General features: G+C 75.1%; 81 protein-coding genes and 3 pseudogenes. 44 read left to right on the forward strand and 40 right to left on the reverse strand.

All coding sequences use genetic code 11. The annotated features are described in order from the left end of the window. From ABT238_RS24890 to ABT238_RS24915, 6 genes and pseudogenes are all read left to right on the forward strand, one after another. A pseudogene (locus tag ABT238_RS24890) lies at positions 1-86 on the forward strand (electron transfer flavoprotein subunit beta); the annotation flags it as partial. A gap of 48 nt (positions 87-134) precedes the next feature. Further along, the gene (locus tag ABT238_RS24895) at positions 135-1,097 is read left to right on the forward strand and encodes an electron transfer flavoprotein subunit alpha/FixB family protein (RefSeq protein ID WP_350790627.1); all 963 of its coding nucleotides are present in this window, start codon (positions 135-137) and stop codon (positions 1,095-1,097) included. A 181-nt stretch (positions 1,098-1,278) separates the two neighbouring features. Continuing rightward, positions 1,279-2,703, forward strand: a complete 1,425-nt coding sequence (locus tag ABT238_RS24900) for an acyl-CoA synthetase (RefSeq protein ID WP_350568904.1) — start codon at positions 1,279-1,281, stop codon at positions 2,701-2,703. Between the two features lie 216 nt (positions 2,704-2,919). Continuing rightward, the gene (locus ABT238_RS24905) at positions 2,920-3,867 is read left to right on the forward strand and encodes a C40 family peptidase (RefSeq protein WP_350790657.1); all 948 of its coding nucleotides are present in this window, start codon (positions 2,920-2,922) and stop codon (positions 3,865-3,867) included. A 349-nt stretch (positions 3,868-4,216) separates the two neighbouring features. Further along, positions 4,217-5,284: an NUDIX hydrolase gene (locus tag ABT238_RS24910; protein ID WP_350568908.1), complete on the forward strand. Its 1,068-nt coding sequence runs from the start codon at positions 4,217-4,219 to the stop codon at positions 5,282-5,284. A gap of 75 nt (positions 5,285-5,359) precedes the next feature. Further along, complete coding sequence (locus ABT238_RS24915; RefSeq protein ID WP_350790680.1) at positions 5,360-6,163, forward strand: DUF4184 family protein; 804 nt, start codon at positions 5,360-5,362, stop codon at positions 6,161-6,163. 85 nt (positions 6,164-6,248) lie between these two features. Here the strand turns inward: ABT238_RS24915 and ABT238_RS24920 are convergent, their stop codons facing one another. Next, positions 6,249-7,613 carry a dipeptidase gene (locus tag ABT238_RS24920; RefSeq protein WP_350568910.1) on the reverse strand — a complete coding sequence of 455 codons (1,365 nt, stop codon included), beginning with the start codon at positions 7,611-7,613 and terminating at the stop codon, positions 6,249-6,251. Between the two features lie 238 nt (positions 7,614-7,851). Between ABT238_RS24920 and ABT238_RS24925 the strand changes: the two genes are divergently transcribed. Next, a complete protein-coding gene (locus ABT238_RS24925) occupies positions 7,852-9,063 on the forward strand; it encodes a geranylgeranyl reductase family protein (RefSeq protein ID WP_350569020.1) in 1,212 nt (403 codons plus the stop codon). A gap of 77 nt (positions 9,064-9,140) precedes the next feature. Here ABT238_RS24925 and ABT238_RS24930 read toward each other — a convergent pair whose 3' ends face one another. Continuing rightward, positions 9,141-11,438: a glycosyl hydrolase family 18 protein gene (locus ABT238_RS24930; protein ID WP_350790701.1), complete on the reverse strand. Its 2,298-nt coding sequence runs from the start codon at positions 11,436-11,438 to the stop codon at positions 9,141-9,143. A gap of 183 nt (positions 11,439-11,621) precedes the next feature. After that, the gene (locus tag ABT238_RS24935; RefSeq protein ID WP_350568913.1) at positions 11,622-12,617 is read right to left on the reverse strand and encodes an ArsR/SmtB family transcription factor; all 996 of its coding nucleotides are present in this window, start codon (positions 12,615-12,617) and stop codon (positions 11,622-11,624) included. 74 nt (positions 12,618-12,691) lie between these two features. Here ABT238_RS24935 and ABT238_RS24940 point away from each other — a divergent pair, with 74 nt between their 5' ends. Continuing rightward, on the forward strand, positions 12,692-14,026 hold the full coding sequence (locus tag ABT238_RS24940) for an MFS transporter (RefSeq protein ID WP_350790733.1): 1,335 nt from the start codon (positions 12,692-12,694) through the stop codon (positions 14,024-14,026). 4 nt (positions 14,027-14,030) lie between these two features. On the opposite strand, the gene ABT238_RS24945 is transcribed toward ABT238_RS24940, so the two are convergent. Further along, positions 14,031-14,453: a RidA family protein gene (locus ABT238_RS24945; RefSeq protein ID WP_502884325.1), complete on the reverse strand. Its 423-nt coding sequence runs from the start codon at positions 14,451-14,453 to the stop codon at positions 14,031-14,033. Positions 14,454-14,557: 104 nt separating this feature from the next. Between ABT238_RS24945 and ABT238_RS24950 the strand changes: the two genes are divergently transcribed. After that, entirely contained in the window at positions 14,558-15,127 is a 570-nt protein-coding gene (locus ABT238_RS24950) for a Uma2 family endonuclease (protein ID WP_350790754.1), read from the forward strand. A 146-nt stretch (positions 15,128-15,273) separates the two neighbouring features. Continuing rightward, positions 15,274-16,047, forward strand: coding sequence for an enoyl-CoA hydratase family protein (locus ABT238_RS24955; protein ID WP_350568916.1), 774 nt, complete (start codon positions 15,274-15,276; stop codon positions 16,045-16,047). An 18-nt stretch (positions 16,048-16,065) separates the two neighbouring features. On the opposite strand, the gene ABT238_RS24960 is transcribed toward ABT238_RS24955, so the two are convergent. Further along, the gene (locus ABT238_RS24960; RefSeq protein WP_350568917.1) at positions 16,066-16,821 is read right to left on the reverse strand and encodes a maleylpyruvate isomerase family mycothiol-dependent enzyme; all 756 of its coding nucleotides are present in this window, start codon (positions 16,819-16,821) and stop codon (positions 16,066-16,068) included. Positions 16,822-16,949: 128 nt separating this feature from the next. On the opposite strand from ABT238_RS24960, the gene ABT238_RS24965 reads away from it, so the two are divergent. After that, positions 16,950-17,708 carry an acyltransferase gene (locus ABT238_RS24965; protein ID WP_350568919.1) on the forward strand — a complete coding sequence of 253 codons (759 nt, stop codon included), beginning with the start codon at positions 16,950-16,952 and terminating at the stop codon, positions 17,706-17,708. A gap of 149 nt (positions 17,709-17,857) precedes the next feature. Here the strand turns inward: ABT238_RS24965 and ABT238_RS24970 are convergent. After that, a pseudogene (locus ABT238_RS24970) lies at positions 17,858-18,391 on the reverse strand (HutD/Ves family protein); the annotation flags it as partial. A gap of 33 nt (positions 18,392-18,424) precedes the next feature. Beyond that, entirely contained in the window at positions 18,425-19,687 is a 1,263-nt protein-coding gene (locus ABT238_RS24975) for an MFS transporter (protein ID WP_350790793.1), read from the reverse strand. A gap of 116 nt (positions 19,688-19,803) precedes the next feature. On the opposite strand from ABT238_RS24975, the gene ABT238_RS24980 reads away from it, so the two are divergent. After that, positions 19,804-20,982: an ROK family protein gene (locus tag ABT238_RS24980; RefSeq protein ID WP_350569022.1), complete on the forward strand. Its 1,179-nt coding sequence runs from the start codon at positions 19,804-19,806 to the stop codon at positions 20,980-20,982. Positions 20,983-21,097: 115 nt separating this feature from the next. Further along, the gene (locus ABT238_RS24985; RefSeq protein ID WP_350790808.1) at positions 21,098-22,204 is read left to right on the forward strand and encodes a PLP-dependent cysteine synthase family protein; all 1,107 of its coding nucleotides are present in this window, start codon (positions 21,098-21,100) and stop codon (positions 22,202-22,204) included. A 41-nt stretch (positions 22,205-22,245) separates the two neighbouring features. Here the strand turns inward: ABT238_RS24985 and ABT238_RS24990 are convergent, their stop codons facing one another. The 10 genes from ABT238_RS24990 to ABT238_RS25035 form a co-directional block, all read right to left on the reverse strand. Next, positions 22,246-24,651 (reverse strand): right-handed parallel beta-helix repeat-containing protein, encoded by a 2,406-nt coding sequence (locus tag ABT238_RS24990; protein ID WP_350568925.1) that lies wholly within the window; start codon positions 24,649-24,651, stop codon positions 22,246-22,248. Between the two features lie 246 nt (positions 24,652-24,897). After that, positions 24,898-25,776 (reverse strand): MOSC domain-containing protein, encoded by an 879-nt coding sequence (locus ABT238_RS24995; RefSeq protein WP_350568927.1) that lies wholly within the window; start codon positions 25,774-25,776, stop codon positions 24,898-24,900. 213 nt (positions 25,777-25,989) lie between these two features. Next, a complete protein-coding gene (locus ABT238_RS38825; protein ID WP_502884326.1) occupies positions 25,990-26,787 on the reverse strand; it encodes a DUF6643 family protein in 798 nt (265 codons plus the stop codon). Positions 26,788-27,142: 355 nt separating this feature from the next. Then, positions 27,143-27,604 carry a large conductance mechanosensitive channel protein MscL gene (gene mscL, locus ABT238_RS25005; protein ID WP_350568929.1) on the reverse strand — a complete coding sequence of 154 codons (462 nt, stop codon included), beginning with the start codon at positions 27,602-27,604 and terminating at the stop codon, positions 27,143-27,145. Between the two features lie 137 nt (positions 27,605-27,741). Then, positions 27,742-28,944 (reverse strand): DegT/DnrJ/EryC1/StrS family aminotransferase, encoded by a 1,203-nt coding sequence (locus tag ABT238_RS25010; RefSeq protein ID WP_350790860.1) that lies wholly within the window; start codon positions 28,942-28,944, stop codon positions 27,742-27,744. Next, entirely contained in the window at positions 28,941-30,485 is a 1,545-nt protein-coding gene (locus ABT238_RS25015) for a hypothetical protein (RefSeq protein WP_350790873.1), read from the reverse strand. The genes ABT238_RS25010 and ABT238_RS25015 overlap by 4 nt, the downstream gene beginning before the upstream one ends. After that, a complete protein-coding gene (locus ABT238_RS25020) occupies positions 30,485-31,552 on the reverse strand; it encodes a GNAT family N-acetyltransferase (RefSeq protein ID WP_350568935.1) in 1,068 nt (355 codons plus the stop codon). Before ABT238_RS25020 ends, ABT238_RS25015 begins: the two co-directional genes overlap by 1 nt. Positions 31,553-31,636: 84 nt before the next feature. Further along, positions 31,637-32,818, reverse strand: coding sequence for a glycosyltransferase (locus tag ABT238_RS25025; protein WP_350568937.1), 1,182 nt, complete (start codon positions 32,816-32,818; stop codon positions 31,637-31,639). Further along, complete coding sequence (locus ABT238_RS25030; protein WP_350568939.1) at positions 32,815-34,590, reverse strand: CpsD/CapB family tyrosine-protein kinase; 1,776 nt, start codon at positions 34,588-34,590, stop codon at positions 32,815-32,817. Before ABT238_RS25030 ends, ABT238_RS25025 begins: the two co-directional genes overlap by 4 nt. Before the next feature lie 420 nt (positions 34,591-35,010). Then, positions 35,011-36,129 (reverse strand): glycosyltransferase family 4 protein, encoded by a 1,119-nt coding sequence (locus tag ABT238_RS25035; RefSeq protein WP_350568941.1) that lies wholly within the window; start codon positions 36,127-36,129, stop codon positions 35,011-35,013. A gap of 335 nt (positions 36,130-36,464) precedes the next feature. Between ABT238_RS25035 and ABT238_RS25040 the strand changes: the two genes are divergently transcribed. The 6 genes from ABT238_RS25040 to ABT238_RS25065 all read left to right on the forward strand — a co-directional run bounded on the left by ABT238_RS25040 (position 36,465) and on the right by ABT238_RS25065 (position 42,854). Further along, the gene (locus ABT238_RS25040) at positions 36,465-37,598 is read left to right on the forward strand and encodes a glycosyltransferase family 4 protein (RefSeq protein ID WP_350790924.1); all 1,134 of its coding nucleotides are present in this window, start codon (positions 36,465-36,467) and stop codon (positions 37,596-37,598) included. Positions 37,599-37,702: 104 nt separating this feature from the next. After that, entirely contained in the window at positions 37,703-38,386 is a 684-nt protein-coding gene (locus tag ABT238_RS25045; protein ID WP_350568945.1) for a thiol:disulfide interchange protein DsbA/DsbL, read from the forward strand. A gap of 220 nt (positions 38,387-38,606) precedes the next feature. Next, complete coding sequence (locus ABT238_RS25050; protein ID WP_350568947.1) at positions 38,607-39,521, forward strand: ABC transporter permease; 915 nt, start codon at positions 38,607-38,609, stop codon at positions 39,519-39,521. Beyond that, positions 39,511-40,710, forward strand: a complete 1,200-nt coding sequence (locus ABT238_RS25055) for an ABC transporter ATP-binding protein (RefSeq protein ID WP_350568949.1) — start codon at positions 39,511-39,513, stop codon at positions 40,708-40,710. The genes ABT238_RS25050 and ABT238_RS25055 overlap by 11 nt, the downstream gene beginning before the upstream one ends. 3 nt (positions 40,711-40,713) lie before the next feature. After that, entirely contained in the window at positions 40,714-41,913 is a 1,200-nt protein-coding gene (locus tag ABT238_RS25060) for a glycosyltransferase family 4 protein (protein ID WP_350568950.1), read from the forward strand. Positions 41,914-41,963: 50 nt separating this feature from the next. Further along, positions 41,964-42,854, forward strand: coding sequence for an alpha/beta fold hydrolase (locus ABT238_RS25065; RefSeq protein ID WP_350790991.1), 891 nt, complete (start codon positions 41,964-41,966; stop codon positions 42,852-42,854). Here the strand turns inward: ABT238_RS25065 and ABT238_RS25070 are convergent. After that, on the reverse strand, positions 42,829-43,572 hold the full coding sequence (locus ABT238_RS25070; protein WP_350791005.1) for an SAM-dependent methyltransferase: 744 nt from the start codon (positions 43,570-43,572) through the stop codon (positions 42,829-42,831). The genes ABT238_RS25065 and ABT238_RS25070 overlap by 26 nt on opposite strands. Positions 43,573-43,596: 24 nt before the next feature. Further along, positions 43,597-44,736, reverse strand: coding sequence for a glycosyltransferase (locus tag ABT238_RS25075; protein ID WP_502891460.1), 1,140 nt, complete (start codon positions 44,734-44,736; stop codon positions 43,597-43,599). 57 nt (positions 44,737-44,793) lie between these two features. Between ABT238_RS25075 and ABT238_RS25080 the strand changes: the two genes are divergently transcribed. Next, on the forward strand, positions 44,794-45,564 hold the full coding sequence (locus tag ABT238_RS25080) for a glutamate racemase (protein WP_350791029.1): 771 nt from the start codon (positions 44,794-44,796) through the stop codon (positions 45,562-45,564). A 21-nt stretch (positions 45,565-45,585) separates the two neighbouring features. Here ABT238_RS25080 and ABT238_RS25085 read toward each other — a convergent pair whose 3' ends face one another. After that, positions 45,586-46,728, reverse strand: coding sequence for a class I SAM-dependent methyltransferase (locus ABT238_RS25085; RefSeq protein WP_350791046.1), 1,143 nt, complete (start codon positions 46,726-46,728; stop codon positions 45,586-45,588). A 160-nt stretch (positions 46,729-46,888) separates the two neighbouring features. On the opposite strand from ABT238_RS25085, the pseudogene ABT238_RS38830 reads away from it, so the two are divergent. Then, positions 46,889-47,147, forward strand: a pseudogene (locus ABT238_RS38830) (hypothetical protein); the annotation flags it as partial. 297 nt (positions 47,148-47,444) lie between these two features. Here the strand turns inward: ABT238_RS38830 and ABT238_RS25095 are convergent. Beyond that, on the reverse strand, positions 47,445-48,638 hold the full coding sequence (locus tag ABT238_RS25095; RefSeq protein ID WP_350568960.1) for a polysaccharide deacetylase family protein: 1,194 nt from the start codon (positions 48,636-48,638) through the stop codon (positions 47,445-47,447). Positions 48,639-49,095: 457 nt separating this feature from the next. Here ABT238_RS25095 and ABT238_RS25100 point away from each other — a divergent pair, with 457 nt between their 5' ends. The 6 genes from ABT238_RS25100 to ABT238_RS25125 all read left to right on the forward strand — a co-directional run bounded on the left by ABT238_RS25100 (position 49,096) and on the right by ABT238_RS25125 (position 53,651). Next, positions 49,096-49,365, forward strand: a complete 270-nt coding sequence (locus ABT238_RS25100) for a hypothetical protein (protein ID WP_350568961.1) — start codon at positions 49,096-49,098, stop codon at positions 49,363-49,365. 272 nt (positions 49,366-49,637) lie between these two features. After that, the gene (locus ABT238_RS25105; protein WP_350568963.1) at positions 49,638-50,480 is read left to right on the forward strand and encodes a polysaccharide deacetylase family protein; all 843 of its coding nucleotides are present in this window, start codon (positions 49,638-49,640) and stop codon (positions 50,478-50,480) included. After that, positions 50,473-51,657 carry a glycosyltransferase gene (locus ABT238_RS25110; protein WP_350568964.1) on the forward strand — a complete coding sequence of 395 codons (1,185 nt, stop codon included), beginning with the start codon at positions 50,473-50,475 and terminating at the stop codon, positions 51,655-51,657. Before ABT238_RS25105 ends, ABT238_RS25110 begins: the two co-directional genes overlap by 8 nt. A 44-nt stretch (positions 51,658-51,701) precedes the next feature. Beyond that, positions 51,702-52,460 carry a sugar transferase gene (locus ABT238_RS25115; protein ID WP_350568965.1) on the forward strand — a complete coding sequence of 253 codons (759 nt, stop codon included), beginning with the start codon at positions 51,702-51,704 and terminating at the stop codon, positions 52,458-52,460. 26 nt (positions 52,461-52,486) lie between these two features. Beyond that, on the forward strand, positions 52,487-53,140 hold the full coding sequence (locus ABT238_RS25120; RefSeq protein WP_350568966.1) for a NeuD/PglB/VioB family sugar acetyltransferase: 654 nt from the start codon (positions 52,487-52,489) through the stop codon (positions 53,138-53,140). A 10-nt stretch (positions 53,141-53,150) separates the two neighbouring features. Then, the gene (locus ABT238_RS25125) at positions 53,151-53,651 is read left to right on the forward strand and encodes an NUDIX hydrolase (RefSeq protein ID WP_350568967.1); all 501 of its coding nucleotides are present in this window, start codon (positions 53,151-53,153) and stop codon (positions 53,649-53,651) included. Here the strand turns inward: ABT238_RS25125 and ABT238_RS25130 are convergent. After that, the gene (locus tag ABT238_RS25130) at positions 53,648-54,577 is read right to left on the reverse strand and encodes an NAD-dependent epimerase/dehydratase family protein (protein WP_350568969.1); all 930 of its coding nucleotides are present in this window, start codon (positions 54,575-54,577) and stop codon (positions 53,648-53,650) included. The genes ABT238_RS25125 and ABT238_RS25130 overlap by 4 nt on opposite strands. Before the next feature lie 141 nt (positions 54,578-54,718). After that, positions 54,719-55,252 (reverse strand): PTS-dependent dihydroxyacetone kinase phosphotransferase subunit DhaM, encoded by a 534-nt coding sequence (locus ABT238_RS25135; protein ID WP_350568971.1) that lies wholly within the window; start codon positions 55,250-55,252, stop codon positions 54,719-54,721. Between the two features lie 395 nt (positions 55,253-55,647). Here ABT238_RS25135 and ABT238_RS25140 point away from each other — a divergent pair, with 395 nt between their 5' ends. The 3 genes from ABT238_RS25140 (at position 55,648) to ABT238_RS25150 (ending at position 58,784) form a co-directional block, all read left to right on the forward strand. Next, on the forward strand, positions 55,648-55,899 hold the full coding sequence (locus tag ABT238_RS25140; RefSeq protein ID WP_350569024.1) for a DUF397 domain-containing protein: 252 nt from the start codon (positions 55,648-55,650) through the stop codon (positions 55,897-55,899). Between the two features lie 736 nt (positions 55,900-56,635). Further along, complete coding sequence (locus ABT238_RS25145; protein ID WP_350568972.1) at positions 56,636-57,130, forward strand: hypothetical protein; 495 nt, start codon at positions 56,636-56,638, stop codon at positions 57,128-57,130. 412 nt (positions 57,131-57,542) lie between these two features. Further along, positions 57,543-58,784, forward strand: a complete 1,242-nt coding sequence (locus ABT238_RS25150; RefSeq protein ID WP_350568974.1) for an acyl-CoA dehydrogenase family protein — start codon at positions 57,543-57,545, stop codon at positions 58,782-58,784. Between the two features lie 24 nt (positions 58,785-58,808). Here ABT238_RS25150 and ABT238_RS25155 read toward each other — a convergent pair whose 3' ends face one another. After that, positions 58,809-60,041 (reverse strand): aminoglycoside phosphotransferase family protein, encoded by a 1,233-nt coding sequence (locus ABT238_RS25155; RefSeq protein ID WP_350568976.1) that lies wholly within the window; start codon positions 60,039-60,041, stop codon positions 58,809-58,811. A 474-nt stretch (positions 60,042-60,515) separates the two neighbouring features. On the opposite strand from ABT238_RS25155, the gene ABT238_RS25160 reads away from it, so the two are divergent. Beyond that, positions 60,516-62,000: a DNA-binding protein NsdB gene (locus ABT238_RS25160; protein WP_350568978.1), complete on the forward strand. Its 1,485-nt coding sequence runs from the start codon at positions 60,516-60,518 to the stop codon at positions 61,998-62,000. Between the two features lie 39 nt (positions 62,001-62,039). On the opposite strand, the gene ABT238_RS25165 is transcribed toward ABT238_RS25160, so the two are convergent. Then, on the reverse strand, positions 62,040-62,387 hold the full coding sequence (locus ABT238_RS25165; protein WP_350568980.1) for a PAS domain-containing protein: 348 nt from the start codon (positions 62,385-62,387) through the stop codon (positions 62,040-62,042). Between the two features lie 288 nt (positions 62,388-62,675). Here ABT238_RS25165 and ABT238_RS25170 point away from each other — a divergent pair, with 288 nt between their 5' ends. Continuing rightward, entirely contained in the window at positions 62,676-64,190 is a 1,515-nt protein-coding gene (locus ABT238_RS25170) for a HEAT repeat domain-containing protein (protein ID WP_350568981.1), read from the forward strand. A 108-nt stretch (positions 64,191-64,298) separates the two neighbouring features. Here the strand turns inward: ABT238_RS25170 and ABT238_RS25175 are convergent, their stop codons facing one another. Both ABT238_RS25175 and ABT238_RS25180 read right to left on the reverse strand, forming a co-directional pair. Further along, positions 64,299-65,144 (reverse strand): undecaprenyl-diphosphate phosphatase, encoded by an 846-nt coding sequence (locus ABT238_RS25175; RefSeq protein WP_502884327.1) that lies wholly within the window; start codon positions 65,142-65,144, stop codon positions 64,299-64,301. Positions 65,145-65,399: 255 nt separating this feature from the next. Then, complete coding sequence (locus tag ABT238_RS25180) at positions 65,400-66,131, reverse strand: class I SAM-dependent methyltransferase (RefSeq protein ID WP_350791232.1); 732 nt, start codon at positions 66,129-66,131, stop codon at positions 65,400-65,402. A 136-nt stretch (positions 66,132-66,267) separates the two neighbouring features. Between ABT238_RS25180 and ABT238_RS25185 the strand changes: the two genes are divergently transcribed. Further along, entirely contained in the window at positions 66,268-66,837 is a 570-nt protein-coding gene (locus tag ABT238_RS25185) for a DUF4396 domain-containing protein (RefSeq protein WP_350791247.1), read from the forward strand. 92 nt (positions 66,838-66,929) lie between these two features. On the opposite strand, the gene ABT238_RS25190 is transcribed toward ABT238_RS25185, so the two are convergent. Beyond that, a complete protein-coding gene (locus ABT238_RS25190; RefSeq protein WP_350568985.1) occupies positions 66,930-67,463 on the reverse strand; it encodes a PadR family transcriptional regulator in 534 nt (177 codons plus the stop codon). A 129-nt stretch (positions 67,464-67,592) separates the two neighbouring features. Here ABT238_RS25190 and ABT238_RS25195 point away from each other — a divergent pair, with 129 nt between their 5' ends. Together ABT238_RS25195 and ABT238_RS25200 are read left to right on the forward strand one after the other, a co-directional pair. Next, on the forward strand, positions 67,593-68,354 hold the full coding sequence (locus ABT238_RS25195; protein WP_350791281.1) for an alpha/beta fold hydrolase: 762 nt from the start codon (positions 67,593-67,595) through the stop codon (positions 68,352-68,354). A gap of 61 nt (positions 68,355-68,415) precedes the next feature. Further along, a complete protein-coding gene (locus ABT238_RS25200; RefSeq protein ID WP_350791306.1) occupies positions 68,416-69,384 on the forward strand; it encodes an aminoglycoside phosphotransferase family protein in 969 nt (322 codons plus the stop codon). 73 nt (positions 69,385-69,457) lie between these two features. Here ABT238_RS25200 and ABT238_RS25205 read toward each other — a convergent pair whose 3' ends face one another. From ABT238_RS25205 to ABT238_RS25215, 3 genes are read right to left on the reverse strand one after another with little or no spacing between them, the layout of a single operon-like run. Further along, positions 69,458-70,336, reverse strand: a complete 879-nt coding sequence (locus ABT238_RS25205) for a 5-oxoprolinase subunit C family protein (RefSeq protein ID WP_350791321.1) — start codon at positions 70,334-70,336, stop codon at positions 69,458-69,460. After that, positions 70,333-71,007 carry a 5-oxoprolinase subunit PxpB gene (pxpB, locus tag ABT238_RS25210; protein ID WP_350791350.1) on the reverse strand — a complete coding sequence of 225 codons (675 nt, stop codon included), beginning with the start codon at positions 71,005-71,007 and terminating at the stop codon, positions 70,333-70,335. The genes ABT238_RS25205 and pxpB overlap by 4 nt, the downstream gene beginning before the upstream one ends. After that, positions 71,004-71,780 carry a LamB/YcsF family protein gene (locus ABT238_RS25215; RefSeq protein WP_350568992.1) on the reverse strand — a complete coding sequence of 259 codons (777 nt, stop codon included), beginning with the start codon at positions 71,778-71,780 and terminating at the stop codon, positions 71,004-71,006. The genes pxpB and ABT238_RS25215 overlap by 4 nt, the downstream gene beginning before the upstream one ends. Positions 71,781-72,234: 454 nt before the next feature. Between ABT238_RS25215 and ABT238_RS25220 the strand changes: the two genes are divergently transcribed. From ABT238_RS25220 to ABT238_RS25235, 4 genes are all read left to right on the forward strand, one after another. Further along, positions 72,235-73,770: a hypothetical protein gene (locus tag ABT238_RS25220; RefSeq protein ID WP_502884328.1), complete on the forward strand. Its 1,536-nt coding sequence runs from the start codon at positions 72,235-72,237 to the stop codon at positions 73,768-73,770. A 64-nt stretch (positions 73,771-73,834) separates the two neighbouring features. Next, positions 73,835-74,710 carry a hypothetical protein gene (locus tag ABT238_RS25225; protein WP_350791373.1) on the forward strand — a complete coding sequence of 292 codons (876 nt, stop codon included), beginning with the start codon at positions 73,835-73,837 and terminating at the stop codon, positions 74,708-74,710. 50 nt (positions 74,711-74,760) lie between these two features. Continuing rightward, a complete protein-coding gene (locus ABT238_RS25230; protein ID WP_350568996.1) occupies positions 74,761-79,344 on the forward strand; it encodes a hypothetical protein in 4,584 nt (1,527 codons plus the stop codon). A 25-nt stretch (positions 79,345-79,369) separates the two neighbouring features. After that, the gene (locus tag ABT238_RS25235; RefSeq protein ID WP_350569028.1) at positions 79,370-80,134 is read left to right on the forward strand and encodes a metallophosphoesterase; all 765 of its coding nucleotides are present in this window, start codon (positions 79,370-79,372) and stop codon (positions 80,132-80,134) included. On the opposite strand, the gene ABT238_RS25240 is transcribed toward ABT238_RS25235, so the two are convergent. Together ABT238_RS25240 and ABT238_RS25245 are read right to left on the reverse strand one after the other, a co-directional pair. Further along, positions 80,110-80,595, reverse strand: a complete 486-nt coding sequence (locus ABT238_RS25240) for a hypothetical protein (RefSeq protein WP_350791391.1) — start codon at positions 80,593-80,595, stop codon at positions 80,110-80,112. The two genes, ABT238_RS25235 and ABT238_RS25240, sit on opposite strands and share 25 nt — an antisense overlap. Before the next feature lie 196 nt (positions 80,596-80,791). Beyond that, positions 80,792-81,487: a FadR/GntR family transcriptional regulator gene (locus ABT238_RS25245; RefSeq protein WP_350569000.1), complete on the reverse strand. Its 696-nt coding sequence runs from the start codon at positions 81,485-81,487 to the stop codon at positions 80,792-80,794. A gap of 200 nt (positions 81,488-81,687) precedes the next feature. On the opposite strand from ABT238_RS25245, the gene ABT238_RS25250 reads away from it, so the two are divergent. After that, complete coding sequence (locus ABT238_RS25250) at positions 81,688-82,242, forward strand: gluconokinase (protein ID WP_350569002.1); 555 nt, start codon at positions 81,688-81,690, stop codon at positions 82,240-82,242. Then, positions 82,239-83,651 (forward strand): GntT/GntP/DsdX family permease, encoded by a 1,413-nt coding sequence (locus tag ABT238_RS25255; protein ID WP_350569003.1) that lies wholly within the window; start codon positions 82,239-82,241, stop codon positions 83,649-83,651. The genes ABT238_RS25250 and ABT238_RS25255 overlap by 4 nt, the downstream gene beginning before the upstream one ends. Before the next feature lie 313 nt (positions 83,652-83,964). Here ABT238_RS25255 and ABT238_RS25260 read toward each other — a convergent pair whose 3' ends face one another. The 5 genes from ABT238_RS25260 to mmuM all read right to left on the reverse strand — a co-directional run bounded on the left by ABT238_RS25260 (position 83,965) and on the right by mmuM (position 90,190). Then, on the reverse strand, positions 83,965-85,560 hold the full coding sequence (locus ABT238_RS25260; RefSeq protein WP_350569005.1) for a glycerol-3-phosphate dehydrogenase/oxidase: 1,596 nt from the start codon (positions 85,558-85,560) through the stop codon (positions 83,965-83,967). Positions 85,561-85,708: 148 nt separating this feature from the next. Continuing rightward, the gene (gene glpK, locus ABT238_RS25265; protein ID WP_350791441.1) at positions 85,709-87,229 is read right to left on the reverse strand and encodes a glycerol kinase GlpK; all 1,521 of its coding nucleotides are present in this window, start codon (positions 87,227-87,229) and stop codon (positions 85,709-85,711) included. Positions 87,230-87,320: 91 nt separating this feature from the next. Beyond that, positions 87,321-88,040 carry an MIP/aquaporin family protein gene (locus ABT238_RS25270; protein WP_350569008.1) on the reverse strand — a complete coding sequence of 240 codons (720 nt, stop codon included), beginning with the start codon at positions 88,038-88,040 and terminating at the stop codon, positions 87,321-87,323. Positions 88,041-88,362: 322 nt separating this feature from the next. Next, complete coding sequence (locus tag ABT238_RS25275; protein ID WP_350569010.1) at positions 88,363-89,127, reverse strand: IclR family transcriptional regulator; 765 nt, start codon at positions 89,125-89,127, stop codon at positions 88,363-88,365. Between the two features lie 133 nt (positions 89,128-89,260). Then, positions 89,261-90,190 carry a homocysteine S-methyltransferase gene (gene mmuM / locus ABT238_RS25280; protein ID WP_350569030.1) on the reverse strand — a complete coding sequence of 310 codons (930 nt, stop codon included), beginning with the start codon at positions 90,188-90,190 and terminating at the stop codon, positions 89,261-89,263. A 165-nt stretch (positions 90,191-90,355) separates the two neighbouring features. Between mmuM and ABT238_RS25285 the strand changes: the two genes are divergently transcribed. The 3 genes from ABT238_RS25285 to ABT238_RS25295 all read left to right on the forward strand — a co-directional run bounded on the left by ABT238_RS25285 (position 90,356) and on the right by ABT238_RS25295 (position 94,047). Continuing rightward, entirely contained in the window at positions 90,356-91,270 is a 915-nt protein-coding gene (locus ABT238_RS25285; protein ID WP_350791484.1) for an NUDIX hydrolase, read from the forward strand. Between the two features lie 51 nt (positions 91,271-91,321). Further along, the gene (locus tag ABT238_RS25290; protein ID WP_350569014.1) at positions 91,322-91,873 is read left to right on the forward strand and encodes an NUDIX domain-containing protein; all 552 of its coding nucleotides are present in this window, start codon (positions 91,322-91,324) and stop codon (positions 91,871-91,873) included. Positions 91,874-92,025: 152 nt separating this feature from the next. After that, positions 92,026-94,047, forward strand: coding sequence for an acetoacetate--CoA ligase (locus ABT238_RS25295; protein WP_350569016.1), 2,022 nt, complete (start codon positions 92,026-92,028; stop codon positions 94,045-94,047). Between the two features lie 119 nt (positions 94,048-94,166). Here ABT238_RS25295 and ptsP read toward each other — a convergent pair whose 3' ends face one another. Continuing rightward, positions 94,167-95,837, reverse strand: coding sequence for a phosphoenolpyruvate--protein phosphotransferase (ptsP, locus tag ABT238_RS25300; protein ID WP_350569018.1), 1,671 nt, complete (start codon positions 95,835-95,837; stop codon positions 94,167-94,169). A gap of 102 nt (positions 95,838-95,939) precedes the next feature. Next, positions 95,940-96,389 carry a PTS sugar transporter subunit IIA gene (locus tag ABT238_RS25305; RefSeq protein ID WP_350569019.1) on the reverse strand — a complete coding sequence of 150 codons (450 nt, stop codon included), beginning with the start codon at positions 96,387-96,389 and terminating at the stop codon, positions 95,940-95,942. Positions 96,390-96,890 lie beyond the last annotated feature (501 nt).

The following is a 96,890-nucleotide window of genomic DNA, read 5'->3' on the forward strand; positions in this document are numbered from 1 at the left end:
CGCGTACCGCGGGCACGGTCGTCAAGGACGAGGGCGAGGGCGGCAAGGCGCTGGCCGGCTTCCTCGCCGAGCAGAAGTTCATCTAGTCACCCCGCGTTCCCGCGCATCCAACGATCGATCAGGAGCAATGAATCATGGCTGAGATCCTGGTTCTCGTGGACCACGCCGACGGCGCGGTCCGCAAGCCGGCCCTGGAGCTGCTGACCCTGGCCCGCCGTATCGGTGAGCCCTCCGCCGTCGTCCTCGGCGCCGGTGAGAAGGCCGCCGAGCTGGCCGCGAAGGCCGCCGAGTACGGCGCCGCGAAGGTGTACGTCGCCGACGGCGCCGAGTTCGCCGACCAGCTGGTCGTCCCCAAGGTGGACGCCCTGGCCCAGATCGCCAAGACCGCCGGCCCGGCCGCGGTGCTGGTCACCTCCTCCGGCGAGGGCAAGGAGGTCGCCGCCCGCGTCGCCCTGCGGATCGGCTCCGGCATCATCACCGACGCCGTCGACCTGGAGGCCGGTGACAGCGGCCCGGTCGCCACCCAGTCGGTGTTCGCCGCCTCCTTCCAGGTGAAGTCCAGGGTGTCGCACGGCGCCCCGGTGATCACCGTCAAGCCGAACGCCGTCGCCCCGGAGGCCGCTCCGGCCGCCGGCGCGGTGGAGAACGTCACCGTGGCGTTCACCGGCAACGCCGCCAAGGTCGTCTCGCGCACCCCGCGGGTCTCCACCGGCCGCCCCGAGCTGACCGAGGCCGCGATCGTGGTCTCCGGCGGCCGCGGCGTCGGCGCCGCCGAGGGCTTCGGCGTGGTCGAGGAGCTGGCGGACGCCCTCGGTGCGGCCGTCGGTGCCTCGCGCGCCGCCGTCGACGCCGGCTGGTACCCGCACAGCAGCCAGGTCGGCCAGACCGGCAAGCAGGTCTCCCCGCAGCTCTACGTCGCCAACGGCATCTCCGGCGCCATCCAGCACCGGGCCGGCATGCAGACCTCGAAGACCATCGTGGCCGTCAACAAGGATCCCGAGGCCCCGATCTTCGAGCTCGCCGACTACGGCGTGGTCGGCGACCTCTTCGAGGTGCTGCCGCGGCTCACCGCCGAGGTCAAGGCCCGCAAGGGCTGATCCGTCCGCGGTCGTCGGCACGGGGGCGTGCCCGGGAATTCCCCGGGCGCGCCCCCGTTGTCGTTCGCCCGGACGCACGGCCGGCCGCCGGCGGCCCGTAGAGTCGGTCGGCGGCGCGGGTCGCGGACCGGCGCGCGCCGTCGACCATCGGGACATCGTGGACAGGGGCGAGGGCAGACGCATGACACTCTTGACGGCGCTTCAGGGCGGCTTCGGCGACTCGGACGACGCGCTGCGGATCTCCGACGGCCCCGGGCTCTCCCGCGAGCAGCTGCTCGGCGCGGCCACCGCCGTCGCCGACCGGGTGGCCGGCGCCCCCGCCCTCGCGGTGCTCGCCCGGCCCACCGCCGAGACGGTGGCCGCCGTCGTCGGCGGGCTGCTCGCCGGGGTGCCGGTGGTGCCGCTGCCGCCCGACTCCGGGCCCAAGGAGCGCGCGCACATCCTGCGCGACTCCGGCGCCGCCCTGCTCGCCCACGCCGCCGCCGACACCCCGCCGCAGGACGCCGGGATCGCCGGGCTCCCGGTCGACCTGCGCGAGCGTTCCGCCACCACGTACGCCGAGCCGGACCCGGCGGCGACCGCCTTCGTGCTCTACACCTCCGGCACCACCGGCGCGCCCAAGGGCGCGATGATCGGCCGCTCCGCCGTCGCCGCCGACCTCGACGCGCTCGCCGACGCCTGGCAGTGGACCGCCGAGGACACCCTGGTGCACGGCCTGCCGCTGTTCCACGTGCACGGGCTGGTGCTCGGCGTGCTCGGCGCGCTGCGGACCGGCAGCCGGCTGGTGCACACCGGACGGCCCACCCCCGCCGGGTACGCGGCGGCGGGCGGCAGCCTCTACTTCGGCGTGCCGACCGTCTGGTCCCGGCTGGCGGGCGATCCGGAGGCGGCCGGCCGGCTCGCCTCGGCCCGGCTGCTGGTCTCCGGCAGCGCCCCGCTGCCCGTGCCGGTGTTCGAACGGCTCGCCGCGCTGACCGGCCACGCCCCGATCGAGCGCTACGGCATGACGGAGTCGCTGATCACCGTCTCCACCCGGGCCGACGGCGAGCGCCGCCCGGGCAGCGTCGGCCTGCCGGTCGCGGGGGTGCGCACCCGGCTGGTCGGCGAGGACGGCGGGCCCGTGCCGCACGACGGCGAGAGCGTCGGCGAGCTCCAGGTGGCCGGGCCGACCCTGTTCCGCGGGTACCTCAACCGGCCGGACGCCGACGCCGAGGCCTGGACCGCCGACGGCTGGTTCCGCACCGGGGACGTCGCGGTGATCGGCCCGGACGGCTTCCACCGGATCGTCGGGCGCGCCTCCGTCGACCTGATCAAGAGCGGCGGGTACCGGATCGGCGCCGGCGAGGTGGAGGCGGCGCTGCGCGACCACCCGGCGGTGGCCGACGCGGCGGTGGTCGGCGCGCCGGACGAGGACCTCGGCCAGGCGATCGTGGCGTTCGTCGTTCCGGAGGATTCCGTGACGGGGGACCAGCTGACGGCCTTCGTGGCGGAGCGGCTCTCGGTGCACAAGCGGCCCCGCCGGGTGGTGCTGGTGCCCGAACTGCCCAGGAACGCCCTGGGAAAGGTGCTGAAGAAGCAACTGCTGACGGACGCGGCGGACGGGTGACGGGCGGTCACCCGGCGCCGGGTCGGGTGACGGTCGCTCACCTTGCGTGAGCCTTCCTTTGGCGCACTCCACTGCGCGCTGTGACCGGACGCGTGCTTAACGTGACATGCGGCGCGGCCGGGGCCGACGGGGCCCCGAGCACCGCGTCCAGCGTTCAGCTCCCAGCGTTCGGCGCGCTCGGCGCGCTCGGCGCGATCAGCGAAGGAAGACAGCAGCATGACGACCGTCAACACCGGCGCACCGGGTGCCGCCGACGACGCGACCGGGCAGCCCACCACCTCCTCCCCCCGGCCGGCGGCGGGGGGCCGTCCTTCCCGTGCGGCGCGGGTCCGCCGGGGGATAGGCATGGTGGCCGTGATCGCGGCCGGCGCCGGCGTGATCGGCCTCGGCACCGGCGTGGGGAGCGCGGCCGCCGAGCCGGCGCCGGCCCACGCCGGGTGGGACGGGTCGCGGTACTGGTTCAAGGACAGTTCGGGCCACTGGCGCTGGACGGCGCACTACGACGTCTACCTGGCGCGCAGCGGCGGCTCGGCCCCGGCGTCGGGCACCGCCCCGGGGACGTCCACCACCAGGGCGGCCGGCTCCTCCGGGGGGATCACCCAGGGGTGGGACGGGTCGCGGTACTGGTTCCGCAACAGCCAGGGCCAGTGGCGCTGGACCTCGCACTACGACGTCTACCTGGAGCGCACCGGCGGGTCGGAGGCGGGCGCGGCGGCCTCCGGCTCCTCGTCGGCGGACTCGGCGGCCGCGTCCTCCGCCGGGTCCTCGGCGGAGTCCTCGGACGCGGCTCCGGCGTCCGGCGGTGACGTCGAGTCGGCGGTGGACTTCGCGCTCGCGCAGCTGGGCAAGCCGTTCCGGACGGCCGGCAACGGGCCGGACGGCTTCGACTGCTCCGGCCTGGTCCAGCAGTCCTTCCGGCGCGCCGGCGTCTCCCTGCCGCGGGTCGCCAACGACCAGTACGCGGCCACCACGCCGGTGACGGCCGGGCAGCTGCGCCGCGGTGACCTGCTCTTCTGGTCCGACGACCGCACGGCGCGCGGCATCCACCACGTGGCGATCTACCTGGGCAACAACCAGTACGTGGAGGCCGCCCGGCCCGGCACCTCGATCCGGGTCTCGCGGCTCAGCAGCGGCTACTACCCGACCCACATGGGCCGGCCCTGAGCCGTGCTCACGCCGCCGCGCCGGTACCCGGTACCGGCGCGGCGGCGTGAGCCCTGCGCACGGTGGGGCGCGGGAGGTGCGGCGGGGGCGCGCGCCATGTGGCCGGACTCCGGCGGCCCGGGGTCGCGCGCTCCGGCGTGGCAGGGGTCGTACGGGAATCGTCGCAGGCCCTCTGAACTGGGCACATGCCCCTGTCAAGCGGAATGCGGAACCGCCAGGAGCGGGCCGGACGTGGAGGTATGGGGACCGGCGCGGCGGGGGTACCACCTCGGGTGGCGCTGGTTCGACGGACGGGGGCGCCACCCGGGTGCGCACGGCGCCGGGGGAGGTCGAGGATCAGGGGGCGTGAGTGATCGTCTGGGTCAATGGCACGTTCGGGGCGGGCAAGACGAGCGCCTGCCGCGAACTGGTGGAGATGCTGCCGGGCAGCATCCTGTTCGATCCCGAGCTGGTGGGCTTCGGACTGCGCGCGATGCTGCCGGCCGACCGGATGGCGGCGGTGTCGGACTTCCAGGACCTGCCGGCCTGGCGCCGGCTCGTCCCGGAGACGGCGGCGGCGCTGCTCGGTGAGGTCCCCGGGCCGCTGGTGGTCCCGATGACGCTGCTGCGGGAGGACTACCGGGACGAGATCTTCGGGTCGCTGGCCTCCCACGGCATCGCCGTGCACCACCTCGTCCTGGACCCTGAAGAAACGATCCTGCGCGAGCGCATAGCCCAGCGCGAGGAGATCCCGGACGACCCGGAGCACAGCGAGCGGATCCGCCGGTGGTGCCTGGAGCACCTGCCGCGCTATCGCGCCGCGCGCCGCTGGCTGCGCCGCGACGCCCGGCTCGTCGACACCTCCGGCCTCACCCCGCGCGAGACCGCCGCCCGGCTCGCCCAGCTGGTCGCCGACGGCTCGGCCCGCTGCCCGATCGTGCAGAGCCCCGACCCGACCGGGGACACCGTGGCCGCCGCCGTCCTGCTCTTCGACGAGCAGGACCGCGTGCTGCTCGTCGACCCGGTCTACAAGCCGGACTGGGAGTTCCCCGGCGGCGTCGTCGAGCGCGGCGAGGCGCCCACCGACGCCGCGCTGCGGGAGACCGCCGAGGAGCTCGGCCTGCGGCTCGACCCGGCGGTGCTGCGCCTGCTCGCCGTCGACTGGGAGCCGCGCACCGGCCCGCGCCGCGGCGGGCTGCGCCTGGTCTTCGACGGCGGACTGCTGGACGCCACCGCCCGGCAGGGGCTGCTGCTCCAGCAGGAGGAGCTGCGCGGCTGGCGGTTCGTCAGCCTGGAGGAGGCCGCCGCGCTGCTGCCCCCGGGCCGGTACCGGCGGCTGGCGGCCGCGCTGGACGCCCGCCGCTGCGGGGAGCTGCGCTACCTGGAGGCCGGGCACCGGGCCGGCGTCGGGCTGGCGCGGACCGCCGACGCGGCGTGAGCGCGGACGGCGCGCGCCCCGCGGGCGCACCGGGCGCGGGGGACGGCGCCGGGCCGGTGGCGTCAGGATGAGCACATGCCGTTCACGCTGAGCCACCCCGCCGCCGTGCTGCCCCTGCTGCGCGCGGCGGGGGAGCGCGGGCCGCTGGTCGCGTCGGCGCTGGTCGCCGGGTCGCTGGCGCCCGACGTGCCGTTCTTCGCCGAGTCGCTGCTGCCCGGGGTGTACCGGCACGGCGGGGTGACCCACCGCTGGTGGGCGGTGCCGACGGTGGACGTGGCGCTCGCGGCCGCCCTGGTGGCCGGCTGGCACGGGCTGGTGCGCGGGCCGCTGGTCGCGCTGCTCCCGGGCCGGTGGGCGGGCGCGGCCGAGGCGCTGACGGCCCGCCGGCCCGGGCGGGGGCGGCCCTCGGGCGCGGACCTCGGGTGGTTCGCGCTCTCGGCGGCGGCCGGCGCGGCGAGCCACGTCGGCTGGGACGGCTTCACCCACACGGGCCGGTTCGGGTCCCGGCTGGTGCCGGCCCTGGAGCGGCCGGTGGCGGGCGGGCAGCCGCTGTACGAGGTGCTGCAGTACGGCACCTCGGCGCCCGCGCTGGCCGCGGTGGCGGGGTACGCCGTCCGGGCGGCCGGGGCGGTGGAGCCGGTCCGCCCGGCCGTGGAGCTGTCGGACCAGGCCCGGCGGGCGGGCGCGGTGGTGCTGGGGGCGGCCACCGCGGCGGGGGTGGTGCACCGGTTCGCGCCGCTGCGGCGCGGGCCGCTCGCGGAGCTGTGCTTCGGGGCGGGGGCCGGCCTCGCGGCCGGTGCGGTCGGGTGGGCGCTGGCCCGGTCGGCCGTGGCGGCGGTCCGCCGCGGTGCGGCGGGAACGGCGGGCACGCCCGGGTAGCGGCAGGGGCCGCGCCGTCACGGGTGGACGGCGCGGCCCCGGTGGTGCCGGACGCGCGGGAGCGGAGCGGCGGAGCGGTGGAGCGTCAGACGGAGCGCAGCTCGGCGTAGCGGCGCAGGAACAGTGCCTCGGTGAGGGCCATCCGCTCCAGCTCCAGCGGGTCGACGCTCTCGTTGACCGCGTGGATCTGGGTGGTCGGCTCCTCGACGCCGATCAGGATGATCTCGGCCTGCGGGTAGAGCGTGCGCAGCGTGTTGCAGAGCGGGATCGAGCCGCCCTCGCCGGAGGCCACCATCGGGATGCCGAAGGCCTCGGCCATCGCCTCGCCCATCGCCTCGTAGGCGGGGCCGGAGGTGTCGGCGCTGAACGCCGCGCCGTTGCCCTGCCGCTCCACGGTGACCCGGGCGCCGAACGGCACCTGGCTCTCCAGGTGGGTGACCAGCGCCTCCTGGGCGGCCGCGGTGTCCATGCCCGGCGGCACCCGCAGGCTGACCGAGGCCTTGGCGGAGGCCTGCACGGAGGAGGTCGCGCCGATCACCGGCGGGGCGTCGATGCCGAGCACGGTGACCGAGGGCCGGGCCCAGAGCCGGTCGGCGACGGTGCCGGTGCCGGTGAGCGCGACCCCGTCCAGCACCCGGGCGTCGGCCCGGAACTGCTCGTCGGGGTACTGCACGCCGCTCCACGCCTGGTCGGTGGCCAGGCCGGCCACCGCGACGTCGCCGTTCTCGTCGTGCAGCGAGGCGAGCACCTTGACCAGCGCCTGCAGGGCGTCCGGGGCGGCGCCGCCGAAGGCACCGGAGTGCAGGTTGCCCGCCAGCGTGCGGACCGAGACGTCGACGACGGTCATGCCGCGCAGCGAGGCGGTGACGGTCGGCAGGCCGGGGGCGAAGTTGCCGGTGTCGCCGATCACGATGGCGTCGGCGGTGAGCAGTTCGGGGTGGGCCTCGGCGTAGCGCTCCAGGCCGCCGGTGCCCTGCTCCTCGGAGCCCTCGACGATGACCTTCAGGCCGACCGGGTAGCCGCCGTCCACCTGGCGCAGCGCCCGAAGGGCCGTCAGGTGCATGAGGATGTTGCCCTTGCAGTCGGCGGCGCCGCGCCCGTACCAGCGGCCGTCGCGCTCGGTGAGCTCGAAGGCGGGGCTGAGCCAGGCGTCCTCGTCGAGCGGGGGCTGGACGTCGTAGTGCGAGTAGAGCAGCACGGTCGGCGCGCCGGCCGGGCCGGGGAGCTCGCCGTAGACGGACCGGGTGCCGTCGGGGGTGTCCAGCAGCCGGATGTTCGTCAGGCCCTCGGCGGCGAAGGCGTCGGCGACCCAGCGGGCGGCCTTCTCGCACTCCTCGACCGGGAACTGGCGCGGGTCGGCGACCGAGGGGAAGGCGACCAGGTCGGCGAGGTCGGTGCGGGCGCGGTCCATGAGGGACCGGACGGCGTCGGCCAGGGGCTGCTGCGGCATCGGGTGCTCCGGGTGCGGGCCGGTTCGCCCGAAGGGGTGGTGCGGTCGAACCGGCGTTGACGGGGGGTAATGCCGATCATAGGCCGACCGGGGCGGCGCCCGCGGGGAGCGGTGCGCCGGGTACCTCCGACCGGGGATTCGGTCGCGCGTTCGGGGCGGTGCGGCCGACGGTGGCGGGGGTGGCCGCATAGGATTGCTGCCCGTGACTGACTCCGGAAGCCCCGATTCTCGTAGCCCGATCGACGCCGAGGCCGACGGGCCCGACCGGCCGGACCCGTTGGACGGCGTCTGGGACGTCGTCGTGGTCGGTGCCGGGCCGGCCGGCTCCTCCGCCGCGCACGCCGCGGCCGTGCAGGGCCGGCGCGTGCTGCTGCTCGACAAGGCCGAGCACCCCCGGTACAAGACCTGCGGCGGCGGCATCATCGGCCCCTCCCGGGACAGCCTGCCGCCGGACTTCCGGCTGCCGCTCCAGGACCGGGTGCACGCCGTCACCTTCGCCTACGGCGGCCGGTTCACCCGGACCCGGCGCTCCAAGCGGATGCTGTTCGGCCTGGTCAACCGGGACGAGTTCGACCTGCGCCTGGTCCAGGCGGCCAAGCAGGCCGGGGCGGTGCTGGTCACCGGAGTGACCGTCACCGGGGTCGAGCAGCGCGGCGGCGAGCACCGGACGGCGCTGGTCACCGCCTCCGACGGGCGCAGCTTCGAGGCGCGTGCCGTGGTCGGCGCGGACGGCAGCGCGAGCCGGATCGGCCGGCACGTCGGTGTCTCCTTCGACCAGATCGACCTCGGTCTGGAGGCGGAGATCCCCGTCCCGGCGGACGTCGCCGCCGACTGGGCCGGCCGGATCCACCTCGACTGGGGCCCGCTGCCCGGCAGTTACGGCTGGGTGTTCCCGAAGACCGAGTCCGGCAGCCTGACCGTCGGGGTGATCTCGGCGCGCGGCGACGGCGAGCGGACCAAGCAGTACCTGGCGGACTACATCCGGCGGCTGGGCCTGTCGGGCTTCCCGCCGAGCGTGGAGTCCGGGCACCTGACGCGCTGCCGGGCCGAGGACTCGCCGCTGTCGCGCGGCCGGGTCCTGGTGGCCGGCGACGCGGCCGGGCTGCTGGAGCCGTGGACCCGCGAGGGCATCTCGTACGCGCTGCGCTCGGGCCGGCTGGCCGGGGAGTGGGCGGTCAAGGTGGCCGAGGCGGGGACGGCGGCGGAGGTCCGGCGCGAGGCGCTGAACTACGCGTTCGCGATCAAGGCGGGCCTGGGGGTGGAGATGCGGGCCGGCAAGCAGATGCTGAACGCCTTCGAGCGCCGGCCGTACCTGTTCCACGCGGCGGTCTGCCTGGTCGACCCGGCCTGGCGGGCGTTCGCCCGGACCACCCAGGGACACCTCACCTTCGCCCAGGTGCTGCGCCAGTACCGCTCGGCCCGCCGCCTGGCCGCCCTCGCCTCGCGCTGATCCGGCGGCGCCCGGCACGACACCGGGTCCGGCGGGGCTGGTGCCCCGCCGGACCCGGTGTGCTCCGATCCGTGGTGCTACTTGAGGCCGCCGTCGACGGCGTTGATCAGGGTGCCGCCCGGGGTGTCACCGGTCATGTCCCAGATCATCGCGCCGAGCAGGCCCTTGGATTTCAGCCAGGCCGTCTTCTTGCCGATCGACCAGGTGTCGTCGAAGGTCCACCACTGCCCGCCGGCGCCGGTGTAGCCGTAGGTGGACACCGACTGTTCGTCGTGCTGGACGGAGAGGTTGGGGAAGGTGGTGATCAGGTTGTTGTAGCCGCGGGTGCCGGCCTCCTCGGCGAACTGGCCGGGGGCGGCGCCGGTCGCGCTCTGCCACTCGCCCTTGACGCCGCCGTCCGCGACGCCCTGCCAGCCTCGGCCGTAGAAGGCCAGGCCGATGGTGAGCTTGCGCGGGTTGACCCCGGCGTCGAGGTAGGGCTTGACGGCCCCTTCGACGCTGAAGTGCGTGGTGTACGGGTCCTGGGTGTCCACGTAGAGGTTGCCCTGGTGGCCGGTGCGGTTGGGCTCCCACGAGTTGTCGCTGCCGGCGCCGTGGAAGTCGTAGCCCTGGATGTTGGCGATGTCCAGGTAGTTGAAGATCTTCGAGAGGTCCCAGCCCTGGTTGATCTTGACCGGGTCGGCCGGGGTGAAGGCGGTCAGCAGCTTGTGCGAGCCGCCGAGCGCGTCGAGCTGCTTGCGGAACTCGGCCAGCAGCGCCGTCAGGTTGTCCTTGTCGTTGGCGCTGTAGTGGTTGCCGGCGTGGCCGTCGGGCGAGCCGGGCCACTCCCAGTCGATGTCGATGCCGTCGAAGATGCCGGCCGCGACGCCGTCGCCGCCCGCGCCGTTGTAGACCGGCAGGTTGCCCTTGATCCACACGTCGATGCAGGACTTGACGAACTTCTGCCGGGACGCGTCGGTGGCCGCCGCGTCGGAGAAGTACTTGGAGAAGGTCCAGCCGCCGAGCGAGGCGACGATCTTGAGGTGCGGGTACTTGGCCTTGAGCTTCTTCAGCTGGTTGAAGTTGCCGCGCAGCTTGCCCCAGCCGTCGTCGGCCACGCCGTCGACCGACTGGGCGGCGCTCATCGGGCGGGCGTAGTCGGCGTCCGCGTCACCCGCGCCGGTGCCCTGGTCGGGGTCCTGCGGGTTGGACGTGGTGCCCTTGGTGACGCCCGCCAAGCAGGTGAGGTTGACCGGGTCGATGTTCTCGAACGCGTAGTTGATGACGTCGAGCTTGGCGGCGCTGCCCGAGGTGTCGAGGTTCTTCACGAAGTACTGGCGCCCGTAGATGCCCCACTGGGTGAAGTAGCCGACCCGGGCGTACTTGCCGGCGCCGACCAGGTCGGAGGTGGTGACCTTGAGCGCGGCCGAGGCGGGGGAGGCGTTGTCGGCGCCGTCGCGGGCCTTGACGGTGAAGGTGTAGGAGGTGGACGGGGAGAGGCTGCCGACGGTGGCGGTCAGGGTGGAGCCGGTCACCGTGCGGACCAGCGTGCCGTCCTGGTAGACGTCGTACGCGGCGACCTTCAGGTTGTCGGTGGCGGCGTTCCAGGCGAGCGTCACGTCGCTCGAACCCACCGCGGTGGTGCGGAGGTTGGTGGGCGCGGTGGGCGGCGTCGGATCGGTGGACGGGTCGAAGGTGGAGGCGGTGACCGGCGCGCTCGCCGGACCGAGGTTGCCGCGGGTGTCCTTGGCCCGGACGGTCAGGGTGTAGCTGGTCGCCGGGGTGAGGCCGGTGACCACGGTGTCGGTGGTGGCGCTGGTGCCGACCACGGCGGTGCCGTTCAGCACCTCGTAGGAGGCGACCGGGAAGTCGCCGCCGGTCGCGGCGGGCCACTTCAGCGCGAGGCTGTGCGCCGTCGAGTCGGTCACCGTCGGGGTGCCCGGGGCGGACGGCAGGACGTCCGAACTGCCGTCGCACTTGTCGCCGTTGATCCGGCAGCCGGTCGGTGTGCCGATCGGGCCGTTGGCGACGAACCAGAAGCTGTACGGCTCGGTGGTCCGGCCGGCGGGGACGTTGGCGTTGTAGAACGCGGCGACGGCGGTGACGTGGCGGCCGTTGACCGTCGCGGTGCCGTTGTAGCTGTTCTGGATGGTCACGCCGGCCGGGAGGTCGAACTCCAGGGTCCAGCCGTTGACGGCGGTGGTGTTGTCGTTCCTGACGATGTAGGTGCCCTTCCACCAGGAACCGCTGTTCTCGCCGGTGAAGGCGGCGGTGAGCTTCCCGGCGGCGCTGGCGGGGGTGGCCAGGGCGGTGATCGCGGCCAGCGGGAGGAGCAGGACGGAGAGCAGCGCGAGCAGCCGGTGGCGGCCTCGGCGCGTGCGGGATCGAACGGACATGGTTCTCCCTGCGACTGTGGGGGTTGGACAGGGTGACGCCGAACCGTACGGGGGTGGTACCGGGGGTGTGACATGCCCGCCGCCGTGGGGAGACGGGGGCATGGGCACTGTAGGAGGTACAGACCAATGCGTCAACAGGTCTGTACCACTCAGGAGTTGGCCGGATCCGGCGGACCGGGCCGGTCAGCTGGGACGCGGCCCGCCGCAGAGCTCGTCGCCGAGCGGACCGCGGGCGTACAGCACCGAGCGGCCGTGCCGCGCGCGGGTGACCAGGCCGGTCGCGTGCAGCACCGCCAGGTGCTGGCTGACCGCGCCCGGGGTGACGCCCAGCCGGTAGGCGAGGTCGGTGGTGGAGGCCGGTTCGGCCAGCAGTGCCAGCAGCCGGGCCTTGGGCGCGCCGAGCAGTTGCTCCAGCGCGCGCGGGGTCGTCGGCGGGCGCGGGCCGGCCATCCCCGCCTGGCCGCGGGCCGGGTAACTGACCTGCGGGGCGCGGTCGTTGCTGATCATCGTGATCGCGCCGCGGGCGAAGAAGGTCGGCACCAGGACCAGCCCGCGCCCGTCGACGGTGATCTCGCCGTCCCAGTCCGACCAGTTCCGGTTGATCGAGAGGATGCCGTCCGCCCAGTGCAGCCGGTGGTCGAGGTCGGCGAAGAGCGCCGCCGCGCCCTGCTGGGCCAGCACCCGCGCCCGGTAGACCAGGTCCGCCTCCAGGACGGCGCGCGCCTGCGGCCACCAGGCGGGCGCCAGGCAGTGTTCCCAGTACTCCTCCAGCGCGTCCGCGATGCGGGCCAGCAGCCGGGCCGGATCGGCCAGGCCGTCCGCCAGTCCGGCGGGCATCGGCCGGGGGTCCAGCAGGAAGGTCAGCTCCAGCTCCGGCCGCAACTGCTCGGGCGGCAGCGCCCGGACGGTGGCCAGCTCACTGCGGAAGTCCGGGGAGGGGGTGACCGGACGGGGTGTCAGGAAGTCCGGGACCCAGCGGTTGGCGGAGACCAGGGAGAGCAGCAGTTCGCGGTTCGACAGCCGCGCGAAGGAGGGCCGGAGCCGTTCGAAGGCGGGGGACTGCAGGTGGTAGACGCCCGGGTGGGTCCACATCCGCAGACTGAGCGCGGCCTCCTGGATCGGCGAGCAGGCGAACCAGGTGGTGGCGAGGTCCGCCAGATCGAGCTTGAACCGGTGCACGCCGTCCCCCTGACGTTTTAGGCCGAGCCTAAATCAGTACGGCCCGGGGGCCGTGCCGGGGTGGGATCGTGGGCATGACCACCCCACCGGCGCCGAACGCCGCACCGAGCCCCGCGCTGCCCGCGTCCAGGGCCTCCCGCCTGCTGCACCCGGACCCGACGGTGCGCCGGCTCGCCCGGATCACCCTGCTCAACACCCTCGGCAGCGGGCTCTCGCTCTCCGTGGGCGTGCTGTTCTTCACCCGCTTCCTCGGCCTGAGCGCGGCGCAGCTCGGCCTCGCGCTCACCGCCGCCGGACTCTGCGGCACCCTCGCGAGCGTGCCCGCCGGGCGGGCCGCCGACCGCTGGGGGAGCCGGCCGATCCTGGTGGCGCTGACCGCGCTCACCGGCCTCGGCACCGCCTGCTACACCCTGGTCGGCGGCTACCCGGCCTTCGTGGTGCTCGCCTGCCTGGTCGCCGTCGCCGACCGGGGCGGGGCCGCCGTGCGCAACGCGCTGTACGCCGAGGTGCTGCCCGCCCGGGAGCGGGTGGCCGGCCGGGCCTACCTGCGGGTGGTGACCAATGTGGGGCTCGGCCTGGGCACGGGCGTCGGCGCGATCGCGCTCCAGGTGGACTCGCGCGCCGGCTACCTGGTGGCGATCGTGGCCGACGCGGTCTCGTACCTGGCGGCCGCCGTGATGTTCCACCGGCTGCCGGTGCCGGGCCGCGCGGGCGGTGTGGGTGAGGCGGCGGGCAAGGCGGGCAAGGCGGGTGCGGTGCGTGGTGAGCGGGGGACGGCGCGGCGGCCGGCCCGCGAGCCCAACCCGGCGCTGCGTGACGGGCCGTTCCTGCTGGTGACGGCGCTGAGCTCGGTGCTCGCCCTGCAGTTCGCGATGCTGGAGGTCGGCGTGCCGCTGTGGATCGTCCAGCAGACCGACGCGCCCCGGATCACCGTGGCCGCCACCCTGGCCGTCAACACCGTGCTGGTCATCGCGTTCCAGGTCCGCGCCACCCGGGGCACCGAGCACCCGGCCGCCGCCGCGCGGGCCTGCGGCCGGGCGGGGCTGATCCTGGCCGCGTCCTGCCTGGTGATCGCCCTCGCCCACGGCGCCCGCGCCGAACTCGCCGCCGTGGTGGTGCTCGCCGGTGTCGCGCTCCAGGCGGTCGGCGAGGTGCTGGGCCAGGCCGGGACCTGGGCGCTCAGCTACGACCTGGCCGGCGAGCGGGCACACGGCGCCTACCAGGGCGTCTTCAACGCGGGCAGCTCCGCCAGCATGATGATCGGCCCGGCCGTCGTGTCGACCGCCGTCATCGGCCACGGGCTGGCCGGCTGGGCCGTCCTCGGCGCGCTGCTCGCCGGCGCGGGCCTCGCGATGGGCCCCGCCGTCCGGTGGGCCCGGCGGCGGGGCGAGGCGGCGGTGGCGCTCTGAGCGGCTACTCCGGTACCACCGCGAAGGCCTCGATCTCCATCAGTACCTCCGGCAGGAACAGCGCCGCGACCTGCATCGCCGACGAGGCCGGCAGCGGCACGTCCCCGAGCGCCTCGTCGCGGGCCTCGCGGATGGCGGGCATGTACGCCATGTCGGTGACGAAGTACGTCAGTTTGACGACGCGCGAGAAGTCGGCCCCCGCCGCCGCCAGACAGCGCCGCAGGTTCTCGAACACCTGCCGCGCCTGCGCCTTCGGGTCCCCCTCCCCGATCAGCCGCCGCTCCTCGTCGAACGCGACCTGCCCCGACACGGCCACCAGCCGCCCGCTCCCCGACACGACCTGCGTGTACCCCGTCCCCGGCGCGACCCCCGGCGGCTCCGCGATGTACGTGAGCGGGGCGGCCCTGCGCTGCGATTCCATGGTCATGCGCCCATCGTGGCCGACGACCGGTCACCACACCAGGCGTTTACGGTCGGTATGCTGATCCCGTACCTGCGGTGACGAGAGCGTCCGGCCCGGAGGAGAGCGTCATGAGCACGGCCCCCCACATCCCCGGCGACTACAGCGCGGTTGCCGATCCCGAGCGGGCGCTGAAGTACGCGATCCAGCATGTCGCGGGCGATCGCGCCGAGATCATCGAAGGAGTCATCACTCCGATGTCGCCGTCGTGGGCGCACGAGAGCGCCGCCGAGGCCGTCCGCCGGCAGCTGACGCCCCGTTTGGAGGCGCTGGGGCTGGTGTCCGGCTCCGGCAACCTCGACCTGCCCGGATCGGAGAACTGGTACGTCCCCGATCTCGCGGTCGTACCGGCGGACCTGGCGGCGAAGACCGAGGGCGCGCTGCTCCCCGACCAGACCCTGCTGGTGGTGGAGGTCGGCTCGCCGTCGAACGCGGAGACCGACCGGACGGTCAAGCGCCGCCGCCACGGCCAGTACGGCGCGCCGCTGTACCTGCTGGTCGACCGGCAGGCCCGCACCTGCACGCTGTTCAGCGACCCCACCCGGCTCGGCTACGCGGTCGAGGACGGGCCGCATCCCTTCGGGACGCCGGTCCGCCTCCCGGAGCCGTTCGGCCTGGACCTCGACACCTCGCGGCTCTGATCCGGCGCGGCGCGGGGGACCACGGCGTCGAGCCGGGCACTTCCCGCGGGGTGGGCGGGCATGTCAGAGTCGTGCGGGCGTCCGCGGCCCGCGGGTGGCGGGCGTCCGTTCCGACCCACCCTCAGCCGGAAAGCAGGACCGCACCGATGACCAGCGAAGCGCCCCTCGTCCGTGTGACCACCGAGGACGCCGTCACCACCCTGACGCTCGACTCGCCGTACAACCGCAACGCGCTCTCCACCCGGCTGATGGCCGAGTTGACGGCCGGGCTCGCGGGGGCGGCGGCCGATCCGGAGGTGCGGGCGGTGGTGCTGACGCACGCGGGCAAGGTGTTCTGCGCCGGGGCGGACCTCTCGGAGGCGACCGGCGCCGATCCGACGGTCGGGCCGCGCGGGCTGGTCGACCTCCAGCGGGCGATCGTGGACTGCGCCAAGCCGGTGATCGCCGTGATCGGCGGGCACGTGCGGGCCGGCGGGCTCGGGCTGGTCGGCGCGGCCGACCTGGCGCTCGCCGGGCCGGCCGCCACCTTCGCGTTCACCGAGGTCCGGCTCGGGCTCGCGCCGGCCGTCATCTCGCTGCCGCTGCGCCCCAAGCTGGACCCGCGCGCGGCCTCCCGCTACTACCTGACCGGCGAGGTCTTCGACGCCGCCGAGGCCGCCCGGATCGGCCTGGTCACCCAGGCCGTCGACGCGCCGGAGGCGGCCGAGGTCGCGCTCAAGGGCCTGCTGGACGCCCTGCGGCTGGGGTCGCCGCAGGGCCTCGCGCAGTCCAAGCGGCTGGCCAACGCCGAGGTGGTGCGCTCCTTCGAGCGGGACGCCGACGCGCTGGTGGAGCTGTCGGCGCGGCTGTTCGGCTCGGAGGAGGCGCAGGAGGGCATGCGCTCGTTCCTGGAGAAGCGCCCGGCGCGCTGGGTGCGCTGACGCGCCCCCGCCCGCCCGTCAGCCGATGACCGCGGCCTCGCGCCACAGGTCGAGCAGCGAGTCGTCCCCGGCGGCGGCCACCCGTCCGGTGCCGCCCGGCAGGCGGTTCCAGAGCAGCAGGTAGAGGTCGCGGGCCGGGCCGGTGAGCGTCAGGTCGGCCGGCCGCTCGGCGCTCTCGACGGTGAGCGGATCCGCGCTGATGGTCAGCAGCCATCGGCCGGGGCCGTCGCTCGCGCTGATCTGCATCGTCCGCGGGCGCTCGCTGCGGACCTTGGAGCGGCCGAGGGTCAGGAAGCCGGCGAGCAGCTCGTCGATGCCGTCCTGGGCGAACTCCGGGTCCACGTGCGGCCCCTCGGCGCCGGCGGCCGCGTCGGCGTCGATCCGGTGCACGGCCGTCTCGTGCGCCTGGCGGCGGGCCCAGAACGCGAGCGGGCTCGGCGCCGGGAGGAAGGTCCAGCAGTCCAGGTCGGCGGGGGCGGCGGTGAGAGTGTCGAGCAGCGCGGCGTGGCCGGCCCGGAACCAGGCGACCAGGTCGGCGTCGTCCGGCTCCGGCCCCCAGGCGGCCTGCTGGCGCTCGGCGTCCATCGGGGCGCTCAGCCGGTCGCGGACGGTGCCCGTCACCCAGCGGTGCACCTGGCCGGTGTGCAGCACGAGGTCGCGCAGCCGCCACTGCGGGCAGGTCGGTACGGGGGCGGCGAGGTCGGTACGGGCGGCGGCGTCCGCGAGCAGGGTGCCCTCGCGGCGCAGGACGTCGAGGTGCGTGGTGATCTCCATGACCGTGAGTCTGGCAGCAGTGGCGGATTCCGGACTCGGTTTTACGAACAAAGTTTCGAGCCGGCCGGGCCGTGTGACCTTGACCGCCTCCTCACCGGGCGGACCCTACGGACCGGTAACGTGAGCGCATGCCGATCACGCGTTCCCTGTTCAGCGCCGCCCGGGCCGGTGGCCGACGCGCCGCGGGCCGGCTCGTCCACCGGGGCTGGCAGTGGGTGCAGCGGGCCGGCGCGGTGTCCAGCGAGAACCCCGGGCCGTACCGGTTCCGCGAGCTGGGCGCCGGGACGAAGCTGACGTTCCCGCTCGGCGCGGTCTTCAACGAGCAGTGGATCACCATCGGCCCGTTCTCGATCATCGGCGAGCGGGTGACCATCAGCGCGGGCTTCCTGCCCGGGCTGGACCTCGGCCCCGAACCGATCGTGCGGATCGGCGGCGGCTGCGTGATCGGCCGGGACAGCCACATCGTCGGCCACCAGTCGATCGTGCTCGGTGACGACGTGTGGACCGGCCCCGGTGTCTACATATCCGACCAGGCGCACGAGTACCGGGCCACCGACCTGCCGATCGGCAAGCAGTGGCCGCGCAACGAGCCGGTGGAGATCGGCTCCGGCAGCTGGATCGGCACCGGCGCGGTGATCCTGCCCGGCGCCCGGCTGGGCCGCAACGTGGTCGTCGCGGCGGGCTCGGTGGTGCGCGGCGAGGTGCCGGACCACACGGTGGTCGCGGGCGCCCCGGCGAAGGCGGTCCGCCGCTGGACGCCGGAGGAGGGCTGGCAGCCGCCGTTCCGCAACGAACCGCCGCGGCCGCTGCCGGACGACGTCACCGCCGCGCAGCTGCGGGCGCTGGCCGGGTGGGACCTGCGGCTGCCGGGCGAGTCGGACGCCTGAGCGCGGCCGGGCCTACGCCACCCCGGTGTTCCGCGGCTGGGCGGACCGGGTGACGCGTCGTGCGGGAGGGCGGGCGCCCCCCCCCCCGCCCCCCCGCCCGCCCGGGGTGCGGTCCGGGAGCGGAGGGTGACGACGGCGGTGGTGCCGTCGGGGTCCAGGGCGTGGGTGGCCGGGGCGGTGAGCAGCGCGGCGTCGTAGCGGGCGAGCGCGGTGCCGTCCAGGGTCGCGGTGCCGGTGAGGCAGACCAGCAGCACGGTGGCGCCGGCCGGGACGGTGACCGGGCGGGGCGTGCCGGCGAGGACGAGGTCGGCGCCGGCCCGGCCGCGCCGGGTCATCACGTTGAAGTCGACCAGCGGGCCGCCGAGCAGCCGGCAGTCGGTGGCCGCGTCGCCGGGGAAGGCGAAGGGGCGCAGCGGTGCGTCGACGACGTGCTCGGTGCCGTCGACGGTCAGCGCCATGCCCGGGCCCTCGACCAGGGTGATCACCCGGTCGACGCCCGGGAAGGCGGAGAACGGCCCGGCGGCGGCGACGTCGGCGAGGCTGACCCGCCAGCCGAAGTCGTCCAGCCCGGAGCCGGCAGGGTGCCCGGCGACCTCCCTGGTCACTCCGCCGCCGTTGCGCCACGGCATGGCCGGCCGGTCGGCGGCGCGCAGGAACCGGACCGGGTCCGTGGTGTTCGTCATGGCGCGATCCTCGCACGGGGCCGGGCCGGCGGTTCAGCGGCGGCGGGCGGTCAGCGGGAGGACGGCGGCGGCGCTCGCGGCGGCGGCGACGGTGGTCAGGGCGAGCGGCAGGCTGGTCGCGTCGGCGAGGAAGCCGATCACCGGCGGGCCGATCAGCATGCCGGCGTAGCCGAGCGTCGAGGCGAGCGCGACGCCCTGCGGGCCGCCGGCGGCGCCGGCCCGGGCGATGGCGAGCGGGAAGATGTTGGCCAGTCCGAGGCCGACCAGGACGAAGCCGGCCACGGCCAGCGGCACCAGCGGCGCGAGCGCCGCCAGCAGCATCCCGGCCGCCGCGGTGAGGCCGCCGAGGAACATCACCCGGTACTGGCCGAGGCGCACCGAGAGCCAGGTGCCGCCGATCCGCCCGGTGGTCATGGCGAGCGCGTAGGCGGCGTAGCCGGCGGCGGCGACCTTCGCGCCGGCGTGCACGTCGTCGGTGAGGTGCAGGGTGGTCCAGTCGGCGACGGCGCCCTCGCCGTACGCGGTGCAGAGCGCGGTGAGGCCGAGCAGCACGACGAGCAGGCGGCCGGCGGAGGAGCCGGTGGAGGCACCGGCGGGGGCGGCGGCGCCGCGCGCGGGGCTGGTGGCGACCGGCCGCGCCGCCGGGCTGCGGAGCAGTGCGACGCCGGCCACCGCGGTGACCGCGAGCCCGGCGGCCCCCGCCGCCGTGAGCCACTGCGTGGCCGTCAGCGGACCGGCGAGCAGGCCGCCGATCGCCGCCCCGAGCAGGCCGCCGAGGCTGTACCCGGCGTGGAAGCTGGGCATGACCGGGCGGCCGAGTTCGCCGACGATCTCGACGGCGGCGCTGTTCATGGCGACGTTGGCCCCGCCGTAGCCGGCGCCGAAGAGCAGCAGGACGCCGCCGAGCGCCGCCACCGAGTGGGTGTGCGCGGGCAGCGGCACGGAGAGCGCGAGCAGGGCGAGCGAGGCGACGGTGACCGGCCGGGACCCGAACCGCAGGCAGAGCCGGCCGACCACCGGCATGGTGGCGACGGCGCCCGCCGAGACACAGAGCAGGGCGAGTCCGAGGGCGCTGTGCGAGGCGGCGACCTGGCTGCGGACGTCCGGGATGCGGACGACCCAGGCGGCGAAGAGCAGTCCGTCGACGGCGAAGAAGGCGGTGAGGGCGAGCCGGGCCGCACCCCAGGAGGCGAAGGAGTGCGCGAAAGGGCTGGGGGATTTCGCCGTGGTGCTGAGAGACTGGGGGGACGGCCGGGTCGAGGGGCCGGAGGGACAGATTTTGTTTCGGAGCGGCACAAAGTAACAATAGGTCCGTGCAGCTCTCACCTTCAAGCCCGAAGCCCGGGACCGGGGCCGACCACGACGCGCAGCGCGACGCCCACCGCCGCTCGGCCCCCGACCGAGGGCGCACGCTGCTCGGCCCCGCGCTCCAGCTCATCCACACCGGCCAGACCCCGACCCGCTCGGCGCTCACCCGCGCGCTCGACGTCACCCGGGCCACCGCCGGCGCCGTCACCGCCGAGCTGGAGGCCCTCGGGCTCATCACGGTCGACTCCCGCCCGGCCGGCGGCGGCCGGGGCCGCCCCTCGCACCGGCTCGCCATCGACCCCGCCGGCCCGGTGGTGGTCGCCGGGCAGATCCACGCCGACGGCCTGAGCGTCACCCTGGCCGGTCTCGGCGGACTGCTCGACCCGCCGGTCCACCTGCCGCTGCCCGCCGCCACCGACCCGGTGCGGATGCTGCGCGCCGTCGCCCAGGCGGGCGCCGAACTCGCCCGCGGCACCGAGCGGCGCTGCCTCGGCGCGGCGCTCGCGCTGCCCAACCCCGTCACCGAGCCGGACGGCACCGCGCTCGCCGCGCTGCACTTCGCCTGGCCCAGCGGCACGCCCGTCGCCGACCTGTACGACGTCGAGGTGGGCCGCGCCGACCACGGTCCGCGCGCGTTCGACCCGCTGCCCACCGCGATCGCCAACGACGCCAACCTGGCCGCCCTCGCCGAGTACCGGCACGGCGCCGGCCGCGGCGCGCGGCACCTGCTGCTGGTCACCTCCGGCCACCGCGGCGTCGGCGGGGCGCTGGTCATCGACGGGAGGCTGCACACCGGCAGCGCCGGACTCGCCCTGGAGGTCGGCCACCTGACCGTCGACCCGCAGGGCCGGCCCTGCGGCTGCGGCAACCGGGGCTGCCTCAACTCCGAGACCGACCCGGACGCGCTGTTCGCCGCCGCCGGGCTGACACCGGACCCGGACCGGCCGCTGCTCGACCAGGCCGGCGAGCTCTGCCGGGCCGCCGCCACCGACGAGCGGGCCCGGGCGGCCGTGGAGCACGTCATCGACCGGCTCGGCCTCGGCCTGGCCGGGGTCGCCAACATCCTCAACCCGGACCGGGTGGTGCTCAGCGGGCTGCACCTGGACCTGCTGGAGGCGGCGCCGGAGCGGCTGCGCGCGGTCGTCGCCGACCGCAGCCTGTGGGGGCGCAGCGGCCGGGTGCCGATCGTCGGCGCCGAGCTGCGGCACAGCGCGCTGGCCGGGGCGGCCGAGCTGGGCTGGCTGCCGTACCTGGCGGACCCGCAGGCGGTGACCGCCGGATAGGCGGTCGATAAGCGGAGCCTGGAGCTTCGCTTAATGTTACTTATCGTGACACTCGTACACTCGTTGTGAGCAATCGGAGGGGGGCTTCCAAGGACTCGCACGAGGAGAGTGGCACATGGGGATCGACCCGACGGCCGACGTCGACCGTTCCGACCCGGAGTACCGGCGCTGGCTCAAGGAGGCGGTCCGCAAGGTCCAGGCGGACGCCAACCGCTCGGCCGACACCCACCTGCTGCGCTTCCCGCTCCCGGCGGAGTGGGGCATCGACCTCTACCTCAAGGACGAGTCCACCCACCCGACCGGCTCGCTCAAGCACCGGCTGGCCCGCTCGCTGTTCCTGTACGGGCTCTGCAACGGCTGGATCCGCCCCGGCAAGCCGGTCATCGAGGCGTCCAGCGGCTCCACGGCCGTCTCCGAGGCGTACTTCGCGCAGCTCGTCGGGGTGCCGTTCATCGCGGTGATGGCCAAGTCCACCAGCCAGGCCAAGATCGACCTGATCGAGTTCCACGGCGGCGAGTGCCACCTGGTGGACCGGCCGGACGAGGTGTACGAGGCCTCGGCCCGGCTCGCCGAGGAGACCGGCGGCCACTACATGGACCAGTTCACCTACGCCGAGCGGGCCACCGACTGGCGGGGCAACAACAACATCGCCGAATCGGTCTTCGCCCAGCTGCGCCTGGAGCCGCACCCCGAGCCGGCCTGGATCGTGGCCACCGCCGGCACCGGCGGCACCTCGGCGACCATCGCCCGGTACGTCCACTACATGCAGTACGACACCCGGATCTGCGTCGCCGACCCGGAGAACTCCTGTTTCTTCGACGGCTGGGTGCACGACGACCCGGACGCGGTGTGCGAGCAGGGCTCGCGGATCGAGGGGATCGGGCGGCCCCGGATGGAGCCGAGCTTCGTGCCCGGGGCGGTCGACCGGATGATGAAGGTCCCGGACGCCGCCTCGATCGCGGCGGTGCGGATGCTGGACCAGGTGCTCGGCCGGAAGGCGGGCGCGTCCACCGGGACCGGGCTGTGGAGCGCGCTGCGGATCGTCGCGCAGATGCGGGCCGCGGGGGAGCGCGGCAGCGTGGTCACCCTGATCTGCGACCCGGGTGACCGCTACCTCGACAAGTACTACTCGGACGACTGGCTGGCGGGCGAGCGGATCGACATCGCGCCCTACCTGGCCGGCCTGGAGTCCTTCCTGTCCGGCGGCGCCTGGACGGGCTGACCGGCGGGCTGACGGGCCGACGGGCCGACGCCGGGTCGGCGCTACGGCAGGCGGGGGGACGGGAGGTCGGCGGGGACGAGCAGCTGGAGGTCCTCGGTGGACGCGTCGGGGAGCTGGGCGATCCGCATGGCGTGCCGCTCGACCATGGTCTCGAAGACCTGGCGGGCGGTGCGGCCGTTGCCGAAGTTGGGGCCGCGCTCGATGCCGGCGAAGTGGTCGAGCAGGGCGCGCTCGGTGGCGTCGGCGAGCGCGTACTCGTGCTCGGCGCACTGGGCGCGGGCGATCTCCAGCAGCTCCTCGGCCGAGTAGTCGGGGAAGGTGATGGTGCGCGAGAACCGCGACGAGACACCGGGGTTGGCGGAGAGGAAGCGTTCCATCTCCGCGGTGTAGCCGGCCACGATGACCACCACCTCGTCCCGGTGGTCCTCCATCAGCTTCACCAGCGTGTCGATCGCCTCCCGCCCGAAGTCGCGGGCGCCGTCCTCCGGCGCCAGCGCGTAGGCCTCGTCGATGAACAGGACGCCGCCGCGCGCCCGGTCGAAGGCGGCGGCGGTGCGGATCGCGGTGGAGCCGATGTGCTCGCCGACCAGGTCCACCCGGGCCACCTCGACCAGGTGGCCGCGCTGCAGCACCCCCAGCGAGGCCAGGATCTCGCCGTACAGCCGGGCCACGGTGGTCTTGCCGGTGCCGGGGGCGCCGGTGAAGACCAGGTGGCGGCGGAGCGAGGGGGCCTTGAGCCCGGCCTGCCGCCGCCGCCGGCCGACCGAGATGAGGTCGATCAGCGTCCGCACCTCCTGCTTGACGGTGGCCAGGCCCACCAGCCCGTCGAGCTCGGCCAGCGCCTCGTCGGCGGGCCGGCAGTCCGGGATCGGCCCGATCACCGCCGCGGCGGGCGCGGAGGACGCCAAGGAGGTGGTGGCGGCCGCGAGTTGGGTGCGCGGGGCGGGGATCTCGGCGGCCGCGGCGGACGCGGGCGGCACGTCGTCCGAGGTGCACCCGTCGACCACCGGTCCGGGCTCGGAGAACTCGAAGCCGGCCCGCTCGTTCTGCTCGGCCCGGCACCGGGTGAGCACCGTGCGGCAGCCGTCGATGATGTGGAAGCCGAAGCCCTTGCCGTGCGAGACCCGGCAGTCCTCGAAGGTGCCGCGGCCCTGGGCGGAGACGTAGACGCCGGCGTCCGAACCGGCCCGGACGGTGCAGTCCCGCAGCACCGGGTCGGCGCCCTTGGTGACGATCACGCCGGTCGCCACGTCGGAGATCTCGCAGCCGGTCAGCACGCCCCCGCTGCCGTGGTCGCGGAACCAGAGGCCGGTGCCCGCCTCCTGGACCCGGCAGCCGGTGAGCGTCACCGTCGCGCCGCCGCTGACCGACACCGCCGAGCTGCGGATCCGGCTGAACGAGCAGCCCTCGGCGACCGCCGCGGAGTCCCGGTCCAGCACGAACAGCGCGTCCGGCAGGTCGTGCAGCGCGCAGTCGGTGAGCGTGAGCCGGGCGCCGTCGCTGACCCAGAGCGCCGGGTACTCGCCGTTCGAGCCGTGGATCTGGCAGGACTCGGCGCTCGCCTCGGTGCCCTGGTCCCAGACCGAGAGCGCCCCGCGCCCGAAGTCCCGCACGGTGGAGTGGACGAGGCTGAGCCGGGCACGGCCGCGCAGATCGGCGGCGTTCTCCGGGACGTCGTGCACCCGGCAGCCGGTGAGCACCAGCTCGGCCTCGCCGTCCAGGGTGAGCCCGTTGCCGGTGACCCGGTGGATCTCGCAGTCGACCAGCCGCCCGCCCGCCTGGGCCTCGGCCTGCACCCCGCTGCCGCGGATCTCGTAGATCTCGCAGCCGGTCAGCTCGGCCGCGCTGCCCGGGTCGGAGAGCAGCACGCCCGCGCCGGAGGCGTGGTGCACCCGGCAGCGCTCCAGCGCGGCGGTCGCGCCGCCCAGCACCGCGAGCCCCGCCTGGCCGGCGGCGGCGACCTCGCAGTCCTCGAAGGCGGCGGCGGTGCCGGCGCCGCGCAGCCGCAGCCCGAGGCCGTCGGGGTTGGCCACCACGCAGCCCCTGAGGGTCGGCCGGGCGCCGCCGGTCACCTCGACCCCGGCGGCCGAGCGGGTCTCCACCCGGCAGCCGGTGAAGGCGGGGGTGGCCTCCTCGCCGGTGACCAGGACGGCCGGGGAGGAGCGGTCGCTGCCCTCGATCACCAGGTCGCGGACGGCCGCCGCGGCGGTGACGGTGAGCGGCACCCCGCCCGGCGGGTCGATCCGGACGGTGCCGGGGCCCTGGGCGGCGACGACCGTCACGGCCTTGTCCACGACCACGTTCTCCCGGAAGGTGCCCGGCCGCACGGTCACCGTGTCGCCCGGTTCCGCGGCCGCCAGGGCCTCCGTGAGCGTGTCGTACTCGCCGGCGCGGCGCCGCCAGCGGGATGCGCTGTCCTGGGTGACCCGGACCCTGTGCTCAGCCATGACGGTCTGTCGTCCCCACCTTCATCGAGCCGGCGATCTGCGGACCGGACGCACGCGGACGCGGCGCGCCCGGACGCGGCGCACCGGGGTGCGCGGGTCGTCCGCCCACCGTAGCGCGCCCGCGCGGGTGCTCCGGTCCGCCCGCGGCACCGCCGTGTGCCCCGGCACCTGCTTCAACGAGCGCGCACACGTCCGGTTCCGGCACGCGGGTGCGGAAACGGGTGCGGAGAAGCGGGGACGGGGACGTCAGCCCCGCTCGTCGGCCGGCCAGTGCGCGCCGCCCTCCAGCACCTCGACCTCGTCGCCCAGCCGCAGCGTGCCGAGCACGTCGCCCTCGACGCCGGCCGGACGCTCCGGGATCAGGTTCTGCCCGAACGCCGCCTTCTTCAGCAGCCGGTGGTGCCGGGCCAGGGTGCGCAGCGGCTCCGGGCCGCGCCGCTCGCCGCTCTCCTGGTCGGTGGTGGTGACGACGCAGCGCCCGCACGGCTTGACCACCCGGAAGGCCAGCCCGCCGATCCGGATCCGCCGCCAGCCGTCCTCCGCCCAGGGCTCGCCGCCGGAGACCACCACGTTGGGGCGGAACCGCTCCATCGGCAGTTCCTCGTGGCCGTCCGGGTGCTCGGCGGCGATCAGCGCGTTGAGCTCGGCCAGCGAGGCGGTGGTGGTGAGCAGCAGCGGGAATCCGTCGGCCATCGAGACGGTGTCGCCGGGGGAGGAGAACGCCGGGTCGACGGGCCGGGCGCGCGGGTCGTCCAGGTGCACCAGCCGGTAGTCGCCGAGGTGCTCGGCGATCCACAGCTGGGCCTCCTTGCCGGCCTCGGCGGCACGGAAGCGGGTGCCCCAGACCTCGACGTCGGCGAGCGGGTCGCCGACCGCGCCGGCGGGGGAGGGGATCTCGGCGCGGGAGCCGTCGGGGGCGGTGAGGACGAGGGCGCCGTCGGCGGTGAGCTCGGTGCGGATCTGGCCCAGGGCGGCGTTCTCGCGCTGGCTGACGAACCGCCCGGTGGCGTCGGCGAGCATCCAGCGCCGGTCGCCGGCCAGGCCCCACGGTTCGACGCGGGCGCTCTCGGGGCTCAGGCGGTACATGGACTTGACGGGGTAGACGTGGAGTCCGGTGAGCTGCATTCCCCCATCCTGCCAGCCGTGTCCGGACCGGCGGCAGCCGCGGTCCGGGGCCGTCGGCACCCCGAACGCGCACGGACCGCCCGGAACGCCGGGTGGGGCGGCGTTCCGGGCGGTCCGTGGATGACCCGTTTCTCCGTACGCCCGGCGGATGTGGGTGCGCCGGGTGGTGCTAGGTGGTGCGGGTGCGGGCCGGGTGGGGCCGGCCCGGAGGTGTCAGTAGCCCTGGGCCTGCGGCTGGTAGCCCTGCTGGAACTGACCGGGCTCGCCGTACGGGCCGGGCCGCTGCGGCTGCATCGGCCGGACCGGGGCGACCGGGGTGACCGCCGGGCGCAGCTGGGCGCCGCCGAAGGACTGGTCGCCGGAGCCGCCGAAGCCGCCGGGCTGGCCGCCCTGGCCGGCGAAGCCCTGCTGGCCGCCGAAGGACTGCGGGCCCTGGGGCTGCGGCACGCCCTGCGGACCGGACGGGCCGCCCACCGGCTGCGCACCGAAGGTCTGCGGGCCGCCGTGGCCGCCGACGAAGGTGTTCTGGCCGCCGAAGCTCTGGCCGCCGGACGGCTGGTACCCGCCGGTGGCCGCCTGGCTGAAGCCGGGGGCCGGGGTCTGCGGGCGCTGGCCGGGCAGGTACGGCTGCGGGCCGCCGTAGCCGGGGACCGGTGGCTGCGGCGCGGCGGCGTACGCGGGCGCGGGCTGCGCCGGGATGTACGCGGTGGCCGGGCCGGAGGACGGCGCGCTGCTCGGGCCGGGGCCCAGGGCGAGGCGGGCCGGCGGCAGGGCGGGGAGGTTGCCGCCGGGACTGTCGTACCCGGTGCCGTACCGGTTGTTCTCGTAGGAGGGGCCGGACAGGCCGGAACCGTAACCGGTCGACAGGGCCGGCGGCAGGGCGGCCGGCACGTTGATGGGCGCGATCTGAGGGACACCGCGCTCTGCGACGAGGCTGTCGTAGATGGGCGTGCCGGAGGAGAAGGACGGAGAGGGGTAGCCGACTCCGTCGTAGGAGCGGGGCGAGGTCATGGGGCATACGGTAAGCCCACAACGAGCCTGCTGAGGAGACTGGGAGGCCGAGCAGTTCGAGTGTTTACACAAGCTTCGCCCGAACAAAGGTCTCGAAAGTAGGAAGAGCGGACATTCCGGCGGCGACTTCCGGCCACTGTCCGGCGGGTCCGAGGGGTCGAACGGGGTCCGTACTGAGGCGCCGAAGACCCGTGTGGTGACGGGACGGTGGACGGTTCGGGGACCGTCGAAGAAACTTCTGCGAGCGGGGCGCGAACCGGCGCATTCGAGCCCCCGCCGGGGGCGCGACGGGGGCTCGTGAATGTTTCGGGAATAAAGACCCCGTCAGGCCGTGAGCGGGCCGGTCGGGGTCGGTTCAGTGCACCGGGGCGGGCTGCTCGGCGGGGCCCGCCTGGGCCGGGAAGCCGGGCCGGCCGGCCACCTCGGAGGTGCAGAACGAGCAGCGCACCGCCAGGACCGGGATCGTGCTCAGGCACTCCGGGCAGTCCGCCTTGGCGACCGGCGCCGGCTTGGCGCCCTCCAGCCTGGCCTGGAGCCTGCCCACCGGCACCACCACGACGAAGTAGATCACCGCGGCCACCAGCACGAAGCTGATCAGCGCGTTGACGAACACCCCGTACGGGAAGCGGGTGCCGGCCACCTCGAAGGTCTTCTGGGTGAAGTCGCCGACCGCACCCGTGGCGACCCCGACCAGCGGGGTGAGGAACGCCGACACGAACCCGGTGACCACGGCCGTGAAGGCCGCGCCGATCACGATGCCGACCGCCAGGTCGACGACGTTTCCACGCAGCAGGAAGCTGCGGAATCCCTTGAGCACCGGGAACTCCAAATCCGTACGGGTGAGGTGGGACGGGACCACGGGCCCCGGCCGGACATCCTGCCGACCGCGCGGGCCCGCGGTCCAACCGCGTTCACCCGATCCGCGTAACGCGACCGAGGGCCGCGGCCGCCCGGTCAGGCGGCGCGCAGGCGCTCCGCGTACGGCTGGATCCGGGCCACCGCCTCGGCGATCCGGCGCACGGTGGCCGCGTCCATCTGCGACCAGAGCGGCACGGTGAGCACCGAGTCGGCGAGCCGGTCGGTGAGCGGCAGCGAGTCCGCCCGGCCGAGGTGGGCGTAGGCGCGCTGGCGCTGCACCGGCGGGTGGAAGTAGCGGCGCGAGTCGATGCCCTCGGCCCGCAGCGCCTCGGCGAGCCCGCGGGCGGTGAGGCCGAAGGCGGCGTCGTCCAGGATCAGCGTGAGGTCCTTGAAGGTGGAGGTGTCGCCCTCCTCCGGCAGGGCCAGGCGCAGCCCGGGCAGTCCGGCGGTGACGGCGGCGAACTCCTGGACCAGCGCGTTGCGGTGGGCCACCCGCTCGGTCAGGCCGGCCAGCCAGTTGAGGCCGACGGCGGCGTGCAGTTCGCTCATCCGCGCGTTCAGGCCGGGGAACAGGGTGTCGTAGTCGCCCGGGTTGCCGTAGTCGCGGGCGGTGCGCAGCCGGCGCGCGAGGTCGGCGTCGTGGGTGGCGACCAGGCCGCCCTCGCCGGCCACCGCGACCTTGGTCGGGCTCATCGAGAACACCTCGGCGTAGCCGAAGTTGCCGACCGGCACGCCCTTGCGGCGGCTGCCGAAGCCGTGCGCCGAGTCGTACACCAGCGGCACCCCGGCGGCGTCGGCGACCTCCTGGAGGCGCTCGATCTGGCAGGGCGTGCCGTAGACGTGGGTGGCCATCAGCGCGGCGGGCCGGTCGGCGGCGGCCAGCCGGGCGGCGGCGTCCTCGGGGTCGAGGGTGATGTCCCGCTCGCGGGCCTCGGCGAACACCGGGGTGCCGCCGGCCCAGTGCGCGGCGTGCGCGGTGGCGGAGAAGGTGAAGCCGGGCATCACCACCGGGCGGCGCCCGTCCACGCCGGCGGCCTGGAGGACCAGCATCAGGCCGGTGGTGCAGTTGGAGACCGCCACCACGTGCGGCACCTCCAGCAATCCGGCCGCCGCCTCCTCCAGTTCGGCGACGGTGCGGCCGTTGGTGAGCTGTCCGCTGTCGAGCACGGCGCCGAGCCGTTCCAGCAGCGCGGCGCGATCGGGCACCTGGACCCGGGTGAGCGGCAGCCCCTCGGGGAAGGCGGGTGTGCCCCCGAGGGCGGCGGGCAGGGCGAGAGTGTCGGTGGTGTCGGTGGTCATGGTGCGGTCGATCCCCCCTGGGACGGTGACGGTGACACGGCTGACGGTGGTGACAGGGCGGGCGGTGGTGCCAGGGCGGGCGGCTCCGCCCGGTGCCGGGCGCCCCACTGCCCGGGCGCGACCCGCCACACCGGTGGCGGACGGCGGCCGGCGGCGGCCCCGCGGCTCGCGGCGGCGGCCGGCACGACCAGCAGCACCAGGGCGAGCGGCAGCACCTGGACCCGCTCGCGGGACAGGATGCCCATGTTGTTGATGGTCGAGAAGGCCCAGCAGAACAGCAGGGTGTAGACGGCGGCGAACGCCACGTAGGAGCGCTGCACGAACAGCCGGGGCAGCCGGCTCAGCCTCGGCCAGGCCCGGATGAACATCACCAGCAGGGCGAAGCACTCCACCGACTGGATGAGGTTCTGGATGTTGGACGCCTCGAACGGGAACGGGCGGAACAGCACGCTGATCACCGCGACCGGCAGGCCCGCCGGGTTGAGGCTGAACTTCGGCGCGGCGTCCTCGGGTGCGGTGGCGTTGATCATCGAGTTGCCCTGGCTGGTGCGTCTGGAGGTCTCCGTGAGCACCTGGCTGACGGCGTCGCCGCCGGTCCCGTCGGTGCCGAAGAAGGTGGAGACCTGCTGGAGCATCAGCACCACCATCGCGCCCAGCACCACCGCGGTCAGGATCGTGCGCAGCGGCCCCAGCGCGCTGACCTGCTGCGGACGGCGGCGCAGCACGTAGGCGACCATCAGCCCGGCCCCGGCCAGCGCGGTGACGTGCGGGCGGACCATCGCGGTGCCCAGCGAGCCGAGCGCGATGCAGGCGAAGGCGCCGAAGCGGCGGTCCAGCAGCCGCGCGGTGCCGTAGGTGGTCAGGCCCAGGCAGAACATCATCCAGGCGTCCTTGCCGATGCTGGACGGCCAGAACAGCAGGGAGGGCAGGAAGAAGACCAGCTTGGCGTACTTGCGGGTGTCCGCCTCCGGGAAGGCGATCTGCAGCGCCCGCCAGAACAGCAGCAGGCCCCAGAAGCCCAGCCAGGAGAAGACCAGGAAGCCGCCGATCAGCGAGGGGCCGGTGATCGCGTAGACGACGCCGGTGACGATGATGATGAAGCCGGTGCCGGCCACCTTCATGCCCAGGTCGTAGTGGATCCCGCCGAAGAGGTCGGCCTGGTCGAGGTAGGCGGCGAGGTCGCTGCCCTTCTGGTGGTACATCTTGGCGTCGGCCGCGCCGCCGTAGAGCACGAAGGCCATCAGGTAGCGGGGGAAGGCGCAGAGCAGCTTGGCGGTCATCGCCAGCAGCAGCAGCCGGAAGACGTCCCGTTCGGGGTTGGCGGCGGCGATCCGGGCGAGCACCGGCGTGCTGACGGCCATCAGCGCCGGGAGGATCAGCAGCGCGCCCCAGGTGTCGTACGAGGTGTGCACCGAGGCGAGCACGAACAGCGTGACGTAGCCGGTGACCAGGGTGGCGGCGACGGCGGACGGCCAGGGGACGCGGCCGAGCACCGCCGTCGCCGTCCCGGTCGCGCCCGGGCCCCTGGGCGCCCCCGGCATCAGAACACCTCCAGGTCACCGAGGCTGAACCGCCAGTCGGCCAGGGTGAGCGGGGTGGGGCCGGCCGGGGTGCGGGCGACGAAGGTCATCCCGGTGCGCGGGGCCCGCAGGTAGCCGGTCCGCAGGGCGGCGTGGGCGGCCTCGGTGCCGGGGGAGAGGTGGGTGGCGACGTGGTCGCAGCCGCTCTCGCGGGCGGCGGCGCGCAGCAGGCGGGCGGCGCTGTCCCGGTCGCCGGGGCGGACGATCACCTCGGCGAGGGTGAACTCGGCGAGCGGGCCGCGCCGCCGGGGCCGGCCGACGGCCAGGCCGGTCAGTTCGCCGCCCCGGTCGACGGTGAGCACCCGGTAGTCCAGGCCGGGGGCCTCGCCGTAGCGCCAGCGCAGGAACTCCGGGGTGCGGTGGACGGCCAGCCGGTGGTCGGCGCTGTCGGCGGCGGCGCGCTCGCGCAGCAGCTCGGCCAGCGGGCCGCGCTCCCCGGCCTCTTCCCGGGCGGCCAGCCAGGCGGCGGCGGTGGGCAGCCGGCAGTCCTCGGCGGCAGGGCGCGCGGGCCCGGCCGGGCGGCGGGCGAGGGCGGCGCGCACGCCCCGGGCGAAGGCGGCGGGCCGCACGGCGCGCACCGTGATCGGCACCCGGCCCAGCTCCTGCCAGCCCATGCCCCGGTAGCCGCGCAGGCTGTCGGCGTTGGGGGTGTTGAACACCAGCGCGGTCTCGTCGGCGACCTGGTCGAGCAGTTCCACGGTGAGTCGGCGGAACACGCCCCGGCCCCGGAAGTCGGGGTGGGTGGCGGTGTCGACCGGGCGGACGGCGGCCACCGGGGCGCCGTCCTGCCGCCACTGCCAGCGCAGGAACAGCCGGACGCCGGCCAGCCGTCCGTCGGGGCTCTCGGCGACCATGCCGGGGCTGGCGCCGAAGGGGTTGCGGTGGTGCTTCCAGGCGAAGAACTCGGTGGTGCGGGTGCCGGTGGGACCGCCCGCCAGCGAGGTGGTGAGCAGGTCGAGCACGGCGGGCTGGTCGGATTCGGCGAGCGGGCGGAAGGTCAGCTCGGCGGGGGCGGGCAGGGCGCTCACGTCCGGACTCGCTCTCCCATCGGTGGTCGGGGCTGTGGGGACACGTCGGTGGATCGGTGTTCGGCCGCCGGACGGCCGGGCCGGTCAGTGCCGCAGGACCCGCGCGTACACCGCCTCGACGGCGCGTTGGGCGCCGGCCACGTCGAAGCGCTTGGCGCGCTCCCGGGCGGCGGCCGCCAGCCGGGCGCGCAGGTCCGGCTCCGCGGCCAGCCGGTCGAGGGCACCGGCCAGCGCGGACGGGTCGCCGGGCGGGACGAGGAAGCCCTGCTCGCCGTCGTCCAGCACCTCGGGCATGCCGCCGACCCGGGTGACCACGGCCGGCAGTCCGCTGGTCATCGCCTCCATCAGCGCGACCGGCAGGCCCTCCTGGCGCGAGCTCAGGGTGAACACGTCCAGGGCGGGCAGCAGTGCGGGCACGTCGGCACGCGAGCCGGCGAACACGACGGTGTCGGTGACGCCCAGCTCGGCGGCCCTGGCGCGCAGTTGGGCGTCCAGCGGACCGGCGCCGACCAGCAGCAGCCGGGCGTCCGGGCGGCGGCGCAGCAGCGCGGCGTGCGCGGCGAGCAGCGTCGCCTGGTCCTTCTTGGGCGTGAGGTTGCCGACCGTGCCGACCACGAACGCGTCGGCCGGCAGGCCGAGTTCCGCGCGGGCGGCGGCCCGGGCGGCCGGCCCCTCGGGGGCGCCGGCCAGGTCCGGGCCGTGGTGCACCACGGTGACCCACTCGCCGGGGCGGCGCCGGCCGGGCGGGATGCTCCGGGCGACGGCGCGCGAGACGGCGATCACCGCGTCGTTGCGCCGGTAGGTCAGCGCGTTGGCCCAGCGGGTGGCCGGGCGGTAGCGCTCCCAGACGTTGTGCTCGGTGTGCACCAGCCGCGGACCGGCCCCCGCGAGGGTGGGGGCGAGCAGCCGGGCGGCGGCGGCCGGGACCGGCATGTGGGTGTGCACCAGGCCGAAGCGGCGGGCGGCGAGCAGCGCGCGCAGCCGCAGCGGCCAGCGCGGGTCGGCCCGGCCCGGGGTGCCGGGGACGCCGCCCAGGCAGTGCACGGCCACCCCGGCCTCGGCGAGCGCCGGGGCCAGCGCGTCCTTCCACGGCAGCACGTAGGCGACCTCGATGCGGTAGCGCGAACGGTCCGCGTGGCGCGCGCAGTTGAGGAGCAGCTGTTCGGCGCCGCCGCGGCCGAGGCCCTTGGCCAGCCAGAGCACCCGGGTGGGGGCGTGCGCGAGGCCGTCCGCCGGTCCGGCCGGGGACCCGTTCGACCCGCTCACCGCTCCTCCGCCTCGCGCAGCAGGGCCGGCTCGCCCTGGCCGCCGTCGTCCTCCCCGGCCGTGCGCCGCGCCCAGCTGGGCGTGGTCCGTCCGCCGCCGAGCTCGCCGGTGCGTGCCGCGCCGCGCTCCACCGCCGGTCCGGCCGGGCGCGGTGGAGCGGCGGGCGGCGGTGCGCCCCGTCCGGCCGTCCCCGTCGCCCCGGTGCCGCCCGCCGGGGTGCGCCGGCGGCGGCCGGAGGGCCCGTAGGTGCCGAGCAGCGCCACCCCGGCCACCGGGACCCCGGTGCGGGAGAGCAGCTCGGCCACCCGGTCGGCCTGTTCCGGAGTGACGTTTCCGCTGCGCACGGTGACCAGTACCGCGTCCGCGTGCTGCACCAGGTCGTAGGCGTCGTTGGCGTGCAGCAGCGGCGAGGTGTCGACCAGGATGACGTCCGCGTGCCGCCGGGCCCGGCGCAGCACCTCGCCGGCCCGCAGCACCAGCGCGGCCGGGTAGGCGGTGGTGTTGCCGCCGGTGATCAGCGAGACCCCGGCGACGTTGGTCGGCCGGACCAGGTCGTCCAGCTCGCCGAGCCGTTCGCCGCTGAGCAGTTCGGCCATCCCGGGCCCGTCGCCGACGCCCAGGTGGGCGTGCAGCTGCGGGTGGCGGAAGTCGCAGTCCAGCACGAGCACCTCCCGGCCGGTCTCGGCGAGCGCGGCGGCCAGGTTGGCGATGGTGATGGTCCGCCCGTCGCGGCTGCCGCCGGAGGCGACCAGGACCACCGGTGCGGGATCGGCGAGCCGGCGCGAGACGGTCTGGGCCGGGTCCCGGTCCTCGCCGCCGCCCGGGCGGGCCAGCGCGTCCGGGCCGGTGAGCAGCAGCGTCGAGCGCAGCGAGCGGTACGCCTCGGCGGCCGGGTCGGACGGCCGGGCGCGCACCAGCGGTTCGCGCACCCGCCGCTGACGGCGCGACAGGTGCGGCACCTCGCCGATCACCGGCAGGTTGAACGCCTCCTCGACCGCGTTGCGGCTGCGCAGCTTGGTGTCCATCCGGCTGAGCATCAGCGCCGCGACCACGCCGAGCGCCAGGCCGAGCACCACGGCGAGGCCGAGCCGCACGCTGCGGCTGGGCGAGGAGAGCAGGTTGCCGGTGCCCTGGCGGGCGTCGATGCTGCCCCACTGCTGGATGGCGTCGGTCTGGGCGCTGTTGGCGAGCTTGCTGATGGTGGTGAGGGTGGTGGTCAGCGAGGTGTTGGCGGCGGTCAGCTTGGGCTGCAGCTTGGGCTGGTCGGCGGCCGAGGACCGGTTGAACTGGGCCTGGATCTCGTTCAGTTGCTGCTGCTGGGCGTCCGCCTGGGCCTGCAGCTTCTTGATCGTCTCGGCGGCGCTGCGGGCCGACTCGTCGCTGTAGCCCTTGATGATCGCCGCCGAGTAGGCGGTGGCCAGGTCGGAGCAGGACTGCTTGGTCGGGCCGGTGGTGGCGATGGTCAGCATCTGCGGGCTGTCGGCGGTGACGGTCCGGCGGGCGATCACCTCGGAGGCGTCGGCGATGCCGAGGGCCTTGGCGGCGGCCGCCGCGACGTCCGCGCCCTGCGCGTAGGAGAGCACCTGGTCGGCGCGGACGGTGTCGCCCGCGCCGGCGACCGGGGTGATCGCGACCTTGCACTTCCATTTGGCGTTGTCCACCGTGTCGCCGGCCGGGGTCAGCAGCCAGCCGACGACCAGCGCGGCCAGCGTGCAGCCGACGAGCAGCCGCCAGTAGCGCCGCAGGACGGTGAAGTGGTTTGCCGGTTCCACCGGTTGGATCCCCTCGCGTTCGTGGTGCGGTGGTGCTGTCAGCGCCCGCCACGCCCCCGGCGGGAGCACGGCGGGTCCGGGTACCGCTGGGGTGTCACGCCCCTGGGCGTGACCGGACGGCCCTCGCGGGCACGGTGGAATCCCTCGGCTGGTGTCGCAACCCGCCCCCCTGACGACTCGCGGCCAACGTCTCGACGACGCGCTCCCCACGGCGTGGCCCGGCTCCGGCGGTGCACCAGGAACGGCGCAGGCCGACCGCCGCCCCCGCCGGTCCCCCTTGCGATGCTTCCCGAGCCCCGACGTGCGGCGCAACCGCTTTGCCGATACTCGTCCGGGAGATCCCCGAGGACCGGGCCCGGACCGCCGGGATCCGGACAGAACGGCCCCGCAGCGGCCCGGCCGGCGGGCGGGAGCGGGTGGTCAGACCGTCCGCAGCCGCAGCGAGCGCTCGTAGAACTCCACCATCTGCGCCGACACCTGGTGCAGCGTGAACGAGGTCAGGAACCGCGCCCGCGCGGCCTTCGACCGCACCCGCGCCGAGGCCCGGTCCTGCAGGGTGTCGGTCAGCGCCGCCGCCAGCGCGGCCGGCCGCTCCGGCGGCACCAGTCGCGCGTAGTCCTCCGAGCCCACCGTCTCGCGCAGCGCCGGCACGTCGGCGGCGACCAGCGGCACCCCGACCCCCATCGCCTCCATCGCCGCGCTGCCCAGTCCCTCCCAGCGCGAGGGCACGGCGAACGCGTCGGAGGCCGCCATCAGGTCGAACACGTCGTCGCGCGGCCCGAGGAAGCGCACCCCGGTCGTCGCCGAGGCCAGCGCCCGCAGCCGCTCGCTCTCCGTGCCCTCGCTGCCGGCCAGCAGCAGCACCGACTCCGGCTCCGCGCGCACCACCTCGGGCCAGGCCTCCAGCAGCACGTCCAGGCCCTTCTGGTACTGCTGACGGGCCGCCGCCAGCACCACCGGCACGTCCGGCGGCAGCTCCAGCGCGGTGCGCACCGCGGCCCGCCGGTCCGGCGTCACCGTGCCCAGGCGCTCCGGGTCCCGCCCGCGCGGCACCACGTCGATCCGCTGGGCCGGCACCCGCAGCCGGCGCGCCATCGCCCCGGCCACGTAGCGGGTCAGCGCATGGAAGCGCCGGGTGCCCTGGGCGGTCGCCGCGTCCACGGTCTGCGCGGCCCGCACCTTCCACGGGCTCAGCCCGCGCGCGTTGCGGTGCTCCGGGCCGTACGACGCGTTGACCAGGCTGGTCACCACCGGGGTGCGGGCGGCCAGCGCGGCCGCCCGGCCGAGCACGTCCGACTCGTACAGCGTCGTGTGCACCAGGTCGGGACGGCGCTCGCGGACCAGCCGGTGCAGGGCGGTGACCGTGCGTCCCCGGGTGCTCCGGCCGACCCCGAACACGTCGGCCCCGGCGGCGGTGAGCTCCGGCTGGAAACCGCCGGGGGAGTCCTTGAGGTAGGCGACGTCGAGCTTCACCCCGGCCCGCACCAGCTGGGGGGCCATCGCCACCAGGCCCTGCTCGGCCCCACCGACCCGGCTCACGCTGTCGATCACATAGAGCACATGCACAGGCCAACCCCCGCCCTCCTGGGCGCGCCCGGTCTCCCGTGCCGGGACGGCACCCTGACTGCCGCTCAGCATCGCAGGTCGCGACCGGCACCCGCCAGCGATTCGGCCACACGGGGAGGCCCCCGACGGGACGGTGCCGAACCGTGCGGGGGCGGACGACAGCGCTGAACGGGGCGCGCGGACCCTTCGAGGGGCGCACGACGGCTCCCGTCCGGCGCCTTTCCGGAGTACCAGCGCCGTCGCGCGGACCACCGCCGGGTTGCGCGAAGGGGTCGTCCCAGGCCGGAGGCTGTGCCAAGGTCGTTCCCATGCCTGAAGCGACACCGGTCAGGACGACCGGAACCCGCCCCCGCATCCTCCACCTGATCACCGATCCACGCCGTCGCGGCGCGCAGAGTCTCGCCCGCGACCTCCACCGCGAACTGCGCCGCCGGGGCCAGGCCTCCGCGCTGCGCGCCCTCGCCCCGCACCCGGACGCCCACCCGGACGCCCCCGACACCCGCAGCACCACCGTGCTCGGCCCCGGCCGCCTCCACCCCCGTACCCTCGGCGCCCTGCGCACCGCCGCCCGCACCGCCGACCTCGTCGTCGCCCACGGGTCGTCCACCCTGCCCGCCTGCGCCCTCGCCCTCGCCGGCACCCGCACCCCGTTCGTCTACGTCTCCATCGGCGACCCCCGGCACTGGACGGCGGGAGCGGTCCGCCGGCTGCGCACCGGCGCCCTGCTGCACCGCGCCGCCGCCGTCACCGCCCTCGCCGACGGGGCCCGCGACCTGCTCGTCGAACGCTTCCGGCTGCCCGCCGCCAGCGTCCGCACCATCCCCAACGCCCGCTCCGCCGACCGCTACCCGCCGGCCCGCGACGAGGCCGAGCGGCGCGCCGCCCGGCAGGGCCTGGGCCTGCCGCCGGACGGCCTGCTGGTCGCCTGGCTCGGCGCGATCGCCCCCGAGAAGCGCCTCGACCTCGCCCTCGACGCCCTCGACCGGCTCCCCGACGTGCGGCTCGCCGTCGCCGGCGACGGCCCGCAGCGCACCGCCCTGGAGCGACATCCGGCCGCCGCCCGGGCCCACTTCCTGGGCACCCTCGCCGACCCGGTCCCGCTCTACCGGGCCGCCGACGCCGTCCTGCTCACCAGTGACAGCGAGGGTGTGCCCGGGGTGCTGATCGAGGCCGCGCTGGCCGGCCTGCCGGCCGTCGCCACCGACGTCGGCTGGGTCAGCTCGGTGGTCCGGGACGGCACCACCGGCGCGCTGGTCGCCCCCGGCGACCCGTCCGCCCTCGCCGAGGCGCTGGCCACGGTGCTGGCCGGGGACCGTGCCGGACTCGGCGCCGCCGCCCGCGCCCACGCGCTGGCCCACTGCGAGCTCGACGTGGTGGCCGACGCCTGGCAGAAGCTGTTCAGCGAGGTCTGTGCCCGCGGCGGACCGGCCGGACGCGGCTGACGCGTCCCGGTGCGCCGGGCCGGGTGCGCTTTTCGAGCGAATCCCGGCCCGACGCACCGGGACGACTGGCTGCCGACCCGCCGTCACGCGTCACACTCCCCGGTGTGAAGTCGATCCTTCGAACCACCCTGCTGCTGGCCGTCGCCGCCGGGATCGCCGCGTCCCCCCTCCAGGCCGCCGCCGCCAGCCACCAGCCGCCCCGCGAGGGCTTCCCGTTCTCCCGCCTCGACACCATCCAGCCGGTGCGCGAGAACGCCCGCACCGAGGCGCTCGAGTTCTTCTGGTACGACTGCGGGCACTCCCAGGCGCTCGAGCAGCCGCTCCAGGCCTGGACCGAGCGGCACCGGGACGACGTCGACCTGCGCCGCGTCCCGGCGATCTGGCAGGGCAGCCGCGAGGAGACCGCGCAGCGCGGCCACGCCCGGCTGTACTACACGCTGGAGCGCCTCGGCCTGGTCGAGCGCCTGCAGACCGAGGCCTTCCGGGCGGTGCACACCAACGAGCAGGACGTCACCACCGAGGAGACGGCCGCCGCCTTCGCCCGCGGCCAGGGCGTCGACGAGCAGCGCTTCCGCGAGGCGTACCGCTCGGAGGAGGTCGCCCGCGCGGTCGACGAGGCCGCCGCGCTCTTCGTGCGCCACGGCATCAACGAACTGCCCACCGTGATCGTCCAGGACGAGTTCCGCACCTCGCCGACCAACGCCGGCGGCGTCGAGGCGATGCCCGAGGTGATGGACCACCTCGTCGCCCAGGACCAGCAGCGCCACCCGGCCCACACCCTGCACTGACCCTCCGTCACCACCCCCCCGTCCGCCCCGGCGGGTCGGCCGCTATCGGTCGACCCGCCCCTTTTCGGTCTCCTCCCGGGCCGTGATCCGGTGACCTTCACCGAACCGACCCCCGGCAGCCACACTCTGTGCCAGAGTGGGCCCGGGCCGCGCCGCCGACGGCGTCAACAGCCGCTGTGACGGGCCCACTTCTCGATACCGCCGGTACCGGAGAGGGCAGGTGTCCGTGGGGGGACAACGCGCGCCGCTCGTCGACGAGCGCGACAGCCAGACAACGCAGGCCCCGGAGCGGCGCCCGTCGGCCGCCGACGGGCCGCCGCCCGAGCTGATCTTCAAACGCCGGCTCCGCCCGGCCCAGGTGGCCCGCGAGCTGTGGGGCGCCCGTGAGCTCGTCCGCGCGCTCGCCGAGCGCGATCTGCGCGCCCGCTACAAGCAGGCCGTGCTCGGCTTCGCCTGGGCGGTGCTCACCCCGCTCGCGCTGTGCGCCATCTTCACCCTGGTGTTCCGCCGCGCCGTGCACGTCGAGACCGAGGGCGCCGCGTACCCGCTGTTCGCCTACGTCGGCCTGATCGTCTGGCAGTTCTTCAGCAACACCATGAACCAGGGCGCGCTGAGCCTGGCCAACAACCTCAGCCTGCTCAACAAGGTGTACTGCCCGCGCGAGGTCTTCCCGCTCGCCACCATGCTGGTCGCCACCGTCGACATGCTGATCGGCACCGCCGTGCTGGGCCTGCTCTTCCTGGTCTTCTGGACCGCCCCCGCGGCGACCTTCCTGTGGGTGGTGCCGCTGCTGGGCATCCAGTTCGCCTTCACCTACGGCATCGCCCTGGTCCTGTCGGTGGCCGTGGTGTACCTGCGCGACGTGCGCCACCTGCTGCCGATCATCACCCAGATGGGCGTCTTCGCCACCCCCGTCGCCTACCCGCTGGCCCAGATCCCGGAGCGCCTCCAGGAGGTGTACGTCGGCGTCAACCCGCTCGGCGCCGTGATCGAGGGCTACCGCAACGCGCTGCTGTACGGCCGGGCGCCCGACGCCGCGCTCACCACGATCGCCGCGGTCGCCTCGGTGGTGTTCCTGGTCGGCGGCTACCTGCTGTTCAAGAAGCTGGAGACGGGGATCGCCGATGTCGCCTAGCCGGACCCTCCCGCTCGGGACCATCCGCACCGAGCAGGTGTGGAAGCGCTTCAAGGCCGACCAGCAGCGGATGCTGCTGCGCGACAAGGTCGACTCGCTGGCCCGCCGGCTGCGCGGCGAGAAGGGCGAGGACTGGCGCTGGGCGCTGCGCGACATCTCGATGCACGTCGAGCCGGGCGAGTCGGTCGGCCTGATCGGCTCCAACGGCTCGGGCAAGTCCACCCTGCTCAAGATGCTGACCCGGGTGATGTACCCGTACGGCGGGGTGATCGACGTGCGCGGCCGGATCGGCGCGCTGATCGAGATCCGGGCCGGCATCCACCCCGACCTGACCGGCCGGGAGAACATCTACCTGTTCGGCGCGCTGCTCGGCCTGCGGCGGCGCGAGGTGGCCACCCGCTTCGACGACATCGTCGAGTTCGCCCGGCTCGGCGGGGCCATCGACCGGCAGGTGAAGTTCTACTCCTCCGGCATGCAGATGCGCCTGGGCTTCGCCGTCGCCGCCTACCTGGAGCCGCACGTGCTGCTGGTGGACGAGGTGCTGGCGGTCGGCGACGCGGTGTTCCAGCAGCGCTGCCTGGACCGCATGCGCGAGGTCGCCGAGCAGGGCACCACCATCGTCTTCGTCTCGCACGACCTGCCCGCCGTGGAGTCCATCTGCCGGCGCGGCATCTGGCTGGAGCAGGGCTCGGTCCGGGTGGACGCCGGGATCAAGGAGGCGATGGCCGGCTACCGCGACTCCATCGAGGCGCAGTCCGAGGCCGGCGGCCGCACCGGCGAGCCGATCCAGCTGCTCAAGCACGAGGTGCGCGGCGAGGACCGGGAGAGCCTCACCACCGACGAGCCGATGACCGTCGAGCTCACCCTGGGCGGCGACTACCGGGGCGACGCGACCCTGCACCTGGGCGTCAGCGAGGGCACCTCCAGCCCGATCTTCCAGATCAGCCACGAGATCCGGCTCACCGGCGGGGACCGCCGGGTGGCCTGCGTGATCCCCCGGCTGCCGCTGCCGCGCGGCCGCTTCACGCTCTGGGCCGGCGTCTACAGCATCGGGAAGACCGACGGCGGCACCCTGATGAGCTGGCACTCGGTGGGCCAGTTCGACGTGTTCGGGCCGATGCTGGACTCCCCGCCGCGCGCCGTCGTGCTGGCCGCGCCGGTGTTCGTCCCGCACCACTGGGAGGAGTGAGGCGTGCGACCGGTCCGGGTGCTCGTCCATCTCAACAACCTGGCCCTGGGCGGCGCCCAGCTGAACGCCGTCGACATCGCCCGCACCCTGCGCGACCGGGGCCACGACCCGGTCCTGTTCGCCCAGGGCGTGGCCGGCCCGGCGCCGCTGGTCGACGTCGCCGCCGGGCACGGTCTGGACGTGGTGGTGGCGGGCGGGCCCGACACCCCGCGCGCCGAGGTCCGGCGCCGGCTGGGCCGGCTGGCCGCCGAGCACGGCAGCCAGCTGCTGCACGCCTGGGAGGTCCGGGCGGCCCGCAACGCCTACTTCGGGCCCGGGCGGTTCGGCCGGCTGCCGGTGGTCACCACCTTCTACGGCATCCGGATGCTGCGCGGCCTGCCCCGGCACCAGCCGCTGGTGCTGGGCCTGGGCGCGCTGATGGGCGACGGCCGGGCCTTCGGGCACCGGGACGTCAGCCTCATCGAGCCGCCGGTGAACACCGCCACGGACGCCCCCGGGCTGGTCGACGGGGCGGCGTTCCGGCGCGAACACGGCATCGCGGACGACGAGTTGCTGCTGGTCATCGTCACCCGGCTGGTGCCGGCGCTGGAGAAGGACGCCGGCGCGGAGCTCACCGTGGACGCCGTCCGCCGGATGGACGACCCGCGGGTGCGGCTGGTGATCGTCGGAGCCGGCCCCAGCCTGGAGCCGCTGCGCGCCCGGGCGGCCGCCGCCAACGCGGAGCTCGGCCGCCCGGCGGTGCTGGTCCCGGGGCAGCTGGCCGACCCGCGCCCGGCGTACCAGGCCGCCGACATCGTCCTCGGCATGGGCGGCTCGGCGCTGCGCGGGCTCGCCTTCGGCAAGCCGGTGGTGGTGCACGGCGCGGCCGGCTACACGGCCGTGCACGAGCCGGGTCCGCTGGTCGAGCCGCACGCCTCGCGCTGCATGTACGGCTTCGGCGACGGCTCGCGCGCCCCCGAGGCGCTGGCCGGCCGACTGCGCGGGCTGCTCGACGACCCGGCGCGCCGGGCCGAACTGGGCGCCTGGGGGCGGGAGTGGGTGGTCGGCCGGTTCTCGCTGGAGAGCGTCACCGGCGCCTTCGAGGAGCTCTACGCCCGGGTGCTGGACCGGCCCGCCCGGGCGGTGGGCTGGCTGAAGGACCTGGAGCAGATGACCCGTTACGAGTTCACCAAGCCGGCCGCGCTGCGGCTGCTGGGACGGTGACGCCGCCACAGCTCTATCTCTAACCCTTGCTCACGTGTTTAATGGTTAGCATGAGCGAGCTGACGATCCCGCACGTCCACCACCGCCGCGTCGACGTCGACGGTCTGCGTGTCTTCTACCGGGAGACCGGGCCGGCCGACGCCCCCGTGCTCCTGCTGCTGCACGGTTTCCCGTCCGCCTCCCACCAGTTCCGCCGGCTCTTCGACGCACTCGGCACCCGCCACCGGCTGATCGCCCCCGACTACCCGGGCTTCGGCCACAGCGACAGCCCCGCCCCCGGCGCCTTCCCCTACCGCTTCGACACCCTGGCCGACGTCGTCGAGGGTTTCTGCCGGGCCCTCGGCCTCGACCGCTTCGCCCTCTACGTCTTCGACTTCGGCGCCCCCGTCGGCCTGCGGCTCGCCACCCGCCACCCCGAGTGGATCACCGGCCTGGTCGTCCAGAACGGCAACGCCTACGAGGAGGGACTCTCCGACCGGGCCCGCGCGTTCATCGCCAACCGCCCCGGCGTCGAGGGCGCCGCCGACCGCGTCCGCGAGATCCTCACCCTGGAGATCACCCGCTCCCAGTACGAGGGCGGCACCGGTGATCCCACGCTGGTCGCCCCCGACGGCTGGACCCTCGACCAGCACCACCTCGACCTGCCCGGCCGCAAGGACATCCAGGTCGAACTCGCCCTCGACTACCACAGCAACGTCGAGCTCTACCCCGTCTGGCAGGAGTGGCTGCGCACCCGGCGCCCGCCCACGCTCGTCGTCTGGGGCCGCAACGACCCGTTCTTCACCGAGCCCGGCGCCCGCGCCTACCTGCGCGACGTGCCCGACGCCGAACTCCACGTCCTCGACACCGGGCACTTCGCCCTGGAGGAGAAGCTGCCCGAGATCGCCCCGCTGATCGACGGCTTCCTCGTCCGGATCAGTCGCGGCGCAGCAGCAGCGTGACGAAGCCGAGCGTCCCCCGGTAGCCGTGCAGCCACTCGGCGCGGTGCAGGTCGGCCGCCGCCCTGGCGGCCCCGGCGTCCGGGTGCTCCGGGTGGTCCAGCGCCCACTCGGCCAGCGTGCCCGTCCAGGAGAACTCGTAGTCGTCCCACTCCCGCGGGCTGCTCACATGGCCGGTCACCGGCGTCCAGCCGTCCGCCGCCACCCGGTCCACCGTGGTCGCGAGGTCCGCGTACTCCCCGGGCGCGGCGCCGAGCGCGGCCAGCGCCGCCGCCGAGGGCTCGCGCTCCCAGAACCCCTCGCCCACCAGCACCCGGCCGCCCGGCGCCAGGTGCTCCCGGGCGGCCGCCAGCGCCGGCAGCAGACCGCCGAAGACGTGCGTCGCGCCGATGTTCAGGACCAGCTCGAAGGGCCGGCGGTCGGTGAACTCCCGGGCGTCCAGGTGGTGCAGGTCGATCCGCCGCTGCACCCCCAGCGCCTCGGCCGACTCCCGGGCCAGGGTCAGCGCCGCGGCGTCCAGGTCCACCCCGGTCGCCCGCCAGCGCGGCCGCGCGCTCAGCGCCCGCAGCAGCCAGGCGGCCCGCCCGCACCCCAGGTCCAGCGCCCGCCCCTCGTCCGCGGCGAGCGCCCGGTCCAGCAGCGCCGCCACCGACCCGTCGGAGAGCGGCGCGGCGATCGGGTGGCGGGCGTGCGCGAGCCGGGAGATCGTCTGACGGTCCATCCGACCAGTGTGGACCAGCCGGGCTCAGTACGTCCGGCCTTTCCAGGCGGCCCCCCGGCCGCGCCAGTGCTGCACCGCCGAGTCGACCGTCATCAGCAGGTAGAGCGAGGCCGTGAACGGCAGCAGCAGGGCGGCCGGCGGCGGCTGCCGGTAGTAGCGCAGCATCGGCACGAAGGTCCCCGCCATCAGCGCCCAGGCCGCCCCGCCCGCCGCCGCCACCGGCCAGGCACCCGCCGCGATCCCCGCCACCGTCGCCACCGGCGGCACCAGGTAGACGAGCGCCAGCCCCAGCACCGTCCCCAGCAGCAGCACCGGCGAGTGCCGCAGCTGGGCGTAGGCACTGCGCGACACCATCCGCCACAGCTGCGCGAGGCGCGGGTACGGCCGCACGCTGTCCACCTGCTCGGCCAGCCCCAGCCAGGTCCGGCCGCCGGCCGCCTTCACCGCCCGGGCCAGCGACACGTCGTCGATCACCGCGCCCCGGATCGCCGCCACCCCGCCCGCCCGCTCCAGCGCCTCCCGGCGCACCAGCGAGCAGCCGCCGGCCGCCGCGGCCGTCCGCGCCCCGGGCCGGTTGCTCCACCGGAACGGGTACAGCTGGGCGAAGAAGTACACGAAGGCCGGCACGATCAGCCGCTCCCAGCCCGTCTCCACCCGCAGCCGGGCCATCTGGGACACCAGGTCCAGCCGCGCGCTCTGCGCCGCGGCCACCAGCTCGGCCAGCGAGTCCGGGCCGTGCGCGATGTCCGCGTCGGTCAGCAGCAGGTACTCCGCGTCCGGCCCGGCCAGCTCCACCCCGTGCCGCAGCGCCCACAGCTTGCCGGTCCACCCCGGCGGCAGCGGGGGAGGGGTGGTCACCGTCAGCTCCAGGCCCTCCGGGGTGGCGAGCGAGCGCGCCAGCGCGCCCGTCCCGTCCGAACTGTGGTCGTCCACCAGCACCACCCGGGCCCGCCCCGGGTACTTCTGCGCCAGCAGGCCGGGCAGCGACACGGGCAGCACCCCGGCCTCGTCCCGGGCCGGCACCACCACCGCCACCTGCGGCCAGCGCTCCGGCGGCCGGCGCTCCGGCAGCCGCACGTCGGTGCGCCAGAACAGCCCGTGGCAGCCCGCCAGCCACAGCCAGACCAGCAGGGAGAACGCGGCGATCCACAGCAGGACGGTCACCCGGGCAGTCTGCCGTACGGGAGGCCTCCAGGGGGCCATCGGCTAAAGTCTTGACCTGTGAAGATCGCACTGATGGACTCGGGAATCGGCCTGCTGGCCGCCGCCGCCGTACTCCGGAGGCTGCGTCCGGACGTCGACCTGGTGCTCTCCTCCAACCCCGCCTCGATGCCCTGGGGCCCGCAGACGCCCGAGGAGATCACCGAACTCGCCCTCGGCTGCGCCCGGGCCGCCGCCGAGTACCGGCCGGACGCGCTGATCGTCGCCTGCAACACCGCCTCCGTCCACGCGCTCGCCGCGCTGCGCGCCGAGCTGGAGCCCGGACTGCCGGTCATCGGCACCGTCCCGGCGATCAAGCCGGCCGCCGCCATCGGCGGCCCGGTCGCCATCTGGGCCACCCCGGCCACCACCGGCAGCCCGTACCAGCGCGGGCTGATCCGCGACTTCGGCGGGACGGCCGACGTCACGGAGGTCGCCTGCCCCGGGCTCGCCGACGCCATTGAGCACGGCGACGACGCGGCCATCGAGGCGGCCATCGCCGCCGCGGCCGCCCGCACCCCGGCCGGCACGGCGGCCGTCGTCCTCGGCTGCACCCACTACGAACTGGTCGCCGAGCGCATCCGCGCCGCCGTCGCCCCGACCGCCCTGCCGTCGCTGACCCTGCACGGCTCCGCCGAGCCGGTCGTCGCCCAGGCCCTGCGCCGCGTCCTCGACCCCGCCCGCGAGGGCGGCGCCACCCTCACCGTCCTCCACGCCGGTGCCCCCGCCACCCTCCCGCCCGCCGCCCTCACCTACCCCCAGGCCCTCCCCTTCACCGCCTCCGCCCCCTGACCCCGACCGCCTCCGAGGACGTCACCACCGCCCGGCGCTCGCTCCTCGGCTGCGCGATGTCTCCGCCCCCGCCCGGGGTTTGTGGGCGCCGCCCACTCCAGCAGGGCCCCGGACCGGCCGCCGGCCCCGCCCGATGCGCGAAAAGTCGGCCCGGCCGACGTCCCACTCCACTGACAGGCCGCCGGGGCCGTGAGGCGTCTGCGGCCGTGCTGCCATGGGTCCGAGGGCTGCGGCGCCAGGTGTTGGTGCGACCGCTGGTGCCTCAGTGGCTGATGTTGTTCCGATCTTGAGCGGTGTCGCTCGAACGAGAGTCTCAGTATCGGGTGACCACGGTGGGGGCGTCTCGACGCAGATCGTCGTGTGAGGCTCGCCGTGGTCCCGCAGGGAGGAGTGTCGCCCCTGCTCGGATCGTCGGCGCGCGAGATGGACGATGATGTCGGCGGCGATCTCGACCGTCTCGGGGAGGACCCGCGTGATCGCGTCGTACGCCTGCTGTCGCTCCGATCGCGGCAGTTGGAGATACGCCGAGACGGTCGACAGGTAGCCGGCGTAGTCGGGAGCGCTCATCGTCAAGCGCCGTTTGACGACGGCCTGCTGAACGTCGAGGAACAACGGAGACTGCTGCAGCTCCGTACCCGGCCACTGCATCTCCTCGCCCGGAGCGGTCCCGTCGGGAGACGGAACCTCGTCGTTCTCCAGGAACGGTGCCCGTGCCGCACGCACGGACTCCTCGACAGCCGGGTCAGCCAGCTGAACCTGGCCGCCGAACGAGGCGAACACACCCTCCGGTTCCAGTAGCGCGGCCACTCTTGACCACCGATCCTCCGGGCGTGTCCAGTGCAGGGCCGCCGCCGCATAGACCAATCCACAGGTCTCACCTGGCCGCAGGTCCTCGAACGCGGCCCGCACGGTCGTCACGTTCGGGGGCGCGGTCTTGTTCAGCTCGGCGAGCATGGCGGCGTCGGGTTCCGTCGCCGTGACCGTGACCCCAAGGTCAGCGAACAGGCGGGTTGCTTTGCCGGTCCCCGCACCGATCTCCAGGGCCGTCCGGATCGGCCGGCCCGCGTACGCCATCACCAAGTCGAAGAGTTCCTTGGGATACCCCGGCCGGAACCGTTCGTAGGCTTCCGCGATTGCGCCGAAGCTCAGTCCACGAGCAGACATGCCGACCATCCTCACACGAGCGGGGCAGACAGCGTTTGGCGGTACTCAGCGGCTTGGCCGTCCGACCGTGAGGGGTGCCGGTCGAACGGGAGTCTCGATCGGGTGAGTGCGGAGGCCGCCGCGTATGAAAGGCCGCTGCTACCGAGGCCGGGCCGGCTGCGCGGGCGTGATCGACTCCCGGTCCGTCAAGGCGGACGCCGTCGTCGGCGCCGACAGCCGCGGCTTCGACGGCGGCAAGCTGATCAACGGCCGCAAGCGACACGCCGTGGTCGACACCCCTGGCCTGCTGGGAGCAGTCTGCCGGCGCCTCGCGCGGGACTTCGAACGCTTCACCGGCAGCGCGGAGGCGACGGTCCACCGGCCAGGCGACGATGCTCATGACCCGCCGCCTGGCCCGGCCACGGCCTTCGCGAGCGTGAAACGGCCCGGCGCCGGCTCGGCGAGCCACCCGCACGCTGTCAGCTGCTTCGCCTTCGACCGCAACCCCTCGATCTTCGCGGGCGCCGGGTCCAGACCGAAGCAGCCCCATTTCTGGCTTGGGCGGCATGGCGGGTGGTGGGTGGAGTCGGGAGCCGGCTGAGCCGCCTGCGGGCCGGCGGTGGTGGTGGAGCAGGAAGTCGGCGTGGGCGGCTTTTCGTGCCGGGGAAGGGGAGTCCGGGGTGGCCTGGGGTGCGCAGGAAGTCGGTGGGGCGACTTCCTGCGCGCGAGGGGGAGGGTCAGGCGGCGTGGCCGCGCCAGCGGCGGTAGGCGGGTTCGAGGCCGGAGAGGATGGTGTCGAAGCGCCGGGTGCTGGTCGTGGAGTCCACCTGGAGCCGGCTGATCTGGAGAGGGTGGGAGGGGAGCCGGGGGCCGAGACGGTGGTCGGAGAGGAAGCCGAGCCGGTAGCCGAGTTCCTGCAGGACCGTCTCGGCCCGGACGTCGTGGCCGCCGTCCGGGTAGGCGAAGGCGACCGGGGGTTCGCCGAGCCAGTGGGTGAGGGCCTCGTGGGCGCCGGTGATCTCCGCGCGGACGGTGGCGTCGTCGCAGCGCCCGAGGCACGGGTGCCCCTGGGTGTGGTTGCCGATGGCGACGCCGCCCGCGCGCAGTGCCACCAGGTCGGCGGGCGTGAGCTGTTCCTGGCCGGGCGGGCGCCGGTCGGCGCTGACGCGCAGTTCGTGGAGGCTGCGCCGGCGGTCCGGGTCGGGCATCGCCTTGAGCCGGCGGAGCAACTGGGAGGGGTGGCCGCAGTCGAGCGAGCGGGCCCGGCCGCCGTGCCGGGCGAGGAAGTCGGCCTCGTGCCACCAGAACGGCTTCTCGGTACCGATCAGCTCGGAGATGACGAAGGCGGCGGCCGGGATGCCGCGTTCGATCAGCGCGGGCAGCGCATGGGTGAGGACGCTGCGGTCGGCGTCGTCGAAGGTCACCAGGACGCTGCGGGCGGGCAGCGGGCGCCGTTCGGCGACGGCCTGCTGCACGGCGGCCAGCGAGACGGGGGTCGCGAGTCTTCGCAGCCGGTCCAGCTGGGCGCCGAACGAGCGCGGGTCGGTGACCCCGTGGTAGGCGAGCACGGCGAGCCGCTGCGCCGCCCGGGCGCGGAAGAGCGGCTGGACGGGGGCGAACCGCAGCCACTCACCGCGCGCGTCGGCCGGGTGGCCGGCGGGGTGATCGGCCGGGCGGTCGGCACGGGCGGGTTCGGCCGGCGGGCGGGCCGGCCGGGAGCAGGCGCGGGTGGCGGTGGACCGCAGCGCCCGGCCGCCCGGCGGGAGCACGGTCTGCGGGAGGACGGCGGACGGGAGCACCGCCGGCGACAGGACGGACGGTGGCAGGACCGCCGGCGGGGTGACGATCGGCTGCCCGTCGGTCGTCACGGCGGCGGCCCCGGGTGGCCCGCCGGTGGTCGGCGGCGGCCGCAGGTCCGACAGGGCACTCACCCAGGCCCCGTTCCGGGCCGTGGGGCTGGAGGTCGACGTCGTGGAATGGGACTGCGGCACGGTTCCCCCTCGGTCGCCGATGCGGCGTGGCGGTACCGCCGGAGGACGGAGCCCGGCCTCCGACTCCAGGGCGCGGCGGCTCCGCCCCCTGGGTATGTCCGGTCCACGGCGGGGACTCCCAACCCGCACCGCGGACGGCTCCTGGATCGCTCAATGTAATGGAGACAGCTACGCCCCGTTGATGGTTGTACCGGACCGGCAAGGTTTTTTCGCAGACCGGGAACCATTCCGGGACGAGCCCGGAACGAGCCCGCGACACGGCGGGAACGAGCCGGGGGACGGCTCCGGAACACCTCCCCGCCCACCCGCCACTTCCGGCCGCGACCGTTACGGAGGGTGTCCGCCCGATCGCGCCGCGCGTGCTGCCCGCAGGTCGCTGCCGGGGTACCTTGGGCTCATGGCAGATGCGGAACGTGATCACTTCCACCCGCACGGCGCGACCCGGATGGCCCGGTACTGTCACGGTGGCCCGCTGGTCACCCACCAGGTGCCGCTCGCGCTGGTGGGCCTGGCCTGCCTCGCGCTGGGGATCGTGGTGGCGGTCGTGGTTCCGGACAGTGACGGCCCGGCCTGGGCGATGGCGGTGGCGGGTTGCCTCGCGGCCGGCGTGCTGCTGCTCGCCCGGATCGCCTTCGCGCTGTTCCGCCGCCGCCGCGCGGCGGCCTGAGCACGTAGCGGCCCGGGCGTCGGCGGCCTGAGCACGTAGCGGCCCGGGCGTGCGGCGGCCTGAGCACGGGACCGACACCGATCACCCGATCGAGTCCAACCGGTCAGATCGACAGGTTTTCAGCCCATCTGCCAACCCCTTCTCGCTTCTTTCACAATTCCAGGGCACCAGCCCCACAGTTCCCCCTACTGTGATGACCGTCCGGGGTGCCGACCGCACCGGATGCGAGGCCACTTGCCGGCGCCGGGGAGGGCGCCGCAGAGGGGGGAACCATGAGCGGCACCGCCGCGCCCGGAACGGCCCCGGTCAGCGGGGGAATCCGGACCCGGGTGAAGCGCCAGCTGGCACGCCGGGTCGGCAGCACCCCCGGCGAGGGCGCCACCGTGCTGATCTACCACCGGGTGGGCGGCGGGAGCCCGGACGAGCTGGACGTCGCCACCGCCGACTTCGCCGCCCAGGCCGACCTGCTCGCCGCCCTGCCCCCCGGGCGGGTGGTCTCGCTGGACGAGGCCACCGACCGGATCGAGGCCGGCCGCCGCACCCCGAGCGTCGTCCTCACCTTCGACGACGGCTTCGCGGACGTCTACGACAACGCCTGGCCGCTGCTGCGCGAACGCGGGCTGCCGTTCACCGTCTACCTGACCAGCGGTCACGTCGGCGGCGAGATGCGCTGGGAGGGCTCGACCGCCAAGGTGGCCGGCGCCCCCGCGCTCAGCTGGGAGCAGCTGCGCGAGATGACCGCCTCCGGCCTGTGCACGGTCGCCAACCACACCCGCACCCACGCCCGCCCCCAACTGCTCTCCGTCGCCGAGCTGGACGCCTGCAACGACGACGTCGAGGAGCACCTGGGCGTCCGCCCCAGCCACTACGCCTACACCTGGGGCGTGCCGGTCCCACACATGGAGCCGGCCCTGCGGGCCCGCTTCCGGACCGCCGCCACCGGCGAGGTCGGCCGCAACACCCCCGGCGTCGACCCGGTCCGGCTGCGCCGGGTACCGGTCCGCCGCACCGACCCGATCGACTTCTTCCGCGCCAAGCTGCACGGCCGGCTGATCCCCGAGCTCGCCTACGCCCGGATCGTCGCCACCGCCAAGGCGGTGGGCGCCCGTGCCTGAGGACCGGATCCCGCGGCGCCTGCGCGGCCCCGGCGGCCGCCCGCTGCGCGTCGCCCACCTCACCACCGTCGACATGAGCCTGCAACTGCTGCTCGCCACCGAGCTGAAGGTCGACCTGGAGGCCGGCTTCGAGACGTACGGGATCAGCGCGCCCGGCCCGTACGTCCCCGAGCTGGAGGCGATCGGGGTGCGCCACGAGCCGCTGCACGCGCTCACCCGGGCCTGGGAGCCGCGCGCCGACGCCGTCGCCGCCCGCGAACTGCTCGCCGTCCTCGACCGGATCCGCCCGGACGTGCTGCACACCCACAACCCGAAGACCGGCGTGCTCGGCCGCGTCCTCGGCCGCCTCGCCCGGGTCCCGGTCGTGGTCAACACCTGCCACGGCCTCTGGGCGCAGGCCCACGACCCGCTCGCCAAGCGGGCCTTCGTACTGGGCGCCGAGGCCTTCGCGGCCCGCTTCTCGCACGCCGAGCTGTACCAGAACGGCGAGGACCGCCGCACCCTGGCCCGCGCCGTCCCGGCCCGCCGCTCCCGGGTGGTCGGCAACGGCGTGGACCTCACCCGCTTCGCCACCGACCCGGGCGAGCGCGAGCGCACCCGCGCCGCCCTGCGCGCCGAACTCGGTGTCGGGCCGGACGAACTGCTCGTCGGCGGGGTCGGCCGACGGGTCGCCGAGAAGGGCATCGCGGAGTACGCCGAGGCGGCCCGCGCGCTGGCCGGCAAGGCCCGGTTCGTCTGGATCGGCCCGGACGACCCGGACAAGCCGGACGCCCACGGCGCCGAGTCCGGTGTCGCCTTCCTCGGCCCGCGCGGCGACATGCCCGCCGTCTACGCCGCCCTCGACGTCTTCGTCCTCCCCTCCTACCGGGAGGGGTTCTCCCGCTCCGCCATGGAGGCCGCCGCCGGCGGCCTGCCGATGGTGCTCAGCGACATCCGCGGCTGCCGCGAGATCGGCACCCACGACGAGCACCTGCTCCTCGCCCCGCCCGGCGACGCCCGGGCCCTCACCGGCGCGCTGGACCGGCTCCTCACCGAGCCCGGCCTGCGCGAGCGTCTCGGCGCCGCGGCCCGCCGCCGCGCCACCGAGCAGTTCGACCAGCGGGCGGTCGCCGCCGTCTCGCTGGCCACCTACGCGGCCGTCGCCCGCGCCAAGGGACTGCCCTGGACGGCCGGCTGAGCCCATCCACGACCCACACCACCGCATCAGGGGGAAGGACCGTCATGAAGCGAGGGGGGGACCTCGTGATCACCGTCCTGGCCGGGATCGCCGCGATTCCGCTCGGCCTGGTGATCGCCCTGCTGATCCGCTGCACGATGGGCGGACCGGTGCTCTTCCGGCAGACCCGGACGGGGTTGCACGGCAAGGAGTTCGAGATCCTCAAGTTCCGCACCATGCGGGACAGGCGTTTCCCCGAGGAGCCGGACGCTCCCCGGATCACCCGGCTCGGAGAACTGCTCCGCCGGACCAGCCTGGACGAGCTGCCGCAGCTGTGGAACGTCGCACGCGGCGAGATGGGCGTGATCGGGCCCCGGCCCACCCTGCCCGAGCAGGTCGCCCACTACTCCCGCCGGCAGCGCGGCCGGCTCGACGTCCGGCCCGGCCTCACCGGCTGGGCCCAGGTGCGCGGGCGCAACTCCATCACCTGGCCCGAGCGGATCGAACTCGACCTCTGGTACGTCCGCAACCGCTCGCTCGCGCTCGACCTTCGGATCCTGCTGCTGACCGTCAAGGTGCTGCTGCGCCCGGCCGGGATCACCGCGGCCGGCGGCGTCAACCCGGGCTTCCCGGCGCCCACCGAGCCGGCCGAGACCAGTGCTCCGGTGCCGGTGGCGCTGCCCTCGGCCGCGGCCGCGAACGAGCAGCAGCCCGCCGTGATCGGCCTGCCCCGGCAGAGCACCGGACCGCGGCCGGCCCCGCCGGTCCGTACGCCGGCGGCCCGTACGCCGGCGGTCCGCGCCGCCGTCGAGGAGGCGTCCTGACCACCGGACCCGGCAGGATGGCCCCCGTGCCCTCCGCAACCGCCCCGAGCGGGCTCTGGATCGCCGGCGCCGGGGGCGTCGGCCGCGAGGCGCTGGACACCGCGCTCGCGGCCGGCGTCCCGGTCGCGGGCTTCCTCGACGACCACCGCCACGGCGCCACCGTCCGCGGCCTGCCCGTCCGCAGGCCCGCCGACCTCGGACCCGGCGACCGCTACCTGGTCGGGATCGCCGACCCGGCCGTCCGGCAGCGGCTCGCCGCCCTGCTGGACGGCCTGGGCGCGCGGCCGGCCACCCTGGTCCACCCCCGGGCGCTGATCGCCCCGGACACCGTGCTCGGCCCGGGCTGCCTGGTGATGGGCGGCGCCTACGTGTCCAGCAGCGTGCGGCTCGGCGCGCACAGCCAGGTCCACTACAACGCCACGGTCGGGCACGACGCCGTGCTCGGTGAGCGGGTGACGGTCTATCCGGGCGGCAACGTCTCGGGCGCCGTACTGCTCGCGGACGGCGCCACCGTCGGCTCCAACGCCGTGGTCCTCCAGGGCCGCAAGGTCGGCGAGGCCGCCTTCGTGGGCGCGGCCGCCGTGGTGACCAGGGACGTGCCGCCCGGCGAGGTCGTGGTCGGCTCCCCGGCCCGCCCGCTGCGTCCTGAGGGCGGGCGGCGCCGACCCGGGCCCGGATAGGGTGCGGGGCATGGCCATTCCCGAGTTCCTCGCCGATCTGCGCGCCGTGGTCGGCCCCCGCATGCTCTGGCTCAGCGCCGTCGTCGCGGTCGTCCTGGACGACGACGGCCGGGTGCTGCTCGTTCAGCGCGCCGACGACGGCTGCTGGACGCCGCCCGGCGGCATCCTCGACCCGGGCGAGCAGCCCGCCGACGGCGCGGTCCGCGAGTGCCTGGAGGAGACCGGCGTCGTCGCCGCCCCCGACCGTCTGGTCACGGTCACCGTCTCGCCGGAGATCACCTACCCCAACGGCGACATGACGCAGTACCTGGAGGTCGTCTTCCGCTGCCGCCCGGTGGGCGGCGAGGTCCGCGTGGACGAGGACGAGACGCTGGCGGTCGGCTGGTACGCCCTGGACCAGCTGCCGCCGATGGCCGAGAAGGAGCTCGCCTGGATCCACCGCGCGCTGTCCGGCCCGGCCGAGGCCGCCTTCGAGTGGAACGGCGCGCTGCTCCCTCGGACCACGCCCTAGAGGCCGCGGAACCAGTCCGCGGTGCGCTCCAGGCCCTCGCGCAGCGGCACCGGCCGGACGTCCGGGAACAGCTCGCGCAGCCGTGTGTTGTCGGCCTGCGAGTCCCGGACGTCGCCGGGCCGCGGGTCGACGTGCGCCACCTCGACCGGGTGGCCGAGCACCGACTCCAGCTCGCCGATCAGCTCCATCAGCGAGGTGCGGGTGCCGAAGGCCAGGTTCACCGGGTCCGGGTGGACCACCCGGCGCAGCACCGCCTCGGTGATCACCTGGGTGACGGTGCCGACGAAGGTGAAGTCCCGGCTCTGCCCGCCGTCCCCGTGCACGGTCAGCGGCCGCCCGGCGAGCGCGGCGTCCAGGAAGGCCGGGACGACGGCCGCGTAGGCGTGCCCGGCGGGCTGCAGCGGGCCGAAGACGTTGAAGAACCGCAGCGGGAGCACGCCCAGCCCGTAGCAGTGGTGGTAGGCCGCCAGGTAGGACTCGGTGGCGAGCTTGCTGACCGCGTACGGGCTCATCGGCGCGGTGCGCATGGTCTCGCGCTTGGGCAGTTCGCGGTTGGCGCCGTAGACCGAGGAGGAGGACGCGGCGGCCACGTACAGGCCGCCGGCGCGGCGGGCCGCCTCCAGCACCTCCAGGGTGCCGGTGGCGTTGGCGTGGTGGCTGGCCAGCGGGTCGGCCACCGAGCGGGGCACCGAGGGCAGCGCGGCGAGGTGGACCACGGCGTCGGCCCCGGCGAAGACCTCGTCCAGCAGCGCCCGGTCGAGGATGCTGCCCTCGTGGAACACGGCGTCGGTGCCGGCCAGGTTGGCCTTCCGCCCGGTGGAGAGGTCGTCCACGACCCGGACCTGGTCCACCTCTGGCCGGGCCGACAGGGCCCGGACCAGGTTGGCCCCGATGAATCCGGCTCCGCCGGTGACGACCACGCGCATGGCTGAGGTTCCCCCCTCACGACCACCCGGCCCCTCGGCCGGCCCTGCGCCGATGGTAGCCGCGCGGTCACCCGCGGTGGGCCGGAACTCCGAGAACGGCCGGAAGCGGCCACGGAGGCCCCGGTGGGCCCCGGGCCGGGATCAGCCCTTGGGCTGGCGGTACGCCTCCTCGGCGGCGTCCAGCACCGCCGCGAGGTCGCCGCCGGCGGTGGCGGTGGCGACGGCGGCCACCGCGCCCTCGACGAACGGGGCGTTGGCGAACCGGACCGGGAACGGCAGGCCGTGCTCGTCGGCGTCGGCGAGCAGCGTCCGGACGGTGGTCACCGCGCCGCCGAGGTCGGCCAGCACCACCACGCCGTGGCCCTGGTCGACCCGCCGGGTGGCGGCGGCGACCAGCACGGCGCTGATGCCGGGGCCGTCCACCAGGCCCCCGCCGGTGGCGGCCACCGGGGCGGGCGAGTCGTCGCCGGCGAGCGCGAGGGCGAGGGCGCGCACGGCGGTGGCGAGTTCCTGGCTGTGCGAGACGAGGACGACGCCGACCCGGCCGTGCGCGGGCGGGCGGCCCGGGGTGGGCCGGGGGCGTGGGGCGGGCGGGGTGCGGGGCGCCGGGGGATGGGCCGAGGGGGCGTCGGAGATGGGGATGACATCGGCGCGGGTGCCGTCCCGGCGGCTCATCGGCTGCTCCTCGGGGCGCTCGGTGGGGATCTGTGGGGATCTGTGGGGATCTGTGGGGATCTGTGGGGATCTGTGGGGATCGGAGGGGATCGGAGGGGTCCGGCGGGGATCGGTCGAGCGTCGGGCGGATTCGATCGGGCTCGGTCGGATCCGGCCGACTTCGAAGGGCCCCGGCGGGGCGTGCGGGCGGGCTCCCCACACTCTGGCAGTTCGCCCGCCGCCCGCCCGCGCGGGACACGCCCCCGCGGGGCCGGGCCGGCGCCGCTGACGGCCCGCCGGTCCGGCCGGGGGAGTCCGGTCGATCCCGCTGACCGGGGCCGTGCGGGTGACTAGGCTGAGGCCGTTCAGGCCGTCGGGAGGAGAGACCAGCAGTGGCAGCCAACAGCGGGACCGGGGTGGAGTCGGTCGAGGCCGGGCCGGCGGGAGCGTCGGAGGTCGGCGCGAACGGGAAGCCGAAGGTGGACTTCACCGGGGCGACCTGGCTGTGCAGCAGCCAGGGCGTGGGCGACGTCCAGATCGCCTTCGTGGACGGCTACATCGGCATGCGGGACGGCCGTCAGGAGGACGGCCCGGTCCTGGTGTTCACACCGGGGGAGTGGCGGGCCTTCGTGCTCGGCGCGCGGGACGGCGAGTTCGACCTCACCTGACCGGACCCCTCCGCGTCCCCTCCGTGCCGCGGAGGGGACGCCCCCGGCGGGCCGGGACGCCGTCCGGTACGCCGCTCGGAGCCCGAAGGTCTCCGGCGGTCATCGTTCCGATCACATTTGAGCGTGCCCTGTCATAATTTCTGTTGACTGGTGGACAAACGCAGCTCAGAGTATGAGCACAGGCAGACGCCGTGCCCACCGCCCCCACGCGGCCAGACACGGCGCCTGCTGTGCAACCCGGCAGCGCTGCCGAGTCTCCTCCCAGTCATCCCCTGCGCACCGGGGTGCGTCGGCCGGTCCCGGCCCACGAAGGGCCGGCAGTCGCCGGGAGGATGGCGCCGACTCCGAGAGCGACTCGGAGGACGGTGCCGTGCTCGGGACCCGCACGCCCCCACGCGGCGGCGTCCCGAGCAGATCCGCGGGAGCGACGGGCCGGGGCCCCGCGGACCTTGCTTGTGATGCATGGAACTGTTGGCTTGTGTGCTGTGCGGTGTGCGACGTCGAAGCTGGGTGCTCGGCGGATCGGCACGACGGTGTGCACAGTGAGGGAAACGCGTGTAGGGCCGCGTTGCGACATGCCGTCCCCCCGAAGGGTGAAACCCAGAACGGCTGTCGTGCTGAACCGAACGTAGCCCGGACGGTTGCTCAGAGTCAACATTGGTCTCTGAGCGTGGATCTCCGTCCGGTGCCCCACCCACCCCGCGAAGGCGCTCTGCCGGGCACGTACGATGTTCCCATGTCTTTTCTCCGCCGTCGCTCCGGTCAGCCCACCGGCCCGGACTTCGACGTGCTCGCCATGGACCCGGGTGACTGGCCGGGCGACTTCGGCGCAGCCATGATGACCGGCCCGGACGGTTCCTGCCAGGGGATTTTCCTGCGCTACGACCTGTTCGGCGGCAGAGGCCCGGCGATGTTCATCGGCAACCTCCCCGAGGGTTCGCCGGCCCGGGAGACCGGCGACAGCGTGCCCTTCGAGGTGCGCCAGCTGCTCGCGGCCCTGGAGGACGAGGAACCGGTCGAGTTCGTCTCGGCGGAGGACTTCCCGGTGATGCTCGGGGACGACCTGCTGATCGTGAAGAAGGTCAAGGTCAGCGAAGGCCGGGTCTTCTGTGCCCAGTTCGGCCGGAGTGACGGAGTGCAGGTCACCATCGCCTCCTGGGACCGACCGATTTCGGACGACCTCTACCAGTTGCTCAAGCCGCTGCCCGCGGACATGTTCCAGCAGGGCTGACCGGGTCCGGAACCGTGCCCCGGAGGGCAGGGTTCCGCTTCTCGTCCCGCTGCTCGCCGGGCTCCCGCCGCCCCGGGCGTTCCGGGCCCCGGACGCTGCTTGACGGCCTCGATCACGGCTTCGTAAAGTCGCGGACATGCCGTGCCGTCTCCCGCTGCTGACCCGTCGCAGCTACCTCGACCTGCGGCGCACCGCCAGCGCGGCGTGTCCGGGTCACTGAGGGGGATTCGTCCCCGAGGCGGCGGGCGGCCGGCCGTTCGGCCGGCGCCGGTCCGGGGGCGGCCGTTCCGCTGAGCCCGGGTTCCGGGGGCGGGTGTTCCGCCGACCTCCGGGGTCGCCTCCCGGTACCGCGCGCCCGTCTCGGCGCGTCGAGGAGTCAGAGCCCACGCTGCCGCCCGGAGGCACCAGCCCCATGAGCACCACCATCGCCGACCAGTCGCCCGCCGTCCCGTCCCCCGTCGAGGCCGCCCTCGCCCGGCTGCCCCGGGTCGTCGACCTGCTGGCCGCCCGGGCCGAGGAGCACGACCGCGACGCCACCTTCCCGTACCAGGGCATCGAGGCCGTCCACGAGGCCGGCCTGCTCACCCTGACCGTCGACCGGCGGTACGGCGGGCCCGGCGGCTCGCTCGCCGACACCGTCCAGGTGCTGGCCCAACTCGGGCGCGGGGACGCCTCGGTGGCCGTGGTCACCGCGTTCACCCTGCTCCAGCACGCCGAACAGGCGCGGACCGCGAACTGGCCGACGGCCGGCTACCGGCGGCTGCTCACCGAGTCCCGGCGCGGCCCGGCCCTGGTCAACACCCTGTACGTGGAGCCCGGCGGCCGCAGCGGCGAGCCGCCGTCCACGCTGGCCCGGTGGGACGGCACCGGGTGGCGGCTCACCGGCCGCAAGACGTACTGCACCGGCGCCGAGGCGCTCGCCTGGATGGCGGTGACCGCCCGGACCGACGAACCGGAGCCCCGGACCGGCACCTTCCTGGTGCGCGGCGAGAGCGAGGGCCTGGAGGTCGACCCGACCTGGGACCAGCTCGGCCTGCGGGCCAGCGCCAGCCACGACGTGGTGCTGGACGAGGTCCGGGTGCCCGCCGAGCTCGCGCTCGGCCTGAATCCGTCGAAGGGCGGTACCGGAAAGGGCGCGACCGGTTCCGCCGCGCGCCCCGGTGGCGCTTCGGCCGCCGGGGTCGTTCCGGCGGCCGAACTGGCCCGGGCCTGGCACGATCTGGCGCTCTCCGCGGTCGCCGTCGGGGTCGCCCGCTCGGCCCAGGACTGGCTGGTCCGGTTCCTGCACCAGCGAACTCCGGCCAATCTCACCGAGCCGCTCGGCAGCCTGCCCCGCTACCGCAGCGCGCTGGGCGAGATCGAGGCCCAGCTGATCGGCGCCGAGGAACTGGTCCACGGACTGGCCCCCCGGGTGGACCGGGCCGAGCCGGACGCGGTCGCCCGCACCGGCCCGGCCCACCTGCTGGCCACCCGGGCGGCGATATCCGCCGTCCAGCAGGCCGTTTCGCTCACCGGCAACCCGGGACTGAGCCGCCGTCACCCGCTGGAGCGCTACCTGCGGGACGTGCTCAGCAGCCGGGTCCACCTGGCCCCCGACGAGGCCGTCCTGGAGGCCGCGGGCCGGGCCGCCCTGGACCGCGGCGCCCGGCACTGACCGGGCGCCGTCGGCCGGAGGGCCTCACCGCGTCCCGACGGCGGCCCGGACCGCGCGGCGGGCCAGCGCGGCGTCGTCGTACAGCCGGCGGATCATGATCCGCTGCTCCTCGCCGGCGCCCGGCACGTCGTACAGCCGGATCTCGCGCATCAGCACCAGCACCAGGTTCACCAGGAACGCGTCCCGGGCCAGGGTGCCGCCGCTCTGGGCGAGTTGGCTGATCTGCCGGCGGGCCGCGGTGTCCCCGGACAGCACGCTCCAGAGCACCGCCAGGTCGTAGCCGGGCAGGTACCAGCCGGCCTGCTCCCAGTCGACCAGGACCGGCCCGGACGGTGCCAGCAGCATGTTGCTGAGCAGCGCGTCGCCGTGGCAGAGCTGGAGCGGGGCGTGCCCGAGGCCGTGCAGCAGGCCGCGCAGGTCCCCGGCGTCCCGGTCGGTGAGCTGGCCCACCGAGTGGTAGCGGGCGATCTCCAACTGGTAGTCCAGCCGGGGCTGGAACACGTCGGTCGGCGGCCGCCACAGGTTGAGCGTCCGGACGGCGGTGAGCAGCGCCCGGACCTCGCCCGGCGTGGGCGCGTTGGCCGGGTGGCGCTCCCGGGCGGCGGGCCGGCCGGGCACGCGCTCCATGACGAGCACGCAGCGGTCGTGGTCGGCGGCCACCAGCCGGGGCAGCCGCACCGGCGGACGGTGCCGCACGAAGGCCCGGTAGACCGCCACCTCGTGGTGGAAGTCGGCCACCAGTTGTTCGAAGTACTCGCTCCGCACCGCCTGCGGGGCGAGGCACTTGGCCACCACCGGCGCCCGGCCGATGGTCCCCGCGACCAGGATGTGGCGGCTCCCCTCGCGCAGCACCTGGCGCGGGGTGAACGCGGGACATATCCGCGAGACGCCGGCGAGCGCGGCCCGGACGGAGGGCGTCTGCAGCGCCGAGGGGTCGATCCGCTCCTGCGCCACCGGCTGGCCCGGCCGCGTCGGCGGGCGCAGCAGCCGGCCGTCGCCGGGCCGGGCGGCCGGGATCCGGACCCCGGGGACACGGGAGCCGGCCGGGCCGGCGGTCTCGGGCGGCCGGAGCCCCAGCGCGGTCCGGGCGGCCTGGCCCCGGGGGTCCGCGGGCCGGCCGTCGACGGGTCCGCGCGGGGCGACCGGCCGCGACGGCGGCGGGACCTGCTTCGGGCCGGGGCGGCCGGCGGCTGCGGTGGGGGGGCGCAGCGCGGTCCGGGGCGCGGTCGGCGTCGGGGAGGTCGCTGAGGAGTACATGGGGTGAGGGAGGTCCCTTCCTTGTCCGTCTCGGATGCACCCCGCGGGGGCGGGGGAGGCCGTTGCCGCCGGGTTCCTGGTCCGGCGGGGGGCCTGGTCGGTCCGGCGGGTGGTGCGCGGGCGCCGGGCACGGACGCCGGGGCCGGAACCCCGTGCTGCGGCGGTGGACCGGCCGTCCGCACCCTGGGGAATGCGGTCGGCCGGTTCTGCCGTGGCCGTGCCCGGCGCCCCCGCGCCACCCGGCCGCGCCACCCCCTCGGGTGAGGACCGGGGACGCCCCGCGGCCCGCGCGGGGGAACCCCCGAACCGGTCTGGGACGCCGCCCGACCCGGGGGCGAGGTGACGCACCTCTACATCACACCCGCGGGACGGTGGTTGGTAATGTGGCGGACCCTGGCGAAGCCTGGCGAATGCTCGCCCGGCACGTGACGGAGCCTCTAGCCTCGGATCAGCCGAGGAACCTGGGGGCTTCACGTGAGCAGGGGACCCAACACCCGACTCGCCGATCTGTTCGTCCTGACCGGATGGTCGAAGGGCGAGCTGGCGCGGCTGGTCAACAGGCGCGGTGCCGCGATGGGGCAGCAGCAGCTGTCCACCGACACCTCGCGGGTGCGGCGGTGGATCGAGCAGGGGGAGATCCCGCGCGATCCGGTGCCGAGGGTACTGGCAGCCGTGTTCACGGAGCGGCTCGGCCGTGTCGTCACCACTGAGGACCTCGGTCTGGAACGACACCGGCCCACCAGGACCGGAGCGGCGCAGTCCGCCACCACGTCGCCATGGGAGCCGGATCGGACGGCCGCGGTCCTCACCGAGTTCACGGGAATGGACCTCATGCTGAACCGACGTGGATTGGTGGGCGCGGGTGCCGCGCTCACGGCCGGGGCGGTCATCGCCGACTCGCTGAAGGGCTGGCTGGGCGGGGACGCGGTCGCGTACGCGGCCTCGGCGCCCGGACCGCGGCGGGTGATCACCCAGGGCGGTGCCCGGCCGGTGGTGGACCTGTACGACGCGGGCCCGGTCGGGTCCGACGAGGTGGAGGCGCTGGAGCACGCGGTGCAGGTGTTCCGGGCCTGGGACGCGGCCCGCGGGGGCGGTCTGCAGCGCAAGGCGGTGGTCGGTCAACTCAACGAGGTGGGTGGCTTGTTGACGCACCGCCACAGTGCGCCGGTCGAACGGCGGTTGTGGCTGGTCGCGGCCAACCTCGCGGTGCTGGCGGGCTGGATGTCGCACGACGTGGGGCTGGAGCCGACGGCGCAGAAGTACTTCATGCTGGCCGCGGAGGCGGCTAAGGAGGCCGGTGACCGGCCGCGCGCGGGGGAGGCGATCTCCCGGGCGGCGCGTCAGATGGTGCACCTGGGCCGGGCCGACGACGCGATCGACCTGATGGCGGCGGCCCGGGCGAGCGGCGGCCGGATGCTGCCGAGGACGCGGGCGATGCTGAACACCGTCGAGGCGTGGGCGTACGCCTCGATCGGGCAGTCGCAGGCGACCTGGCGCCTGCTGGGCGAGGCCGAGGACCTCTTCGCGGAGGACCCGGACGGCCCGCCGCCGTCCTGGATGCAGGTGTTCGACGAGGCGGAGCTGCGCGGGATGCAGGCGCTGGTGCTGCGCACGCTCGCCGAGCACGACCTGGCGGCCGCGGGGGAGGCCCGCCGGCAGGCCGAGCGGGTGATCCGGCTGCGGGAGGGGACGGGGCAGTTGCGCTCGGCGCTGTTCGACCGGATCACGCTGGCCTCGGTGCACTGGCTCGGTGGTGAGCCGGACGCGGCGGACACCCAGGTCAAGATGGTGCTGAACCTGATCGGCCAGAACTCCTCGCACCGCACCTGGGACCGGCTGCGGGAGATGTACCGGCTGACCGCGCGCTACCGGGGGGTGCCGGTGGTGGACGAGCTGCGGGACGAGCTGGGGCGGGAGCTGCGGGCGGTGGGGGTGAAGAACCGGCCGCAGCCCGCCTGACCCGCTGCCCGCTCCTCGCGCGCGGCTCCCCGCTCCTCGCTAGGAGGGGTCCGCCGGGCGCAGCAGCATGCGCAGGGCGGTGACGGTGCCGTCGGTGCCCAGGACGGGTTCGCCGGCGCACTCCACCGTGCCGTGCCCGCCGCCCGGGTGGCGGACCCGGAGGGTGCCGACGGCGTACCGGCCGTGCACCAGCGCGTCGGTCATCATCCGGCGCAGCTGCGGCCGGTCCGCCTCGCTCAGCCGGTCGGGCAGCCGGTCGAGGCTGAGCGGGCCGTGGCCGGGGTCGCAGCCGAGCAGCCGGTAGGCCTCGGCGGACCAGCGGACGTCGTCGGTGTGCAGGTCCCATTCGGCCGCGGCAACCGTGTCGCGGCCGGACGTCGATGTCATGGGCATGGCTTGTCCAGTCATCCGTTCGGGAGCGGTCGGCCGACCGGCGGTGGGAACGACTGTCGCACAGTGGTCCGACGTCCGAGGGTGATTTGGACAGAACGCCGACAAAGTACCTCCGGCATATGCCAGTGCGCACAAAGGGTCGGTCGCCCTGTGTGCGACGGGCTGTCCGAGGCGGTAACCTTCGGTGATTCCGGCGCCCGGGCGCCCACCGCAGTACCGACCAGAGACCCCGGCGACGGAAATCCCGTTGCCACTACGACCGCCGCAACGGATGCTGACCTCATGTTCGAGCCAGTGATAGCGCCCAGTGCCAGCCTCCTCGGCCTCCTGCAGCGAGGTCGCGGTGACGGGCAGCTCCATGCGCTGGCCGCCGACCGCACCGAGGCCATCGCCGCGTTGGAGGAGTGCGTCACCAGGGATCCGCGAGCCGACTGGCAGGTCGAGAACCGCTCCCTCTACTACGCGCGCCTCTACATGGAACTGGAGGCGCCGCTCGACGGCATCGAGGACCACCTCCACTCGGCGGAGGACCTCCTCGACGAGGACGAGGCCCGCACCGGCCTCGCGCTCTCCGTCCTGGGGCACCTCGCCGCGTACGGCCGCCGGGACGCCCTCCTCATGCTCCGCACGTACGCCGCCACCGGCACCAACTGGGCCTGGGCCCTGGACGAGCTGGCGCTGCGCGACGACGACCGGGGCCTGCTGCTGCTCGGGACCGCCGTGCTGGACCACTTCCCGCCGGGCCCCGAGGGCGACGCCGAGCTGCGCGAGACCATCCGGGCCGCCTACGAGCCCCGGCCCTGGCGGCTCTGGGCGGCGTACCACCCGAGAGTCGCGGCGGCGGCCGAGCAGTCACCCTTCGACCTGTGGCAGCGCCAGCTCAACCGCAGCGGCGTCACCCCCGGCTGGTCCACCGCCGACGTCCTGGCCTGGGCCGACCAGGGTGAGCTCGGCGGCCTGGGCGCCGCCGCCTTCGCCGGCGGCCCGGTCCGCCCGGAGGCCTCCCGCGACGCCGACTCCCCGGCCCGGCCGGACGCGGTGGACCGCCGCGCCGCCGCGGCCGCCCGCTGCCTGGCCGCCGTGGTGCGCCCCGAGGACCGCCCCGCCGTCCTGGAGGCGGCCCGCACCGGCCTGCCCGGTGCCCGCCGCGCCGCCCTGCGCTACCTCGTCGACCAGCGCGATCCCGCCGCGGCCGGCCTGATCGAGGCGGCCGCCGCCGAGGTGGACGACCGGTTGGTCCGGTTCGCCCTGGAACTGCTCGGCCGGATGCGCGGTCCGGAGGCGCTGGCCCAGGCCCGCCGCTGGGCCGACCCGGCCACCGGTGGCGCCGACAGCGCGCTCGGCGAGGCCGCCGTCCGGCTGCTGGCCGACGCGGGCGAGCCCGCCGACGGTCCGCTGGTGGTGGCCGGTCTGCGGCGCTGGATCTCGCTCCACGGGGTCTCCGGTGCCGACTCCGGGCTCGGGACGCTGGTCGACGGCGCGGGGCGGCTGGCCGCCACCGGGGCCGTCCCGGTCCTGCGCCACATCTACGGGGAGGCCGTCTCCTCGGAACTGCGCGGCCGCGCCGCCCGGGCGCTCGCCGCGACCGATGTGCACTTCCCCGAGGGGCCCGCCGTCGAGTGCCTCTGGGACTGCGAGGAGTCCACCCGGGAGCTCGCCGCGAGGCACGTCGCCACCACCGGCGACGCCCGCGTGCTGGAGCGCCTGCGCCGGCTCGCCGCCGACCCGGCCGAGGAGGCCGAGGTCCACGCCGCCGTCCGGGGCCGGCTGACCGCCGCGCGCGAGCGCCGCCGGTAGCGCCACCGGGAGCGCCGCCCCGCCGAGACGGAAGCGGGCCGGTCCATCCGCCACGGATGGACCGGCCCGCTTCGTCGTTCCCGGGTGGAACGCCGTTCTCGTTCTCCGCTACTTGGCGACCACGCCGGCGTCCGGCGTCAGGGTGCCGACGGAGACCAGCACGATGATCAGGATGCCGAGCGCGATGCGGTAGACCACGAACGGCATGAAGCTGTTGTTCGAGATGTACTTCAGGAACCAGGAGATCGCCGCGTACCCGACCACGAAGGCGATCAGGGTGGCCAGGATGGTCGGCCCCCAGGCCGGTGCCGGCCCCTCACCGATCTTGAACAGCTCCAGCACGCCGGAGGCCAGCACCGCCGGGATCGCCAGCAGGAAGGAGTACCGGGCCGCCGCCTCGCGGCTGTAGCCGAGCAGCAGGCCCGCGCTGATCGTGCCGCCGGAGCGGGAGACGCCCGGGATGAGCGCGAGCGCCTGGGCCATGCCGTAGCCGGCCGCGTGCGGCAGGGTCAGCTCGGTGATCGGCTTGGCGTACCGGACGGCCCGGGTGCGGTCGGCGACGGCCAGGATCACGCCGAACAGGATCAGCGTGCTGCCGATGATCCGCAGGTCGCGCAGGTCCTGCTCGATGGTGTCCTGGAACAGCTTGCCCAGGATGCCGATCGGCAGGGTGCCCATGATCACGAACCAGCCCATCCGGGCGTCCTGGTGCGAGCGCAGCGCGGGCCGGAACAGCGAGAGCGTCCAGGTCCTGACGATCGAGGCGATGTCGCGCCGGAAGTAGATCAGCACCGCCGTCTCGGTGCCGAGCTGCGTCACCGCGGTGAACGCCGCGCCCGGGTCCTGCCAGCCGAGCAGGGCGGGGATGACCCGCAGGTGGGCGCTGGAGGAGATCGGCAGGAACTCGGTGAGCCCCTGGATCAGGCCGAGGACGGCCCCGTGGAACCATTCGATCACCGGACACCCGCCCGGGGTATCCGTCGCTCGATGCGCATGAAGCGTTCCTTGTTGGTCGGTGCGGGAACGGCCCTGCGAACCGGCCGACGCGGTCCGGCGGCGCGGCCCGAGGGCAGGCGAACCACCGGTCCCGCCCGGCGCTCGGGCCGCGCGCGGGCCCGGCGTCCGCCTGATGCTACGCCGTTCGGGTGACGGCCTGTCGCGCGCCCCCACTCTCGGGGGCCGCTCCCGCGACCGGTGTCCCCTCGCCCGTCAGGCGGCCACCGGCCGGGCCCGCACCCAGATCCGGTCCTCGGTGAGGTACTCGTCGACGACCAGCCCGGCCTCGGCGAGGGCCTGTTCGAACTCCGCCCGGCTCATCGGGTGGGACAGGAAGGTCTGGGTCCACCGGGCGTCCGGGAACTCGTACTCGACGTGCACCTGGTTGACGCCCTCGGCCACCGGTGTGGCCGAGGCCACCCGCACCAGCCCGCCCTTCCCCAGCGGGCGCTCGCGCGGCACGTTCGTCTGCCAGTCCTCGCCCTCGCGCTGGAGCAGCACGCAGCCGTCCGCGGCGACGTGCCGGCGGCAGGCGTCCAGCAGGCCCCGGCGGACCTCCGGGCTGCCGGCGTGCACCAGGAAGGAGGCCATCAGGACGACGTCGAAGCGCTCGCCGAGGTCCAGCCGCTCGATCGGGCTGAGCACGGTGCGCGCCCCGCGGACCCGCTCCAGCATCTCGGCGGACTCGTCCACCGCCGTCACCCGGAAGCCCAGCTCCAGCAGTGGATGGGTCATCCGGCCGACGCCGCAGCCGAGTTCGAGCAGGCTCGCGCCGGGCGGGACGGCGCCCGCGATCACCTCGGGCTCGTCGTTGACCGGCAGCCGCGCGTACATGTCGACCGCGCAGCCGTCCGGGGTGATCGGGCCCGGGCCGGTGCCCCGGTAGCCCTCGCGGTGGTGGGTGGGGCTTTCGCCCTGCAGTTCGTGATGCGGTTCGTCAGCCATGCGAACCATCCGAGCACGGTGGGCGCGAGGTGGGAAGAGGGCGTGCGAAATCATGCTTGGAAGATACCCCAGGGGGGTATATAGTCATCGACGAACCGGGCAGCACGGCCAAGGAAACGAGCACGTGGAGGACGACATGGCACACCCCGCCCAGCACGACCACCAGCAGCACGTCGGTTATGAGCACCACGGCCACGAGCACGCCGGACACCAGGACCCGCACGCGCACCACGCGCACCACGCGCACCACGGGCACGGCGGTGGCGGAGTGACCTGGGCGGCCGCGGCGCAGGCGACCCTGCACTGCCTCACCGGCTGCGCCATCGGCGAGATCCTCGGCATGGTGCTCGGCACCGCCTTCGGGCTGAGCAACGGCGCCACCCTGGTGCTCGCGATCCTGCTGGCCTTCGTCTTCGGCTACGCGCTGACCATGCGCGGCGTGCTCAAGGCCGGCCTGGACGTCCGCACCGCCGTCAAGGTCGCCCTGGCCGCCGACACCGTCTCGATCATCGTGATGGAGATCATCGACAACGGCGTGATGATGACCGTGCCCGGCGCGATGGACGCGGGCCTCGGCGACATCCTGTTCTGGATCGCGCTGGCCGGTGCGCTGGTCCTGGCCTTCGTCCTGACCGTCCCGGTCAACAAGTGGATGATCGGCAAGGGCCGCGGCCACGCCGTGGTCCACGCCTACCACCGGCACTGACCTCCGGCCCCGCGCTGCCCGCACCGAACGCCGCGGCCCGCACCCACCCCCTCCGCGGGGCGGGTGCGGGCCGCGGCGTTCCGCGTGCGCGCTCAGACCGCCCGGTCGAGCTCCGCGAGGGTGGCGCGCAGCCAGTCCAGTTCGGCGGTGGTGGTCGCGCGGGCGATCAGCAGCATCCCGCGGCGGAACGGATCGGCCACGTCCTCGGCGCCCATCGGCCGGTCGCCGTCGTAGAAGAAGCTGGCCGGCTCGCTGAGGAAGGCGAGGCGGCGCCGGAGCACGGCGGCCTGCGCGGCCGGCTCGCCGTCGAGGTGGCGCAGGAAGGCGAGCACGGTGAACCAGCGGTTCTCGTCGCTGACGTCCAGCTCGTCCGGCGTGCGCAGCCGCTCCAGCAGGGCGGACCGGCCGGCGTCGGTCAGCCGCAGGGTGTGCCGGGGTGCGGCCGCCGCGCCGGGTTCGGCGGTGCGCACCAGCAGGCCGTCGGTCTCCAGCCGCTTGATCGCCGGGTAGAGCGTGCCGTCGCTGATCGGCCGCACGTGGCCGGCGAGCCCGGCGAGGTGGCGCCGCAGTTCGTAGCCGTGCAGGGGCCGGTCGTGGAGGAACCCGAGGATCGCGAGCTTCAGCATGGGGTCACTCTCTCAGATCCGGCCGCCGATATCTCGATGTTGTTATACCTCGGCATCGAGGTATGGTCTCTCCGGCGCCCCGGGAAGAGCCCGGGGCGCCGCCTCGACGACCGCAGGAGGAGCACGACCGTGCGCGACGCCACCGTCACCCCGAACGGCGACCGGATCCGCTGGGTGGAGATCCCCGGCCGGGAGCCCGTCCGCCTCTATCTGCACGGACTCGGCGCCAGCTCGCCGGTCTACTACGCCGCGGCCGCCGCCCACCCGCTGCTCGCCGGCCACCGCTCGCTGCTGCTGGATCTGCTCGGCTTCGGCATCAGCGACCGGCCCGCCGACTTCCCCTACACGCTGGAGGCGCACGCCGACGCCGTCGCCGCGGCCGTCCGCGCGTCAGGGGCGGAGCGGGTGGAGGTGGTCGGCCACAGCCTGGGCGGCGCGGTCGCGATCCAGCTGGCCCACCGGCACCCCGGGCTGGTCGCCGGGCTGGTGCTGGTCGACGCCGTGATCGACCCGGTCGCCCCCGGTCCGGGCCCGGGCAGCAACGGCATCGCCTCCTTCACCGAGGAGGAGTTCCTGGCCGGCGGCCGGGCGCAGGTGGAGCAGTGGGCGGGGCCGTTCTGGTGGGCCACCATGCGGCTCGCCGGCCCCGAGGCGCTCCACCGCACCGCCGTCCACCGCTGCCTGCCGACCGTGCCGAGCCTGCGCGAGCAGCTGCACGGCCTGGACCTGCCGCGCGCCTTCCTCCACCCGGAGGCCGACGGCGAGCTGTCCGGCGCGCAGGGACTCCGGGAGGCCGGCGTGGTGCTGGAGGCGGTGCCGGACTGCGGGCACAACATCATGATCGACAATCCGGACGGCTTCGCGAAGGCCGTCGCCGGCGCGCTGGCGTAACGTCGTCCCGTCGTCCCGTCGTCCCGTCGTCCCGTCGTCCCGTCGTGAGGAGTGTGCCGCCATGCGGATCCAGGTACCCGAGGCGCTGGCCGCCTCCCTCGGGGCGGACGGCCGCGCCTGGGTCGAGCGGCTGCCCGCGCTCGCCGCGGAGGTGGCGCAGCGCTGGGAGCTGCGGATCGAGGGTGAGCCCGCGCACGGGGTGGTCGGCCTGGTGCTGCCCGTCCGGCGGGCCGACGGCACGGACGCCGTGCTCAAGCTCCAGCCGGTGGACGAGGAGACCGCCGGCGAACCGCTCGCCCTGCGGGCCTGGGACGGCCGGGGCGCCGTCCGGCTGCTGGAGCACGACCCGGCCACCGGTTCGATGCTGCTGGAACGCCTCGACCCCGCGCGCTCCCTGCTCGCCGTCCCCGACGACCTGGCCGCCGCCGGCGTCATCGCCGACCTGCTGGCAGAATTGACGGCACGTCAGGCACAGTGCGGGGTACGGGGCTTGGCGGACATCGCGGACGCCATGCTGGCGGACGTCCCGAAGGCGCGCTGCGCGCTGGCCGAGGAGGCCGACCGTCGGCTGCTCGCCGACCTCGCGGCCGCCCTGCGCGAGGTCCGGCCCGAGCCGGGCAACCGGCTGCTCCACTGGGACCTGCACTACGGCAACGTGCTCGCCCCGCCCGGCCCCGGCGCGCGGGCGTCCTGGCTCGCCATCGACCCCAAGCCCCTGGCCGGCGACCCGGGGTTCGAACTCCTCCCCGCCCTGGGGAACCGCTGGTCCGACCTCACCGCCACCGGCGACCTGCCTGGTGCCCTGCGCCGCCGCTTCGACCTGATGACCGACCGCCTGGCCCTGGACCGCGACCGCGCTGTCCGCTGGACCCTCGCCCGCGTCCTGCAGAACGTCCTCTGGGACGTCGAGGACGGCGCGCCCGTCGTCGACGGCCGCCAACGGGCGGTCGCCCTGGCCCTGTTGAGTCGCCAGGTCGTCCTCGGATCCGCGCATGTCCGGGCGCCGCAGGCCCGCCGGACGATCCGGTGATCCGGCGGTCCCGGTCGGTACCATGCCCGCGCGAGCCCCGCGCGGGGCCCGTGACCGCCCGGCCGAGGGGCCGTCAGCCCGCGACGGGGCGGCTCGGGAGGACGAGGAAGCGCACGGGCGTACCCGGGCGGGCCTGCGCCGCGGCGGCCAGGTCGGCGGGCGGCACGACACCGATCACCGGGTAGCCGCCGGTGGTCGGGTGGTCGGCCAGGAAGACCACCGGCAGGCCGTCCGGCGGGACCTGCACGGCGCCCAGCACCATGCCCTCGCTGGGCAGTTCGTCCTGCCGGGCCCGGGCGAGCGGCGGGCCCTCGGTGCGCAGCGCGATCCGGTTGCTGGCCGGGGCGACGCGGTAGGACGCCCGGGCGAGCCGGGCCGCGGCGTCGGGGGCGAACCAGTCGGCGCGCGGGCCAGGCCTCAGTCGCAGGACCAGCTGGGCCGGGGGAGCGGGCAGCGGCACCAGCTCCGGCACCGGCCCGTACGGCGGGCGCGGCCCGACCGGCAGGCGGTCGCCGGCGGCCAGCGGGGCCGGGCCGAGCCCGGAGAGCAGGTCCGCCGAGCGGCTGCCCAGCACCGGCGGGACGGCGAGCCCGCCCGCCACCGCCAGGTAGGAGCGCACCCCGGCGGTCGCGGCACCGACGTCCAGCACCGCGCCGGACGGCACCGCGACCGGTGCGCCCCAGGCGGCGGGGCGGCCGTCCACCCGTACGGGCGAGGGCGCACCCGTCACCGCCACCACCAGCGGCCGCAGCGCCCGCAGGGCGATCCCGCCCAGGGTGGCCTCCACGGCGGCCGTTCCCGGCTCGTTGCCCACCAGCCGGTTGGCCGCCCGCAGCGCCGGCCCGTCCAGCGCCCCCGCCCGCGGCACCCCGAGATGTGCCACGCCGTGCCGCCCCAGGTCCTGCACCGTGCTCAGCGGCCCCGGCCGCACCACGACCAGCCCATCCGTCACGCCGTGCCTCCCCGCAGCGGGGTGAAGCGGACGCGGGTGCCCGGTGCGAGGAGGGCCGGCGGGGTGCGGGCGGCGTCCCAGAGGGGCAGGCCGGTGCGGCCGAGGAGTTGCCAGCCGCCGGGGGAGGGGTGCGGGTAGACGCCGGTGTAGGGGCCGGCCAGGGCGACCGAGCCCGCCGGGACGCTGCCGCGCGGGGTGGCGCGGCGCGGTACCCCGTACCGCTCGGGCAGTCCGGTGAGGTACCCGAAGCCGGGGGCGAACCCGCAGAACGCCACGACGTACTCGGGCTCGGTGTGGATCCGGACGGCCGCCTCGGGGGAGACGCCCCAGAGCCGGGCCACCTCGGGGAGGTCCGCGCCGTCGTAGACGGTGGGCACCTCGACGAGCGGTCCGGACGCCGCGGCCGCCGGGTCCGGGCGGGCCGTGCGCAGCACCCGGGCCAGCGCGCCGGTGTCCGGCACGCCGTCCAGCAGGACGGTCCGGGCGGCGGGCACGATCTCCCCGATCGGCGGCAGCTCGCCCGCCTCCCGGCGCGCCAGCAGCCACCCGTGGAGGGCGGTGACCTCGGTGGTGCCCGCGAGCTCCACCAGCAGCGCGTGCTCGCCCACCGGCCGGACGTCGCCCGGCCGGACCGCCACCGGCCCGACGCCGGCCGCCTCCGGGCCGGTCACGTGAACGCCTCGACCCGGACGCCCGCCGAGGCGAGCGCGCCGCGGATCCGCCAGGCGAGCTGGGCGGCGCCGGGGGTGTCGCCGTGGACGCAGAGCGAGCGCGCCTCGACGGCGATCGACTCGCCGCCGACGGCCTCCACGGACCCGTCGCGGGCGATGCCGACGGCGCGGGTGATGACCTTCTCGGGGTCGTGGATCACGGAGTCGGCCTCGCGGCGCGGGACGAGGGTGCCGGCCCAGGTGTAGGCGCGGTCGGCGAACGCCTCGGTGACCACCGGCAGTCCGACGCCCTCGGCGACGGTCAGCAGCCGGGAGGCCGGCAGGCCGAGCACCGGCAGAGGGCCGTCGCTGACCGCGCCGGAGCGCAGGATCCCGGCGACCACGGCCTCCGCCTGCTCGGCGTCGGCGACCACCCGGTTGTAGAGGGCGCCGTGCGGCTTGACGTAGGAGACCCGGGAGCCGGCGGCGCGGGCGAAGACCTGGAGGGCGCCGATCTGGTAGGCGATCTCGTCGGCGAGTTCCTCGGGCGGCACGTCCATCGCCCGGCGGCCGAAGCCCGCGAGGTCCCGGTAGGAGACCTGGGCGCCGATCCGCACGCCCCGCTCGGCGGCCAGCGCGCAGACCCGGCGCATGGTGGACGGGTCCCCGGCGTGGAAGCCGCAGGCGACGTTGGCGCTGGTGACGACGGAGAGCAGCGCCTCGTCGTCGGTCAGCGTCCAGCGCCCGAACCCCTCGCCGAGGTCCGCATTGAGATCGATCACCGCATCGGCCACGCCGTCCGCCTTCCAGCAGCTGTTGAGCCAGATGGTAGGGCCTGGGCAGGGGCGCGCCTCGCGCCGCTGGTCCGTCCGGTCGCGGTCGGCCGGTCGCGGTGGCCGGACGGCGCCCCGCCCCGTCGGCGCGCTCGGCGCGTTCGGCCCTCTCGACCAGCGGCCCCAGGGTGCGGGGCCCGATGAACAGGGGGGCGACGCCCGCGATTCCGGACGACATGTCGATAAACCGCCAGGAGATCGGAATGCCCCGCGGCGGTCCGCCCGTCCCCGGGAACGGCGGCATGTCAGGGCGCGCCGAATCGGCGGGCCGGGCCGCTCCCGTCTGCTCGGCTCCGGCCCTGGAGCCGGAATCGAATGCGTTCAACCAGCCGTCGGCGGGCGCCGGACGGCTGTCCGGAAGGTCCGTTTCGGTCGATGTCGGCCCCTGCCTCTAGTCTTGTCCCCCGTGACCGTCATCGCCGACCAGCCCACCGAGCCCGGCCCCCGGCCGCCCGCCGGGTCCGCCGTCGCCGCCGCGCGGCCCGCGCCGGGCCCCGCCGCCGACGAGGGCCTGGCCCGCCGGCTCAAGGCGCTGGCCTGCACCGCCCCGCTGCACGACCTGGACAACCGCAAGGTCATGCTGGCCGGCGAGTACGGCGGCTACGCGATGGCCGAGGTCGGGCTCGCCGCGATCGACCTGGTCACCCTCGCCATGGACTTCGACACCGGCGCCGACCGCGACACGGTGCTGGCCCGGCTGCAGCCCCGGGTCGCCGCCCAGGCGCCCGGCCGCCCCACCACCGAGCACCAGCGGGTCGGCCGCTGGGTGCTGGACTCGCTGATCAACGTCGGCAGCGTCGACCGGGGCTTCCGCGCCGTCTACGGCACTTTCGACGCCGAGGGCGCCTACGTCCGCCGCGACTACGACTTCAAGCTGATCGAGGAGGTCCCGGGCCCCGACGGCGGCGTCTACCTGCGCACCACCGACGAGGCGGTCAACGTCCTGGTCGGCGCCCTGGACACCGACGTCACCTCCGCCCAGATCGCCGCCGAGGTCAAGCTGGAGGTGCTGATCCGGCGCGGACGCCTGGCCGACGCCCAGCTCGCCGCCGAGCAGGCCCGCTACCGCACCGTCCAGTACGCCGAGACGCTGCGCCGCGCCCTGGAGGCCACCCGCCGCAACGTCCGCGCCGTCGACTGGATGCGGGCGATCCCGGACCTCATCGACGAGGCGCTCGACCACATCGCCGACCGCTACCGGCACGAGAACGCGATCCTCACCAACATCCGCAAGGCCCGCGACGAGGCCGAGGAGCCGGAGCACAAGCGCCGCGCCGCCGAACTGGTCGACATCGTCAAGGACTGCATCCGCCGCCACACCCAGCTGCAGACCCGGCTCCTGGAGGCCGGCCCGCTGTTCCGCGCCGAGCAGGACCGGCAGGCCTTCGCGGCCCCCGGCGCCCGCAGCGGCATCGACCTCTACGGCCAGCTGCTCGCCCCGGTGCTCCGGCTGCCGATAGAGCAGGCCGTCCGCCCCACCGGCGCGTTCTTCGCCCGCGGTACCGGCCTGCGCACCCCCGTCTCGGTCCGCGTCGCCGACCTCGTGGACCTGCTGCTCACCCCGCCGGTCGAGCGCGAGCACCTCGGCGCCGAGCTGCCCGACCCGGACCTCGTCGCCACCCCCGACGACAGCCGGTTCACCGAGGAGCAGCTGGAAGCCGCCCTCGTCCTGCTCGACCTGCCCCCCGACGCGCCCCGCCGGCTCTCCGGCCTGCTCGCCGAGGCCCGCGACCAGGACGCGGACCTGCCGTACCTGGTCGCCCTGCTGGCCGTGCACGCGGCCAGCCCGCCGGTCGGCACCGCCTACCGGCAGGGCGAGGAGCGGCTGCTCTTCGCCGTCGACGACGGCACCCCGCTGCACGACAGGGAGTTCGGCGGCGCCGACCTCATCGTCGGCAGCGCCCTGCTCGACGCGGTCGGCATGGCCGCCGACCGCAAGGACGCCGGCTGACCCCCGTCCGCCCGGCCGACCACCCCACCCGCACCCCCCGCAACGCCCCCGAGGAGCACCGCCCGTGACGACCCACCACGACACGTCCTGGGCGCCCGAGACCGAACCGGCCGCCCCCGCGCCGATCACCCCGGCCGACGTCGCCGACGCCGCCCGCCTGGTCTCCTTCGGCCTCCAGGCCAAGCTGCTCCCCGCCCGCGACGCCGAGTACGCCGAGCTCGTCCGCCGCCACCGCGAGGACCCGCCCTTCGCCCGCCTGGCCGACGCCGTCGCCACCGGCATGGGCCTGGTCGTCCTGGAGGTCTCCCCGCGCGCCGGCATGGCCGTCGCCGCCGCCGAGGACTCCCTCTTCGCCGTCCGGATGGGCGACTACTCGCGCCGCGCCGCCTCCGAGTCCACCGACCGCTTCCTGCACGGCCTCGCCCACCTGGCCGTCGCCGCGATGGCCTTCCCCCGCCCCGAGGACCTCGCCGACGACGGCTACCTCGGCCGGATCACCGTCAACGGCATCGACTCCTTCGTCCGCCAGGCCTGCCGCCGCCTGGAGGAACAGGCCGCCGCCGACGGCGACAACACCGACCCGCAGAGCGACGCCCCGGGCCTGGAAGCCGCCTGGCGGGTCTGGGCCCGGCGCACCGCCACCGGCGCCACCAAGGACGCCCGCCGGCTCTCCGGCTCGACCATCGGCATCGTCGCCAAGGCCGTGCTGTTCCTGGTCGACTCCGGCTTCCTGCAGAAGGTCTCCGACGACGCCGGCGGCACCTACCGCACCACCGCCCGCTACCAGCTCCAGGTCCGCGACCTGGCCGGCACCGCCGCCATGGCCGAACTGCTCGACCTCGGCGTCGTCCCGGTCTCCGACGGCACCGCCTCGCTGCTGCCCCCCGACACCGGGGACGACCTGGTCGCCGACGCCGGACTGCCGTTCCACTCCCTCTGACCCCCGCGCCCCACCCTCCGACCCACCCGCCTCCTGGAGAACCGCCGCACATGTACGAGCTCAACCGGGTCCGCCTCTACTCGATCGGACCGGCCGGCGCCCGCTACGCCGACACGGTGCTCGACCTGCGCGGCGTCGGCGAGCCCGTCGCCGACCCGGTGCCCCGGCAGATCGGCCTGTTCGGCGAGGACACCGACGGCCCGGTCCGCCGCCCCGCCCCGGCCGGCGTGCTCTTCCTGGAGAACGGCGGCGGCAAGTCCGTCCTGCTCAAGCTGATCTTCTCGGTCATGCTCCCCGGCCACCGCAACACCCTCGGCGGCGCCAGCTCCGGGGTGCTCCGCAAGTTCCTGCTCGCCGACGACTGCGGCCACGTCGCCCTGGAGTGGCAGCACACCGTCACCGGCGAGCCGATCGTCGTCGGCAAGGTCAGCGAATGGCGAGGCCGCCAGGTCTCCTCCGACCCGCGCAAGTTCGCCGAGACCTGGTACTCCTTCCGCCCCGGACCCGGCCTCACCCTCGACTCCCTGCCGGTCGCCGAACGGGTCAGCCTGGCCGGCGACCAGAAGGCCCGCGGCCGCCGCCGCACCATGAAGGGCTTCCGCGACGCCCTCACCGAGGCCGGCAAGGCCCACCCCCACCTCGACCTGGTCTTCGAGGACGGCCACGACCGCTGGACCGAACACCTCGGCGAGCTCGGCCTCGACCCCGAACTCTTCCGCTACCAGCGTGAGATGAACGCCGACGAGGGCGAGGCGGCCGGCCTCTTCGCGGTCAAGCAGGACAAGGACTTCACCGACCTGCTGCTGCGCGCCGTCACCGACACCCGGGACACCGACGGCCTCGCCGACCTCGTCCACGGCTTCGCGGCCAAGCTCGGCCTGCGCTCCGAACTCACCGCCGAACGCGACTTCACCGCCGGCTCGCTGGAACTGCTGGAGCGGATCGCCGAGGCCACCACCGCCCGCGAGACCGTCCGCGAGGCCCACCGCACCGCCGAACGCCGCACCCGCCGGCTCGCCCACGCCCTCGCCTCCCGCGCCACCGCCGAACGCGACCGCGCCGAGGACCTCGCCGTCGAGGTCGCCGCCGCCGCGAGCGCCGTCACCGCCGCCGAGACCGACCGCACCCGGCACACCCTGATCGCCGCCGAACTCACCCACCGGCACGCCTCCCTGGCACTGGCCGCCGCCACCGCCGAGGCCGCCGCGCTGCGCCGCGAACTCACCGACGCCCGCACCCTGCACGCCGCCTGGCAGGCCGCCGAGGCCGTGCTGCGCCACCGCGCCGCCGCCGACCGGGTCGGCCGGGTCGCCGCCGCGATCCGCGAGGCCGAGCTGGACGCCGCCCCCGCGCTCGCCGCCCGGGCCCGCGCCGCCACCGCCCTGGCCCGCGCCCTGGAGGGCGCCGCCGCGGCCGCCGAGGACCGCGCCGACACCGAGGAGCAGCGCGCCGCCGAGCTCCAGGCCGACGGCTCCAAGGCCCAGAGCGACGCCACCGAGGCCGCCACCGCCGCCCAGAAGGCCCGCAGCGAGGCCGAGCACCTGCGCCAGCGCCTCGCCGAGGTCGAGCAGGAGACCGCCGCCGCCGTCGAGGCCGGCTTCATCGACACCGACGGTGACGTCGACCCGGCCCGCGCCGCCCTGCACGCCGCCGACGTCGAGAAGGCCGCCGCCGCCGCCCTCGCCCAGGCCCGCACCGCCGCCGAGTCCGCCGCCGCCCGGCTGCGCGAGGCCGCCGCCGGCACCGGCCGCGCCGAACTCGCCGCCGCCCGCGCCACCGACGCCCGCAAGGCCGCCGCCCAGGCGCTCGCCACCGAGCAGCGCACCGCCGCCCTGCTCGCCACCGAGCCCCGGCTCGCCGACCTGCTCTCCCTCACCCCCGCACCCACCGATTGGAGCGAGGACGGGTCGGGCGCCGAGGAGGACGCCGGCTTCCTCACCCCCGCCGTCCTCGACCGCAACGCCGAGTACCTGCGCGAACTCCTCGACGAGGCCATCGCCACCGCCGAACGCACCCTGTTCGACCTGCGCACCGCCGCCGCCGACGACTCCCGGATCCTCGCCGCGCTCGGCGACGGCGGCCTGCTGCCGCCCGGCCCGGACGTGCTCGCCACCGTCGAGTACCTCGCCGAGCACGGCATCCCCGCCCTGCCCGGCTGGCGCTACCTCGCCCAGTCCGTCGACCCGGCCGACCACGAGGCGATCCTCGCCGCCCGCCCCGAACTCGTCGACGGCGTCGTCGTCACCGACCCCAACTCCCTGGAGCGGGCCCGCGAGGCGCTGCGCGCCGCCGCCCTGCTGCCCCGCTCCACCGTCGCCGTCGGCGCCGCCGCCTCGCTGATCGCCCCGATCACCGACGAGCCCGCCTTCTTCCTCGTGCCGCCGAACCCGGCCATGCACGACGAGTCCGCCGCCGACGACGAGCGCCGCGAGCTGCGCGCCCGCGCCACCGCCCGCGAGGAGCACATCCGCGAACTCGCCGCCCGCCTCGGCGGCGACCGCGCGCTGGCCGCCCGGCTCGCCTCCTGGCACGCCAGCTGCCCGCCCGGCACCCTGGCCGAACTCGCCGCCGCCGCCGAGGCCGCCCGTGAGCACGCCGAGCAGGCCGCCGCCGCCCTGGCCACCCTGCGCGCCGAGCACGACGAGGCCGAGACCGACCACGCCGCCGCGGCCTCCGCCCACGAGGAGCACCGCGAGGTCGCCCAGCGCGCCCGCCGCCGCGCCGACGCCCTCTCCGGCCTCGCCTTCCGGCTGCGCGAGCGCGCCAACTGGAGCCGCCGCCGGCGCGAACTCGCCGAGGACGCCGCCGAGTGCGACCGCCGCCAGGCCGTCTGCGCCGAACGCGCCCGCACCTGCGACGAGGACCGCCGGGCCGTTCAGCGCGCCGCCGACGACGCCCGCCGCACGGGGCGCGCGCTGCGGGCCGAGCGGGCCGAGATCGCCGCCGCCGAGCAGTCCGACGAGCCCGCCGAGGCCGCCCCCGCCGCGCTGCCCGAGCTGCGCGAGGCCTACCGTTCCGCCTCGCAGCTCTACGAGAAGGTCGGCGTCGGCGCCGACCTGCGCGCCGAACAGGCCCGCGCCGAGGGAGACGAGGCCGCCGCCGCGGCCGAACTCGACCGCCTCACCAACAAGGTCCGCGTCCGCGCCGAGGAGCTGCTCAACAGCCCCGACGGCGCCGACGGCCCGGCCCGCCAGGCCGCCGCCGCCCGTGCCGAGGAACTCGTCGCCACCATCGAGGCCCGCTCCGCCGCCGCCAGCGAGCAGCTCGGCCGGCTGCGCGGCGAGGCCGAACGCTCCGCCCCCGCGGACGGCGAGGCGCACACCGAGCTGCCCGAGGACCTCGTCCCCACCGACCCCGAGCACGCCCAGATCCTGCTGCGCAGCGCCACCAGCCGGCTCGCCGAACGCCGCGAGGCCGTCGACGCCGCCCGCACCGCCCACGCCGACCTGCAGCGCACCTTCGACGCCGCCCAGGCCGCCGCCGCCGACTTCGACGAGCACGCCGGCCAGCTCCGCGACGGCCTGCGCGAGCAGCAGGACGACGCCGAGACCCTGGTCGAGCCCTACCTCGGCCCGCTCGCCGACGCCCGCACCGCCGCCGCCGAGGCCCGCCGCGCCCTGCGCACCGCCGCCGGCGAGCTGTCCTCCGCCGAACTCGCCGTCCGCGACGCCTCGGACGCCCTGGTCCGGCACGCCAACGCGGCCCGCTACGAGGCCGTGCGCACCCCGGCCCGCCAGCAGATCCGCGAACTGCCCGCCTCCGCGCTGCCCGACCACGCCGCCAACTGGGCCGCCGCCTTCGCCCCCCGGCTGCGCGTGCTCACCGACGAGCTCGCCCAGCTGGAGCGCAACCGGGGCTCGATCGTCGACCGGCTGCGCGGCCTGGTCGAGTCCTCGCTGGCCACCCTGCGCGCCGCCCAGCGGCTCTCCCGCCTGCCCGAGGGCCTGGGGGAGTGGTCCGGCCAGGAGTTCCTGCGGATCCGCTTCGAGGACCCGGACCACGCGACCCTGGTCGAGCGCCTCGGCGAGGTCATCGACGAGGCCACCCGTGCCGCCGTCCGCAAGAACAGCGACCTGCGCCGCGACGGCATGTCCCTGCTGCTGCGCGGCGTCGCCGCCGCGATCGGCCCCAAGGGCGTGGCCGTCGAGATCCTCAAGCCGGACGCGGTGCTGCGCGCCGAACGGGTGAGCGTCGGCCAGATGTCCGACGTGTTCTCCGGCGGTCAGCTGCTCACCGCCGCCATCGCGCTGTACTGCACGATGGCCGCGCTGCGCGCCAACGACCGGGGCCAGTCCCAGTTGCGGCACGCGGGCACGCTGTTCCTGGACAACCCGATCGGCCGGGCCAACGCCACCTACCTGCTGGAGCTCCAGCGCGCGGTGGCCGACGCCCTCGGCGTCCAGCTGATCTACACCACCGGCCTGTTCGACACCACCGCGCTCGCCGAGTTCCCGCTGGTCATCCGGCTGCGCAACGACGCCGACCTGCGGGCCGGCCTCAAGTACATCTCGGTGGAGGAGCACCTGCGGCCGGGCCTGCCGGCTCCGCAGGACCCGGACGGTCCGGCCATCCACGGCGAGATCACCGCCACCCGGATGTTCAAGCGCCCGGTGGAGGCCCCCGCCTCGTCGTGACGGCCGTAGCGTGGGGCCCATGCCCATGCTGACGATCGCTCACCTCAGTGACATCCACCTCGGCCAGGTCCACCGCCGGGACGGCGGCGAGCGCGCCCGGCGGCGGGCCGAGCAGGTGATGGCGTACCTCGACGCCCTGCCCGGCCCGCTGGACGCGGTGCTGGTCACCGGGGACCTCGCCGACCACGGCCTGCCGGAGGAGTACCGGCAGGTCGCCGAGGTGCTGGCCTCGCGGCACCCGGTGCTGCTCTGCCCCGGCAACCACGACCGCCGCTCGCCGTACCGCGAGGTGCTGCTCGGCGAAGCGCCGGGGGAGGAGCCGGTGAACCGGCTGCACCGGCTGCCCGGCGCCGACGTGCTGATGCTCGACTCCTCGGTGCCCCAGCAGGACGACGGCCTGCTGGACGACGCCACGCTCGACTGGCTGGACGCCGAACTCGGCACGGGGCGCACGGAGTTGCCCGCCCTGGTGGCCTTCCACCACCCGCCGGCGGAACTGCACCTGCCCCACGTCGACCCGGTCCGCCAGTTCGGCGCGGTGCGGCTGGCGCGGGTGCTGCGCCGGCACCCCCGGGTGGCCGCCCTGCTCTGCGGCCACGCGCACACCTCCGCGGCGACCGCCTTCGCCGGTCTGCCGCTGCTGGTCGCGCCCGGGGTGGTCTCCACCGTCACGCTGCCCTGCGAGGGCGGGCCGGGCATCGCCTTCGACCACCCGCCGATGCTGGCCTTCCACGTCATGGACGGGGATCGCCGGCTGACCACCCACTACCGGGTGGTCAGCCCCGCCTGACGCGGCGCCGGACCGCCCGGGTAGGGCGGCCCGGCCGGCGGCGGGTACCCCTGCGGCCGCTGTCCCTGGGGCGGATGCGGCTGGGGAGGGTAGGGCTGGGGAGGGTAGGGCTGGGGAGGGTAGGCCTGCTGCGCGCCCGGCCCCGGCAGGGGCGCCCGCGGCGCCGGCGGCACCGGCCGGGCCGGGGCGCGGCTGCCGGCCATCGGGGAGGCGGAGTTCGGCGCGCGCATCCGCTGGGCGGCGACCTGCCGGGAGATCAGGATCTCCAGCAGACACCACATCGTCCCGAACACCCCGAGGCCCATCGCCATCAGAGCCGGCGTCATCAACCAGCTGTCGGCGTACGAGGACAGCGTCGCCACCACGATGCCCACCAGCGTGAAGGCCAGGCAGAGCACCGCACGGACGACGGCCCTGCGGACCTCGTCGGGAAGACGGCGGCGACGGCGGGCGGTTGGCATCGGGCGACCCCCAGGCGCGGACGGGTGGTGGACACGAGCGGGGCGGGCGCCGAGCATACGCCCCCGCGCTCCACTCTGCCCCGTCGTACCCGGACTATGCGCGCGAATCCCCCAACCGACACCAAATCGTGTGATCCGTCCCGGACCGTACCGAACAGCCCGTCGAACTCCGGGCCCGCTCGGCCCGGTTGTTCGCTCAGCCCAGCTGTTCGTTCAGCTCGGCCAGTGCGCCCTCGACGATGGTCCGCATCGCCTGCTCGGCCCGCTCGGCCTCCCCCGCGCAGACCGCCTCGGCGACCTCGCGGTGCAGCCGGATCGCGTACGGCTCCGGCTGATGGGGCATCAGATGGTACTCGGTCCGGCCGGTCAGCACCGCACCGACGGTCTCCCCGAGGTGGGCGAACATCTCGTTGCGCGAGGCCCGCAGCACGGTGGTGTGGAAGTCGATGTCGTGCCGCAGGAAGGTGGCCAGGTCGGCGGCGCGCGCGGTCATCGTCAACTCGACCGCCAGCGCGCTGAGCCGGCGCCGCTCGTCGTCGGTGGCGTGGCGGGCGGCGAGCGCGGCCGCGGCCGGCTCCACGGCGAGCCGCAGCGAGCCGAGCGAGCGCAGTTGGGCGGACCGGTCGGCGCCGGCCAGCCGCCAGCGGATCACCAGCGGGTCGAAGACGTCCCAGTCCGACCTGGGCTGCACGGTGATGCCGACCCGGCGGCGGGAGGCCACCAGGTGCATCCCCTCCAGGATCCGGACCGCCTCGCGGACCACCGTCCGGGAGACCCCGAACCGCTCCTCCAGCTCCTCGGCGCGCAGCACCGCGCCCTCGGGGACCTCCCCGGACGCGATGGCCGGCCCCAGTTCCGCGAGCAGTCGGCCGGGCAGCCCCTGGATCTCCATCCCGCCAGCCTAGACCTCCCCGGTCCGCCCGGTGCCGCCACCCCGCTCGCCCCCGGTTGCGTCCGGATCCGCCGGGTATCCGGGGGTCCGTCCCGACCCCCGAGTGATCGGAATAAAAGTATGACGATTTGGTTTCCGCCACTTGAATACGTCATATCTTTGAGGCGATAGTGGCGCCAGGCAACGAAGGAGCACCACCCATGGCTCTCAGCGTCGAGAACCACGACACCCCCAGCGCGCCCCTCACCATCGTGGTGATGGGCGTCTCCGGTGTCGGCAAGACCACCCTGGCCCGCCTGCTGGCCGACCGCCTCGGGCTCCCCTTCGCCGAGGCGGACGACTTCCACCCGCCGGCCAACATCGCCAAGATGTCGGCCGGCATCCCGCTGGACGACCGGGACCGCGAACCCTGGCTGCGCGCCATCGGCGCCTGGCTGGCGGAGCGCACCGAGGCCGGCACCGGCGGCGTGGTCACCTGCTCGGCGCTCAAGCACGGCTACCGCGACCTGCTGCGCGAGGCCTGCCCGGACGCCTGGTTCCTGCACCTCAGCGGCCGGACCGAGCTGGTCGAGGACCGGCTCGCCCACCGCACCGGCCACTTCATGCCGCCGTCGCTGCTCGGCTCCCAGTACGCCGCCCTGGAACCCCTCGGTCCGGACGAGCGCGGCGCCGTGCTGGACGTCGGGCCGACCCCCGAAGAACTCGTCGAGAAGGCCGTCGCCCTGCTGCGGCCCGTCAATGGAGACCTCGCGTGACCCCGTCCCCCACCCTCACCGTGCTCGCGGCCGCCCCACCGGCCCTCCCGCACACCAGCAGCGACTCCCAGCTGCTGATCGCGGTGCTGCTCAGCATCGGCGCCATCGTGCTGCTGATCACCAAGCTCAAGCTGCACCCGTTCCTGGCCCTGACCCTCGGCTCGGGCCTGCTGGCCGCCGTCGCGGGCGCGCCGTTCGACAAGCTGCTCACCAGCTTCTCCACCGGCTTCGGCTCCACCGTCGCGGGCGTGGGCCTGCTGATCGGCCTGGGCGCGATGCTCGGCAAGCTGCTCGCCGACTCGGGCGGCGCCAACATCATCGCGGACACCGTGCTCTCCCGCTCCGGGCCCCGGGCGCTGCCCTGGGCGATGGCGCTGATCGCCGCCGTGCTCGGCCTGCCGCTGTTCTTCGAGGTCGGCGTGGTGCTGCTGATCCCGATCGTGCTGCTGGTCGCCCGCCGCGGAAACGTCCCGCTGATGCGGATCGGCATCCCGGCGCTGGCCGGTCTCTCGGTGCTGCACGGCCTGGTGCCCCCGCACCCCGGTCCGCTGGTCGCCGTCGACGCGCTCAAGGCCGACCTGGGCGTCACCCTGGCGCTCGGTCTGCTGATCGCCGTCCCGACGCTGATCATCGCCGGTCCGCTGTTCGCCCGCCTCGCCGAGCGCTGGGTCGGACCGCTGGAGATCCCCGAGGCCACCGCCCCGGAGGCCGCCGCGGCGAAGGCGGGCGAGCGCGAGCACACCCCCTCGTTCGGCGCCGTGCTGGCGACCATCCTGCTGCCGGTCGTGCTGATGCTCGGCAAGGCGCTGGCGGACGTCGTCGTCGACGACCCCGAGGCGATGGTGCAGCGGGTCTTCGACTTCATCGGCTCGCCGCTGATCGCCCTGCTCGCGGCGACCCTGCTCGGCATGCTGACCCTGGGCCGGGCGGCCGGCTTCGACAAGGCCCGGATCTCCGACACCGTCGGCAAGTCGCTCGGCCCGATCGCCGGCATCGTCTTCATCGTCGGCGCGGGCGGCGGCTTCAAGCAGACCCTGATCGACGTGGGCGTCGGCAACGCGGTCAGCGAGTGGTCGTCCAAGTGGCACATCTCGGCGCTGCTGCTCGGCTGGCTGATCGCGGTGCTGATCCGGCTCGCCACCGGCTCGGCGACGGTCGCCACCATCACCGCGGCCGGCATCGTCGCCCCGCTGGCGGCCGACATGTCGTCCACCCACGCGGCCCTGCTGGTGCTGGCCATCGGCGCCGGATCGCTGTTCCTGTCGCACGTCAACGACGCCGGCTTCTGGCTGGTGAAGGAGTACTTCGGGATGAGCGTCGGCCAGACGCTGAAGTCCTGGTCGGTGATGGAGACGGTGATCTCGGTGGTCGCGATCGCCCTGATCATGCCGCTCAGCCTGATCATCTAGCGGGCCGGGCCAGCCGGCCGGGCGGGTCCCGGTCACCACGCCGAACGGGCGGGCGCGCCACGAGGAGCGCCCGCCCGTTCGTCCGTTCCACCGCGGGGGTCGGACCAGCGGGACCCGCCGGCCGCCCCGGCTCCCGCCCCCGCTGCCCCCGCCGTCCGCGCCGTCCGGGCGGAGCGTGCGGCTGACCTTCCACGCGGACCCGTCGCCGGGCGCCCCCCCGCGACTGATCGTCCGCGCAGGTCGGCGGGCATGCCGACGGGCGGGCGCCCCCAGCCCCGGGGTGCCCGCCCGTCGGGTCGGAGGGTGCTCGCCGCTACTTCGTTCCGCGCTTGGCGAGGAAGGCCTCGACCTCGGCACGGACCTCCGGGGTGTCCAGGCCCCGGACGGTCATCGTGGTGCGCCGGCGCAGCACGTCGTCCGCGGTGTACGCCCACTCGTGGTCGGCCGCGTAGGCGACCTGCGCCCAGACGTCCGGGCCGTCCTCGTGGATCGGCCGGCCGAGCTCCGGGTTCTCGTCGATCATCCGGGCGATGTCGAAGGACAGCGTGCCGTAGTGGCCGGCCAGGTGCTTGGCGACCAGCGGCTCCATCCGCGAGCCCGGCTCGCGGTCGATCAGCAGGCGGTGCGCGACGGCGTTCGGCGCGCCGACGCCCGGCAGCGGCACGGTCGGGGCGATCGGGGAGATGTCCTCGCCGAGCGAGGTGCCGGGCACGTGGGCCAGCTTCTCCAGCACGGTGCGGCCGATGTGGCGGTAGGTGGTCCACTTGCCGCCGGCGACCGACAGCATGCCGCCCTTGCCCTCGGTGACGACCGTCTCGCGCTTGGCGGCGGCGGTGTCGCCCGGGCCGCCGGGCAGCACCCGAAGGCCGGCGAAGGTGTAGGTGATCAGGTCGCGGTCGAGGTGCTCGTCGCGGATCGCGTGCGCGGCCTCGCCGAGGATCTGGTCGACGTCCGCCTCGGTGGCCCGGACGTCCTTCGGGTCGCCGGTGTACTCCTCGTCGGTGGTGCCGAGCAGGACGTGGTCCTCCCACGGGATGGCGAAGGAGACGCGGTACTTGTCGATCGGGATGGTCAGCGCGGCGCGCCACGGGGAGCGGCGCTTGACCACCACGTGGGCGCCCTTGGACAGCCGGATCGACGGCGCGGCGCCGGCGTCCTCCATCCGGCGCAGGTGGTCCACCCACGGGCCGGTGGCGTTCAGCACCAGGCGGGCGTCCACGCCGAACTCGGTGCCGTCCATGCGGTCCTTCAGCTCGGCGCCGGTGACCCGGCCGCCGGTGAAGCGCAGGCCGGTGACCTCGGCGTGGTTGAGCACGACCGCGCCGGCCTCGACGGCGGCGCGCACGGTCATCACCGCGACCCGGGAGTCGTTCATCTGGTGGTCGCCGTAGACGGCCACCGAGCGCAGGCCCTCGGTGCGCAGCGCGGGCACCTGCTGAGCGGCGTGCGCGGCGGTGGAGACCCGGCCCATGCCGTCGCGGAAGGCGGAGAGCGCCGAGTACAGGAACACGCCGGCGCCGAGCTTGGGCGCGCTGTGCGGGCCGCCCTTGTAGACCGGCACGAAGAAGGTCAGCGGGTTGACCAGGTGCGGGGCGACGTCGGTGGAGAGCGCGCGGCGCTCCTTGTGGTTCTCGGCGACCAGCTTCACCGCGCCGGTCTGCAGGTAGCGCAGGCCGCCGTGGACGAGCTTCGAGGAGGCGCTGGAGGTGGCGCCGGCGAAGTCGCCGGCGTCGACCATGGCGACCTTCAGACCGGCCTGGGACGCGGTCCAGGCGACGGCGGTGCCGAGGATTCCGCCTCCGATCACCAGCAGGTCGTAGGTGGCCTTGCCGAGCAGCTCGCGGGTCTCGGCGCGGGAGGCGGTGCGGCCGGCGGTCAGCTCGGCGCCCAGGGTCGGAATGGTTGCCATGGTGTGTGTACGGCGCGCGGGTCGGGCGGCGCCGTTACTCCTCTCGGTGTGCGTACGGCCCCTGCGGAGAGGCCGGGTCGGCCCGGTGCGGCGGGCCGGTGAAACGGGAGCGGGCCGGCCGGGGCGCGTGCCCCGACCGGCGTCGCGGTCAGTCGGTCTCTTCCTCCTCCACCCAGCCCATGGTGCGCTCGACGGCCTTCAGCCACTTCTTGTACTCGCGCTCCCGGGTGGCCTCGTCCATCCGCGGGGTCCACTCGGCGGCGCGGTGCCAGTTGGCCCGCAGGGTGTCGAGGTCGCTCCAGAAGCCGACCGCCAGACCGGCCGCGTAGGCGGCGCCCAGGGCGGTGGTCTCGGCCACGTACGGGCGCTCGACCGGGGCGTCCAGGACGTCGGCGATGTTCTGCATGAGCAGGTTGTTGCTGGTCATGCCGCCGTCGACCTTGAGGGCGGTGAGCTCGACCCCGGAGTCCTTCTGCATGGCGTCGACGACCTCGCGGGTCTGCCAGGCGGTGGCCTCCAGGACGGCCCGGGCCAGGTGGCCCTTGGTGACGTACCGGGTGAGGCCGGCGATCACACCGCGGGCGTCGGAGCGCCAGTACGGGGCGAACAGGCCGGAGAACGCCGGGACGAAGTAGGCGCCGCCGTTGTCCTCGACCGTGTTGGCCAGGGTCTCGATCTCGGCGGCGGTGGAGATGATGCCGAGCTGGTCGCGCAGCCACTGGACGAGCGAGCCGGTGACGGCGATCGAGCCCTCCAGGGCGTAGACCGGCTTCTGGTCGCCGATCCGGTAGCCGACCGTGGTCAGCAGGCCGTGGTAGGAGTTGACGACCTTCTCGCCGGTGTTGAGCAGCAGGAAGGTGCCGGTGCCGTAGGTGGACTTGGCCTCGCCCTCGTCGAAGCAGGTCTGGCCGAACAGCGCGGCCTGCTGGTCGCCGAGCGCGGCGGCGACCGGCACGCCCGCCAGGTCGCCGACGGCCTCGCCGTACACCTCGGCGGAGGACCGGATCTCCGGCAGGACGGCCATCGGCACGCCCATCGACTCGGCGATCTTCTCGTCCCACTGCAGGGTGTGCAGGTTCATCAGCATGGTGCGGCTGGCGTTGGTGACGTCCGTGACGTGCCGGCCGCCGTCGACACCGCCGGTGAGGTTCCAGATGACCCAGGTGTCCATGGTGCCGAAGAGGATGTCGCCGGCCTCGGCGCGCTCGCGCAGGCCCTCGACGTTGTCCAGCAGCCAGCGGATCTTCGGGCCGGCGAAGTAGCTGGCCAGCGGCAGGCCGGTCTCGCGGCGGAAGCGGTCCTGGCCGACGTTGCGGCCCAGCTCGCGGCAGAGCGCCTCGGTGCGGGTGTCCTGCCACACCAGCGCGTTGTGCACCGGCTCGCCGGTGTGCCTGTCCCACAGGACGGTGGTCTCGCGCTGGTTGGTGATGCCGACGGCGCGGATGTCGTCCTTGGTCAGGCCGGCCTTCTCCAGCGCACCGCGGACGACCGACTGCACCCGGGTCCAGATCTCGGCGGCGTCGTGCTCGACGTAGCCGGGCTGGGGGAAGATCTGCCGGTGCTCCTGCTGGTCGACGGCGACGATGCGGCCGTCGGCGCCGAAGATGATGCAGCGGCTGGAGGTGGTGCCCTGGTCGATCGCGGCGATGTAGTTGCCAGTGGAGGTCATGAGGGTCCTCGGCTAGAGAAGGTGTGCGGGGGAGGGTGGGCCTGACTCTCAGGTCAGTCCCCGGGTCCGGGCGGGGTGGAAACCCGTTCGGTCAGAACGCGGCGTGGTACAGGCCGCCGGCCAGCAGACCGCCGATGACCGGGCCGGCCACCGGGATCCAGGCGTAGGACCAGTCCGAGCCGCCCTTGTTCGGGATCGGCAGCAGCGAGTGGACGATGCGCGGACCGAGGTCGCGGACCGGGTTGATGGCGTACCCGGTCGGGCCGCCGAGGGACAGACCGATGCCGACGACGGTGAAGGCGACGATCAGGATGCCGGTGCCGGACAGGCCGAGGCCCTTGGTCAGGCCCTGGGTCAGGATGGCCAGGGCGAGCACGAAGGTGCCGATGATCTCGGTGAGCAGGTTCTGGACCGGGTTCCGGATCTCGGGGCCGGTCGAGAAGATGCCGAGGGTGGGCTCCTGGTTGGCCTGGAACTGGCCGAGGTAGGTGAGCCAGACCAGGACGGCGCCGATCATCGCGCCGATCAGCTGGGAGACCAGGTAGAGCGGGACCTTGCTCCAGTCGCCGCTGTCGACGGCGATGGCCAGGGTGACGGCCGGGTTCAGGTGGGCGCCGGACTTCGGGGCCGACATGTAGGCGGCGATCATCACCGCGAAGCCCCAGCCGAAGGTGATCGCCAGCCAGCCGGCGTTCAGGGCCTTCGACTTCTTGAGCGTCACGGCGGCACAGACGCCGCCGCCGAGGAGTATCAGGGCGGCGGTGCCGAGGGTTTCGCCGACGAAGATGTCGCCGTTGGAGAACGCGGACACAAAGACTCCCTTGTCCATATGGCCCGGGGGTGCGGGTGGGGGCAGGGGCCGGGCGACCGCTGGGCGGGTGAGCGCCTTGTGGGATCGATTCGCACGGCCATCGTTCGACAATGTCGACCGTCATGCGGAAGCTTCCTCCCCGGGTCGCCCTCTCGTCAAGGCCGGGTTACGCAGCTGTGACCCTTGTCGTCCCGCGCTACCCGGCGTCACCGGATGGATCATCGGAATTTTGGACAAAACGGTAAGGCGCGGACGGGCATTTCGCCCGTCCGCGCCTCAGCGTGAACGTTCCGTCGGGTGCCGGCGGCCCTGCGGCCGCCGCTCAGAACCGCCCGGCGCCCAGGTCCCGGGAGATCGCGCGCGCCGCGCTGCGCACCGACGCGACCAGCGAGGGCTTCACGAAGCCGTCCTCGCAGACCCGCTCGACCGCGCCGCTGATGCAGACCGCGCCGACCGGGTTGCGCCGCCGGTCCTGGATCAGTGCGCCGATCGAGGCCACGCCCTCCCAGGTCTCCTCGATCGAGTCCGCCCAGCCCCGCTCGCGGGTCAGCGCCGCCTCGGCGTCCACGTCCGCCGGATCGGTCAGCGTACGCGCGGTGTACGACTCGAACGGGCCCTCGCCCAGCTCGCCGCGGGCCACCGGGTCGTAGGCCACCAGCACCTTGCCCAGCGCGGTCGAGTGCAGCGGCTGCATCGAGCCGACCTCCAGCACCTGCCGGGTGTCGTCCGGCCGGAACACGTGGTGCACGATCAGCACCCCGCGCTGGTGCAGCACCCCCAGGTACACGGTCTCCCCGGCCGCCCTGGCCAGGTCGTCGGCCCACACCAGGGCCCGCGCGCGCAGCTCGTGCACGTCCAGGTAGCTCTGCCCGAGCCGCAGCAGCTCGGCGCCCAGCTGGTACTTGCCGCTCTCCGGGTCCTGCTCCACGAACCCCTCCTGCTGGAGGGTGCGCAGGATGCCGTGCGCGGTGCCCTTGGCCAGGCCCAGCGCCGTCGCGACGTCCGACAGGCCCAGGCGGCGCTCGCCGCCGGCCAGCAGGCGCATGATCGCGGCGGCCCGGGAGAGCGACTGGATCGGGCCGGGCATGGGTACCTCCGCGCTGAGAGGCGGTCGACATTGTCGACCGCAGTGGTGACGGCACGAGTCTGCCAGGCCGTCCCCGTTCCGTGCACCTTCCCCCTCGGTAACCCCGCCCCGGCCCGCCGTCGAGGGCTCGCCGTCACACCCCCGCCCGCCCGGCGGCCGCCACCTGCGCGGCCACCGCCCGGATCCCGGCCGGCCCGACCCGGCAGCAGCCGCCCACCAGCCGCGCCCCCGCCGCCAGCCACCCGGCCACCCTGCGCGCCTCGAAGGTCGGCTCGCCGCACCACGCCCCGGCCGCCGCGTCCCAGCCCTCGCCGCTGTTCGGATACACCACCACCGGCTTGCCGGACACCCGCGCCGCCAGTCCCACCGCCAGGTCCGCGTCCTCGGGCGCGCAGCAGTTCACCCCCACCGCCACCACCTCGTCCGCCTCCGCCGCCAGCGCGAACGCCTCCGCGAGCGGCTGCCCCGCCCGGGTCAGCCCGCCCGCCGCGCCGAACGACAGCCAGGCCGGCACCCCCAGCCCGCGCACCGCCCGCAGCAGCACCCGCGCCTCCGCCACGTCCGGCACCGTCTCCAGCGCCAGCACATCCGGGCCCGCCGCCGCCAGCACCTCCAGCCGCGGCCGGTGGAACGCCTCCAGCTCCGCCGCCGTCAGCCCGTAGCGGCCCCGGTACTCCGACCCGTCCGCCAGCACCGCCCCGTACGGCCCGACCGACGCCGCCACCCACCGGCGCGGCCCCGGCAGCCCGCGCGCCGCCTCCCGCGCCAGCGCCACGCTGCGCGCCAGCAGCCGCGCCGCCCCGTCCCGGCCGATCCCGCGCCGCGCGAAGCCGGCGAAGCTCGCCTGGTAGCTCGCGGTGATCGCGACCCGCGCACCCGCCGCGAAGTACGCCCGGTGCGCCGCCACCACCGCCTCCGGCGCGTCCGCCAGCAGCCGCGCCGACCACAGCGCGTCCGCCAGGTCGTGCCCGCCCGCCGCCAGCTGGTCGGACAGCCCGCCGTCCAGCACCAGCGGCCCGGCCGCCAGCGCGGCGGCGAAGTCCGGCACGCCGGGTGCGCCCATCGCGGCCTCCTCGGGGAACGTCCTGGTCACAGCCTAGGAGCAGCGCGGGGGAGCGGCGGGCGGTCCGGGGGGAAATTGATTTGCCGCAGAGTCAAGAGACGGCTACGTTCTGCTCAGTCCGAGAAGGACGCCCCCGACGGCCCGGTGGAGAGGAGCGCGCGCACCGTGGACAGCACCGAGCAGGAATGGCTCGCCGCCTACGACCCGCGCGCCTACACCCCGGTCGCCGTCACCGTCGACGTCGTCGCCCTCACCCTGCGCCACGGCCGCCCGCACGTCCTGCTCGTCGACCGCGCCCTCCCGCCCTACCGGGGCCGCTGGGCACTGCCCGGCGGCTTCCTGCGGGCCGGCGAGGAGAGCCTCGACGAGGCCGCCGCCCGTGAGTTCGCCGAGGAGACCGGGCTGCACGGCACCGCCGGGGCCGAGGCCGCCCTCAGCCGCATCCACCTCGAACAGCTCGGCAGCTACGGCGCACCCGACCGCGACCCGCGGATGCACGTGGTCTCCGTCGCCTACCTCGCCTTCGCCCCGGACCTGCCCGACCCGCAGGCCGGCAGCGACGCGGCCCACGCCGCCTGGCACCCCGTCACCGCCCTCGACCTCCGGCCCACCGGCCGGACCGAGACCGCCGGTGCGCCCGCCGACACCCACGGGGGTGGCGTCGACGGGCGCACCGGCTCCACCGAGCCCACGGACGCCGCAGCCGACGGGACGTCCGGGACGGCCGAGACGCCGATCGAGCTCGCCTTCGACCACGCCCGGATCCTCGCCGACGGCCTGGAGCGCGCCCGCGCCAAGATCGAGTACAGCCCGCTGGCCACCGCCTTCCTCCCCCACGACTTCACCATCCCCGAGTTGCGCGCCGTCTACGAGGCCGTCTGGGACGAGAAGCTCCACCCCGGCAACTTCCACCGCAAGGTGCTCTCCGTCCCCGGCTTCGTCGAGAGCACCGGCACCACCACCGACCGTGGCGGCGCCCGCGGCGGCCCCCGCGCCCGCACCTACCACGCCGGCGACGCGCGCCTCCTCCACCCCGCCCTGCTCCGCCCCACCCGCAGCGATCCGCCGCCGACCCCCTGACGTCCGCCGACCCCCTGACCCGGCCCCGCCCGCCCGGACTACCATCCGGCCATGACGACTCACGAGACCGGCACGGTGCGCCACAGGGCCAACTCCCACTGCCACTTCTGCGGTGCCCCCTACCCGCCCGGCACCTCCGCCTGGCCCCGGACCTGCCCGCACTGCACCGAGATCAGCTACCGCAACCCGCTGCCCGTCGTCGTCACCCTCCTCCCCGTCACCGAGGCGTCCGGCACCGCCCCCACCCTCGTGGTCATCCGCCGCACCATCGAACCCGGCTACGGCGAACTCGCCCTCCCCGGCGGCTACATCGACTACGGCGAGAGCTGGCAGCAGGCCTGCGTGCGCGAACTGCGCGAGGAGACCGGCATCCTCGCCGACGCCGCCGACATCACCCTGGTCGCCACCGACTCCGACGCCCGCGGCGGCTTCCTCTGCCTCTTCGGCCTGCTCCCCGCCCGTCCGCTCGCCGCCCTCCCGCCCTCCGTCCCCACCGACGAGACCGACGGCTGGCAGCTCGCCACCCCCGAGACCCCGCTCGCCTTCCCCTTCCACACCCGCGTCTCCCGCTCCTGGTTCAACGGCGAGTTCTCCCGCCTCTGACCAGGCAACCCGGGCACCGCCCCACCGGCCGGGCAGACCCTGGCGCACCGGCCTATCACGTGGCAGGGTCTGCACCGACAGCCCCCAACCGGACGCGGGCCCTGCCACAAGCACCCCCGTCCGCCCTCATCACCGGCCGGGAGACCACCACCGTGAGCACCCCATCCCAGGACCAACCGCTCTGGCGCCCCGACCCCGCGCGTGCCGCCGGCACCGGGATCGTGGCCTTCCAGGCCTGGGCCGCCGAGCACCACGGCGCCCCGGCCGCCCCGCTCGCCCCGACCACCGACGACGACCAGGCCGCCGCCCGCTACGCCGCCCTGCACGCCTGGTCGGTCGAGGACCTCGACCGCTTCTGGACCGCCGTCACCCAGTGGTTCGACGTCCGCTTCACCGAGGCCCCCGACGCCGTCCTCGCCGACCCCGCGATGCCCGGCGCCCGCTGGTTCCCCGGCGCCCGCCTCAACTACGCCGAGCACGCCCTGCGCGCCGGCGAGCGGGACGGCTTCGCCGACCGCCCGGCGATCCTCCACCTCGACGAGACCACCGACGAGCCCGCCGTCCTCACCTGGGCCGAACTGCGCCGCCAGGTCGGCTCCCTCGCCGCCGCCCTCCGGGCCCACGGCGTGCGCCCCGGCGACCGGGTCAGCGCCTACCTGCCCAACGTCCCGCAGGCCGCCGTCGCCCTCCTCGCCACCGCCGCCGTCGGCGCCGTCTGGACCAGCTGCGCCCCCGACTTCGGCGCCCGCAGCGTCCTCGACCGCCTCCAGCAGATCGAGCCCGTCGTCCTCTTCGCCGTCGACGGCTACCACTACGGCGGCAAGGACCACGACCGCACGGAGGTCGTCGCCGAGATCCGCCGCGAACTCCCCTCGCTGCGCACCGTCGTGCACGTCCCCCTGCTCGGCGCCCCCGCCCCCGAGGGCGCGCTGACCTGGGACGACCTGACCGCCGCCGACACCGAGCCGGTCTTCGAGCCGGTCCCCTTCGACCACCCGCTCTGGGTCCTCTACTCCTCCGGCACCACCGGCCTGCCCAAGGCCATCGTGCAGAGCCAGGGCGGCATCCTCGTCGAGCACCTCAAGCAGGCCGGCCTCCACCTCGACCTCGGCCCCGACGACCGCTTCCTCTGGTACACCTCCACCGGCTGGATGATGTGGAACTTCCTCCTCGCCGGCCTCCTCGTCGGATCCACGGTCGTCACCTACGACGGCAGCCCCGGCCACCCCGACACCGGCGCCCTGTGGTCCGTCGCCGCCCGCACCCGCGCCACCGTCCTCGGCACCTCCGCGGCCTACGTGATCGCCAGTCGCAAGGCCGAGCTGCACCCCGGCCGCGACCTCGACCTCTCCGCCGTGCGCTGCATCGGCACCACCGGCTCCCCGCTGCCGCCCGACGGCTTCCGCTGGATCTACGACGAGGTGAAGGAGGACGTCTGGCTCGCCTCCGTCAGCGGCGGCACCGACGTCTGCTCCTGCTTCGTCGGCGGCGTCCCCACCCTCCCCGTCCACCTCGGCGAGATCCAGGCCCCCTGCCTCGGCGCCGCCGTCGAGTCCTGGGACGTCCAGGGCCGGCCGCTCACCGACGAGGTCGGCGAACTCGTCGTCACCAAGCCCATCCCGTCCATGCCCACCGGCTTCTGGAACGACCCCGAGGGCACCCGCTACCACGACAGCTACTTCGACACCTACCCCGGTGTCTGGCGCCACGGCGACTGGATCACCGTCACCTCCCGCGGCACCGTCGTCATCCACGGCCGCTCGGACTCCACCCTCAACCGCCAGGGCGTGCGGATGGGCTCCTCCGACATCTACGAGGTCGTCGAACGCCTCCCCGAGATCGCCGAGTCCCTGGTCATCGGCCTGGAGGAGCCCGACGGCGGCTACTGGATGCCGCTCTTCGTCGTCCTCGCCCCCGGCGCCGAGCTCGACAAGGACCTCATCGGCCGCATCCGCACCTCGCTGCGCACCGAGCTCTCCCCGCGCCACGTCCCCGACGAGGTCATCGCCGTCCGCGGCCTGCCGCACACCCTGACCGGCAAGCGCATCGAGGTCCCGGTCAAGCGCCTGCTCTCCGGCACCCCGCTCGACCAGGCCGTCAACCCCGGCTCCGTCGACAACCTCGACCACCTGCGCTGGTTCGAGCAGCTCCGCCGCGACCGCGCCGCCCGGTAGCCCACCGGTAGCCGACCGCACCCGGCCCGGACACACCGGAGGGGCCCTTCCACAGCCACAGTGGAAGGGCCCCTCCGGGCGTTCCGGTACCGCCCTGTACAGCTCTACGGATGCGGCGGCTACTCGCCCGACAGCACCTGCTGCGCGGCGGCCCGCGCCTCGTCGGCGCTGTCCGCCGACCGCGCCGCCTCGGCGGCCCGACGGCACTGCGCCAGGGTGTACTTGGCCAGCGCGGTCCGCACGTAGGGGATCGACGCCGCGCCCATCGACAGGCTGGTGACACCGAGACCGGTCAGCACCACGGCGAGCAGCGGGTCCGAGGCGGCCTCGCCACAGACGCCGCAGCTCTTGCCCTCGGCCTGCGCGGCCTCGGCCGCGGCGGCGATCAGGTCCAGCAGCGCCGGCTGCCACGGGTCCTGAAGCCGGGCCAGCGCACCGACCTGCCGGTCGGCGGCGAAGGCGTACTGCGCGAGGTCGTTGGTGCCCAGCGACAGGAACTCGACCTCCTGGAGGATCGAGCGCGCCCGCAGCGCGGCCGACGGGATCTCCACCATCGCACCGAACTTGGCGTTCAGCCCGGCCTCGCGACACGCCTCGGCGAACTCCTTGGCGTCCTTGCGGTCGGCCACCATCGGGGCCATCACCTCAAGGTGCACCGGCAGGCCCTCGGCGGCCTTCGCCAGCGCCCGCAGCTGGGTGCGCAGCACCTCCGGGTGCTCCAGCAGGGTGCGCAGCCCGCGCACGCCCAGCGCCGGGTTGGGCTCGTCGGCCGGGGTCAGGAAGTCCAGCGGCTTGTCCGCGCCCGCGTCGAGCACCCGGACGACGACCCGGTTCTCCGGGAACGCCTCCAGGACCTTGCGGTACGCCTCGACCTGCTTCTCCTCGCTGGGCGCCTTGGCCGAGTCGTCCAGGAACAGGAACTCGGTGCGGAAGAGCCCGACGCCCTCGGCGCCCGCCTCCAGCGCGGCCGGCAGGTCGCCCGGGCCGCCGACGTTGGCCAGCAGCGGCACCTTGTGCCCGTCCGAGGTCGCACCCGGGCCGGAGGAGGCGGCGAGCGCCGCCTTGCGCTCGGCGGCGATCCGGCGCAGCTCCTCCTTCTTCTCCTCGCCCGGCTCGACCAGCACGTCACCGGAGCTGCCGTCCACCGCGACGACGGTGCCCTCGGCGACCTCGGTCGCCCCCGGCAGCGCGACCACGGCCGGCACGCCCATGGCCCGCGCCAGGATGGCGCTGTGGCTGGTCGGCCCGCCCTCCTCGGTCACGAAGCCGAGCACCAGCGTGGGGTCCAGCAGCGCGGTGTCGGCCGGCGCGAGGTCCCGGGCGAACAGCACGTACGGCTCGTCGCTGTCCGGCACACCCGGCATCGGGACACCCAGCAGCCGCGCGACGATGCGGTTCCGCACGTCATCCAGGTCGGCCACCCGGCCCGCGAGGTACTCCCCGGCGGAGGCGAGCAGCGCCCGGTAGGCGGCGAAGGCATCGTAGACGCCGCGCTCGGCACTGCTGCCGACCGCGATCCGGCGGGCGACGTCGGCCATCAGCTCGGGGTCCTGCGCCATCAGCGCCTGGGCCTCCAGCACGGCCTGGGCCTCGCCGCCGGCCAGGTTGCCGCGGGCGGTCAGGTCCGCGGCAACCGCCTCGACGGCAGCCTGGGCGCGGGCCTGCTCACGCGGAGCGTCCTCGGTGGGGATCTGGGCGGCCGGGGGCTCCAGCACCGCCGTCCCCATGTGCCGTACCTGGCCGATCGCGACCCCGTGGCTGACACCCACGCCGCGCAGCGTCTTCTCCATATCTGTCTCCGTGAGAGAGGCGGCCCCGCCGGGTACCGCTGTGTGCCGGGCCGCCCCGACCGGAGCGGCGGGGCGGGTGTGTCGGGAAGGAAGGGGGAGAGGTCAGCTCCAGTCGAACAGGGCGTCGCCGACGGCGACCTCCCCGCTCTCCAGGACCCCGCCCAGCGCGTCGGCGGAGGCCTCCAGCGCGACGATCGGCGAGATGGGCGACTTGCCGGCGGCCTCGACGGCGGCCGGGTCCCACTTGATGACGGCCTGGCCGCGGGTAACGGTGTCGCCCTTGCTGACGAGCAGTTCGAAGCCCTCACCGTTCAGCTGGACGGTGTCGATGCCCAGGTGGGTCAGAACGCCGTGTCCGTCCGCGTCGACGACGACGAACGCGTGCGGGTGCATGGACACGACCACGCCGTCCACCGGAGCGACCGCCTCGGTCTGCTCGCGCACGGGGTCGATCGCGGTGCCGGGGCCGACCATCGCACCCGAGAAGACGGGGTCCGGCACGCCGGCGAGCCCGACGACCTTGCCGGTCAGCGGCGACGTCACAGTGGTCATGGTTGAGCCTCCCAAGTGCGCAGTACAGGCGAGCGGCCGCGAACGCGGCAGGGCGATCGACTGAAGCCTAAATCATGTCAACTTCGGACATCTGCTGACATTCCCGGGCAGTCGGCCCATACCGCCTGCCCTCACCGGTCGGCCATCTCGCCGACCGCTAGTGGTCTAGTCCTCTTGGCCGATGCGCCGCACTCTACAGGCATCTTGGCGAATCGGGACCATTGCTGTATATGCTCGCGAGAGCAACAAATCACACGTCCGGGCGGGTGGCCCCCGGCGTGGCTCGATTCGCGCTCCGGCCGGGGACCCGCTATGGTTGGTCGAGTCGCCGCGAGTCGGCGGTTAACACCAGATTTCGGAAGCGAAAAGCACCGGTTAAGCGCCGGGAAACGGATCTGGTAAGCTCGAAACACGAAAGAACGAAGCGCCCGGAGGGCCGGTGTGAAAGCCGCCTGATGGAAGCGTCCGTTCCTTGAGAACTCAACAGCGTGCCAAAAGTCA

This window comes from Kitasatospora sp. NPDC001527, assembly GCF_040298605.1.
Lineage (GTDB): Bacteria > Actinomycetota > Actinomycetes > Streptomycetales > Streptomycetaceae > Kitasatospora.

Excerpts from the sequence above, each read along its gene's own strand:
- ABT238_RS24895 (WP_350790627.1), top strand. The coding sequence starts at position 135 with ATGGCTGAGATCCTGGTTCTCGTGGACCACGCCGACGGCGCGGTCCGC.
- ABT238_RS24900 (WP_350568904.1), top strand. The coding sequence starts at position 1,279 with ATGACACTCTTGACGGCGCTTCAGGGCGGCTTCGGCGACTCGGACGAC.
- ABT238_RS24905 (WP_350790657.1), top strand. The coding sequence starts at position 2,920 with ATGACGACCGTCAACACCGGCGCACCGGGTGCCGCCGACGACGCGACC.
- ABT238_RS24915 (WP_350790680.1), top strand. The coding sequence starts at position 5,360 with ATGCCGTTCACGCTGAGCCACCCCGCCGCCGTGCTGCCCCTGCTGCGC.
- ABT238_RS24920 (WP_350568910.1), bottom strand. The coding sequence starts at position 7,613 with ATGCCGCAGCAGCCCCTGGCCGACGCCGTCCGGTCCCTCATGGACCGC.
- ABT238_RS24930 (WP_350790701.1), bottom strand. The coding sequence starts at position 11,438 with ATGTCCGTTCGATCCCGCACGCGCCGAGGCCGCCACCGGCTGCTCGCG.
- ABT238_RS24940 (WP_350790733.1), top strand. The coding sequence starts at position 12,692 with ATGACCACCCCACCGGCGCCGAACGCCGCACCGAGCCCCGCGCTGCCC.
- ABT238_RS24945 (WP_502884325.1), bottom strand. The coding sequence starts at position 14,453 with ATGACCATGGAATCGCAGCGCAGGGCCGCCCCGCTCACGTACATCGCG.
- ABT238_RS24950 (WP_350790754.1), top strand. The coding sequence starts at position 14,558 with ATGAGCACGGCCCCCCACATCCCCGGCGACTACAGCGCGGTTGCCGAT.
- ABT238_RS24955 (WP_350568916.1), top strand. The coding sequence starts at position 15,274 with ATGACCAGCGAAGCGCCCCTCGTCCGTGTGACCACCGAGGACGCCGTC.
- ABT238_RS24960 (WP_350568917.1), bottom strand. The coding sequence starts at position 16,821 with ATGGAGATCACCACGCACCTCGACGTCCTGCGCCGCGAGGGCACCCTG.
- ABT238_RS24965 (WP_350568919.1), top strand. The coding sequence starts at position 16,950 with ATGCCGATCACGCGTTCCCTGTTCAGCGCCGCCCGGGCCGGTGGCCGA.
- ABT238_RS24985 (WP_350790808.1), top strand. The coding sequence starts at position 21,098 with ATGGGGATCGACCCGACGGCCGACGTCGACCGTTCCGACCCGGAGTAC.
- ABT238_RS24990 (WP_350568925.1), bottom strand. The coding sequence starts at position 24,651 with ATGGCTGAGCACAGGGTCCGGGTCACCCAGGACAGCGCATCCCGCTGG.
- ABT238_RS24995 (WP_350568927.1), bottom strand. The coding sequence starts at position 25,776 with ATGCAGCTCACCGGACTCCACGTCTACCCCGTCAAGTCCATGTACCGC.
- ABT238_RS38825 (WP_502884326.1), bottom strand. The coding sequence starts at position 26,787 with ATGACCTCGCCCCGCTCCTACGACGGAGTCGGCTACCCCTCTCCGTCC.
- ABT238_RS25010 (WP_350790860.1), bottom strand. The coding sequence starts at position 28,944 with ATGACCACCGACACCACCGACACTCTCGCCCTGCCCGCCGCCCTCGGG.
- ABT238_RS25015 (WP_350790873.1), bottom strand. The coding sequence starts at position 30,485 with ATGCCGGGGGCGCCCAGGGGCCCGGGCGCGACCGGGACGGCGACGGCG.
- ABT238_RS25040 (WP_350790924.1), top strand. The coding sequence starts at position 36,465 with ATGCCTGAAGCGACACCGGTCAGGACGACCGGAACCCGCCCCCGCATC.
- ABT238_RS25055 (WP_350568949.1), top strand. The coding sequence starts at position 39,511 with ATGTCGCCTAGCCGGACCCTCCCGCTCGGGACCATCCGCACCGAGCAG.
- ABT238_RS25065 (WP_350790991.1), top strand. The coding sequence starts at position 41,964 with ATGAGCGAGCTGACGATCCCGCACGTCCACCACCGCCGCGTCGACGTC.
- ABT238_RS25070 (WP_350791005.1), bottom strand. The coding sequence starts at position 43,572 with ATGGACCGTCAGACGATCTCCCGGCTCGCGCACGCCCGCCACCCGATC.
- ABT238_RS25085 (WP_350791046.1), bottom strand. The coding sequence starts at position 46,728 with ATGTCTGCTCGTGGACTGAGCTTCGGCGCAATCGCGGAAGCCTACGAA.
- ABT238_RS25100 (WP_350568961.1), top strand. The coding sequence starts at position 49,096 with ATGGCAGATGCGGAACGTGATCACTTCCACCCGCACGGCGCGACCCGG.
- ABT238_RS25105 (WP_350568963.1), top strand. The coding sequence starts at position 49,638 with ATGAGCGGCACCGCCGCGCCCGGAACGGCCCCGGTCAGCGGGGGAATC.
- ABT238_RS25115 (WP_350568965.1), top strand. The coding sequence starts at position 51,702 with ATGAAGCGAGGGGGGGACCTCGTGATCACCGTCCTGGCCGGGATCGCC.
- ABT238_RS25125 (WP_350568967.1), top strand. The coding sequence starts at position 53,151 with ATGGCCATTCCCGAGTTCCTCGCCGATCTGCGCGCCGTGGTCGGCCCC.
- ABT238_RS25130 (WP_350568969.1), bottom strand. The coding sequence starts at position 54,577 with ATGCGCGTGGTCGTCACCGGCGGAGCCGGATTCATCGGGGCCAACCTG.
- ABT238_RS25135 (WP_350568971.1), bottom strand. The coding sequence starts at position 55,252 with ATGAGCCGCCGGGACGGCACCCGCGCCGATGTCATCCCCATCTCCGAC.
- ABT238_RS25145 (WP_350568972.1), top strand. The coding sequence starts at position 56,636 with ATGTCTTTTCTCCGCCGTCGCTCCGGTCAGCCCACCGGCCCGGACTTC.
- ABT238_RS25150 (WP_350568974.1), top strand. The coding sequence starts at position 57,543 with ATGAGCACCACCATCGCCGACCAGTCGCCCGCCGTCCCGTCCCCCGTC.
- ABT238_RS25155 (WP_350568976.1), bottom strand. The coding sequence starts at position 60,041 with ATGTACTCCTCAGCGACCTCCCCGACGCCGACCGCGCCCCGGACCGCG.
- ABT238_RS25165 (WP_350568980.1), bottom strand. The coding sequence starts at position 62,387 with ATGACATCGACGTCCGGCCGCGACACGGTTGCCGCGGCCGAATGGGAC.
- ABT238_RS25170 (WP_350568981.1), top strand. The coding sequence starts at position 62,676 with ATGTTCGAGCCAGTGATAGCGCCCAGTGCCAGCCTCCTCGGCCTCCTG.
- ABT238_RS25180 (WP_350791232.1), bottom strand. The coding sequence starts at position 66,131 with ATGGCTGACGAACCGCATCACGAACTGCAGGGCGAAAGCCCCACCCAC.
- ABT238_RS25185 (WP_350791247.1), top strand. The coding sequence starts at position 66,268 with ATGGCACACCCCGCCCAGCACGACCACCAGCAGCACGTCGGTTATGAG.
- ABT238_RS25190 (WP_350568985.1), bottom strand. The coding sequence starts at position 67,463 with ATGCTGAAGCTCGCGATCCTCGGGTTCCTCCACGACCGGCCCCTGCAC.
- ABT238_RS25200 (WP_350791306.1), top strand. The coding sequence starts at position 68,416 with ATGCGGATCCAGGTACCCGAGGCGCTGGCCGCCTCCCTCGGGGCGGAC.
- ABT238_RS25230 (WP_350568996.1), top strand. The coding sequence starts at position 74,761 with ATGTACGAGCTCAACCGGGTCCGCCTCTACTCGATCGGACCGGCCGGC.
- ABT238_RS25235 (WP_350569028.1), top strand. The coding sequence starts at position 79,370 with ATGCTGACGATCGCTCACCTCAGTGACATCCACCTCGGCCAGGTCCAC.
- ABT238_RS25240 (WP_350791391.1), bottom strand. The coding sequence starts at position 80,595 with ATGCCAACCGCCCGCCGTCGCCGCCGTCTTCCCGACGAGGTCCGCAGG.
- ABT238_RS25245 (WP_350569000.1), bottom strand. The coding sequence starts at position 81,487 with ATGGAGATCCAGGGGCTGCCCGGCCGACTGCTCGCGGAACTGGGGCCG.
- ABT238_RS25250 (WP_350569002.1), top strand. The coding sequence starts at position 81,688 with ATGGCTCTCAGCGTCGAGAACCACGACACCCCCAGCGCGCCCCTCACC.
- ABT238_RS25260 (WP_350569005.1), bottom strand. The coding sequence starts at position 85,560 with ATGGCAACCATTCCGACCCTGGGCGCCGAGCTGACCGCCGGCCGCACC.
- glpK (WP_350791441.1), bottom strand. The coding sequence starts at position 87,229 with ATGACCTCCACTGGCAACTACATCGCCGCGATCGACCAGGGCACCACC.
- ABT238_RS25275 (WP_350569010.1), bottom strand. The coding sequence starts at position 89,127 with ATGCCCGGCCCGATCCAGTCGCTCTCCCGGGCCGCCGCGATCATGCGC.
- mmuM (WP_350569030.1), bottom strand. The coding sequence starts at position 90,190 with ATGGGCGCACCCGGCGTGCCGGACTTCGCCGCCGCGCTGGCGGCCGGG.
- ABT238_RS25290 (WP_350569014.1), top strand. The coding sequence starts at position 91,322 with ATGACGACTCACGAGACCGGCACGGTGCGCCACAGGGCCAACTCCCAC.
- ptsP (WP_350569018.1), bottom strand. The coding sequence starts at position 95,837 with ATGGAGAAGACGCTGCGCGGCGTGGGTGTCAGCCACGGGGTCGCGATC.
- ABT238_RS25305 (WP_350569019.1), bottom strand. The coding sequence starts at position 96,389 with ATGACCACTGTGACGTCGCCGCTGACCGGCAAGGTCGTCGGGCTCGCC.